This window comes from Luteimonas sp. 9C (genome assembly GCF_902506295.1).
Taxonomy (GTDB): domain Bacteria; phylum Pseudomonadota; class Gammaproteobacteria; order Xanthomonadales; family Xanthomonadaceae; genus Luteimonas.
This window is the reverse complement of record NZ_LR733312.1, coordinates 1,025,572-1,137,625: the sequence shown is the minus strand read 5'-3', so window position 1 is coordinate 1,137,625 and position 112,054 is coordinate 1,025,572. Positions and strand designations below refer to the sequence as shown.

Sequence of the window (112,054 nt, the reverse complement as noted above, 5' to 3'; positions counted from 1 at the left end):
CTTCGACGCGCGGGAAGCGATAGTCGTATTCGCCGACCCGACGCGAGTCGTAGCCGGCGATCCGACCGGTGAACGTCACTTCGCGATTGATCTCGAACACCGCGGGATCGTAGAAGCCGGCGCGGCAGGCGATGAAGCGGCCGTTGGTGTCGTCGCTCGCCCAGTACGGACGACCGGTCGCGGTCAGGCGCGTGGCGATCATCTCGAAACAGGTCGCGTCGGTGCGCGGTTCCACCTGCACGATGCGGCCGCCCCAGCGCACCATCGCGCCGGTGTGTTCGCCCTGCACGGCGGCGTGTGGCGTCAGCGCTTCGACGTAGCCGCCCTGCAGCGGTTTCGGTTGGGACGCGCACGCGCCGAGCAGCAGCGCGCAGGTGACGACGGGCAGCAGGCGAAGGGCGGTCATCGAGGGGTCTCCCGGGCTGGACGGTGCGCGCGCAGTGCCCGCACCAGCGTCGCGTCGGACGCCGATGAAGCGTAGCGGGCTGCGACGAAACGACGGGTGAGGGCGACGAGCGCAGCGTCGTGCGGACGCGCGGCCCTGACGCGCTGCGCCCAGGCGATCGCAGGCTCGTGCCGTTCGCGGGCCAGTTCGAGCCGTGCATAGCGGCGGCCCAGTCGATGCCAGGCGCGCAGCAGCGGATCGCGTTCGCGCTCGGTGCGTGCGACCAGCCACAGCATCCAGCCCAGCGCGAGCGCCGCGCACAGCGAGAACAGGGCGGCGAGGCCCCCTGTGTCGATGTTCTCGAAGCCGACCCGCTGGAGCATGCGCTGCTGGCGCGCGGCATCGAACCCGAGCACGAAGTCGTTCCACGCGCGGCGCGCCCAGTCGCCCAGGTCGGCCATCGGCAACAGGGCCTCGCCACCGTCCGCGCCAAGCCGGTCCTCGAGCGTGTCGTAGATGCGTTCGGGTGCGACGGCGGCGGTCGGATCGATGCGCACCCAGCCACGTCCCTCGAGCCACACCTCGTTCCAGGCGTGCGCGTCCATGCGGCGGACGATCCAGTAGTTGCCGTAGCGGTTGCGCGTGCCGCCGGTGTAGCCGGTGACGACGCGCGTCGGAATGCCGGCCTCGCGCATCAGCACCGCGAATGCGGAGCTGAAGTGCTCGCAGAAGCCGGCGCGGGAGTCGAACAGGAACTCGTCGACCGCGTGCCGGCCCGGCAGCGGCGTGGTCAGGGTGTAGGCGAAATCGCTGCGGATCCAGGCGAGCGCGCGTTCGACGAGGGCGCCGTCGTCTGCTGTTTCGGCGCGCCACTGTCGGGCCAGTGCGCGCGTCCGCGGGTTGAAGCCCGCCGGCAGCTGCAGCGCGAGCCGGCGCAGTGGATCCGGCAGGTCGGCTTCGAAGCGCGTCGGAGGCGCAGAACGCAGCTGCCAGCGCGTCACCCGGTCGAGCCGCCGTGCGCTGGTCAGTGTGTACTCGTGCGCCGCGCGCATGCCGTCGGGAAATTCGAGCGGCATCTCCAGTGCGACGAGCAGGTTGCGCTCGGTCGGCTCCAGCGCGATCTCGTATGCCCAGGTCGGCGTGCCGTGCTCGACCGTCGCCGGCGGCAGGCTGCGCAGCCAGGGCGACGCCGTCCAGGTGCGGCCGTCGTATTGCGTGAGCGTCGGCCCGCGCCAGTACATCTCACGCGTCGAGGGCTCGGCGCCGCGGAAGGTCACGCGCATGGCCGGCGTGTCGTCGGCGATGAGGTCGATCCAGTCGCCCGGCGACATTTCGTCCGACAGGCCGGGGCGCGCGGTCGACAGGTCCGGAATGCCCCACAGCGGACTCGCCAGGCGCGGGAACAGCCAGAACGCGGCCAGCGCGAGCGGCAGGCCGATCGCGATCAGCCGCCCGACGATGCCGATGCGCGTGGCGTGGCGCACGTCTGCCGCGGGCAACCCCGATTCCTGTTCCGACAGTCGGGCGAGCGCCGCGAGCACGAGCACCGCGCCGGCCAGGCCGAGCGCGAGCGACAGCGGCCCCTGGTCGAGCAGGAAGGTCGCGAACGGCGCGAACAGGGCGAAGCCCAGCAGACTGCGTGCATCGCGCAGGGTGCGCAGCTCGGACGGCTTGATCGCGAGCATCCCGGCGAGCAGCGCGCATCCGGTGTCCCTGCCGAACTGCATGCCGCCCTGCGCGAGCACGAGCCCGAACACGGCGAGCGCGAGGATCGCGCGCAGCCAGCCCGGCGCCGTTCGGCGCGACGCCATGCCGGCCGCGAGCACACCGGCGGCCGCGATGACCACCGGTTGCGGCATCGGCAGCTGCAACAACAGCGGCAGCAGGCAGACGGCGGCCGCGATCAGCGACCAGCGACGGCCGGCGGTGTCGAGCGCGGGCGACGTGCGTGCCATCAGCCGGCGTCGGGCAGCAGCGCAAGTGCGCGCAGGCAAGCGTGTCGATGCGCGGCGCCGCGATCCGGACCGATCACCGGGGCCCCCGGAAGCAGCAGGCGATAGCGCACGGACTCGCGCTCGGCCTCGTCGACCCAGCGCGCAAGCCGGCGGATCTTCGACTCGGCATCGAGCGCGCCGAGGCGCTGCCAGTCCAGCGTCAGGTCATCGCCCTGCGGGCGTTCGAACTCGCGCACGATCAGCGCGTCGCGACGCGCCGACGCCTTCCAGGCGATCGTCCGCGGCGCATCGCCCGAGCGCCAGTCGCGCAGATGGTGCAGCTCCTCGCCGGCGGGATGGAGCCGCGCCTGCGCTTGGTCGCCGCCACCATCGGGCAGCGGTGGTCCGGACGCTTCGGGCGCCGGATACACGAGGCAGCGCGTCGTCGGCCAGACCCAGACCCACGCACGCGCCAGCCCGAGCGGGCGGGTGGTGTCGATGCGCAGGCGCGGCAGCGTCAGCCATCCCCGCCGCGACGTCGGCAGCATCACCGTCGACTCGCCACCCGCGTCGTCGAGCGACAGCAGCGCCGCGCTGTCACCGATGGCCACGCGCAGTCCCCGGCGCTCGCGTCCCGGGGCCGCTTCGACGTGCACGTGCAGCGGCATCGGCAGGCCGGCGGCGACCGGTTCACCGTGCACCGCGCGGATTTCCAGTCCGCCGAGCTGCAGTTGCGTCCACAGCAGGCTCGCCAATGCCGCGCCGACCAGCAGCAGGCACAGCAGCAACGCCGGATTGTTGTTGTAGTTGAGCGCGCCGATCGCCATCGTCGCCAGCAGCGCGGTGACGAACGCGCCGAACCCGGTGGGCAGGATGTAGATGCGCCGACTGTCCAGGCACGTGGGCAGCGCCTCCGGACGCCGCGGGCGCGCCCAGCTTTCGACGCGACGGCGCAGGCCGGCGAACGCGGGCATCAGTCGACCGGCACGGCCTGCAGGATCGACGCGGCGAGTCCGTCGGTCGCGGTATCGGCCTCGGCGACCAGGCGGTGGCTGGCGATCAGCGGAAACAGGGTCTGCACATCGTCGGGCAGGGCATGGTCACGCCCCTGCAGCAGGGCGAACGCGCGTGCGGCGCGCAGCAGGGCGAGTCCGGCACGCGGCGACAAGCCGACGCGCACGCCGGGGTGCTGACGGCTGCGCGCCATCAAGGCCTGCACGTAATCGATCAATGCGGGACTGGCATGGATCGCCGCGACGGCCTCGCGCAGCGCAAGCAGATCATCCGCGCCGAGTCGCGGCACGGTCTCGGCGATCAGCGTGCGCCGGTCGCTGCCCGACAGCAGCGCGCGCTCGGCAGCGCGGTCGGGATATCCGAGCGTGAGCCGCAGCAGGAAACGGTCGAGTTGCGAATCGGGCAGGGGGTACGTACCTGACAGGTCCACGGGGTTCTGCGTGGCGATGACGAAGAAAGGATCTGGAAGCCGGTGCGTGGTGCCGTCGACGGTGACCTGCTGCTCTGCCATCGCTTCGAGCAGCGCGCTCTGCGTGCGCGGCGGCGCGCGGTTGATCTCGTCGGCCAGCAGCACATTGGTGAACACCGGGCCGCCGTGGAATTCGAAGCGCCGCGCGCTGCCCTCGTAGACCGAGACGCCCACCACGTCCGACGGCAGCAGGTCCGAAGTGAACTGCACGCGCTGGAAGTCCAGGCCCACCGTCGCTGCGATCGCGTGCGCCAGCGTGGTCTTGCCCAGACCGGGCAGATCCTCGATCAGGATGTGGCCGTCGGCGAGCAGGGCGACGAAGCTCATCGTCACTGCAGTCTCCTTGCCGAGCACCAGCCGGTTCACCTGGGCCAGCGATGACGACAGGGCTTCACGCTGGGTGTCGGTTAGCATGGCGGGCGTCGTCGGGTCGGGCATGTAGATGTTCCTTCGGCGGTCCCCCCGAGTGTAGCGAGGTCGAGTTCAATGCGGCGGATGGAAATTCGCACGGTGTTCGTCGTGCTGTGGACGACGATCGTGCTGCTGAAACTGGCCATTGCCGCGCGGCTGCCGCTGTTCGTCGACGAGGCGTTCTACTGGCTGGAAGGCCAGCATCCCGCGTTCGCCTATTCGGACCTGCCGGGACTCACCGCGTGGCTGATCCGGCTGGGGACGGAGGTCTTCGGCGACGGCTTGCTCGCCGTGCGGCTGCCCTTCATCGCGATCTCGGCACTGGTGCCGTGGCTGGTGGTGCGGCTGACCGCGCGCGAGTTCGATCCGCAGGCCGCGTGGCTCTCGGGGTGCGCGGCGCTGTTGCTGCCGCTGCTCGGCTCGCTCGGCGTGATGGCCCTGCCCGACGCGATGCTGGCGCTGGCGACTGTCCTGTGTCTGGATGCGGGCGTGCGTCTGCTGCGCGGGGTGACCCACGGCGGCGCGCTGCTACTCGCACTTGGCCTGTCGCTCGGCGCGCTCAGCCACTACCGCTTCATCGCGGTGATCGGCGTCGGCATCGTGGCGTTGCTGGCGATCGCGAAGGGGCGTGACGCCTTGCGCGACCCGCGCGTGTGGATCGCCATCGCCACCGGCGCCGCCGCCTGGATTCCGCTGCTGGTCTGGAACATCGACAACGCCGAGGCGGGTCTGCGCTTCCAGATGGTCGACCGGCACCCGTGGGCACTGCATGCCGACGGCTGGCAGTTCATCGTGATCCAGGCGGTGATGGTGACGCCGCTGCTGTTCGCCGCACTGTTGATCGCGGCATGGCGTCTGCGCCGGGCATCCGACGATGCGGCGCGCTTCCTCGCGATTTCCGGTGGCCTGATGGTGCTCGGCTTCTTCGCGCTCGGTTTCGTCGCCGACACCGAGCGTGCGAGCTTCCACTGGCCACTGCCGGGCTATCTCGCCCTGTTGCCGCTCATCGGATTCGTACTGATGACCTGGCCGCGCTGGCTGCGCATCGCGACCTGGGCGACGATGGCGCTCGGCTTCGTGGGCGTGGTGGGCTACTACGCCGCGGTCTCGGTCCCCGAGGTACGCGAGCGCAGTGCCGGCCTCAAGTGGTACCCGTCGAACTTCGCCGGCTGGGACACCCTGGCCGATGCGGTGCGCGAGGAGCTGGCCGTCATGCCCGCCGATACCGTGCTCGTTGCCGACAATTTCAAGATCGGTGCCGAGCTCGGATTCGCGCTCGGCGATCCACGCATCCGCGTGCTCGACCATCCGCTCAACCGCCATCACGGCCGCGCGCCGCAGCTGCAGCTGTGGAATCTGCAGCTCGACGCGCGCGCCGAACTGGCCGGACGTCCGGTGCTGCTGGTGACCGGCGCCAACGACGTGAAGTTCAGTGCGCTGCTGCAGCGTTACCAGACCATCTGCGCGCGCATGGGCGGATTGCCCGTCTCGCGCGTGGTCAACGCCGATCGCGGCGCGCAGCGGTTCATCCTGTCGCGGTTCGATGCGGATGCGACCCCAGACAAGGGCGATTGCGTCACGCCCGCGCTCGCCTATGTCGATGCGCCGGTGGCGGGGGCGCGGGTCGACGCACCCTTCGAGGTGCGCGGCTGGGTGGTCAAGAACGGCAGTGGGGTCGCCTCGGTTGCGATCACGCTCGATGGCAGGCCGGTGGCCGAGGCGCAGTACGGTGCACCGAATGCGTGGATCGTCGAGCGCTTCCTGCGTGGCGATTCGCGCGATCCCGCGGGAGAGAACATTGGGTTCAGCGCCACTGTCGATCCCGCGACGCTCACGCCCGGTCGGCACTGGCTCGGGCTGGAGATCACAGGACGCGACGGCTCGGTCGAACGCTGGGCCGAACACCCGATCGACGTCGTGCCGGCGCGCTGAGTCGCGCCGTCAGGGCAGGGCGTAGCCCGCTGCGCGCAGCAGGCGCGCGGTCGCGATCAGAGGCAGGCCGATCAGCGCCGTCGGATCGTCGCTGCGGATCGCATCGAACAGCACGATGCCGAGACCCTCGCATTTGAAGCTGCCGGCGCAGTCGAACGGTTGCTCGGCATCCACATACCGCGCGATCTCGTCCGCCTGCAGCGTGCGGAACACGACCTCGGTGCGATCGCAGGCTTGGAGCGTGGGCTGTCCCGCGCGTGCGAGCGCCAGCGCGGTGTGGAACGTCACGCTGCGGCCCGACATCGCCGTCAACTGCGCGATCGCCGCCGCGCGGCCGCCGGGCTTGCCCAGGGGGCGGCCGTGGAGTGCGGCGACCTGGTCGGAGCCGATGACCCAGGCGTCCAGAGTTCCCGCGGCGACGGTCTCGGCCTTGGCCTGTGCCAGGCGGATCGCGAGCGCGGCCGGGTCTTCCCCATCCGCGGGGGTCTCGTCGACCTCCGGACGGGCGCAGGTGAACGGTAGACCTAGGCGTTCCAGCAGCTGGCGACGATAGGTGGACGTGGAACCGAGGACCAGCGGCGGGTTCATGCACCGCCTCCCGCGCGGACGAGGGCCAACTGGGCGAGCTGCCGGTCGATGCGGGCCTGCGCCTGCTCGATCGATGCGCACATCGCATCCAGCGCGGCGACATCCGCCGACAGGCCATGCTGCTGGAGCCACAGTCGCTGCCGCAGCATTTCCTGCAGCGCATCCCGCACCGGATCGCCGCCCGTCTGGCCGATCTGGGTCCGCGCGACCCGCAGCCGCGCCTCGAAGGTGTCCGCCGCATCGAGGACGCGCGCGTAGGCGCGGTGTCGCCGTCTCACGCGGCGTCGCCACGCCAGTACAATGATCGCTGCAAGCAGGGTGGCCAGCAGCAGGCTCGGAATCGGCTGCACGCAGAAGGTCCGGAGGCGCGGCGGGCCAGTCTGCCCGGCGGTCCGCGGTGTCTGCAAATCCGTCGGCGCCGCGGTCCTAGCGCCGCAACAGGCGGTTTGACAGGTCGGGGCCGCCTCTTTAACATTCGGCGGCTATGTTCGCGCAAATGCCCGAGTTGGTGGATGCTTGGCGCATGGTCGCAGGCAATATGCGCCTCGACGCGCGCCTGCCGTTGGCGTCGTTGACGCGCCTGCGGGATCTTCTGGCGGATGCCGAGGGCGATGACGTGGTCTGCTCGATCGAGTTCGGTCGCGACGCGCTGCAGCAGCCGTTCGCGCTGCTGCGCATCGAGGCCGGGTTGCCGCTGGTGTGCCAGCGGACGCTCAAGCGTTTCGTGTGGCCGCTCGAACTGGAGCAGCGGTTGGGTCTGATCCGCGACGAAGCGGAGGAGGTCGGGCTGCTGCCCGATTACGAGGCGCTGCTGCTCGAAGGCGACGGGTCGCTGTCGCCGCTTGCGCTGGTCGAGGACGAACTGATTCTGGCAATACCCGCGATTCCGGTCGCACCCGGCTCCGAAGCGATCGAACGCGACTGGCCGGTGTCGAGCGAAGAAGAGACACGCGTCAACCCGTTTTCGGCGTTGGCGGGTTTGAAGAAAGATCGAAACAACTAGAACCTGTTGGAGCAATTCCCATGGCTGTCCAGAAATCCCGCGTCACCCCGTCCCGTCGTGGCATGCGTCGCGCGCACGACAAGCTCAGCGCAAAGCTGCTGTCGACCGACCAGACGACGGGTGAGACCCATATCCGTCATCACATCACCGCCGACGGCTACTACCGTGGCAAGCAGGTGATCCAGCCGAAGACGCGCGTCGTCGAGGAAGATTGATCGCCTCGCTGCCTGCCCATCCGTGGGCAGGCGCACGATGCACCGGGCGCAGCCACCGTCCCTGACGGGCGGCTGCGTCTGCCGTCGGCAGGGATGCCGCTCCACGATCACGCGCCTGGCGCGAGGGCCGTTCCGCAGATGACCAGCACACGCATCTATTCCCGCATCGCCGGCACCGGCAGTTATCTGCCCGAGAAGGTGTTGACGAACGACGACCTCGCGAAGTTCGTCGATACCAGCGACGAGTGGATCGCGACCCGCACGGGCATCCGCGAACGCCACGTGGCCGCCGAGGGCGAGACCACCAGCGATCTGGCCTTCCACGCTGCCACGCGTGCGATGGAAGCGGCCGGCGTGTCGGCGTCCGAGCTCGACCTGATCATCCTCGGCACCACGACGCCGGACATCATCTTTCCGTCCACCGCCTGCCTGCTGCAGGCCCGGTTGGGCGCCAACGGCTGCGGTGCGTTCGACGTCAACGCCGCATGCTCGGGCTTTCTCTACGCGCTGTCGATCGCCGACAAGTTCATCAAGTCGGGCGATGCGAAGACGGCGCTGGTGGTCGGCGCCGAGACGCTGACCCGCATGGTCGACTGGCGTGAACGCACCACCGCCGTGCTGTTCGGCGACGGCGCCGGCGCGGTCGTGCTCAAGGCCGATACCGACACCGGCATCCTCAGCACCCACCTGCATGCCGATGGCGCGAAGAAGGAGCTGCTGTGGAATCCGGTCGGCGTGTCCGCCGGGTTCCGCGACGACCAGCCCAATGCCGGCGTGCGCATCCAGATGGCCGGCAGCGACGTGTTCAAGTACGCGGTCAAGGCGCTGGATTCGGTGGTCGAGGAAACACTCGTGGCCAACGGACTTGATCGTCACGACATCGACTGGCTGATTCCGCACCAGGCCAACCTGCGCATCATCGAAGCCACGGCCAAGCGCCTGGACATGCCGATGGATCGCGTCGTGGTGACGGTCGACAAACACGGCAACACCTCGTCCGGTTCGGTGCCGCTGGCGCTCGACGAGGCCGTGCGTTCGGGTCGCGTGCAACGCGGCCAGTTGCTGCTGCTCGAAGCCTTCGGTGGCGGCTTCACCTGGGGTTCGGCGCTGCTGCGCTACTGAATCCCGTTCCGGGGCCAATGGGCCCTGGCGGTGATTCCATTTTCGCGGACCTCGCGTCCGCACGACACGGAGGCTCCCGCATGGGCGTCGAATCCATCGTCGTCGCCGGGCGCGATGCCTGGCTCAAGGCCTACTCCGAGGGCGATCGCCGCAAGCTCGGTCTCGGCATCCTCGACGCGATCGCGCGCGGGCTGGAGATCGATGCGCTGCGTCCGCCGCCGCATCCCGGTGGCGGTGTGGCCAGGCAGATCGAAGCACGCCGTCTTGCCGAACTCGACGCGCAGGGCGTGCGCGTGCCGCACGTGCTCGGCGAGGGTGCCGCCACGCTGCTGTTGAGCAATCTCGGCGACACCTTCGCCGCGCGGTTGCGCGCGGCCGAAGGCGACCCCGCGCGTATCGATGCGATGACGGGTCCGGTGATCGATGCGATTGCCGATGCGCATGCGCGGGGCGCCTATTTCGGCCAGCCCCTGCCGCGCAACATCACACTCGACGACGCCGGTCGCGTGGGCTTCATCGATTTCGAGGAAGACCCGCTCGAAGTGATGTCGCTGCCGCAGGCGCAGGCACGCGACTGGCTGATGTTCGCGTTCGGCATGGCGAAGTACTACGACGGCCGCACCGATGCGCTCGCCGACATGCTCGCGCGGGTCATGCAGCGCGCGCCGGAGGTGGCCGCGCACGCGGGCCGCGTCGGGCGCCTGCAGGGTCTCGCGCAGCGCATCGGCTGGCTCGGACGCTCCGCGCGCCACGTCGCGCATTCCATCCTCGTCGTGCGCGCCGCGACGCTGCTGCCGATGCTGCTCGGTATCGCCGTGCTGTGGGACTGGCTTGAGGACGGCGAGATCGAACTGCTGCGGATGATGTTCTGAGCCGCCTGCACGCGCCGCGCGCATACGCACCGGTACAGACAATGTCGCGGCTTCGCACTTATCATCGTCCCCGGTTTTGAGGCTGGAAATACGCGTGACCGCATCGCAACTCGCATTCGTCTTCCCCGGGCAGGGTTCGCAGTCGCTGGGCATGCTCGGCGATCTCGCCGCGCGCCAGCCGGTGATCGTCGAGGCATTCGCCGAAGCGTCCGCGGGTGCGGGTGTCGATCTGTGGACGCTGTCGCAGCAGGGACCCGAGGCGCAGCTCAACGAGACCGAGTTCACGCAGCCCGCATTGCTGGCCGCCGGTGTCGCCGTGTGGCGCGCCTGGCAGCAGCGGGGCGGCGTTGCACCGGTCGCGCTGGCCGGTCACAGTCTCGGCGAATACACCGCGCTGGTCGCAGCCGGCGTGCTCTCGCTGGGTGATGCGGCGAAGCTTGTGCGTCTGCGTGGCCAACTCATGCAGAGCGCGGCGCCGGCGGGTACCGGCGCGATGGCCGCGGTCATCGGCGCCGAAGACGCATTGGTGGCCGAGATCTGCCGCGATGCATCCGAAGACGACAGCGTCGTCGTGCCGGCCAACTACAACTCGCCCGGTCAGATCGTCGTTGGTGGACATGCCGCGGCGGTCGATCGCGCGATTGCGCTGCTGGGCGAGCGGGGCGTGCGCAAGGTGGTCAAGCTGGCAGTGAGCGTGCCGTCGCATACGCCGTTGATGCGTCAGGCCGCCGATCGCCTGGCCGAATCCATGGATACGGTCGCATGGCACGCGCCCTCGCTGCCGGTGGTGCAGAACGTGGATGCCACGGTGCACGAGAGCGTCGATGCGATCCGTGACGTGCTGGTGCGCCAGCTCTACCTGCCGGTGCAGTGGACGCGTTGCGTCGAGGCGCTGTCCGCGCGCGGCGTGACGCGCATCGCCGAATGCGGGCCGGGCAAGGTGCTCGCCGGTCTGGTCAAGCGCATCGACAAGTCGATCGAGGGCCGTGCGCTCGCCGCCCCGGACGATTTCGACGCCGCGCTGGCAGACTGGACGGTCTGAGCCCGGCGGATCGACGCGGATCGGCGCACACTGCGCGTGGGTGCGGCGGATGCCCGCGTCATTCGGCCCCCGCTGTCACACACGCCCTACTGGAGTTTTCATGAGCGCACCTCTTTCCGGCGAGATCGTTCTCGTCACCGGCGCAAGCCGCGGCATCGGTGCCGCGATCGCCGACACGCTGGCCGCGCAGGGCGCGACCGTGATCGGCACCGCGACCAGCGAGGCTGGCGCGTCGAAAATCGGCGAGCGCCTGTCCGCGCACGGTGGCCACGGCCGTGTGCTGGACGTGTCGCAGCCCGGCGCGATCGAAGCGCTGGTCGACGCGATCGCCGCCGAGTTCGGCGCGATCTCGATCCTCGTCAACAATGCCGGCATCACCCGCGACAACCTGCTGATGCGCATGAAGGACGAGGACTGGCAGGCCATCCTCGACACCAACCTGACCAGCGTCTACCGCAGCTCGAAGGCGGTGATGCGCGGCATGATGAAGGCGCGCAAGGGCCGCATCATCAACATCGCGTCGGTCATCGGCGTGACCGGCAATGCGGGCCAGGCGAACTACGCCGCGGCCAAGGCCGGCATCATTGCCTTCAGCAAGTCGCTGGCGAAGGAAATCGGGTCGCGGGGTGTCACGGTCAACGTGGTCGCGCCTGGCTTCATCGCCACCGACATGACCCGCGATCTGCCGGATGAGTCCAAGGCCGCGTTGACCGAACGCATCGCGCTCGGACGCCTCGGTGAGCCGGACGACATCGCGCAGGCGGTGGCCTTCCTCGCAGGCCCGGCGGCGTCCTACATCACCGGTGAAACCCTGCACGTCAACGGCGGCATGTACATGCCCTGAAACGGGCTGCGGCGACACTTGAATTCCGAGGGCAAGCCGTTGAATGGCAAGGGCTTTGATGGTGGTACGCCCATCGCCCGGCTTTCCCTTACACTATCCACCGAAAATCGCCTCCCCGGAGCAAACTACCCATGAGCAACATCGAAGAGCGCGTCAAGAAGATTGTCATCGAGCAGCTGGGCGTCAAGGAAGAAGAAGTCAGCAACAGCGCTTCCTTTGTCGACGACCTCGGTGCCGACTCCCTCGACACCGTCGAGCTGGTGATGGCGCTGGAAGAAGAGTTCGAGTGCGAGATCCCGGACGAAGAAGCCGAGAAGATCACCTCGGTGCAGCAGGCGATCGACTACGTCAAGGCGCACGCCAAGGGCTGATGCCCGCGTCCGCGCCCACGGTTCGAACCGATGGGCGTGTGACCGCTCCGGTCGCGATGCGGCCGGACAGACAGGTTCCAGCACGAGGCCGCGTTGCGGCCTTGTGCGTATTGGCGGCGACCCACCGTGCCGCCACCGACTTCTCAGGAGTTGAACAATGGCCAAGCGCCGCGTCGTCATCACGGGCATCGGCATCCTCTCGCCGCTGGGCAACGACCTGGCCTCGAGCTGGGACGGCATCGTCAACGGCCGGTCGGGCATCGGCCCGATCACCCACTTCGACGCCACCAATTTCGCCACGCGCATCGCGGGCGAGGTGAAGGGCTTCGACGCGACCCAGTGGATCGCGCCGAAAGACGTCAAGAAGATGGATCCCTTCGTGCACTACGGTGTCGCCGGCGGCCTGATGGCGATCGCCGATGCGGGCATCGACGTGCGCGAATCCGACGCCGAACGCATCGGCGTGGCGATCGGCGCGGGCATCGGTGGCCTCAAGGGCATCGAGGACACCGCGATCAAGTACGCCGAGGGTGGCCCGCGCAAGATCTCGCCGTTCTACGTGCCCAGCACGATCATCAACATGATCTCCGGCCAGGTGTCGATCATGACCGGCGCCAAGGGTCCGAACATCGCGGCGGTCACCGCCTGCACCACCGGTACGCACAACATCGGTCTGGCGATGCGCATGATCCAGTACGGCGATGCGGACGTGATGATCGCCGGTGGCGCCGAGTTCGCGACCACGCCGACCTCGGTCGGTGGCTTCTGCTCGATGAAGGCGATGTCGACCCGCAACGACGATCCGACCGGTGCCTCGCGTCCGTGGGACGTCGAGCGCGACGGGTTCGTCATGGGCGACGGCGCGGGTGTGCTGGTGCTGGAAGAGTACGAGCGCGCGAAGGCGCGTGGCGCACGCATCTATGCCGAGCTCGCCGGTTTCGGCATGAGTGGCGACGCGTTCCACATGACTTCGCCCAGCGAGAACGGCGAGGGCGGCGGCCGCTGCATGCGCGCCGCGATCGACGACGCGGGTATCGATCCCTCGCAGATCGGCTACATCAACGCGCACGGCACCTCGACGCCGGCCGGCGACGTCGCCGAGACGATGGGCATCAAGGGCGTGCTCGGCGCGCATGCGTCGAAGGTGATGGTCAGCTCGACCAAGTCGATGACCGGACATCTGCTCGGCGCGGCCGGTGGCATCGAGGCGGTGTTCTCGGCGATGGCGCTGCACACCGGCATCATCCCGCCGACGATCAACCTGCACACGCCGGGTGAGGGTTGCGATCTCGATTACGTGCCGCTGACCGCGCGCGAGCACCAGGTCGAATACGTGATGTCGAACTCGTTCGGCTTCGGTGGCACCAACGGCACCCTGGTGTTCCGCAAGGTCTGACGGCGACGCTGGATTGGCGAGAAAAAAAGGCCCGCGCAAGCGGGCCTTTTTCTTGTCTGCCGAGGAGGCGATCGGGTGGAGCGTTTGGGTCCTTGTCGTCATCCCAGCGGCCTTCAACAGACGGATGTCCGGTCAAGCTGGAACCCATTTTGATGTTGGCTTCTGCTGCGCGCGCATCGCACTGAAGCGATCGGTCAGATCAGCGATCAGTTCTTCGCGAAGATCAAAATGGGCCCCAGCGTGCGCTGGGGCGACAGGGTGAGCCAGGTTCCGCTCGCTCAGCCCCGCTTCCACCGCACGCCCTGCGGCGTGTCTTCCAGCACGATCTGCTCGGCAGCCAGCTGGTCGCGGATCGCATCCGCGCGGGCGAAGTCGCGGGCCTGCTTGGCTGCGATGCGTTCATCGATCAGTGCCTGGATGCGCGCATCGTCGTCGTCACTGGCACCGCGGGCGAACCAGTCGGCGGGCGCCTGCTGCAGCAGACCCAGCGCGAGGCCGGCGCCGAGGAGGTCCGCCTTGAGCGTCGTGCGCGTGGCGTCGTCGGTGGTCTTCCGTGCATCACCTGCGATGCGCGCGACCTCGGCGAGCGCGGCCGGGGTGTTGAGATCCTCGTCCAGTACGGCTTCGATGTTGGCGGGAATCCGCGCCTCGGCCTCGACGTCGCCCAGCTCGCGCAGCGTGCCGTACAGCCGGTCCAGCGTCCTCACCGACTGTTCGATGAGCGCATCCGACCAGTCCAGCGGCTGGCGGTAGTGCGCGGAGAGCAGGGCATAGCGCAGCGCTTCGGGTGCGTGCGTGCGGACCAGGTCGTGCACGCGCTCGATATTGCCGATCGACTTGGACATCTTGCTGCCGGCGAAGGTCAGCATCCCGTTGTGCAGCCAGATGTTCGCGAACGGCGCGCCGCCGTGGGCGCACTCGCTCTGCGCGATCTCGTTTTCGTGGTGCGGGAACTGCAGGTCCACGCCGCCGGCATGGATGTCGATCGTCTCGCCCAGATGCGCGGCGGCCATCGCCGAGCATTCGATGTGCCATCCCGGCCGGCCGACGCCCCAGGGCGATGCCCAGCCCGGGAGATCATCGGTCGACGGCTTCCACAGTACGAAATCGCCGGCATCGCGTTTGTACGGCGCGACCTCGATGCGCGCGCCGGCGATCATGTCGTCGGTATCGCGGCGCGAGAGCTTGCCGTAGCCGTCGAAGCTGCCGACCGCGAACAGCACGTGGCCTTCGGCCGCATAGGCGTGGCCGCTGCCGATCAGGCGCTCGATCATCGCGATGATCTCGCCGATGTGCGCCGTCGCCGCCGGCTCGATGTCCGGCGGGGCGATGCCCAGCGCAGCCATGTCCTCGCGGTACGCCGCCGCGAAGCGATCGGTGATCGTCGAGATCGGCACGCCCTGGTCGCGCGCGGCCGCGTTGATCTTGTCGTCGACGTCGGTGATGTTGCGCGCGTACTTCAGCGCGCCGAAGCGGCGGCGCAGCAGGTCGGCCAGTACGCCGAACACCACCGGGCCACGGGCATTGCCGATGTGGACGTAGTTGTAGACCGTGGGGCCGCAGACATACATCGTCGGGCACGCGGAATCGAGGGGCGCGAACGGTTCGAGGCGGCGGGTCAGGCTGTTGTAGAGATGCAGGGACATGGCGTACTCGCCGGGATAACCGCACGATTCTAACGGTGCCTGCCCGCGCGCGCGCGCCTGCCTGCTGTCAGGGCTGCCACCCGCGCCGCAGCGGTCGCGGCCCGTGTTCACGACAGCGTCGATTCAGCCCCCACCGCCGGCCGCGGCCTACACTGCACCGGTGTCCACCGCGCTCCGAAGCCACCCTCGTGCGAACGTCGCCTTGCCTGTCCTGGCGGTGTTGTTCGCGTGCGCGTGTCCGGTGTTGGCGCAGAACCCGCCGCCGGCCGCCGACAACGCACGCCTCGAATATGCGCAGGTGCTGCGGGCCGAGCCGGTCTACCAGACCCTGCGCGCGACGAGCATGGTGGAGCGTTGCGAAGCCACGACGCCGGTCGCCTCCGAGGAGCGACGTGGCTTCGCGCGCATGGTCGGCGCGGTCAAGGATGTGTTGCGCTCCGACGACACCCGCGTGGTGGAGACCGATCGCTCCGCCGGCGGCGACTGCCGCATGGTGCCGATCGAGCGCGAGTTCCGCCGTCCGATCGCCTACGACGTGGATTACGTCCACAAGGGCGTCAAGTACCGGTCGCGGCTGCCCTACGATCCCGGCAACCGGCTGCGCGTGCGCGTGTCGGTGACGCCGGTCGTGCCACCGCCGGGCGAGCGATGAGCTGGCGGCCGGCAGTGTTGCAGCGCAACGCGCCGCGTGCGAGGATGCGCGCCTCATGAATGCCCTGCGCGCCGACGCCGACATCCTCACCTCCGCCCGCATGGCGTCGGGGATGACCTCGCGTGCCCGCCGACCGGAAGCCCACATTTTCCCGGGCTAGTCGGAACGCCGTTCGCGCTTGCGTGCTGTTCTGCAGAAAACCCGGCCGATGCCGGGTTTTTTCGTTTCCGGTACACGCACTTACCGGTTCCGGCCCATTCTTCCTCCATCGCCTCCACGAGACCTCTACCGATGACCGCGATCCGACACTTCCTCAACACGCAGGACTGGTCCCGTCCCGACCTCGACGCCCTGCTGGTCGATGCCGCGCGCTTCAAGCGTGAAAAGCTCGGCGATGCGCTCAAGGGCAGGTCGATCGCGCTGGTGTTCTTCAATCCATCGATGCGCACGCGCACCAGCTTCGAACTCGGCGCGTTCCAGCTCGGCGGCCACGCCATCGTGCTGCAGCCGGGCAAGGATGCATGGCCGATCGAATTCGATCTGGGCACGGTGATGGACGGCGACACCGAGGAACACGTGGCCGAGGTCGCGCGCGTGCTCGGCCGCTACGTCGACATGATCGGCGTGCGCGCGTTCCCGAAGTTCGTCGACTGGTCGGTCGACCGCGAAGACCGGGTGCTCAAGGCGTTCGCCCAGTACTCGCCGGTGCCGGTCATCAACATGGAGACCATCACCCATCCCTGCCAGGAGCTGGCCCACGCGCTGGCGCTGCAGGAGCACTTCGGTACCCCGGATCTGCGCGGCAAGAAGTACGTGCTGACCTGGACCTATCATCCGAAGCCGCTGAACACCGCGGTGGCCAATTCCGCGCTGACCATCGCCACGCGCCTGGGGATGGACGTGACCCTGCTGTGCCCGACGCCGGACTATGTGCTCGACCAGCGCTACATGGACTGGGCGGCGCAGAACGTCGCCGAGAGCGGCGGTTCGCTCGCCGTCAGCCACGACATCGACAGCGCCTACGCCGGCGCCGACGTGGTCTACGCCAAGAGCTGGGGCGCACTGCCGTTCTTCGGCAACTGGGCGCCGGAGAAGCCCATCCGCGACCAGTACCAGCACTTCATCGTCGACGAGCGGAAGATGGCGCTGACCAGCAACGGCGTGTTCTCGCACTGCCTGCCGCTGCGCCGCAACGTCAAGGCGACCGACGCGGTGATGGATTCGCCCAACTGCATCGCCATCGACGAAGCCGAGAACCGCCTGCACGTGCAGAAGGCGGTCATGGCGACCCTGATGCGCTGACGCGCACCGCACCTATCCGAATTCTTTTCCGCATCCCCACGGACATCTCCATGACCAGCGCCCACACTTCCCGCGACATCGTCCTCGCCTTCTCCGGCGGCCTCGACACCAGCTTCTGCGTGCCCTATCTCAAGGAGCAGGGCTGGACCGTGCACACCGTGTTCGCCGACACCGGCGGCGTCGATGCCGAAGAGCGCGCCTTCATCGAGCAGCGTGCGGCTGAACTCGGCGTCGCCAGCCACGTCACCGTCGATGGTGGACCCGCGATCTGGGACGGTTTCGTCAAGCCCTTCGTCTGGGCCGGTGAGGCCTACCAGGGCCAGTACCCGCTGCTGGTGTCGGACCGCTATCTGATCGTCGACGCCGCGCTGGCGCGCGCCGCCGAACTGGGCACCAACGCGATCGCGCACGGCTGCACCGGCATGGGCAACGACCAGGTGCGGTTCGATCTCGCGGTGAAGGCGCAGGGCGAGTTCCGCATCGTGGCGCCGATCCGCGAGATCCAGAAGGAACACACGCAGACGCGTGCCTACGAGCAGGCGTATCTCGAAGCGCGCGGCTTCGGCGTGCGCGCCAAGCAGCAGGCCTACACGATCAACGAGAACCTGCTGGGCCTGACGATGTCCGGCGGCGAGATCGACCGCTGGGAAGCGCCGGGCGAGGGTGCCCGCGGCTGGTGCGCGCCGCGCGCCGAATGGCCGGAAGCGCCGCTGCAGGTCAAGGTCCGGTTCGAGCAGGGCACGGCGGTCGCGCTCGATGGCGAAACCCTGCCGGGCGCGCAGATCCTGGCTAAGCTCAACGCCCTGTTCGCACCCTACGGTGTGGGTCGCGGCGTCTACACCGGCGACACCGTGATCGGCCTCAAGGGTCGCATCGTGTACGAGGCGCCGGGCCTGATCTCGCTGCTCGCCGCGCACCGCGCGCTCGAAGACACCGTGCTGACCAAGCAGCAGAACCGCTTCAAGCCGGAAGTCGCACGCAAGTGGACCGAGCTGGTCTACGAAGGCTTCTTCCACGACCCGCTCAAGGCCGACATCGAAGCCTTCCTCGCATCCTCGCAGGCCAAGGTGACCGGTGAAGTGGTGCTGGAAACCCGCGGTGGCCGCGTCGACGCGGTGGCGGTGACTTCGCCGCACATCCTCAACGCGAAGGGTGCGACCTACGCGCAGTCGGCGGACTGGGGCGTCGAGGAGGCCGAGGGCTTCATCAAGCTGTTCGGCATGAGCTCGACGCTGTACGCGCAGGTCAATCGCTGAGCCCGTTCGCGGCGCCGGCCGAGGCCTGCGCCGCGGCGCGCGTCCCTGGTTTTCTTCTCCTGACGTGAATCCGATGACCGATCTGCTCGCCCGAACCCTCGACCACCTCGAACAGCTGGTGGCCTTCGACACCCGCAATCCGCCGCGTGCGATCCAGGCCGAGGGCGGGATCTTCGACTACATCCGCGGCCAGCTGCCGGGCTTCGATGTCGAGGTGATCGACCACGGTGCCGGCGCGGTGAGCCTCTTCGCGGTGCGTGGCGCGCCGACGGTGCTGTTCAACGTGCACCTGGACACGGTGCCGGATTCGCCCGACTGGAGCGCCGATCCGCATGTGATGCGGCGGCTCGACGATCGCGTGGTCGGCCTTGGCGTCTGCGACATCAAGGGCGCGGCGGCGGCGCTGATCGCGGCCGCCAATGCCGGCGACGGCGATGCGGCATTCCTGTTGTCCTCGGACGAGGAAGCCAACGATCCGCGCTGCATCGCGGCGTTCCTCGCGCGCGGTCTGTCGTTCGAGGCCGTGCTGGTCGCCGAGCCGACCCGGTGCGAAGCGGTGCTCGCGCATCGCGGCATCAGTTCGGTGCTGATGCGCTTCGCCGGCACCGCCGGGCATGCGTCCGGCAAGCAGGATCCGGCGGCCAGTGCGCTGCACCAGGCGATGCGCTGGGGCGGACGCGCGCTCGATCATGTCGAGTCGCTGTCGCATGCGCGCTTCGGCGGTCTGACCGGTCTGCGCTTCAACATCGGCCGGGTCGAGGGCGGCATCAAGGCCAATATGATCGCGCCGGCCGCCGAACTGCGTTTCGGTTTCCGGCCATTGCCCTCGATGGATATCGACGACCTGCTGCAGACCTTCTCCGAATTTGCGCAGCCCGAAGCGACGCATTTCGAGGAAACCTTCCGCGGTCCGAGCCTGCCATCGGGTGATATCGAACGTGCGGAGGACTGCCGGCTCGCCGCGCGCGACATCGCCGACGCCTTCGATCTGCCGATCGGCAATGCCGTCGATTTCTGGACCGAGGCCTCGCTGTTCTCCGCCGGCGGTTACACCGCGCTGGTCTACGGCCCGGGCGACATCGCCCAGGCGCACACCGGCGACGAGTTCGTGATGCTCGAACAACTGCAGCGCTACGCCGATTCGGTGCACCGGATCATCAACGGCGATCGCTGAGCATCACCCGCACCTTCCGCTTTCCACGCGTCATCCCACGCCCAACCGATTGCAGCCCGTGAACATTCCCGCGACCCACGTCCAGACCCGTCAGACCATCGTGCGCCTGCTCTCGAGCATGGCCAGCGCGAAGGAAATCAGCCAGTACCTCAAGCGCTTCTCGCAGCTCGATGCCAAGCGTTTCGCCGTGGTCAAGGTCGGCGGCGCGGTGCTGCGCGACGAACTCGACGATCTGACGTCCTCGCTGTCGTTCCTGCAGGAAGTCGGCCTGACGCCGATCGTGCTGCACGGCGCCGGCCCGCAGCTGGACGCCGAACTCGCCGCGGCGGGTATCGAGAAGCAGACCGTCGGCGGCCTGCGCGTCACCACGCCCGAGGCGCTGGCCATCGTGCGCCGCGTGTTCCAGGCCGCGAACCTGCGCCTGGTCGAAGCCCTGCAACGTAACGGCGCGCGTGCGACCTCGATCACCGGCGGTGTGTTCGAAGCGACGTATCTCGACCAGGCCACCTATGGCCTGGTCGGTGAAGTGAGCGCCGTGAATCTCGCGCCGATCGAAGCCAGCCTTCAGGCCGGCTCGATCCCGGTGATCACGAGCCTGGGCGAAACCGCGTCGGGCCAGATTCTCAATATCAATGCCGATTTCGCCGCCAACGAACTGGTGCGCGAACTGCAGCCCTACAAGATCATCTTCCTCACCGGCACCGGCGGTCTGCTCGATGCCGACGGCAAGGTCATCGATTCGATCAACCTGTCGACCGAGTACGACCACCTGATCGAGCAGCCGTGGATCCACGGCGGCATGAAGGTCAAGATCGAACAGATCAAGGCGCTGCTCGAAGGTCTGCCGATGGCCTCGTCGGTATCGATCACGCGTCCGGCCGACCTCGCCAAGGAGCTGTTCACCCACAAGGGCTCGGGCACGCTGGTGCGTCGCGGTGAGCAGGTGCTGCGTGTGACCGACTGGTCGGAACTGGATCTCGAACGGCTGAAATCGCTGATCGAATCGAGCTTCGGCCGCGAACTTGCGCCGGACTACTTCGAACGCACGCCGCTGCTGCGCGCCTACGTCAGCGAGAACTATCGCGCCGCGGTGATCCTGACCGAAGGCGAGGGCACGGTGTATCTGGACAAGTTCGCCGTGCTCGACGATGCGCAGGGCGAAGGCCTCGGCCGCGCGGTATGGAACGTGATGCGTGACGAGACGCCGCAGCTGTTCTGGCGCTCGCGCCACCACAACCAGGTCAACATCTTCTATTACGCCGAGTCCGACGGCTGCATCAAGCAGGAGAAGTGGAAGGTGTTCTGGTACGGGCTCGACGGCTTCGAGCAGATCCAGCGCTGCGTCGCGCATTGCGCCACGCGCGCACCCACCCTGATCGGCTGAGACGTTCGCCATGACCCAACGCAAGACCATCGGCATCGTCGGCGCGCGCGGCCATACCGGCCAGGAACTGATCCGCCTCGTCGCCGCGCATCCGGGCCTCGCACTCGCGTTCGTGTCCTCGCGCGAGCTCGACGGCCAGCGCGTCGCCGACCACACCGACGGCTTCGCCGGCGAACTGCGCTTCGAAAGCCTCGATGCCGGCGCGGTCGCCGCGAAGGGCGCCGATGCGGTGATCCTCGCGCTGCCCAACGGCAAGGCCGCGCCGTTCGTCGCCGCGATCGATGGCGCGACGCCGGACACCGTGATCGTCGACCTGTCGGCCGATTACCGCTTCGACGCCGGCTGGTACTACGGCCTGCCGGAACTCACCCGTACGCGGTACGCAGGCCAGCGCCGGATCAGCAATCCCGGTTGCTATGCGACCGCGATGCAGCTGGCGATCGCACCGCTGGTCGAACACCTCGCCGGGCCGCCGCAGTGCTTCGGCGTGTCGGGCTACTCGGGCGCGGGCACCACGCCGTCGGACAAGAACGACACCGCGCTGCTGGCCGACAACCTCATGCCGTATGCGCTGACCAACCACGTCCATGAGCGCGAGGTGTCGAAGCAGCTGTCGCTGCCGGTCGAGTTCATGCCGCACGTCGCGCCGCACTTCCGCGGCATCACGATGACGGTGAACCTGTGGCTCTCGGTGCCGATGTCGCGTGACGCGGTCAAGGCGCTGTTCGAGGCGCGCTATGCCGACGCGCCGCTGGTCGAGGTCGTCGACGATGCGCCGTGGGTCAGCCGCATCGCCGGCCGTCACGGCGCGCAGGTCGGTGCGTTCACGATGGCGCCGGGCAATGGCCGCGTCGTCGTCGTGGCGACGCTCGACAACCTGCTCAAGGGCGCGGCGACGCAGGCGATGCAGAACCTCAATCGTGCGCTGAGCTTCGACGAGTTGACGTCGATTCCCCATTGATCTTCAACGTGGCGCGCGCGAATGCGCTCCACTGGGACAGCTCCATCGCGCGCGAGCGCGCTCCGACCGATATCGCAAGGACACCGACATGAGCAACCTTCTCTGGCAGAAGCCCGGCGTCGCCGTCGACACGCAGATCCAGGCGTTCCTCGCCGGTGACGACGTGATCCTCGACCGCGAATTCTTCCTGCACGACATCGCGGCGAGCGCCGCGCATGCCGAGGGCCTGCAGCGTGTCGGCATCCTCTCCGGCGACGAGCTCGACGGGCTGAAGCGCGAGCTCGCCACGCTGGCCGACGATTTCCGCAGCGGCGCCTTCGTGCTCGACGAACGCTTCGAGGACGGCCACTCGGCGATCGAGGACCGGTTGACCGAACGGCTCGGCGATGCCGGGAGGCGCATCCACACCGGCCGCAGCCGCAACGACCAGGTGCTGGTCGCCACGCGCCTGTGGCTGAAGGAGAAGCTCGCGCGTCTGGCCGCCCTGTCGCGCGAGATCGCGCAGGTCGCGCTCGATCGCGCCGAAGCCGAGCGCGATCTGCCGATTCCCGGCTACACGCACATCCAGCGCGCCGTGCTGTCCTCGGGCGGCATGTGGTGGTCGGGCTGGGCCGAGGCCTTCATCGACGACGCGGTGCGCGCGCAGGACACGCTCGCGCTGATCGACTGCAATCCGCTCGGCACCGCGGCCGGTTATGGCGTGAACCTCGCGCTCGACCGCGACCACACGACCGCCGCGCTCGGCTTCGCGCGGCTGCAGGTCTCGCCGGTCTATGCGCAGCTCTCGCGCGGCAAGTTCGAACTGGCCGCGCTCGAGGCGCTGGGCAGCGCGACGCTGGATCTGCGTCGTCTGGCCTGGGACCTGTCGCAGTTCACCAGCGCCGAGTACGGCTTCGTCGCATTGCCGGCCCAGTACACGACCGGCAGCTCGATCATGCCGAACAAGCGCAATCCCGACGTCGTCGAGCTGATGCGCGCCACGCACGCCAGCGTGGCCGCGGCGCGCACCGAGATCGAGCAGCTGCTGTCGTTGCCGTCGGGTTACCACCGCGACCTGCAGAGTTCCAAGGGCGCGATCTTCCACGGCTTCGGTCGCGGACTCGCCGCGCTGGAACTGCTGCCGGCGCTGCTGGCGAATCTCGAATGGCGCGAAGACCGCCTGCGCGCCGCGGTCGATTCGGGCATGTACGCGACCGACGTCGCGGTCGAAGCGGCGATCGCCGGCGTGCCGTTCCGCGAGGCCTACCAGGCCGCCGCGGCCAGCGCCGACACGGCCGGGCAGGGCCGCACGCCGGAAGGCAGCCTCGCCGCGCGCACCTCGCCGGGCGGCGCCGCCGACCTGCGTCTGGACACGCTGCGCGCCCGCTGTGACGCGCTGGCCTGAGGTCCGGTCTTCCACACGGAGCCGCCGACATGAAACGCTTTCTCGTCATCGCCATGCGCCGCCCGGACTTCGATGCCTCCGTCGTCGCACCGCATCAGGCCTTCCTCGACGATCTGCGCGCGCGCGGCCTGCTGGACATGACCGGCGGTTTCGCCGACGGCACCGGTGGCGCGTACCTGTTGAGCGGCATCGAGACACTGGACGAAGCGCGGGCGATCGTCGCGGCCGACCCGCTGTCGTTGCAGAATGCGAGCACGCTCGTCGTCAACGAGTGGCATACCCGCTGAGCACCGCCTGACGATGCACGTGCCCGACGCCGACGCGTTTCCCGAGCAGCCGCTGCCGCCTTGGCGGCGCGCGGTGCTCAAGGTCGGCAGCAGCCTGCTAGCGGCCGACGGCGGTGGCCTGTCGGACCGGTACGCGGCGGCGCTCGCCGGTTTCGTGCGTGCGAGCCACGCCGCGGGGCGCGAGGTCGTCGTGGTGTCGTCGGGCGCGGTCGCCGCGGGACGCGCGATCCTGCACGCGAACCTCGCACCCGGCGCGCCGATGGCCGAGCGCCAGGCACTCGCCGCATTGGGCCAGGCGCGCCTGACCGGCTTCTGGCAGGGCTTCTTCGAACGTCCGGTCGCACAGGTGCTGCTGACCCACGACGACCTGCGCAACCGCCGCCGCTATCTCAATGCACGGGCCACGCTGACCGCGCTGCTGCGCCATGGCGCGCTGCCGGTGGTCAACGAGAACGACACGGTCTCGGTCGACGAACTCAAGCTCGGCGACAACGACAACCTCGCGGCGATCGTCGCGGCGCTGGTCGATGCGGACGCGCTGTTCATCGCCACCGACATCGATGGACTCTTCGATGCCGACCCGCGGATCGAGCCGCACGCGCGGCCGATGCCGGTCGTCGCGAAGATGAGCGCGTCATTGCTGGCCGTCGCCGGTGGCGCCGGCAGCAGCGTCGGCACCGGCGGCATGCGCACCAAGCTCGAAGCCGCGCAGCGCGCCGCATCGGCCGGCGTCGCGACGGTGCTGTTCAACGGCCGGCGCGCCGACGTGCTCGACGGCCTCGCGCACGATCGCCTGCGCGGCACCCGTATCCATCCGCTGCGCACCCGCATGGCGGCGCGCAAGCACTGGTTGCAGAACGCGCCGGCAGAAGCCGGCGCGATTCTCGTCGACGGCGGCGCGGCGAACGCGATGGTGGAGAAGGGCGCATCGCTGCTGCCCGGTGGCGTGCTCGCTGCCGAAGGCCAGTTCCGGCGGGGCGATCTGGTCACCGTGGTGCTGCGCGAGAACGACGCGCGCACACCGATCGCACGCGGCGTGACCCAGTACTCGGCCGATGACATCCGCCGGCTGGCGCGGCGGCATTCGCGCGACATCGAGGCGACGCTCGGCTACAGCTACGGCGAGACGATCGTGCATCGGGACGATCTGGTGCTGGTGTAAGGAGACGTTTCCCGCGGGGAATCGGCGCCCTTCCGGGGACGGCCGGAACCCGGCGATCCGCTGCGAGCGGCGTGAGCCGAGCGCGTAGCTGCAGGCAGTTGCCACCGCAAGCATCGCGCCCGTCTCCGCATCACGCTAAGTTGGTGTGCCCCCAAACCGCAGCCATGCCCATGAGCGAGATCCGTACCGCCGCACTGGCCTGTCGCGATGCCGCCGCGCAACTGGCGATGCGCGACACCGATGCGCGCAGTGCGCTGCTGCGCACGATGGCCGACGCGCTCGACGCGCAGGCCGGCGCGATCCTCGCCGCGAACGCGCGCGACATCGAAGCCGCCGAGACGCGCGGCACGACCGGTGCGCTCCTCGACCGGCTGCGGCTCGACGCGGCCCGGCTCGCGGGGGTGTCGGCCGCCGTGCGCGCAGTCGCCGAGCTGCCCGATCCGGTCGGCCAGATCACCCGCGACGACGTGCGTCCGAACGGCATCCGCGTGCGCAAGGTGCGCGTTCCGCTGGGCGTGATCGCGATGATCTACGAGGCGCGGCCGAACGTGACCGCCGATGCCGCGGCGCTGTGCATGAAGGCGGGCAACGGGGTCATCCTGCGCGGCGGCAGCGAGGCGATCGAGTCCAACACCGCGATCGCCGATGCCTTGCGCGGCGCGCTCGAAGCGCACGGCATCGGCGCCGACGCATTGACCCTGGTCACCGATCTGCGCCGGGAGACGATGCTCGAACTGCTGCAGCTCACCGACATCGTCGATCTCGCGATTCCGCGCGGCGGCGAGGGCCTGATCCGCTTCGTCGCCGAGCACGCACGCGTGCCGGTGATCAAGCACTACAAGGGCGTCTGCCATCTGTTCGTCGATGCCAGCGCCGATCCCGATCTCGCGCTGCGCCTGCTGCTCGACGGCAAGACCGGCCGGCCCAGCGCGTGCAATGCGCTGGAGACCCTGCTGGTGCACGCGGACATCGCCGATGCCTTCGTGCCCCGCGCGGTCGCCGCGCTGCAGGCGCGCGGTGTCGAGGTGCGCGGAGACGCCCGTATCGCCGCGCAGGCGGACGGCGTGGTACCGATCGGCGACGACGACGACGCGGCCGAGTTCCTCGATCTGGTCATCGCCGCGCGCGTCGTCGATTCACTCGATGCCGCACTCGCGCACATCAGGCGTTTCGGCTCCGACCATACCGAAGTCATCGCCACGCGCGACGACTCCCATGCGCGTCGCTTCGTCGCGTCGCTCCGGTCCGCCGTGGTCATGGTCAACGCCTCGTCGCGCTTCAGCGACGGCGGCGAGCTGGGGCTGGGCGCGGAAATCGGCATCTCGACCACGCGGCTGCACGCCTACGGTCCGATGGGACTGGAGGCGCTGACCGTCGAGCGCTTCGTCGTCGAGGGGGCGGGACAGGTACGGCACGCGGAGAACGCGGCCGCGTCCTGAATCAGCTGCCGGTCTGCGCTGCGACCGGGCGGGCGTCGTCGTCCATCGACAGCTGCACGATGCGTCCGTCGCGCAACTTCGCCGCCAGCGTCGCGCTCGCGCCGAGCGCGACGCGCACCGCGTCCTCGTCGATCGCCACGCGACGCTTGCGCCGGTCCGCCTTCGCGAACCGCACGCGGTTGTATTCCGCCCAGCCGATCAGCAGCACGCCGCAGATCGCCGCGATCACCGGCAGCGACAGCAGCACGAACGCGTCGATCTCGTTGTCGTTGAGGTACAGCCGCAGGTAGGCGGTGCGCACGCCGACGAACCAGGCGACGGCGGTGATCAGCGGGACCCAGAGCCAGGCGTAGACCGTCCAGGCCGCAGCGGTGAGTGCGCCCGACGCGAAGCGCTTGCGCGGTCCGCGCGCGGGCATGTGGTCGATGATGGGCGGTGTCATGCGCGGGCTCCCCGGTCGGGACTGGTCCACACGGCGCGGCGCCGCCGGCGCAGCAGCGTGCGTGGAAAGGCGACGACGGCGGTGAACATGCCGAGCATCCAGAAAGCGATCGGATACCAGATCACCCAGTAGAAATGCCGGGCCATCCCGGTTTCGTAGCGGCGTTCGATCATCAGGCTGGTGCCGAACTGCAGCATGCAGACGAACGCCAGCACCACGCCGTGCCAGCGCGGCAGCAGCGTGTCGACCTGCCAGGCGGGCGGCAGCGGCGCGAACAGGCCGACCAGCCACAGCACGATGATCGTCAGCATCACGTAGGCCCAGGCCAGGCTCAGCAGGTATTCGAGCAGGACGCCCCACATGCGGCGCTTCTTCCACGCCAGCACGTCGCGACCGTGACTGAGCAGCACCTCGACGCCGCCGCAGGCCCAGCGCAGGCGCTGCGACCACAGGCCACGCAGGGTTTCGGGCATCAGGATCCAGCACAGCGCATTGGGTTCGTAGCGGATGTCCCAGCCGGCCATCTGCAGCCGCCAGGAGATGTCGATGTCCTCGGTGACCATCCGGTCCGACCAGTAGCTGACATCGTGCAGGGCCGTGCGGCGGAACGCGCAGATCACGCCCGAGATCGTGAACAGACGGCCGTAGGTGCGCTGCGCGCGCTTGATCAGGCCGATGATCGCGGAGAACTCGCCGATCTGCATGCGCCCCATCAGGGTGGTGCGATTGCGGATGCGCGGATTGCCGGTCACGGCGCCGACGCGCGGCCCGTCGATCAGGTGGCCGACCATCCAGCGCACCGCGTGCGGATCGAGCGTTGCATCGGAGTCCACGCAGACCAGGTAGTCCGATGCGGCCGCCAGCGTGCCCATGCGCAGGGCGTTCGCCTTGCCCTGGTTCTGCGCCAGGTGCACCACGCGCAGCCGCGGATGGTCGGCGACCAGCGCATCGAGCAGTTCACGCGTGCGGTCGCTGCTGCCGTCGTCGATGGCGATGATCTCGAAGTCGGGATACGCCTGCGCCGACAGCGCGGTGATCGTGGAGACGATGTGGTCCTCCTCGTTGAAGCAGGGCACCAGCACCGAGACGAACGGCGTCTGCGCCATCGGTGGCGGCGCGTCGGGCCGGGGCGCCTTGCGCTCGCGGCGCAGGTAGTAATAGACGCCGCCCGTCATCCAGAAGAACGCCATGACGATGGGATAGAAGAACGCGAAGTTGAACAACCAGCGCGTCCACGCGATCGAAGACCAGTCCATCGCTCAGCGCTCCAGATAGGGAAAGGCGCGCGCGGACATCGCGTTGCGCGCGTCCTCGAGCGTCGGCTGGTTGCCGATGAAGTCGTCCGGGTAGTAGCCCAGGTGACGGATGCCGGCCGCCTGCAGCATGCGCGACTGCGCACGCAGCGCATCGCCCGGCAACGGTGCGGGCACGCGCCAGTCGACGGTCTGCAGTTCGAACAGCGTGCGCTCGACGCCCTGGGGCGTCGCACGTACGGTCTCGGCGAGCGTACGCAGCCAGGCCTGCGGATCGTCCGCGTTCTCAAGCTGCGGCATCGCCATCAGCGCAGTGATGTCGTAGGCGGCGAGGAAGGGCTCGAGGCGCTGGGCGAACCAGGCTTCCGAGGCGGGCTCGAGCACCGGTCGCGCGAACAGGTTGCGCGCGGTCGTGAGCTTGGGCCGCCAGCGCTGGGCCGCCGTCTTGAGCGCCATCGTGAAGTCGATCAGTCCCTGCGTGCGCGCGGCCGCCACGCCGCCGCCGTAGTCGGGAAGCTCGTCGTCGCGCAGATAGGCGTCGTCGTGGAACAGCAGGCCGTCGAAGTGACTGTTCGCGGCGAGTTCGGCATAGATGTCCGAAACGATGGCGAGCGTGCGCGGATCGCCGGGGTCCAGGCGTGGGATCTCGTTTGCGCCGGTCGCGACGATCTGCAGCTCGCGTTGCAGCGCCGGGTCGGCCAGCTTGAAACCGAGCACCGGCATCCACGCATAGACCCGCACCTGCGCACGCGTGCGCAGCTGCCAGGCGACGCGGTTGAACAGATCGGCGCGTACCGGCATGTGCCGGCTCGGGAAATACACCGCCTCGGCGGCGCCGTCGCCGTCGGGATCGGCGAACGCCTGCAGCCAGACGTGGCTCGGGCCGATGTCCTGGATGCGCTGCACCAGCATGTCGACATTGCGCGCCAGCTGTGCCGGGTCCGCTTCGTAGACGTAGTCGAGATCCACCTGGATCGCGCGCATGCCGTCGAGTGACAGATCGCGGCGCAGTTCGCCGGCGAGATCGCGCACGTCGGGATTGCGATGCATCAGCAGCCGCGCAAGGCTCGCCAGCGAAGCCTGGTCGGGGCGGTTCTCGCCCTGCAGGCCGAGATCGGTTGCCTGCGCGCGGCCTTCGAGGTCGAACGACAGATCCATGCCGAGCGCGGTGGCGATGCCGTTGGCGACATCGTTGTAGGCGGCGTAGGGCCACACGATCACGCGTGGCGCCTGGCCGATGTTACGTTCGATCAGCGCGCGGCTGGCCTGCAGGTCGGCTTCGATCCGCGCGCGCCACGCAGCTTCACTCTCGTAGCCGCTGCCCTCGCTCCAGATGCGGGTGACCGCGGCCGGCGTCTGGTTGCCGAACGGGTTGCCGGGCAGACCGCGATGCAGGTCGTGGCTGTGCGAGCCGATCTCGATCAGGCCGCTGTCGTGCATCTCGCGCAGCTGCGCCCAGGTCAGGAAATCAGCGGCGGTGAAATCGCGCGGGCCATACGGCACCACCTGATCCGCCGGCAGTTCGACCCAACTCGTCACCGGCGCCACCAGTGCGGGCCAGTCGTAGGCACGCAGCAGCGGGAATACGTGGGTATAGACGCTGCGCAGGCCGTCGTCGAAGGTCAGCAGCACCGCCTTGTCCGGCAGCGTGCCGCGGCCGGCGCGCGCGTCGATGACCTGCTGCACGCTGACGGCCTGGTAGCCGTGCGCACGCAGCCAGTCGAGGTGCTGGGCGAAGTTGGTCGTCGACACCGCGTAGGGATCGGGGTCGCCCTTCGGCGCCACGTCGTCGCGCACATCGTGATAGCTGAGCACCAGCAGCGAGGCGTGTGCGGGCGACAGCACGGACAGCAGCGCGAGCAGCGCGGCGGCGATCCAGGTGCGTGTGGACGCAATCATCGGGCACCTCCCCAGCGCAGTTCGACATCGAAGGCCACGCGTTGCTCGCGCAGACCGTCGTAGACCGGACGCGACCAGGCCACGCCGTATTCCAGTTCGTGGCCGTCGCGTCGCCACAGATGGCGATAGCCCAGCGACGGCACCCAGTGCGTGCCCGCGTCGCGCTGCCAGTACGGGCCGGCCAGCACTTCGACGCGCTGCTGGAAGGCGGTGTCGTAGTGCCGCCAGGTGATGTGGTCCAGGCGCAGGCCGACGTTCGCCGACGCATCGCGCTCGGGATTGAAATAGCCGACCGTATCGCCGCGCGAGCCGCGGCTCGCATAGGCCGACAGCAGGCCGTCGACCATCAGGTGCGGCCGCGTGAGCACGCGCTGCGCGGCGTCGACGCCGAGCTGATCGCGCGTGTTGCCGTCGTCGTAGCGCAGCCGCGACAGACGGCCCTGCAGCGCGAAGGTGTCGCTGGGCACGTAGGACGCGGTGAGCGTCGCGCTGTCGGCATCGATGCCGAGGCGGCGCGCCTGCAGCGAGGTGTCCTGCGCGTTGCGGGCGAGTTCCACGCCCGTGCGCCAGGCATCGTTGAAGCGCCAGTCGGCGCCGAGCGTCCAGGTCGCACCGCTCGATGCACCGCCGGCCGCGCCGAGCGTCGCCCATGCGCCCAGCCTGTCGTGGCGATACCAGGTGCCGACGCCCGCCGCGCGATGGCGCACGCGGCCGTCGATGAAATCGGCATGGTCCTCGTGTGCGAACGCGCCCACGCGCCAGCGGTCATCGATCAGCGGCGAACGGACTTCGAGCGCCCAGCCGCCATCCCGGCTGCCGAACGGCGAGATCGACGTGCCGGCGCCATCGCGCTGCCGGCTGCGGCCGCGGTTGGCCGACAGCGTGGCCTGCACGCCGCGGTGGCGGTCGAGGTCCCGTTCGACGCGGTCCAGCCGCGGATCTTCCGGGTGCGCCTGCTGCAAGGCGGTCAGTGCGTCGCGCGCTTCGTCGACGCGGTCGAGCGCGGTCAGCGCACCGACGCGGCCGGCGAGGGCGTCGCGGTCCTGCGGCGCCATGGTGAGCGCCATCTCGTAGCGTTCCAGAGCGGCCGACGGGCGTGACCTGCGCGACTGCACCGAGCCAAAGGCGGCCTGCAGGCCCGGATTGTTCGGGCCGATGCCGGCCTGCGACTGCAGCATCCGTTCCGCACGTGCGTGGTCGTTGGCGTAGGAGTGCGCCATCGCGTGATCGAGGTCGGCGCTGTAGCGGTCCCAGTTCTCGTAGCCACTGCGCGCGCCGGCATGGCGTGGCCAGGCGTCCTGCGATGCGGCCAATGTTTCGAACAGCGGCAGGGCGCGGTCGAAGCGCTCGGTTTCGATGAAGGCGTAGCCCAGCAGGATGCGGGCGTTGATGTCGTGCGGCGCGTGGGCGATCGCGGTTTCCAGCACCGGAATGGCATCGGCCGGGCGGCGCAATGCGAGCAGCGAATCGCCGATCGTGCCGAGGATGTAGGCGGGCACTTCGATGCCCGCATCGCGCAACGCCTGATAGCCGTCCACCACGGCCTCGTGCCGCTGCAGATGGTTGAGTGCCGAGAGCGCGTCGACGCGCAGACGCGTGGCCTCCCAGTTGGTCCGGCGTGGCGCATCGCGCTGCAGCGCTTCGAGTTCGGCGAGCGCGGCACGCGATTCGACGAGCCGGGCGTCCGGCGTCTCCGGCTCGACCCGGCCCCAGCCGATCGCGCGCGCCACCGCATCGCCTTCGATGCGTTCGCGCTCGTGGTCGGCGAACAGGTGCGGACGCTGGCGCATCGATGTGGCGGCCAGGCGTGCGCTGCCCAGGTCGGCGAGGATCAGCGCCCGCAACCGGAAGGCGTCATCGTCGTCGGGCGCGACGGCGAGGCGACGCTCCACGACCAGCAGGGCGTCCGTCGGCCGGTCCTGTGCGCGCAGCTGCGCGGCCAATGCGCGCACCGCGGGGTCATCAGCCGCCCACGCGGGCACGCCCACGGCGCCGGCGAGGCAGGCGAGCGTCAGGAGTCGGGGCAGGCGGGTGGGGGCGCAGCGGCGTCGAACGGTAGGGCGAGGACAGGCAGGCACGGCATCTCACAAGTGGCATCGGGCTGCGCAGGGCGCAGCGGGAGCCGGGATGCTGGACATCCGGAAGTCGCGATCGCGTGTGTCCCGGTGTTTTCGAGGCCAATTTTTCGACGCAGATACGCGCGGAAAATACAATTCAGGCTGAATTTGCCGGAAGTTTTCCGTTGTCGATCAGGCCGTTGGGGCAATTCCTAACGGGGCCTGTACGGCCTCGAAGCGTGACCGGGTGCCCAGTTCGGTCGCCCGCATTCAGTTCTGAGGCAGGCGCATTTCGAGGTGTGGCGGGGCAATCCGGCGGCGTGCGCGCGCCGCGCAGCTGGTCACCAGGTGTCTTCGAGCCAGCGCGGTTTGCAGGCCAGCCAGCCTCCGACCACCAGCACGGCGACGGCGAGCAGCAACAGGGCGAACGGCCAGTGCCAGCCGCCCGTCGCCGCATGCAGCACCCCGAACAGCAGCGGACCGGCGCAGCTGAGCGCGTAACCCGTGCCCTGCATGAAGCCCGACAGGGCTGCGGAACCCGTGGGCGTTCGTGTGCGCAGATTGATCAGGGTCAGGGCGAGCGGGAAGGTGCTCGGGCCGAGGCCCAGCAGGATCACCCACAGCACCGGCGCGGCCATGGGCGCGAACAGCAGGCCTGCATACGCGGTCAGATGGCAGGCCGCGCACAGCAGCACGATGACGAAGGGGTTGCGCATGCGCACGGCGATCGAGGGCATGCCGAGCGCGCCGACCAGACCGAGCGTGGAGAACAGCGCGACCATCGTGCCGCCAAACGCGGGCGAGGCGCCGGCCTCGGTGAGCAACAGCGGCAGCCAGGTGAACATCGAATAGGTGATCAGCGAGGTCATGCCGAACATCAGGGTCATGCCCCAGGCGATCGGCGATCGCCACACGCGACCGGCGGGCGCGGCCCGGGCGTGTGCCTCGATGCCGGGCGCAGGCGGCGCGAGCGCTTCGCGGTGGCGCAGCAGCAGCCACAACCAGGGCGCGGCGGCCGCGAATGCGGTCAGCGACCAGATACCGAGCGCGATGCGCCAGTTCGTGGCATCGGCGACCGGCACCGCGAGCAGCGCCGGCAGCATCGTGCCGAGCTGCAGCACCGTGATGTAGAGCGTGCTGATCGCGCCGACGCGGCCGGGAAACCAGCGCTTGACCAGCGGCGGCAGCACCACGTTGCCGATGCCCATGCCGGCCAGTGCGATGCCCGCGCCCAGCCCCAGTGCGCCGACGCCCTCCGCCAGCGAGCGCAGCACCAGACCGCCGCCGGCCAGCGACATCGCCAGCAGCGCGGTGCGCTCCAGGCCGATGCGTCGGGTCAGCGCCGGCGTGGCGACGCCGAACACCGCGAAGGCCGCGGTCGGCAGCATGCCGAGTAGGCCGGCGGTCGTGGAGCCGAATCCGAAGACGTCGCCGAGCACGTCCAGCAGCGGCGTGAGCGAGGTCACCGCGGTGCGCAGGTTGAACGCAGACAGGGCGATGCCGGCCAGCACGAGCGCGGGCAACAGGCGGGATGCGGAATGCGCGGTGGCACGCGAAGTCATGGCGGCGGGGGGACCATCCATCGCCGCGAAACGGGCACGGCCGGAAACGAAAAAACCGGCGCGAGGGCCGGTTTTCGAGTTCACCTACCGCATCTCTGCGGATGGTCGGGGAGACAGGATTCGAACCTGCGACCTCTACGTCCCGAACGTAGCGCTCTACCAGACTGAGCTACACCCCGAAGGTGAGCCGCGCATTCTACTGATGCACCCGCGGGGAGGGCAAGCACTTCGTGAAGAGAATTTGTGTCCGCGCGGGTTCGGCGATGACAGCGGCGTTCCGGACGCGGCGGACTGCGATACTGGCGTCTCGCGATGCCGGTGTGCGGTGTCCGCGGTCCGGAGCCTGCATGTCCCTTCCCGCATGACCATATCCGCATGACGACGCCCCTGCCAGATTCCCCGCTGGAGGCGCGACGCCGGCGGGGCGCGTGGCTCGATGCGCAGCTGGCGCCGTGGCGCGACCGTCACCGCCGCGCCTGCGCCTGTCAGGTGCTGGCCGGCTGGCTGTGGATTCCACAGGCCGCTGCGATCGCCTGGGCGCTGGACGCCTTGCTGTTCGCGCGCGCCGGGCTCGACGCGCTGCACGCGCCGCTGATGCTGCTGGCCGCCACGCTGCTCGCGCGCACCGCGCTGGTCTGGGCGGGACAGCGGCTGCAGGCGGATGTCGTCGAATCGGTGCTGGCGCGGATGCGCGCAGGGCTGGCGGGCGCCGTGGCCGCGCGCGGACCGGTGTGGTTGCGCGGTCGCCGCAGCGGCGCGCTGGTCGCGCTGTCGACCGGCCATGTCGACGCCACCGCCGGGTACTACAGCGGCTATCTCGTCGCGCGGACCGACATCATGTGGGTGCCGGGCGCGATCCTCGTCGCGGTGTTCGCCGCCGACTGGATCGTCGGACTGGTGCTGTTGCTGACCGCGCCGCTGGCGCCGGTGTTCATGATGCTGATCGGCAAGGGCGCCGAAACCGCCGGTCGCCGCCAGCTGGCCGCACTCGCGCGCGCGGGTGCGCATTTCACCGACCGCCTGCGCGGGCTGGACCTGATCCGCGTCTACGGCCGCGGTGACGCCGAACGCGCGCAGGTCGGCGAGGCGACGGAGACCATCCGCGTGCGCAGCATGCGGGTGCTGCGGATCGCGTTCCTGTCATCGGCGGTCCTGGAGTTCTTCGCCTCGGTCAGCGTGGCGCTGGTCGCGGTGTATTTCGGCTTCACCTACCTGGGCATGCTCGATCTGCGCGGTGTGCCCCTGCCGCTGTCGACGGGCCTGTTCTGCCTGCTGCTCGCGCCGGAGTTCTACGCGCCGATGCGCCGCTTGGCCGCGCACTACCACGACCGCGCGAATGCGCTGGCGGCGGCGGCGGAGATCGAGGCGGCGTGCGATGGACTGCCTGATCTCGCGACCGACGCACGGTGTCCTGCGCGAGCAGGCGGCACACGCCGTCGCCCCGGCAGTGTGCAAGCCCCGGTGGCGGTGCACATCTCCAACGCCACGCTTCGCCACCCGGGCGCCGGCACGCCCGCGCTGTGCGGCATCTCGCTGCAGGTTCCGGCCGGCGCGCGCCTTGCCCTCGTCGGCCCCAGCGGGTCGGGCAAGAGCACGCTGCTCGATGCGATCGCCGGCTGGTTGACGCCGGAAGCCGGCCGCATCGACATCGCGCCCGGCACGCGCATCGCACTCGCCGGACAGCGACCGTGGCTGTTCCACGGCAGCATCGCCGACAACCTGCGCATCGGCGCGCCCGACGCCAGCGATGCCGAAGTCGCCGAGGCCGCGCGCGTGGCGCAGGTGACGCGCTTCGTGTCGCAGTTGCCCGACGGCATGGACACGGTGATCGGGGAGCGCGGCTTCGGCCTGTCCGGCGGCGAAGCGCGCCGCGTGGCCCTGGCGCGCGCGCTGCTGCTGCGGCCGCAGGTGCTGCTGCTCGACGAGCCCACCGCGTTCCTCGATCCCGATACGGAGGCCGACCTGCTCGCCGCGCTGGCGGCCGTGTCCGGCGTATGCACCGTCATCATCGCGACCCACAGCACTGCGGTGATGGCCTGGGCCGGTGCGCAGTGGCAGGTGCCGACACCGGCGGAGGTCGCGCCGTGAGTGGCGGGGACCTCACCCGCATCCCGTCCACGCGCGCGCTGCTGCGCGGGCATCGCCGCGGCGTGCTGCTCGCGGTGGCACTGATGCTGCTGACGCTGCTCGCGGGCGTCGGACTGCTCGGCGTGTCCGGCGCATTCCTGACCGGTGCGGCGCTGACGTACGGCGTGCTCGGCAGCTTCAATTTCTTCACCCCGTCGGCCGGCATCCGCGGGCTGACGCTGGCGCGCATCGTCTCGCGCTATCTCGAAAAGCTGTCCGGCCACGATGCGATGCTGCGCATCGCGCGCGATCTGCGCAGCTGGTTCTTCGCCCGTGCGCTGCGCCTGAGCCCGGCGCAGCTCGGCCGCCTGCGCACCGGCGATCTGCTCGCGCGCCTGCTCGACGACATCGATGCCGTCGATGGCCTGCTGCTGCGTGCGACCGGGCCGCTGCTGGCGTTGCTCGGCGTCGGTGGGTTCGGTCTGGGCATCGTCGCCTGGCTGCATCCGCCGAGCGCGGCATGGCTGGCGCTGGTCGCCGCCATGCTCGCGATCGTCGTACCCGGCTGCGTGGCCTGGCGACGGAGCGCCGAGGAGACGCAGCGGGCACAACGCCGCGCGGCGTTGCGCGCACGCCTGCACGAACTCTACGAAGGCCGCGCCGATCTGGCCGCGCTCGACGCGACCACGGGGTGGCTGTCGCGCGTGAAGGCCGAGGCGGACGACGTCGCCGCACTCGAGCGCGTACGCCGTCGCCGGCTGGCCGATGCGCAGGCGCTGCACGGCGGGCTTGCCGCGATCGGCCTGCTCGGGCTCCTGTGGAGCATCGCGAACGGATTCACTGCCGGCGTGCTGCCGGCGGCGCAGGCCGCGGCGATCTTCTTCATCGCGATCGGCCTGTTCGAGGCCTGGGCCGGTGCCGGCCTCGCGTGGCAGGCGCTGCTGGCCGCGCGCGCGTCGATCGCGCGTCTCGACGCGGTGGCCGGTGCACGGCCGGCGGTGGGCGACCCCGCGCAGCCGCTCGCGGTACCGGCGCATGGCGCGCTGCGCTTCGAGGACGTGACCTTTGCATGGGCCGACGACGGGCGTCCGGTATTGCGGGGTCTCGATCTGACGATCGCACCCGGCGAGCGCATCGCGATCAGTGGTGACAGCGGCGCCGGCAAGTCCACGTTGACCGCGCTGCTGCTGCGGAGCGCCGAGGCGCAGGCCGGGCAGGTGACCTGGGCGGGCATCGACCTGCGCGCGCTGGCGCAGGCGGACTGGTATGCGCGTCTGGCCTGGCTGCCGCAGAACGCGCCGGTGTTCGCCGGGCGCGTGCGCGACAACCTGGTGTTCGGCGCGCCCGATGCCGACGACGTCACGCTGTGGGCGATGCTCGCGCAGGTGCGGCTCAAGGGCTGGGCCGAGCGGATCGGCGGGCTGGATGCCTGGGTCGGCGAGTCGGGTGTGACGATGTCGGCCGGCCAGGCACGGCGTCTCGCACTGGCGCGCGCGCTGCTGCGACAGGCGCCGCTGGTGGTGCTCGACGAGCCCACCGAAGGCCTCGACCACGACACCGCCGACGCCCTGCTGCGCGAACTGCCCGCACTGCTGGCCGGGCGCAGCCTGCTGCTGATCACCCACGGCGCACTGCCGCCCGGCCTAGTCGACCGGCATCTGTGGTTGCGCGCGGGCCGCCTGCACGACGATCGCGGCACGCACGCATCCGTGTAGGCCGCGCTTGCGCGCGCTGGCGCGCTCCCGGAACGGCCGGATCGCGCGTCCGCAGGGCGGAATGCTGTCGCGGAGGGGACGCATTAGAATGTCCGTCTCCATCCGCATCACCGAAGAGCCTGCCCGCATGATCAAGCCCCGGACCCCGCCCGGCGTCATGGAACTGTTGCCGCGCGACCAGATCGCCTTCCAGCGCATGCTGGACACGATCCGCCGCACGTTCGAGGGCTTCGGGTTCCTGCCGATCGAGACGCCGGTGTTCGAGCTGTCGGAGACGCTGCTGACCAAGTCGGGTGGCGAGACCGAGCGCCAGGTGTATTTCGTGCAGTCCACCGGCGCACTCGAGAAGCAGTCCGAGGGCCTGCCGGAACTCGCGCTGCGCTTCGACCTGACCGTGCCGCTGGCGCGCTACGTCGCCGAGCACGAGCACGACCTCGCGTTCCCGTTCCGCCGCTACCAGATGCAACGCGTCTACCGCGGCGAGCGCGCGCAGCGCGGCCGCTTCCGCGAGTTCTACCAGTGCGACATCGACGTGATCGGCAAGGATTCGCTGTCGCCGCGTTACGACGCCGAAGTGCCGGCGGTGATCAGCGCGGTGTTCGCCGCGCTCGACATCGGCGAGTTCACGATCCAGCTCAACCACCGCAAGCTGCTGCGCGGCTATTTTGAAGGGCAGGGCATCGACGACGCGCGGCAGATGACCGTGCTGCGCGAGATCGACAAGCTCGACAAGCGCGGTGAGGACGCGGTGCGCGCGACGCTGACCGGCGAGGAATTCGGTCTGTCCGACGAGGTCGCCGAGCGTCTGCTCGCGTTCTCGCGCGTGCGCTCGACCGGCCACGACGATGCGCTGGCGAAGCTCGATGCGCTCGGCGCCGGCACCGATCTGTTCGAGGAAGGCCGCAACGAACTGCGCGACCTGCTGGGCCAGCTGCGCGCGCTCGGCGTGCCGGAATCGCGCTACGCGCTGAACCTGTCGATCGCGCGCGGTCTCGACTACTACACCGGCATGGTCTACGAGACGATCCTCGATGCGCACCCGCAGATCGGTTCGATCTGCTCGGGTGGCCGCTACGACAACCTCGCCAGCCACTACACCAAGTCGAAGCTGCCGGGCGTCGGCATCTCGATCGGCCTGACGCGGCTGTTCTGGCAGCTGCGCGAAGCGGGGCTCATCACGACCGCCGACAGTTCGGTCGACGTGCTGGTCACCTTGCTCGACGACGCCTCGCTGCCCGACGCGCTCGCGCTGTCGCAGCGCCTGCGCAGCAGCGGCCTCAATGTCGAAACCCAGCTGGAGCCGCGCAAGCTCGCCAAGCAGATGCAGTACGCCGATCGCGCCGGCATCCGTTTCGTCGTGATCCGCGGCGAGGACGAAGCCGCCAAGGGCGTGGTCGCGGTCAAGGATCTGCGCCGCGGCGAACAGTTCGAGGTCGCCGACGACGATCTGCCGCGTACGCTGCTGGTCGAGCGCGAGCAGGCGCGGTCGATGCCGTAAAGGTCCACCGCGGCGCGCCGCGCCGCGTTCGTGCTCCGGGAGGGAGACGCCCCATGAAATCCATTCGCCTCGACGGCCGCTCGCTGACACGCGCGCAGCTGGTCATGGTTGCGCACGGCGCGCCGGTCGCGCTCGACGACGGTGCGCTGGAAGGCGTCGCCCGCGCTGCAGACTTCCTCGCCGAGCAGGTGCGCCGCGAGGAGCCGATCTACGGTGTGTCGACCGGTTTCGGCAGCAACGCCGACCGCCTGCTCGGTGCGCGTCCGCTGCGCGACGACCTGCCGGGCGCGACGCCGTCGAACCGTTCGCTGCACGAGGAACTGCAGGTCAATCTGATCGTGACGCACGCGGTCTGCGTCGGCGAGCCGCTGTCCGCGGACGTGGTCCGCGCGATGCTGTGCATCCGCATCAACACGCTGCTCAAGGGTCATTCGGGTATTCGTGTGCAGACACTGCAGGCACTGGCCGCGCTGCTCAATTCGGGCATCGTGCCGGTGGTGCCGGCGCTGGGTTCGGTCGGTGCATCCGGCGATCTCGCGCCGTTGTCGCATCTGGCGATCGTGCTGCTGGGCGGCGGCGAAGCTTATCTCGACGGCGAGCGGATGCCGGGCGCCGAGGCGCTGAAGCGCGCGGGTCTTGCGCCGGTCACGCTGTCGTACAAGGAAGGCCTGGCGCTCAACAACGGCACCGCGCAGATGCTCGCCACCGGCGTGCTCGCGCTGCAGAAGCTCGACGCCTTGCTCGACACCGCCGATCTCGCCGCGGCGATGACCATCGACGCCTTCGCCGGTCGTCTCGGCGCGTTCGACCCGGACGTGCATGCTCTGCGCCCGCATCCGGGCCAGGTCGAGGTGGCCGCGCATCTGCGCGAGCTGCTCACGGGTTCGACACTCGCCGACATTCCCTATCACCTCGTGCCGCGCTTCCGTCCGTGGCTGCCGTCCAGCTGGGACACTCCCGAGGCGCAGGCACTGCGCTTCGACATCGGCTGGGACTGGGTGCCGAGCGACCAGCGCCACGGCCGCGAGAAGTTCTACACGCGCTTCCGCCCGTTCCGCGGCGGCAAGAAGCACCAGCCGCAGGACAGCTATTCGCTTCGCTGCATTCCGCAGGTGCACGGCGCCGTGCGTGACGCGGTGGAGCAGGCCAAGCGCGTGTTCGAGATCGAACTCAACGCGGTCACGGACAATCCGCTGGTGTTCCCGGACCGCGAGGCCGAGCACGTCGAGGAGAAGGTGATTTCCGCCGGTCACTTCCACGGCATGCCGCTCGCGCTGGCGATGAGTTACGTCAAGGCGGCGATTCCCGTGCTGGCGTCGATTTCCGAGCGCCGTCTCAACAAGCTGGTTGATCCGTCGACGAACGACGGTCTGCCGGGCTTCCTGATCGGCAACGAGGACGCGACCGAGTCGGGTTACATGATCGTGCAGTACACCGCGGCGGCGATCGTCAACGATCTCGCCACGCGCGCGCATCCGGCCAGCGTGTATTCGATCCCGACGAGCGCGAACGCCGAAGACCACGTGTCGATGGGCACCAACGAAGCACGCCACGTGCTGTCGATGGCCGACGATCTGGGCAAGGTGCTGGCGCTCGAGCTCTACACCGCCGCGCAGGCGCTGGACCTGCGCGTGGACATGATCAACGCCGCGCGCGATCTGGCGCGGCGCGGCGATGCCGAAGCGCTGGCGGCAAAGGTGCAGGGCGGTCCGGCGTCCGATCGCCCGACCCGCGGCGCTTTCGTCGACGAAGTGGAAGCGCTGCGCGCCGAGCTCGCGGCCTGCGAGCCGTTCCATCCCGGTGAGATCGTCGCTGCCGCGCACGCGATCGTGCGCCAGGCGATCCCCTTCCTCGATCGCGATCGCGCCCTCGACGGCGAAGTCGCCGCCGCGGTGAAGCTCGTCTCCAACGGTGCGCTGCTCGGTGTGCTGCCGCGCTGGCGCGTGCAGGCTCCGGGCAAGACGGCTTGAACCTGCCGCTGCACTTCGGCTGGCTGGGCGTGCTGGAGGCGGCGCTGATCGCGCTGCTCGTCGGCGCGATGTGTTACCTCGTGTTCCATTGGATCGGCGCACGCAGCCGCTGGGCGCACGGGCATGCGATCGGCTGGGGCAGTCTCGTCGCTTTGGCAATCGCGACCGGCATCGACGCCTGGCATCTGTTCTACATGGGCGTGGTCAAACTCGAATCGCCGGTCTATGCGCGGATCGCGCTGCAGAAGATCCACGACCCGAACTTCCTCGCCGCGCGGGTGTTCATGTCGTCGGTGGGTGCGCTGTGCGGCGTCGCCCTGGCCTGGATGGTGATGCAGGCGCGCAGACGCGCCGACTAGCGACCGTCCGGCACTGCCGCAGGCGCGCGCCCACGCGCGAAGGTGCGTTTCGGGCAAGTCCCACCGCGCGCAAGCGCGTGCCTTCAGAACGTCCCGACGCGATCCCGGGGTGGGCAGCTCAGGACGCACCCGTTGCGGCTGTCCGGTGGTGTGGCCTGCTCCGCCTAGGCGCCCGCCTGCCGGCCGCGCTCGATCCGTCGCAGGAAGACCGTCATCTCCTTCGCCGACTGCACGTCGCCGCGCCGCGCCGCCGCCTCGAGTCCCGCGCGCCAAGCGGCGTCCGCTTCGTCTACGCGCCCGCACGCCAGCAACGCCTTGCCCAGCAGCTTCCACGCCGCCGAGTAGTCCGGGTCGTGCCGCGTCGCCGCCTGCAGATGCGTCGCCGCCGCGTCCGGCTCGTCCGCCTGCAGGCAGGCGTTGCCGAGCCCGAAGCGCAACAGCGCATCGTCGCGTCCCGCATCGAGCAGCGCCTGCAAGCGTTCGCGCATGGGTCACCTGGGTGCGGAGGTTCGGCAGTGGATGGTCGCGGATCCGCGGGCGCTCCAGGTAGAACGCTGCGATGCGGCGCAGCGCGCAGGCGGCGCGATCCGCCGGGGCCGCCTGCGCCGGGACCACGGTATCGCAACGCAAGGTGTACGAGGCCCGCAGATCGGTTGACTTCGCGACGAATCGGCGTAATGTACTAGCACGCTATTACATTGATACGTTTACCGACGCACGTGAAGCAACGCCCCGAACCCCTGCCGGACCATGAAGCCAGCGCCTCGCTGACGGCGCTGGCGCGTGCGTTCGCGCAGCTGAAGTCGGCCGACGAGGTCGCGCGTTTTCTCGACGACCTGTGCACGCCGGCCGAGCTGGAAGCGCTGGTCGATCGCTGGCGCGTGGTCCCGCTGCTGCAGCAGGGCATGCCGTATCGCGAGATCCACGACCGCACCGGCGTCAGCGTCACGACCGTCGGCCGCGTGGCCCGCACGCTCGATCGCGGCGCCGGCGGCTACGCCATTGCGGCGCGCCGCGTGTCTCGCACCAACGAATCCCACTGAGGTCACCCCCATGAGTCCTGTGAACGGCGGCGCCACGCGCGATCGCCTGCGTATCGCCATCCAGAAGTCCGGTCGCCTGAGCGAGCCGGCGCGTGGCCTGCTGGCGTCCTGCGGTCTGTCCTGGCGCGAAAGCCGCGACAAGCTGTTCTGCTACGGCGAGACCCTGCCGGTCGACCTGCTGCTGGTGCGCGACGACGACATTCCCGGCCTGCTCGCCGATGGCGTCTGCGACTACGGCATCGTCGGCCGCAACGTGCTCGACGAGGTCGGCGCCGATCGCGCACTGCGTGGCCAGCCGCAGGTGTCGAAGGCGGTGCGCAGCCTCGGCTTCGGCGGGTGCCGGCTCGACATCGCGATTCCCGAATCCACCGAATGGACCGGACCGGCGCAGCTGCAGGGCAGCCGCATCGCCACCAGCTATCCCAGCCTGCTGCAGCAATGGCTGGATGCGAACGGCGTGGACGCGACCATCGTCAACCTGTCGGGTTCGGTCGAGATCGCGCCGCGCCTCGGACAGGCCGATGTGATCTGCGATCTGGTGTCGAGCGGCGCCACGCTGACCGCGAACCAGCTCAAGCCCGCGGTCACGCTGATGACCAGCGAGGCGGTGCTGGCCGGCCCGGTGACGCCATTCGCGGATGTCCGCGGTGAACTCGCGTCGCTGCTGCTGCGCCGTCTCGACGGCGTGCTGCGGCTGCGCGACAGCCGGCTGGTGATGTTCCAGTCGCGCCGCGACGGCGTGGATGCACTGCTCAAGCTGTTGCCCGACGCCGAGGCGCCGACGCTGCTGCAGGTCGACGGCAGCGATCGCGTCGCGCTGCAGGTGCTCTGCCACGGTGAGATGACCTGGCCGCGTCTCGAGGCGCTCAAGCAGGCCGGCGCGGCCGGTGTGATGGTGCTGCCGGTGGAGCGGATGCTGGCATGAACCCGCAGATCGAGACGACGCCCCTCGACGACGCGCTGCCCGCGATCGTCGACTGGTGCGATGCCGACGCCGATGCGCGCACCGAGCTGCTGCGCCGGCCCACGCAGACCGTGGCGACGCGGACGCGCAGCGCGGTTGCCGACATCCTCGACGACGTGCGCGCACGGGGCGACGAGGCCGTGCGCGAACTGACCGAACGCTTCGACCGCGTGGACCTGGACGACTTCGAGGTCGGCGCCGAGGAATTCGCCGCCGCCGAGGCCGCGGTACCCGCCGAGCTGCGTCGGGCCATGGTCAATGCCGCCGCGCGCATCGAGCGGTTCCACGCGGCCGGCATGACCGCCGGCTACAACGTCGATACCGCCGAGGGCGTCAATTGCGCGCGCATCGTGCGTCCGATCCCGCGCGTCGGCCTGTATGTGCCGGCCGGGACCGCGCCGCTGCCGTCGACCGCGCTGATGCTCGGCGTGCCGTCGCGGCTGGCCCGGTGTCGCGAGGTGGTGCTGTGCACGCCGCCGCGTCCTGACGGCAGCGCCGATCCGGCGGTGCTGGTGGCCGCCAGGCTCACCGGCGTGCACCGCGTGTTCAAGCTGGGCGGTGCGCAGGCGATCGCGGCGATGGCATTCGGTACCGCGTGCGTGCCCGCCTGCGACAAGTTGTTCGGCCCCGGCAACAGCTTCGTCACCGAGGCCAAGCAGCAGGTCGCGCAGGGCGGCACCGTCGCGATCGACATGCCGGCCGGTCCGTCGGAAGTGCTGGTGATCGCCGACGGCGGTGCGGACGCCGCGTTCGTCGCCGCCGATCTGCTGTCGCAGGCCGAACACGGTCCGGATTCGCAGGTGCTGCTGCTGTCCGACGACGATGCGTTGCTGGAAAAAGTCCGCGCGGAACTCTCCACGCAACTGGCGGCGCTGCCGCGCGCGGCGATCGCGCGCCAGGCGATGGCGCGCTCGCGGCTGCTGCGGGTGGATACGCTCGACACCGCGTTCGACATCAGCAACCGCTACGCGCCCGAACACCTGATCCTCGCGCTGCGCGCGCCGCGCGACTGGCTCGATCGCGTCGAGGTCGCCGGATCGGTGTTCCTCGGCGACTGGACGCCCGAAGCGCTCGGCGATTACTGCAGCGGCACCAACCACGTCCTGCCGACCGGCGGCGCGGCGCGGGCCTGGAGTGGGGTCAGCGTGTCGAGCTTCCAGAACACGGTCAGCGTGCAGTCGGCGAATGCCGCCGGCATCCGCGCGATCGGTCCCGATGCGGTGACGATGGCGCGCGCCGAAGGCCTCGACGCCCACGCGAACGCGGTCGCGCTCCGGATCGCGAAGGCGGCGGCATGAGCAGCGTGCGCGATCTGGTCCGCGAGGACCTGCGTGATTTCGCCGGCTATGCGTCGGCGCGCACGCAGCGGCTCGAAGGGGACGTCTGGCTCAACGCCAACGAGGCGCCACTGGCGAATCCCGGCGATGCCGGCGGGCGTTGCCGGCGCTATCCCTCGCCGCAGCCGCCCGAGCTGCAGGCGCGGCTGGCCGAGGTGTATGGCGTCGAGGTCGAGCAGCTGCTGATCGGCCGCGGCAGCGACGAGGCGATCGATCTGCTGGTGCGCGCGTTGTGCGTCCCCGGCCGGGACGCCGTGCTGGCGACGCCGCCGGTGTTCGGCATGTACGCGGTCAGCGCGCGGTTGCAGGGCGCCGATTTTGTCGAAGTGCCGCTGGTCGATGGCATCGATGGATTCACGGTCGATGTCGAAGCGGTTCGCACCGCGGCGCTCGCGCGTTCGGCCCGGCTCGTGTTCCTCTGCTCGCCGTCGAATCCGACCGGCGGTCTGGTGCCGCTGTCCGACGTGACCAGTCTTGCCGATGCGCTGGCGGGCCGTGCGGTCGTCGTCGTCGACGAGGCCTACATCGAATTCGCCGGCGCGGCCTCGGCCACGACCTTGCTTGCGACCCACGACAATCTCGTCGTCTTGCGCACGTTGTCGAAGGCGCATGCGCTCGCGGCTGCGCGTATCGGCGTGGCGATCGGCCACTCCGATCTGATCGCGGTGCTGCGCCGTTGCCAGGCGCCGTATCCGGTGCCGACGCCCTGCGCCGATCTCGCGTTGGCCGGTCTGTCGCCGGAGGCGCTCCCGCTCACGCAGGCACGTGTCATTGAGACCATCGCCGAGCGCGAGGCGCTCGGCGCCGCGCTCGCGACCACGCCGGGCGTGCGCCAGGTCTATCCGTCGGCCGGCAATTACCTGCTGGTCCGCTTCACCGATGCGGATCGTGCGTTCGCTGCGCTGCTGTCGGCCGGCATCGTCGTGCGCGACCAGCGCGCCGCGCCGCAGCTGGGCGACGCGCTGCGCATTAGTCTGGGCACGCCTGCGCAGAACGCGCGCGTGCTGTCCGCCCTGCAAGCTTTGGAGATCGCGGCATGAGTGCGCGCGGCAAGAAGATCCTGTTCGTCGACCGCGACGGCACCCTGATCGAGGAGCCGGCGGATTTCCAGATCGATGCCTTCGAGAAGCTGCGCTTCGTGCCCGGCGTGATCCCGGCGATGCTGCGGCTGCGCGATGCCGGCTTCGAGTTCGTCATCGTCACCAACCAGGATGGCCTCGGCACCGAGGGCTATCCGCAGGCGACGTTCGACGGCCCCAACGACCTGATGCTGGGCATCTTCGAAAGCCAGGGCATCGTGTTCCGCGAAGTGCTGGTCGACCGCAGCTGGCCGGCCGACAACGCACCGACACGCAAGCCGGCGCTCGGTCTGGTGATGCACTACCTGCGTGATCGCGGCATCGATCTCGACAATTCCGCGATGGTCGGCGACCGCGATACCGACATCCAGTTCGCCGACAATCTCGGCATCCGCGGCTTCAAGCTGCGCACCGCGCAGTTCGGCGGCGAATGGGACTGGGCCGGCATCGCGCACGCACTCTGCGATGCGCCGCGTCGCGCGACCGTGGTCCGCAATACGAAGGAGACCCGCATCCGCGTCGAACTCGATCTCGACGCCGCGACCGATGCACGCGTGTCGACCGGCCTGCCGTTCTTCGATCACATGCTCGACCAGATCGGCAAGCACGCCGGCATTTCGCTGGTGGTGCAGGCGCAAGGCGACCTGCAGATCGACGAGCACCACACGATCGAGGACACCGGCATCGCGCTGGGCCAGGCGCTGCGCGACGCGCTCGGCGACAAGCGCGGCATCGCGCGCTACGGCTTCACCTTGCCGATGGACGAGACCCTGGCGAGTGCGGCACTCGATTTCGGCGGCCGGCCGTATCTCGTCTTCAATGGCAGTTTCGTGCGCGAACGCGTCGGCGACATGCCGACCGAGCTGGTCGAGCATTTCTTCCGGTCGATCTGCGACTCGGCGGCGTTGAACCTCAACCTCAGGGTCGAGGGCGACAACGATCACCACAAGGTCGAAGCCTGCTTCAAGGTCTTTGCGCGCGCGCTGGGCCAGGCGGTGCGGCGCAGCGGGGATGCGTTGCCGAGTACGAAGGGGACGTTGTGATGCGCGTCGTCATCGTCGACGCCGGTGGCGCCAACACCGGCTCGGTGCGCTACGCCTTCGAGCGTCTCGACATCGAAGCGCCGCTGGTCACCGACGCGGCCAGCATCCGCGCTGCCGATCGGGTGATCCTGCCCGGCGTCGGCACGGCGGCGCAGGTGATGGCGCGGCTGCAGCAGCTCGATCTGGTCGAGGTCCTGCGGACGCTGGAGCGGCCGCTGCTCGGCATCTGCGTCGGCATGCAGCTGCTGTTCGAATCCTCGGAGGAGGGCGACGTCGCCGGTCTCGGCCTGCTGCCGGGTCGCGTGTCTCGCCTGCGCGGCGGCGCCGGTCTGCGCGTGCCGCACATGGGCTGGAGCACCCTGCGGGCCACGCGTCCCGACCCGCTGGTCGAAGGCGTCGACGGCGCCCAGGCCTATTTCGTCCACAGCTTCGCCGCGCCGGTCACCGGTGACTGCGTGCTGGCCGGCGATCACGGCGAGGCGTTCGCCGCTGCGGTGCGTCGCGGCCGCATTGCCGGTACCCAGTTCCATCCCGAGCGCTCGGCCGCCGTCGGCGCGCGCGTGCTGCGCAATTTTATTTCCCCCGCGTTCGAGGCCTGAGTCATGGCATTCACCGTCTATCCCGCGATCGACATCCGCCATGGCCGCGTCGTGCGCCTGGCGCAGGGCGATTACGCGCAGGAAACCCGCTACGGCGACGATCCGCTGGCGCAGATCGAAGCCTATGCCGAGGCCGGCGCCGAGTGGCTGCATCTGGTCGATCTCGACGCTGCGCGCGAAGGCGGCTACACGCTCGCGCCGCTGCTGGCGCGCATCCGCGCCGATACCGGGCTGCGCGTGCAGACCGGCGGCGGCGTGCGCACCGAGGACGACGTGCGCCGCATTCTCGACGCGGGCGCCGAGCGCGTCGTGGTCGGGTCGCTGGCCGTGCGCGAGCCCGCACGCGTGCTGCAGTGGATCGAGACCTTCGGCGCGGAGCACGTCACCGTCGCGCTCGACACCCGCCAGGGCCGTGATGGCGTCTGGCATCTCCCGGTACACGGCTGGACCGAAACCGCCGACGCCACGCTCGACGTGCTCGCAGTGCGTTATGCGCAGGGCGGCCTGCGCCATCTGCTGAGCACCGATATCGCCCGCGACGGCATGCTGTCCGGCCCGAATCTCGATCTCTATGCGCACCTCAAGGCGCTAGTGCCGACGCTGGAGGTGCAGGCATCGGGCGGCGTGCGCGAACTCGCCGACGTGCGTGCGGCCAAGGCGCAGGGCTGCGGCGGCATCGTGCTCGGCCGCGCCCTGCTCGAAGGCCGCCTGGGCGTCGCCGAGGCACTGGCATGCTGAGCCGCCGCATCATTCCCTGCCTCGACGTGCGCGAGGGCCGTGTGGTCAAGGGCGTGCGGTTCCGCGATCACGTCGACATGGGCGACATCGTCGATCTCGCACTGCGCTATCGCGATGCGGGCGCCGACGAGCTGGTGTTCTACGACATCTCGGCCAGCCCGCAGGGTCGGTCGGTCGACCGCGGCTGGGTGGAACGCGTGTCGCGGCTGATCGACATTCCGTTCTGCGTCGCCGGCGGCATCCGCGATGTCGAGACCGCGCGCGCGGTGCTGCACGCCGGCGCCGACAAGATCTCGGTCAACACGCCGGCGCTGGAACGCCCCTCACTGATTTCCGAGCTTGCGGAGGCCTTCGGCGTGCAGTGCGTCGTCGTCGGCATTGATTCGATCCGCGAGGTGGACGGCGAATGGCGGGTGCGCAGCTACACCGGCGATCCCGACCGCACCCGCGAACTGCCGATCCGCACGCTCGACTGGATCGCCGAGGCCGTGCGTCTGGGCGCCGGCGAGATCGTCCTCAATTGCATGGACAACGATGGTGTGCGGACGGGCTACGACATCGCCCAGTTGCAGGCCGCGCGCGCGGTGTGTCCGGTACCGCTGATCGCTTCTGGCGGGGCCGGTGCGCCGGTACACTTCGCCGCCGCCTTCATCGAGGCCGATGTCGACGGCGCGCTCGCGGCCAGCGTGTTCCACAGCGGCCGCATCGCCATCCCTGCGCTCAAGCGCGAACTGGCCGACCAGGCCATCGACATGCGACTCCAATGACCCAGCCGCAGGACGACACCCCCGCCATCGCCATCGCGCCCGAGGCCGAGGCGCTCGACTGGTCCAAGGGCGATGGCCTGCTGCCTGCCATCGTGCAGGACGCCGCCACGCTGCGCGTGCTGATGCTCGGCTACATGGACCGCGACGCGTTCGCCGAAACCCTGCGCCGCGGCGAGGTGACGTTCTTCAGCCGCAGCAAGCAGCGCCTGTGGACCAAGGGCGAGCAGTCCGGCCACGTTCTGGAACTGGTGTCGATGGAGATGGATTGCGACGCGGACACGCTGCTGGTGCTGGCGACGCCGCGCGGTCCCACCTGCCACCTGCAGCGACCGAGCTGTTTCCCGACCGCACCAGCCGGCGTGCTCGCCGAACTCGACGCGCTGATCGAGACCCGCGAGCGCGAGCGCCCCGAGGGCAGCTACACGACCCGGCTGTTCGACGGGGGCATCCGCCGCATCGCGCAGAAGGTCGGCGAGGAAGGCGTCGAAACCGCGCTCGCCGCGCTGGTGCAGACCGACGAGGACCTGCTGGGCGAAGGCGCCGACCTGCTGTACCACCTGATCGTCCTGCTGCGCGCGCGCGGGCTGTCGCTGGCCGACGTCGAGCGTGTGCTGACGGCGCGGGGCAGCTGAGGCGCGGAGCCGGGTGCGGCATCGAGCGAATCCAGACCCTCGATGACCTGTTCCGTCGCCCACAGGCCGAACGACGACGTCGTTCCGAAGCCCCATGACCGGAACGTCTCGCGTTGCGGGCGGGCAGGGGCATGGTCTGCACTGGACGCCACCGCGGCATGAGCGCCGGCGCCGCACTGGCCGCCGCGCCGCAGGGCTGGCCTGACGATTTCGAGACCGCCCACGCGCGCGCCACGCTGCTGGCCGACCGGGACGTCGAGCTGTTCGCGGCTCTGTACGGCGATCCGGAGACGATGCGACATGTCGCGCCGGTGCTCGATCGCGAGGCCGCGAACCGCGCGTTCGCGGCTGCGCAGTGGCAGATGCGGGCGAATCCGCCCGTGGCGCGTTACTGGCGGCTCGACACGGCATCAGGCGCGCAGGGGCTGCTGTCGCTGGTCCCCGATGTCGATGGGCGCACCGCCGAGACCGGCCTGCTGTTGCCTCCGGCTGCGCAGGCACGGGGCGTCGCGACCGCGGCGCTCGGGCATCTGCGTGATGCCGTCCTCGGCGCGGACGCGTTCGAGGCGTTGTGGACCCGGCATCGCGTGGGCCATGCGGCGGCCGTGGGTCTGATGCAGCGTCTGGGTTTCGTACCGGGGGCGCCCGCCGTCGGCTGGCAGCGCTGGCGTCTGGATCGCCGGACGTGGCGCGCGCTTGTGAACGCCCCGCCTGGCGACTAGATTCCGCGCTCGCACAGGGGAAAATCGGAATGGAGCGCAAGGGGAGGCTGGCCTGCGTGGGCGTCGGCATGATGCTCGGCGCGCATCTGGGGCCACGCGCACGGCGGCACATCGAAACGGCGGACGTGGTCTTCGTCGCGGTCTCCGATCCGCTGGTGGAGCAGTGGGTGATGCGCATGAACGCCGATGCGCGCAGCCTGCAGCCGTTCTACCGCGAGGGCCGCTCACGCCACCGCACCTACGCCGACATGGTCGAGGCGATGCTGACCGAAGTGCGCGCCGGCCGCGAGGTCTGCGGTGCGTTCTACGGCCATCCGGGCGTGTTCGCCTGCGTGCCGCACCGGGCGATCGCCGCGGCCCGCGCCGAGGGCTTCCAGGCCGTGATGGAGCCGGGCATCTCGGCCGAGGACTGCCTGTACGCGGACCTGGGCGTCGACCCGGGCGACGTCGGCTGCCAGCACTACGAGGCCAGCCAGTTCATGTTCTACCGCCGGATCATCGACCCGTCCGCCTGGCTGGTGCTGTGGCAGGTAGGGGTGGCCGGAATCCGCGACACAGGCCGTTTCAGCAATACGGCCGCCGAGCGGGCGCTGCTGGTCGACCGTCTGTCGGAGGACTACCCCCTGGACCATGTCGTGACGCTCTATGAAGCTGCTACGCTCGCGGTCGCGCGGCCCCGGGTGGAGCGGGTGCCGCTCAGGGGGCTTGTCGACGCCAAACTGCGCCAGCACACCACGCTCGTGGTGCCGCCGGGGCGGGCGATGGTGCGGGATGAGGTGATGTGGAGACGTCTTTTTCCTGACGGCTGAACTCACCCGGATCTGCCTCAAGAAGAATCGCAAGTCAGCGAACAGGAAGGGGAAGTCATGTTGGACGTTGTTGCTCAGCTGGAAGCTGCGGGTGAAGACACGTTTTTCGCATTCGATGGAGATCAGGGTGTGCTCCTGGCTTTGAGCCGGGAAGCCGCACGGAACCAAGTTATGGCCTGCGTCATCATGACGCCCGATGGTGGCGAGTCCGAGCCGCAGCAGGATCGTCCCGATCAGAACGATGACCACGGGCAAGATCAGGATGATCACGAAGCCAGCGACGCATAAGCCGAACTCGACTCGCGCGCAGGCGACGGTTCGACGTTGGGCGTGCGTGGCCTGGCTCGCATGTGCTTTCGCGTCGACCAGCGTTCTGCACGCGAGTCCGTCGCTGGACTCAATGATCGAAGAAGCTGACTCGCTGCGGACATCGGATCCGCAGCGGGTCGACTTGCTGCTCGACGAGCTGGATGGATTGCTCGCACAGGCCACGCCGGACCAGGCTAGCCGGATTCGAATGCTCAGGGTTCATCGTGCGATGACCTCCGGGAAGTCGGAAGCGGCCGTTTCAGAACTCAGGCAGATTCTGGCGAGTTCGTCAGATCCGGGAACACGTTTCGTCGCCGCCTCCATGCTGGCGAACACCCACGCGGTACTTCGGCAGTTCGAAGATGCGTTGCGGGCGTTGGATGTCATGCTCCCGCTTGCGGAGAGCATCCAGGAAAAAGATCTCCGGCACCGTGGACTGATGGTCGCCGCTATCGTCTACAACCAGGTGGGTGAGTATGGATTGGCGCTCCGCCACACCGCTGTCGTCTCCAACGATCAGCCCTCGGCGCGAACACGGTGCGCAATCGCGAGCGTAACGCTAGAGGCCCGGAATGGCCTCAAGGAAAGGTTTGCCGATGACATGGCGCGGAACGGTGCGGAGGCGTGTGATGGAGAGCCGATCATCGCGGCCTTCGTGCGCTGGCATCACGCGCGCCAGATGGAGGCGCAGGATCGGGTAGGCGAAGCGATCGCGCTGTTGACGCAGTATCTGCCGGAAGTGGAAGCGACCGGCTACCCCTTCATTATCGCCCAGTACCACGCCGCGTTGGCGGAGTTGTCGATGAAGGCCGGCGGGCCGGCGGCCGCGCGGATGCACGCCGATAGGGCGCTGTCGATCAGCACGGAGGCGATGTCGGCTGAGGCGATCGTCAAGGCACACCATGTGCAGTACCTGCTTGCACTGCAGGGCAATGACCTGGCATCCGCGCTGTCCGCCTACAGGCTGTATGCCGAAGCCGAGCGCGCGCACTTCAACGACGTAAAGTCGCGCGAAATGGCCTATCAGGTCGTGCGCCACCAGTCGTTGCAGCAGGCGCAGCAGATCGAGTTGCTGCGGCAGAAAAACGAGGTGCTGGAGCTGCAGAAGCGCGTCACCGAGCAGCGCGCGCAGAACTGGCTGTTGTTGGCGCTGGTGCTCATCGCCGGGCTGGCATCGGTGGGTTACTGGGCCTACAAGACCAAGCGGCTGCAGGTGCGGCTCAAGCGCATGACCGAGACCGACGCGCTGACCGGCATCTGCAACCGGCAGCATTTTTCCGAACGCGCTGCCCGCGCGCTCGTGCAATGCGCGCGGGATGCGGAGCCTGCGGTGCTGGTGATGTTCGATCTCGACCACTTCAAGCAGGTCAACGACCGCTACGGGCACGCCGCGGGTGACTGGGCGCTGCAGCGCGTGGCCGAGGCCGTGCGTCCGCTGTGCCGTGACGTCGATGCGTTCGGAAGGTTGGGCGGTGAAGAGTTCGCGCTGTTCCTGCCGGGACTGGACGCGACGGCGGCGATCCGTCTGGCCGGCGATGCGCAGGCGCGCTTCGGCGCGATCGATACTGAAGCGGAAGGCTATGCGTTCCGCATTGCAGCCAGCTTTGGCGTGGCGTCGGTGGAAACCGCGGACTACAGCCTTGCCACGTTGATGCGCCAGGCCGACCAGGCCATGTACGCCGCAAAGCGGGGCGGGCGCCGGCAGACCCGCGTGTTCGAGGCAGGGATGGACACGGATACGTCCTCGACGCCGCCGGCCCCGATCGATCTGCTGCGCAGTGCATTGCGCGGGGGCGCGATCGATGCCATCGATGTCGCAGCCGGACGGAGCCGCGACGCCGACGCCGATCGCGCCATCGCCTGAGGGGGCAGCAACCCGCCTCAGGCCGGATCGCGGATCACCAGCAGGCGTTCTTCGGTCATGTCGCGGATCGCGTACTTCACGCCTTCGCGGCCGCAGCCCGAATCCTTGATCCCGCCGTAGGGCATGTTGTCGACGCGGAAGCTCGGTACGTCGCCGACCACGACGCCGCCGGCTTCGATCCGGTCCCAGGCGCGCATCGCATGGGTGAGGTTGCCGGTGAAGACGCCGGCCTGCAGGCCGAAGTCGCTGTCGTTCACCCGTGCGATCGCCTCGTCGAAACTGTCGACCGGCTCCAGCAGTGCCACCGGGCCGAACACTTCCTTGCGTTGCAGGTCGGCATCGCGCGGCACCTTCTCGAGCAGCGTCGCGGGAATGATGTTGCCCTCGCGCTTGCTGCCGGCGATGACCTTGGCGCCGCCCTTGCGCGCGGCGTCGATCCAGGACTCGATCCGGTCGGCCGCGTCGCTGTCGATGACCGGGCCGACGAAAGTATCTTCGTCGCGCGGGTCGCCACTGCGCAGCGCGCCGATCGCCTTCTTCAGCTTGCGACGCAGGGCTTCATGCACACTGCGATGCGCGTAGATGCGCTGCACGCCGATGCAGCTCTGGCCGGACTGGTAATACGCGCCGAACACGAGGCGTTCGACCACCTTGTCCAGCGGCAGGCCAGGATCCTCGTCGACGATGCAGGCCGCGTTGCCGCCGAGTTCCAGCACGACCTTCTTCTTGCCGGCGCGCGCCTTGAGGTCCCAGCCGACCAGGCCGCCGGTGAAACTCAGCAGCGCGATGCGCTCGTCCTCGGTCAGTGCCGCGGCGTCCTCATTGCTGCAGGGAATCACCGAAAACGCGCCCTTGGGCAGGTCGGTTTCGGCCAGGATCTCGCCGATGATCAGCGCGCCGACCGGGGTCTTCGCCGCCGGCTTGAGCACGAACGGGCAGCCCGCCGCGATCGCCGGCGCCACCTTGTGCGCCACCAGGTTGAGCGGAAAGTTGAACGGCGTGATGAGACTGCAGACGCCGATCGGGACACGCTTGACCATGCCGCGGTAGCCGCGCGTGCGTTCCGAGATCTGCAATTCGATCGTCTCGCCTTCGCTGCGCGTGGCTTCGCCGGCCGCGATGCGGAAGGTGTCGATCAGGCGGGTGACTTCACCGCGGGCATCCTTGATCGGCTTGCCGGCCTCGATGCACAGCGCGAGCGCGAGTTCGTCGAAGCGTTCTTCGAAGCGGCGCACGCAGTGTTCGAGCACGTCGCGGCGCTTGTCGGGCGGGAAATCGGCCATCGGCCCGCGCGCCTTGTGCGCGGCGACGATCGCCTTGCGGATCGCCGCGGCGTCGCCCATCGCCACGCGCGTGGCGACCTGCCCACTGTACTTGTCGCGTACCTCGAGATCGGTGTTCGCGGCCACTGCGGCATTGGCAAGGTAATAGGGATAGCTGCGGGCAAGGCCGGTGGGCTTGCGGGCGGTCTTCTGCTTGGCCATGGGGGCACTCCGGAAAGGAAATACAGGGGCGCGCGCGGATCAGTCGATCGCGGCGCTGCGGGCGGGAATGTCGGTATTGAGCAGGACGTCGTCATCGCTGTAGTCGATGGCGAGATCGATCAGGTCGACGCCCGGGGTCTCCAGCGCGGTCCGCAGGATGCCGGCGAACGCGGCGGCGCTGTCCGGACGATGGCCCCGCGCGCCGTAGCTCTGCGCGTAACGCACGAAATCGGGATTGCCGTAGTCCATGCCGTAGACCGGGTAATCCTCGTGCTGCTGCTTCCACTTGATCATGCCGTACGCATCGTCGCGCAACACGATGACCACGAGATCGAGTCCGAGCCGCACCGCGGTCTCGAGCTCCTGCGAATTCATCATGAAGCCGCCGTCGCCGCAGACCGCGACGATCCTGCGATCGCCGTGCACCAGCTTGGCGGCGATGGCCGACGGCAGGCCCGCGCCCATCGTCGCCAGCGCGTTGTCGAGCAGCAGCGTATTGGGCTCACGGCAGCGGTCGTTGCGCGCGAACCACAGTTTGTAGAGACCGTTGTCGAGACAGACGATGTCGTGCGGGTCGAGCGCGTCGCGCAGGGTCTTGACCAGGTGCGGGCCGTGCACGGGGAAACGGTCGTCGCCCGCCAGCGCCGCAATGTTCTCGCACAGCGCCGTCCGCACGCGGTCGAAGAACGCGAAGTCCCAGTGCGGCTGCGGCGCATCCAGCGCTTCGGCCAGCTGCCAGACGGTGTTGGCGATGTCGCCGACGACCTCGATCTGCGGGAAATAGACCTGGTCGACCACGGCACTTTCGTAGTTCACGTGGATCACCGTGCGCCGGCCGCCGCGCATGAAGAACGGCGGCTTCTCGATGACGTCGTGGCCGATGTTGACGATGCAGTCGGCCGCGTCGATCGCGCGGTGCACGAAATCCTTGTCCGAGAGCGCGGCGGTGCCCAGCCACAGCGGATGCGTCTCGTCGAGCACGCCCTTGCCCATCTGGGTGCTGAAGAACGGAATGCCGAGGCGGTCGACGAAGGCGCGCAGCATCCGCGCCGTGGTCTTGCGGTTGGCGCCGGCGCCGAGCATCAACAGCGGATGCTTGGCGCTACGGATCGCATCTGCCGCGTGCGCGATCGCCTTGTGCTCGGCCAGCGGCCGACGGGTGTAGGGCGCCGGCAGCAGGCCCGCATCGGTATCGTCGCCGGCGATGTCCTGCGGCAGTTCGAGATGGGTCGCGCCCGGGCGTTCCTCTTCCGCGCGCTGGAACGCATCGCGCACGCGCGCGGGGATGGCGTCGGCGGACACCAGCTGGTGGGTCGACTTGGTCAGCGGCCGCATCATGTCGACAACGTCGACGATCTGGAAATGCCCCTGCTTGCTGGTGCGGATCGGCTTCTGCCCGGTGATCATCAGCATCGGCATCGCCCCGAGCTGCGCGTAGGCGGCGGGCGTGACCAGATTGGTCGCGCCGGGGCCGAGCGTCGACAGGCAGACGCCGGCGTTGCCGGTCAGGCGGCCGTAGGTCGCGGCCATGAAGCCGGCGGCCTGTTCGTGACGGGTGAGGACGAGCGCGATGTCGGATGCGCGCAGGGATTCGAGCAGGTCGAGATTTTCCTCGCCGGGAATGCCGAAGACGTGGGTCACGCCCTCGGCTTCGAGCGCCTGGACGAACAGGTCGGACGCCTTGGTCATCGTGCGGGAACTCCGTCGTGACGTGGGCGCCCAGCATGACAGCGGCGGCGTGAGCGGCGGGCGAGATGCGTCGGAACACTGCGTTTGCTGCAGCCGGAACGCCAGCCGGGCAGGGTGGCGGTGCCGGCGCAGGGGGCGAATCAGGACTCCGACGGCTCCACACGCACGCGCAGGCTGCCATCCACGAGTCGCGCCTGCAGGGGTTCGCCCGGCGAAGTGTCGAAGACGCTGCGGACAATGCCGCCATCCGCGCGCTGCAGGATGCTGTAGCCACGGGCGATCGTGGCCAGCGGGCTCACCGCTTCCAGCGAGCGGGACAGTCCACGCAGGCGCAGTCGATCGCGTTCTAGGTGGCGGGCGAGTGCCGCGCCGGGACGCGGGCCGAGCGCGGACAGGCGTTCGCGCAACTGCTGCAACCGGCGCTGCGGCGTAGCCGCCCGCAGCACAGCCTCGGCATGACGCAAGCGTGCGCCGCGCTGCTGCAGCTGCTGGCGCATGGCCATCGACAGGCGCCGCAGCGCTTCGTCCTGGCGCAGGCGCAGCGCATCCAGACGTGCCTGCGGGCGTTGCGCTTGCAGACGCAGCGCCGCGCGGTCGAGACGCTGGAACCGCTGCTGCATCGCGCGCAGGTGCGTGTCGTCGACATGACGCTGCAATCGACGGACCCGGGTCGCGAGTTCGTTGCGGTCGGGGACCAGCAGTTCCGCGGCCACCGACGGCGTGGGCGCGCGCAGGTCGGCAGCGAAGTCGGTCAGGCTGAAGTCGGTCTCATGGCCGATTGCCGAGACCACGGGCACCGGCGATGCGGCCACAGCGCGCGCGAGCGCCTCGTCGTTGAACGCCCACAGGTCCTCCAGCGAACCACCACCGCGCGCGAGCAGGATCACGTCGTAGCGGCCGCTGGCACCGGCGCGTTCGAGCATCGCGCGGATCTTCGGCGGGGCGTCCGCACCCTGGACCGGCACCGGCAACACGTCGACCTCGACCAGCGGCAGGCGCCGCGCGAGCACGCTCAGCACGTCCCGCACCGCGGCGCCCGAGGGCGAGGTGATGACGCCGATCCTCCGCGGAAACGCGGGCAGATCGCGCTTGCGCTCGGCGTCGAACAGGCCCTCGGCCTGCAGCCGGGCTTTCAGCGCGTCGAAGGCGCGACGCAATGCGCCTTCGCCGGCTTCTTCCAGCGAGTCGAGGATCAGCTGGTAGTCGCCGCGCGCCTCGTACAGCGTGACCCGGCCACGCGCGCGGACCAGCAGCCCTTCGCGCGGTACGAAGCGCAGGCCCTGGCCGCGCGAACGGAACAGCGCGCAGCGCACCTGCGCGCGTGCGTCCTTGAGCGTGAAGTACAGATGCCCCGACGCCGGCCGCGACAGGTTGCCCAGTTCGCCCTCGACGACGACGTTTGGAAACGTGTCCTCCAGCAGGCCGCGCGCCAGTGTGTTGAGCTGGGTGGGGGTGAGGACGTCGGATGAGGAACTGTCTGGCATGCGGACAGGATACCGGCTGGCCGTAAACAGGCAGTTCGCCCGTGGGTTGCGGCGGCGGGCGCCCCGGTGCGCGTGCGTCCTTGCATGCTGCCGGGATGGCTGCAATGGAGAGCGGGCACGCCGGTGGCGTCGGGCGCCCCGCTGCGACACCCGGTCGCATTGGCAGCGCCGCCTGGACGCAGCCAGCATGGCGACGCTTGCGTCGCGCGACGGCCGGATATCGCACGCTGCGATAATGCCCGCCTACGGGCGCGATGCCGGCGCCCATCCGTCGACTCCAGGAGCACCGCGATGTCCGCACGCCGCCCGTTTTCCCTCGCCATCGGCCCCGTCGCCGCCGGTCTGATCATCGCGCTCGCCGGATGCCAGCCGGCAACGCCCGATGCGTCGTCATCGACATCGCAGACGCCTGCCGCGAATACCGCGGATGCCAGTGCCGGCGTGGTCGTCAGCGACGCATGGATCCGGGAGACGCCGCCGAACGCCGCCGTCGCCGGTGGCTACCTCACGCTGCGCAGCGGCGCTGCCGACCGCCTGCTGTCGGTCGAAACGCCGGCAGCGGCCAGCGTCGAGATCCACGAGATGTCGCACGAGGGCGGCATGATGCGGATGCGCGAGCTGCCCGACGGCGTGGAGCTGCCGGCCGGCAGCGACGTGATGCTGAAGCCCGGCGGCAACCATCTGATGTTCATCGATCCGGTCGAGCCGGTGCGCGCGGGCCAGTCGATCGAGGCCACGCTGCGCTTCGCGAACGCACCGGAACAGACCGTGACCTTCGAAGTGCGCCCGCTCGCGGGCGATGCGCCGGCCGCCGACCACAGCGGCCACTGACCGCAGCGTACGCGCCCCGCGCAGGGGCGTTCAGCCGTCCGTCGGCGGGCGGCGTTCCGGCCCCGGGCGCTTCGCGAGTTTGCGCTGCAGCGAGCGGCGGTGCATGCCCAGCAGCCGCGCGGTCGCGGAGATGTTGCCGCCGGTTTCCGTCAGCGCCTGCTGGATGTGTTCCCACTCCAGCCGGTGCAGCGGAATCATCGTCGGGCTTTCGAGGGTGTCGTCCTCGTCGCGCTCGGGCGCTGGCGCACCCGGCGCGGTCCCGGTGTCGAGCAGGATGCGCTGCAGCGTGTCGGCCGAGACCGGCTTGGGCAGGTAGTCGTCGGCGCCGCGCTTGATCGCCTCCACCGCCGTCGCGATGCTGGCGTAGCCGGTGACCAGCAGGATGCGCATGTCGGCGCGGATCGCGCGCAGCGGCTCGATCAGTGACAGGCCCGACGCCTCGCCGAGCTTGAGATCGACCAGGGCGAAATCGGGCGCGATGCGCGTGGCGACTTCGAGTGCGGCGACCGGGTCGGCCGCGATCTCGCAGTCGATCCCGCGTCGCGTCAATGCGCGCCGCAGCGCTTCCAGGTACAGGGTGTCGTCGTCGACCAGCAGGCCCTTCATCGCATCGTCTCCGGTTCGCGGTGGCCGTCGCCGGCGCCGACCGGCACGCGGAAGTGCACGCGTGCGCCGCCGCCGTCGGCTTCCTCCATGTCCAGTTCGCCGCCCAGCTGTTCGATGGCCGCGTGCGACAGCGCCAGACCCACGCCGAGGCCGTCGGGCTTGCCGCTGCGGAACAGCACCGGCAGGAACGGCGCCTGCGCGTCGAAGCCGGTGCCGTAGTCGCGGATCGCGCCGTCGAGCATGCCGTCCTCGATCTGCAGCCGCAGGTCGACGCGGGCGCTGCCGTTGCCTTCGCTGGCATCGGCGGCGTTGTTGAGCAGGGCCAGCAGCAGGTGGCCGATGGTGCGGTCCACCCGCGCGTGCATGTCCACGTTGCCGCTGCGTTCGAGCACGATCGCCGGACGTACCAGCTGCCAGTGCTCGAGCACGCGACCGATGTCCACCCGTGTGGTGGCGGTGGGGTCCGCGGGATCGGCCAGCGAGCGCACGCGATCGCGGCAGGTGTCGACGAGCCGCCGCAGCGTGGCCACGTCGTCAGCGCCGTCGGTGCCCATGCGGCTGGTGTCGAGATCGTCGAGCAGCAGGGTCATCGTGCCCAGCGGCGTATTGAGTTCGTGCGCGACCGAGGCCGCGTGCGTGGCCAGCGCGAGGATGCCCTCGTTGCGCACGAAGCGCTCGCGCAGCGCCGCCAGCTCACGCTCGCGACGGTCGCGCGAGGCGGCCAGACGCAACAGGAAGTAGGAGAACAGCGCCACGGACAGGAAGAAGTTCACCGCCATGCCGGCCAGGTGCAGGCTGAAATGGTCGTGCAGATGCGGCAGGGGCTGGCCGAACTGCACCGCCAGGATGTAACCCGACACGCAGGCCAGCGCCGCCGCGATCGCCCAGGGCCGCGGCAGCGCCATGGCGGTGAGTGCGATCGGCAGCAGGAACAGCGACGCGAAGGGATTGGCGATGCCGCCGGTCCAGGCCAGCAGCCAGGCCAGCCCCGCGGTGTCGACCAGCACATGGGCGAAGGCTTCGGCCGGCACGGCGTCGCGGTTGTGCGCCAGACGCAGGTGCACGACGACGTTGAAGGCGGCCAGCAGCAGCACCGGGCCCCACAGCGGCCACCGCGGCAGGTCCATGTCGAAGCCGTGCGTCGCCCACAGGATCGTCAGCGACTGCCCACCGACCGCGAACCAGCGCAGGCTGTAGAGGGTGCGGAGCAGGGCGGTGGCGGGCGGCTGGGGCTGCATCGCCGTCATCGTAGTGCAGGGCGTCGCAGGCCGCGCTGCGGCGTTCGGTCGCACCCCGCGGCGGTTTCAGCCGGCGTCACCGAAAAGGCGCGCGCGAGCCGCTAAAATGCGCGCATGTCCGTCCAGCCCGTTCCAGCGCCTGCCGCCTGCCTCTCCGAGCCCGTTGCCTTGCCCGCGTTCGGGGCCGCCGCGCGCCGCGGCACGCGCCAGGTCCATGTCGGCGGCATCGCCGTCGGTGGCGACGCGCCGGTCGTCGTGCAGTCGATGACCAATACCGATACCGCCGATGTCGCCTCGACCGCCAAACAGATCGGCGAGTTGTGGCGCGCCGGTTCGGAACTCGTGCGCATCACGGTCAACACTCCCGAATCCGCCGCCGCGGTACCGCGGATCGTCGAGCGGCTGGCGATGCAGGGCATCGAAGTGCCGATCATCGGCGACTTCCACTACAACGGGCACCAGCTGCTGGCCGGCGAACCGGCCTGCGCGGAAGCGCTGGCGAAGTATCGGATCAACCCCGGCAACGTCGGCTTCGGCAAGAAGAAGGATCTGCAGTTCGGCCAGCTCATCGAATTCGCGATGCGTTACGGCAAGCCGGTGCGCATCGGCGCCAACTGGGGTTCGCTCGACCAGTCGCTCGCCGCGGCCTTGATGGACGAGAACGCCCAGCGCGCCGTGCCCTGGGATGCAGGGCGCGTGCTGCGCGAAGCGCTGATCCGCTCGGCCGTGGATTCCGCCGAGCGCGCCGTCGAATTCGGCCTCGGCCGCGACCGCATCGTGCTCAGCGCCAAGGTCAGCGGCGTGCAGGAACTGGTCGCCGTCTACCGCGATCTGGCCGCGCGCAGTGATTTCGCGCTGCATCTGGGCCTCACCGAGGCCGGCATCGGCTCCAAGGGCATGGTCGCCTCCAGCGCCGCCCTGGCGATCCTGATGCAGGAAGGCATCGGCGACACGATCCGCATTTCGCTGACCCCCGAACCCGGCGCGTCGCGCACCAAGGAAGTCGTCGTGGCCCAGGAGCTGCTGCAGACCATGGGCCTGCGCGCGTTCACGCCGATGGTCACCGCGTGTCCGGGCTGCGGGCGCACGACGTCGGAGTTCTTCCAGGAGCTGGCCGGCGTGGTCCAGGACCACGTGCGCGAGAAGATGCCCGAGTGGAAGATCACCCATCCGGGCGCGGAGAACATGACGCTCGCGGTGATGGGCTGCGTGGTCAACGGACCGGGCGAATCGCGTCACGCCAACATCGGCATTTCGCTGCCCGGCACCGGCGAGGCGCCTTCGGCGCCGGTCTTCATCGACGGCGAGAAGGCGATGACGCTGCGTGGCGAGAATATCGCCCACGAGTTCGTGGCGCTGGTCGACGAGTACGTGCACCGCAACTACGGGCGCGGCGCCGATGCCGGCTGACGGCGGCGACGTCGTCGCCGAAGGTTCGCACGAGACCGGTGGGCTGCTGCGCCGGCACGGCTGGAAATTCCTGCTGCTGTTCGCCGGCGTGCTGTTGCCGATGTGGGGCTTCATGGAACTCGCCGACGAGATCCACGAGGCCGAGGCGATCCCGTTCGACGAACCGGTCCTGCTGTTCGCCCAGGATGTCGCGCGCGAAGGCTTCACCCGCGTGTTCCTGTTCTTCTCCGAGATCGGCTACGCCAAGGGCGTGGTGCCGGTCGACATCGGTCTGCTGCTGGTGCTGCTCGCCCTCAGGCGCTGGCGCGACGCGCTGTTCGTCGCGGTGGCGACCGGGGGCTCGGCGCTGCTGAACCTGGCGACCAAGCGGCTGTTCGCGCGCGACCGGCCCAGTCTGTGGGACTCGATCGCTCCCGAGGCGACCTACAGTTTTCCCAGCGGCCATGCGATGGGATCGATGACCCTGGCCGCGGTGCTGGTCCTGCTGGCCTGGCCGACCCGCGCGCGCTGGTGGGTGATCGGCGCGATGGCGGTGTTCGTGCCGATGGTCGGCCTGTCGCGCATCTATCTGGGCGTGCATTACCCGTCCGACATCCTGGCCGGCTGGGCAGCCGCGTCCGTGTGGGTCGTGGGGGTGTATCTGGTGATGTATCACCGGCCGCGGTTCGGGCGGGGGGCGTTGGACGTCCGCTCGTAGGATGCGGGGCCTTGCCGCTCCGATGTATGGCGCTCTCCGTAGGGTGGGTAGAGCTTAGCGAAACCCATCGTTGCGGGATACGCGGCGCTGCAAAGACGCAGACGCTCAAGCGCTACTTCGTCGGACTCCGCGCTGCCCTCACCCCACCCATTGCTTCGCAATCGGTCCCCCCCGGCTGCCGCTCCCCGCCATGCGCAGCACGCATGGCGCTTCGCTGTGCGCGAGCCAGTGGCTCGCATGCAGCACATCGTCGCCCCGCGCGGGAGAGGGACGCGGGCGTCTCCTGCCGCAGGCAGGAGGGGGGATGTTCAAAGGGGTAACCGGATGTCCGACAGCTTCCAGGTCAGTCCCGTGCGCGTCAGCACGAATTCGATCGGGCGGCCGCGGTCGTCGCGCACGGTCGCGGTGAAGCGCGACGTCGAGTTGTAGCGATAGTGCGCGTCCTCGAGCGGCGCCTCGCGCGCGGGATCGGCGCGGACCTGCGTCGGCGATGCGCCACCGGCGAGGCTCCACAGCCGCTGGCCACGCATCAGGGCGCTCAGACCGACGGGCGTCACCATCATGTCGACACCGGTGCCGGTTGCGCTGCCGGCGAGGCGCAGGCCGATCGCGCCGAGCAGGTTCGACTGCAGGTCGGGACCCGCCTCGCGCACGATCGCGTCCGCCAGCTGCAGTCGCAGGCTCTCGCGGAGCGCCGGGAAATCCACCTGCTTCGACAGCGCCCGCGAATCCTCGTTGCGTACGGCGTCGCGGATCGCGTTGACGGTCAGGAACGGGCCGGCGGCCACGTAGCCGAGCAGCAGCACCAGAACCGCGAGGGACAGCCAGCCGAGTCGCTTCATCGGGATCGCATCGAAAGAGAGACCGCGATTGTCGGAGACGGTGGCGCAGTGCGTGCTGAACGACGCCCGGAAACCCGCGTGCCTGCCGGCGTGGTCAGAACTCCAGATCCAGCGACGCGCACAGGTAGTCGACGAACGGAGACAGCGTGACCAGATCGGCGGCGATCGTCTGCCGCAGTTTCGGGCCGGTCATCGTGGCGTCGTCGAGCGTGCGCCAGAACACCCAGTTGCGGTGCTTGAGATCGTCGATGAACTCGAACTGCGGGTCGAAGCCGCGTGGTGGGCGGACCAGCCTCTCGCTGGTCTCGAATTCGAATTTCTTCCGCAACTTCGACGCGTGTGCGGCCGCCTTCCAGCTCTCCGGATTGTCGACGATGAACTGCCGGACTTTCCGCTGGGTGTCGGATTCGGGATGCCACAGCCCGGCGCCGACGAAGCTGCCGCCGGGCTGCAGGTGCACGTAGAACGACGGCGCGGCGGTTTCGCGACGACGCTCGTGGAACAGGCGCGCGCCCTGCCAGGTCTTGTACGGCGACTTGTCGTTGGAGAAACGCGCATCGCGGTGGATGCGGAACAGCGAGCCACCGACGGTGCGCGTGTCGGCCCGGAAATGCGGACTGACCGCGGCGACGTCGGGCTGCAGATCGCCGATCAGGCGCAGGAACGGCTGGCGCACATGCGCCTCGTAGTCCTTGCGATGCGCTTCGAACCACGGCTTCTCGTTGTGGCGCGCCAGCGCGCGCAGGAACCTGAAACTCTTGTCGCTGAAGTACGTGGTCATGCGGACTGGATGGGCAGCGTGGGGGATGGATGCAGGCGGGTCTGCAGGCGCCGACCCCAGTCGGTGAGGGCGTCGAGCAGTGGCAGACGCCGTGCGTCGTCGGGATTTTCGGCGCGCAGGGCGTCGATCTGCGTGAAGTAGGTGGCGAAATCCTGCTCTGCCTGCGTCGTGCCGGGCGCCAGGCGCGCACGCCGGTAGTCGTCCCAGCGCAGCTGTTCGTCGGGGGCGAGCGTGTCCGGCCAGTTGCGCGCGCGGTAGCGCAGCAGCAGGTCGTCGAGCCGCGGATCCTCAAAGCCGAAATCGCGCGTGCCCAGCAGCGTCGGCGGCGTCGCGCGGACCTGGGCCATGCGGCGCTTGTCGCCGTCGCCGGCAAAGCCGTCGTACAGCGCGCCGTCGGGATCGGCCGGCGCGAATTCGCGCTCGACCGCGAACACCTGGCGGATCTTCTCGGCCAGTGCCGGGCCCGCGCTGCGCAGGCGCGCCGCGCGCGTCTCGATGTCGACCGGATCGATCGACAGGCGCTCGAAATCCGCCTCGCGCAGATGGCTCCAGGCGACCAGCGCGGGGCAGCGGTTGCTGTGCACTTCCTTGAGCGGGATGCGTGCGACCCCCTCGGGCAGATCCTCGCGACGCACGAACACGCGCGCGGCGATGGTCTCGGCATCGAGGTCGAGCAGCCAGTCCGGATCGCCATCGAGGTCGAACACGACCACGCGGCTGTCGATGCGTGGATGCCGCGCGATGGGCAGCACCGGCGCCGCGCACAGGCGCGCAGCCGGGTAGCGCTGTGACACGTGCAGCACCGGCGTCATCGCGATGGTATCGAGCATCGAGGCCGCATGACGCTTGTCGCGCAGCCTGGCCGCATAGTCCCAGAGGCGCGGCTGCGCGGCCTTGAACAGGCGCGCCAGGCCGATCAACGCGCGCACGTCCGACAGCGCCTCGTGCGCGTCGCCGGTGCGCACTTTGTTGGCGCTGGCCAGATGTTCGAGCTTGAACGAGGTCGCGCCCTCCTCGCGCGTCGGCCAGACCAGGCCTTCCGGACGCAGCGCGTGCCACAGGCGCATCACGTCGAGCAGATCCCAGCGCGAATTGCCGCTGCGCCATTCGCGCTCGTAGGGGTCGTAAAAGTTGCGGTACAGGCCGAAACGCACGAACTCGTCGTCGAAGCGCAGTGAGTTGTAGCCCAGGGTGCAGGTCTTTGGCCGCGCCATTTCATCAAAGATGCGCGCGAACGCGTCGGCCTCCGGCATACCGCTCGCCAGGGCGTGTTGCGGGGTGATGCCGGTGATCAGCGTCGCGATGGGAGAGGGCAACAGATCGTCGGCGGGCCGGATGAAGAAGTCGATCGGGTCGTCGATCTCGTTGAGTTCGGCATCGGTGCGGATCGCGGCGAACTGCGCGATGCGCGTGCGGCGCGGGTCTGCGCCGAAGGTTTCCAAATCGTAGAAGAGAAAACTGTCGTTCATAAGCGGTGGTGTTGGCGCGTCGTTGCGGCAAGCCGTTGCGATGGCATCACTCGGACCGCGGACGGCAGGCTTGTCGAGGCGCGATCGTAGAAAAGAAAACTGTCGCTCACGCCGGCACATCCGCCAGCGGCGTCAGCAGGTCGAGCACGTCGGCATCGATCGCCGCCCAGTCGAGTGTCGCCAACGAGGCGTGCCCGGCCGTCGCGCGTTCGAGAATCCCGCGTTGCAGGTCCGTGCGCGACATCGCCAGCGAATAGGGGATCCGCATGAAGGTGACCATCGCGTAGTGCGGCACGAACCGGCCGGGATGACGATCCTGCAGGGCGAGTTCCAGTGCGCGCTGCAGCAGGTAATCGGCATCGTCGACGCGGTCGCGCATCTCCAGGTAGTTGTCGAGCGCCATGCGCTGGATCGCGGCGGCATCGGGTTTGCGCTCGGCCTCGAACGCGGCGAAGGCGGTGGCGAGGTCCTCGTGCGCGTCGAGGTGCCGGGCCAGTGCCACGCAGTCCTCGAACGCGCAGTTCATGCCCTGGCCGTGGAACGGCACCATCGCGTGCGCGGCGTCGCCCAGCAGGACCGCTCGGCCGTCGAGATGCCAGCGATCGAGATAGAGCGTACCCAGCTGGCCGACCGGGTTCTCGCGCCAGTCGCGGTCGAATGCCGGAATCAATGCGAGTGCGGACGGGAAATCGCGTTCGAAGAACGCACGCGCGTCCTCGACTTCGGTCAGCTGGTCGAAGGCCGGCCCACCGTCGGCCGGCGCATGGTGCGGCAGGAACAGGGTGACGGTGAATGTCTTCTCGTCGTTGGGCAGCGCGATGCACATGTAGTGGCCGCGCGGCCAGATGTGCAGTGCGTTCGGCTCGATGCGGAAGCCGCCGTCGGCACGCGGCGGAATCTCGAGTTCCTTGTAACCGTGGTCGAGGAAATCGCTGCGCTGCCCGAGGTCGCACACGCGATGCATCGCCGCGCGCAGCGCAGAACCCGCGCCGTCGGCTCCCACCAGCGCCTCGAAGACCACTTCACGGGTGCTGTCGTCGCGCGGATCGCGGAAGACGGCGCGGTGCGCCTCGAAGTCCACCGCGTCCAGTCCGGCATCGAAGTGCAGGCGCGCGCCGGCGGCTTCGGCCAGATCCAGCAGCACGATGTTGAGGTCGCCGCGATGCACCGACCAGATCACCTCGTCGTCGTCGCGACCGTAGCGCTGCAGCACCGGTTCGGTATCGCCCACGTGGACCATGCGGCCGCGCATCATGATGGCGTGGTGCATCACCGCGTCGTCGGCATCGGCGGCGCGCAACGCATGCCGACCGCGCTCGGCCAGCGCCAGATTGATCGAACGCCCGCCGCCATAGCCCTGCACGCGCGGATCGCCGCGCTTCTCGTACAGATCCACGTCCCAGCCGCGGCGCCGCAGCAGGATGCCGAGCAGGGCGCCGGCGAGGCCGGCGCCGATGATCGTCAGATGGCGGGGGGCTGCCGTCACGCGTCGCGCCACCGGACGACGGCGCGCACGAAGCGCAGCACGTCGGCATGCGAGTTGTAGAGCGGGGCGGGCGAGATCCGGATCACGTCGGGCTCGCGCCAGTCGCCGAGGACGCCGTTGGCGGCCAGATAGTCGAACAGCGCGCGGCCCTGCTCGCGCCCACCGCGCACGCGCAGGGACAGCTGCGCGCCGCGACGTGCGCGATCGGCCGGAGTGACGATGTCGAGCACGTCGTCGAGCTGGCTGCGGATCAGCGTTTCGAGGTAGCCGGTCAGGATTTCGGACTTCGCGCGCAGCGCCGGCATGCCGGCCTCGGCGAACAGGTCCAGCGACGCGCGCAGCGGGGCGAGACCCAGGATCGGCGGATTGCTGAGCTGCCAGCCGTCGGCGCCGGGCGTGGGCTGGAAGTCGGGACCCATCTGGAAACGCGTGGCCTGGTCGTGCCCCCACCAGCCCGCGAAACGCGGACGATCGGTGGTGGCGTGCCGCGCGTGCACGAACGCGCCGGCGACGGCGCCCGGCCCGCTGTTGAGGTACTTGTAGTGGCACCACACGGCGAAGTCGGCATTGCTGTCGTGCAGCTGCATGGGCAGGTTGCCGGCCGCGTGTGCGAGATCGAAACCGACCACGGCACCCGCCGCATGACCGAGCCGGGTGATCTCCGCGAGGTCGAAGGCCTCGCCGGTGCGGTACTGCACGCCGGGCCACAGCACCAGCGCGAGACGATGGCCGTGCTCTTCGATGGCCGCGGCGATCGCGTCCATGCCGAACAGGCCGTCGGCGCCGGGCTGCACTTCGATCAGGTCGGTGGCCGGGTCGAAACCGTGGAAGCGCACCTGCGATTCGAGCGCGTAGCGGTCCGACGGGAACGCGCCGGCTTCCATCAGGATCGCGGGGCGCGCCGCGGTGGGGCGGTAGAAGCCGACCATCAGGAAGTGGAGGTTCGCGGTCAGCGAGTTCATCGCGATCACTTCATCCGGCTGCGCGCCGACCACCGCCGCGAGCTGCGCACTGAGCAGCCCGTGGTAGGTCATCCACTGCGAGTTGCCGCGGAAATGGCCTTCGACCGCCTCCATCGCCCACTTGTCGAGCACGTCCTCGACCTGCGCGCGCGCGCCGCGCGGCTGCAGCCCCAGCGAATTGCCGACGAAATAGGCCTGCTCGACATCGCCGAAGCGCGGCATGTGGAACTGCGCGCGAAAGCGCCGCAGCGGATCGGCGGCATCGGCGGAGGCGGCGTAGTCGTCGGAGAACAGGGTGTGCGGATCGGTCATGGACTGGATTCGGTCGAAGGTCGCGCCGGCGCGCGACGCACGTGGAGGGGAGGGGGTGCGGCGATCACGCAAACCGGCCGGGCGACAGACCCAGCCATTCGAGCGCGGTGCCGTGATACAGGCGCGCCCGTGCGGCATCGTCGAGCGGAATCTCCTCGATGCCGGCGCCGGGGACCTGTTCGCCGAGTGGGAACGGATAGTCGGTGCCGAGCATCACGCGGTCCGCGCCGCAGGTGTCGATCAGATACTGCAGCGCACGCGGGTCGGCCACCCAGGAATCGAAGTACAGCTGCTTGAGATAGCCACGCGGGTTGTGCGGGTTGTCGGTCGCGACGAGGTCAGGCCGCATGTTGAAGCCGTGTTCGATGCGGCCGATCGTGTACGGAAAGCTGCCGCCGCCGTGCGCCATGCAGATATTGAGCTTCGGCAGCCGCTGCAGCACGCCGCCGAAGATCAGGCAGCACGCCGCGCGTGACTGCTCGGCGGGCATGCCCACCAGCCACGGCAGCCAGTATTTGGGCATCGATTCGCTGCCCATCATGTCCCAGGGATGCACGAGGATCGCCGCGCCCAGATCGGCCGCGGCCTCGAAGAACGGGAACAGTTCCGGCGCGTCGAGATTCCAGTCGCCGATGTGGCTGCCGATCTGCACGCCCTGCAGGCCGAGCTGGTCGACGCAACGCTCGAGCTCCTGGATCGCCAGCCGCGGCGACTGCATCGGCACCGTGCCGATGCCGGCGTAGTGGCGCGGATGCGCGGCGACGGTCGCGGCCATGTGGTCGTTGAGCGCCTGATGCAGCTCCAGCGCATGCGCCGGTTTCGCCCAGTAACTGAACATCACCGGCACCGTGCTGATGACCTGTACCTGCACGCCGAAGCGCGCGTAATCGTCGATGCGCTCGCGCGCGTCCCAGGTCTTGGACCAGATTTCGCGGAAGAAACGCCCGTCCTTGTAGATGCGGTGACGGCCGTCGGCGGTGTGGTGGATCACCGGGAATCGCGCGTCGCCGTATTTGCCCGCCAGGTCCGGCCAGTCGCGCGGCAGATAGTGGGCGTGGATGTCGATCTTCAGCATGGCGGTCATCCTAGACGACCCGTCCGTGGCGATCACGCCGCAGGTGCGCGTCAGGTTCAGGGCGTGACGGATCCGGTCATGTGCTGCGCGCGCCGGAGCTGCTCGATCGTCGGTGGGGCGGGATGCACCGGCTGGCCCATCGCGGCGGCCGTCTCGCCGATCCTGGCCCGGATCTCGGCCAGCGGCGGGACGCCCATGCGTGCGCGCTCCGGGTCGCCCACCGCACCATCGGCGACCGGGTAGAGGAACAGCCCGGCCTCATCGCTGCGGAACTGGGTGCCATACCACTGCGGCTGCAGTTGCGTGGTCATGATGCGATCCCACGATGCCGCCACCAGCCAGCGATAGCCGGCTTCGTCCGGGGCTAGCGTGGCGGCGAGCGACGACAGCGCGTGCGCGGTGCGGATGTCCTCGAGCGTGCTGCCGTGCTGGAACACCATCGCCGCGTGATAGTGGTCCCTGGCGGTGCGCATCGCACCGCCGCGCATCAGCGCAATCACGCGCGCGCGCCGTTCGGCGTCCTCGCGGGCGACCACCGACCAGTCGATGTTCGCGGCATCCGCGCGTGCCAGCTGATCATCGCGGGGGATCGATGCGAGTTCGGGATTGTCCGTGACCTGCGCGTGCGCGGGCGCGACCGCCGCCATCAGGCAGAACAGCAGCAGGGTCAGCAGGGCGTGGCGCATGTGCTGCGGCCTCCACAACGTCGGATCGACAGCTGTCAGGTGATGTCCGCCTGCGAGTCGGCCTGCAGTTCGTAGCGGCCGGGACGCGGATTCAGATGGCCGCAGGCCTTGCAGGTGCGCAGCGCGTCATCGCGATAGAACCGTTCGAACACACGGAAGAAATCCTGCTCGATGTCGTCGAGGTGGAAGTACTCCTCGTACACCTTGTCGTTGCAGCGCTCGCAGAACCACAGCAGGCCGTCCTGCTCGTGCGGCAGACGCTTGCGCTCGATGACCAGGCCGATCGAATCGGGGCCGCGCTGTGGCGAATGCGGCACCTTCGGCGGCAGCAGGAAGGTCTCGCCGGCGCGGATCGGAATGTCGCGGACGCGTCCGTCTTCCTGGATGCGGAGCACCATCTCGCCTTCGAGCTGGTGGAACCACTCCGGACCTTCCTCGTAGTGGTAGTCGGTGCGCGTGTTCGGCCCGCCGACCACCATGACGATGAAATCGCCGTCGTAGATGCACTTGTTGCCGACCGGCGGCTTGAGCAGGTGACGGTGCGCGTCGATCCACGCCTGGAAGTTCAGCGGTCCGGGGATCATCGGGTCACTCCTTCGGGGCGGCGATGCATTTCAGCTCGATCGCAATCGGCGTCGGCAACGCGTCGATGCCCAGTGTCGTGCGGCAGGGCGCGGTGGCGATGTCCGGAAAATACTCGGCCCAGACCGCATTGTAGCCGGCGAAATCACCGGCCATGTCGGTCAGGTACACGGTCACGTCGACCAGATCGTCCCAGCGCGCGCCGCTGGACTCGAGCACCGCGCGCACATTGGCGAACACCGCATGCGTCTGCGCGGTGATGTCGTGGCCGGTCACGCGGCCGTCGGCATCCAGCACGTTGCCGGGCACGGAATCCGTCGCCGGGTCACGCGGACCGATGCCCGACAGGAACAGCAGCCCGCCGGCGCGTCGCGCGTGGGGATAGCGGCCGACCGGCCGCGGCGCCGCATCGGCCCGGATGGCCTCAGCCATCGCGTCGGCCCAGGGCCGCGACGCGCGCGATGTCGGCAACGGCAGCCTCGTAAGCCGGTCCGATGTCCTCGTGGGAGGCCACGTCCATGCCCAGCTCGCGTACGCGGCCGTCGCCCAGCGCGTAGACCCAGCCGTGCACGGCGAGCTTCTGGCCGCGGGCCCACGCGTCGCGGACCACGGTGGTCTGGCAGATGTTGAGTGCCTGTTCCACCGCATTGAGTTCGCACAGCCGCGCATGGCGCAGGCCGGTGTCCGCCACCCCGGCGAGCAGGCCGGCGTGCTTGTGGTTGACGTCCGCCACGTGGCGCAACCAGTTGTCGACCAGACCGACGCGCGCGCCGGTCATCGCGGCATGCACGCCGCCGCAGCCGTAATGGCCGACCAGCAGGACATGTTCGACCTTCAGCACGTCGACGGCGAACTGGATCACCGACAGGGCATTGAGGTCGCCGTGCGAGAGCACGTTGGCCACGTTGCGGTGCACGAACACCTCGCCTGGATCGAGGCCGAGGATCTGGTTGGCCGGCACCCGCGAGTCCGAGCACCCGATCCACAGGTACTTCGGCGTCTGCTGGTTCTCCAGGCGGTGGAAGAAATCCGGGTCGTCGCGCACCGCGCGTTCGGCCCAGTCGCGGTTGTTCTTCAGGAGTGTGTCGAGTTCGCCCATGCGGTGATTATTCCAGAGACAGGCCGACGGTCTTCGGCTCGGTGAAAAAACGCATCGCCTCCATGCCGCCCTCGCGGCCGAGACCGGACGCGCCGGTGCCGCCGAAGGGGGTGCGGAGATCGCGAAGCAGCCAGGTGTTGATCCAGACCATGCCCACGTGGAGGCCGGCCGCGAGCCGGTGCGCGCGGGTCAGGTCACGTGTCCAGACGGACGCGGAGAGTCCGTAGTCGCCCGCGTTCGCCAGCGCCAGCGCGTGCGCGTCGTCGTCGAAGGCCTGCAGGGTGACGACGGGGCCGAAGATTTCCTCGCGATTCGTCGCGCACTCGGGGCCGAGGCCGTCGATGACGGTCGGGGCGACGAACCAGCCCGGCCGGTCCAGTCCATGGCCGCCGCACAGCACCCGGCCCCCTTCTTCGCGGGCGCGCGTGATCGCGGCCAGCACCTTGTCGCGGTGCGCCTGCGACACCAGCGGGCCCATGCGCGCGTCGGGGTCCATCGGGTCGCCGACCTGCAGCGCGAGCACCTCGGCGACGAAGCGCTCGCGAAACGCCGTGTAGATGCGCCGTTCGACGAGGATCCGCGAACCGCACAGGCAGATCTGCCCGGCGTTCTGGAAGGCCGAGCGAACCAGCGTGCCGAGCTGCGCTTCCCAGTCGCTGTCGGCGAAGACCAGCGTCGCGTTCTTGCCGCCGAGTTCCAGCGAGGCCTTCTTCAGCTGCGCGCCGGCGCGCGCACCGATGCGCCGGCCGACCGCGGTGCTGCCGGTGAACGACACGGCGCGCACCCGCGAATCGTCGATCAGCGCATCGCCCACGTCCGCGCCGGCGCCGTGCACCACATTGAGCACGCCCGGCGGCAGGCCGATCTCGCCCGACAGCGTCGCGAGCATCGCGGCCGTGGCCGGGGTGATCTCGGAGGGCTTGGCGACGACCGTGTTGCCGGCCGCCAGCGCCGGCGCGATCTTCCAGGTGAACAGGTACAGCGGCAGGTTCCACGGCGAGATCGCCGCGACCACGCCCAGCGGCGCCCGCAGCGTGTAGTGCAGGCCGGCTTCGCCATGGTGCGATTCGCTGGCGAACTGCGTCGCCGCGTGGGCGAAGAAACGCAGGTTGGCGACCGCACGCGGCATCTCGGCGTCGCGGGCGAGGGCGAACGGCTTGCCGCCGTCGCGGGCTTCGGCATGGGCGAAGTCGTCGATCCGCGCCTCGAGCGCCGCGGCGAGCCGTTCGAGCCAGCTTGCACGCACGCTGTTGGGCAGTGCCGCCCAGGCGGGCGCCGCGCGGGCGGCGGCGGTGACCGCGGCCTCGATGTCGGCAGCGTCGCCGGCCGCGACTTCGGCATAGACGGCCCCGGTCGCCGGCGCATGCACCGGCAGCCAGCGGTCCTGGCCGGGCGTGCGCGCGGCGCCATCGATCCAGTGCGTCAGCCGTTGCATGGCGCCAGCTTAACCGAGCCGGTCGACGTCGCTCAGGTCTGGCAGCCCTTGCACCAGTACAGCCGTCGGCCGGCCAGCCGTGACTCGACGATGCGGCCGTCGCCGCGCGGGCAGGGATCGCCCTTGCGCTCGAAGACCTTGAAACCGAACTGCGCACGGGTGCTGGCGAGATAATCCTTGCCGGGCGGCAGTGCATCGTCGTGCTTGGCGCGATAGGCGCGTCGCGGCACGTCGAGCAGCGCGTTCGCCAGCCGGCGACGCTCCCCGGTTGTGAGGTCCTGCAGCAGGCGGTGCGGCGCGAGCCGCGCCTGGAACAGCACCTCCGAGCGCAGGTAGTTGCCCATGCCGGCAGCGAAGCCCTGGTCGAGCAGCAGCATCGCCAGCGTGCGGCGCGCGAAGCGCGGCGTGCGCATGTGCACGAGCAGACCCTTGGCATCCACCGCGGGATCGAGCACGTCCGGCCCGAGCTTGGCGAGATACGGCTGCGCGCCGAGGTCGTCGGTGCGCCACAGCGAGATCGACGGCGCCGCGTACAGCGCCGCGACGCCGCGTAACGTAGCCAGCACCAGCCGTGGGGGCGCGCCGTCGGGCAGGGCATCGAGGTCTTCGACGAACCGCCAGAAGCCGAACAGATGGCTGTGCGTGTACAGCGTCCAGCCGCCCTCGACAGCGGTCAGCAGCGCCTTGCCGCGCGCCTCGACCGCGCCCACGCGCCGGCCTTCGAGCAGGGCGCGCCGGCGCTGCAGTGCAGGATCGATGAAGCGCACACGGGTCAGCGTCTCGTCGACGAGCAGGGTCGACAGGCGATCGGCAAGTGCGTGGGTTTCGGGACCTTCAGGCATCGGCGCATCGAAGCAATGGCGACGTCGCGGCGTCGTGACCGCGCGGCCGGCCGTTGGGGTGCCTTCGGGGTTGCGCTAGATGGACGCCATCCGCCCACCATCGACCGGCAGGCTCACGCCGGTGACGTAGGCCGCCGCCGGCGCGCACAGGAACGCGATCACGCCTGCAGTCTCGGACGGCTCCGCGAAGCGGCCCGCGGGCACGCTGGCGCGCATCGACGCCAGCACCGCGTCCTCGTCCTGACCGGTGCGACGGACGCGGTCCGCGACCACCTGGTCGATGCGGCCGGTGCGGGTGTAGCCCGGCAGCACGTTGTTGACGGTGATGCCGTCGGGCGCAAGCTCGCGCGACAGCGTCTTGGCCCAGCTGGCGACCGCGCCGCGCACGGTATTCGACACGCCCAGGCCGGCGATCGGCTCGCGCACCGACGTCGAGACCACGTTGACGATGCGGCCCCAACGGGCCGCGCGCATCGCGGGCAGGACCGCCTGCACCAGTACCTGGCCGCCGAGCAGGTGACGGCGGAACGCGGCCTCGAATGCATCGAGTGGCGCTTCGTGCGCGCTGCCCCCGGCGGGGCCGCCGGTGTTGTTGACCAGGATCTGCACCGGATGCGCGGCGACGTGCGCGGCGATCGTCGTCTGAAGCAGTCCGGAATCGTCCATGTCGACCGCCAGCGCGTGATGCGTCTGGCCCTGCGCCGTGGGCAGATCGTCGAGCACTGCCTGCAGTGCATCCGCGCGACGCGCGAGCACGGTCACGCTGGCGCCGAGCTGGGCGAGTTCGTGCGCGGTGGCGCGACCGATGCCTTCGGAGGCGCCGCAGACGAGGGCGTGACGGCCTCTGAGATCGAGGTCCATGCGGGGATCAGGCGCGCTTGCCGAGCGATTGCACCATGCGCTCGCGCAGCTGCGCATCGTCGTCGGCCTGCGGCGGCGCGATCTCGTCCATCGCAAAACCGCGCTCGAGTGCGTCCTCGGCATCGAGGCCGTCCCATTCGACGAACTCGGCATCGAGCAGCATGCCGCGTGCGGTGTCCTCGCTGTCGTAGACGAGCGTGTTGCCGTCGCTGTCGAGGACTTCGGCGACGCCGGCATCGCGCACGCGCAGGCGGGCCCAGATCACCGTGCGGCCGATGGATGCGAGCCACCACTGGTCGTGGGTCATGGAACGGAACTCCAAATCAGGGGGCGATCGACCACAGCCACAGCACGGCCGAGGCCGTGAGTGCGCCGAGGATCACCATCAGGGAAATGCGTGCGGGTGTGGCCAGGCCGGTGAACTGCCGGTCTGGCACTTCGTAATAGGTGCCAGCGAGCAGCCAGCGCAGCGCGGCCGGCTGCACGATCGCGTTCTCGCCGAAGCGTCCACGCACCGCGGGGTGCCGGTCGCGCAGATGCACCAGCGACAGCGGCCAGAAGATCACGAACGCGGTGAACCCGCCGATCGCGACGCCGAAAAAGCACAGGGCGAGGAAGAGAGTCACGGTGTGACCGCACTGCGTGGGAACCGGACGTGCGTCCGTCGAAAAGGATGATCGGTGATTCGAAAACGCAAGATTCTTCTCCGGCCGGTGCCCGTGAAGCGATGGTGACCCGCTCTACCGGATCACCGGTCACGAATGACAGATACCGGCGCCTCAGTACTCCGCCTGCCCCGGTGCGCGCGGATACGGGATCGCATCGCGGATGTTCGACAGACCGCAGATGTAGACGATCAGGCGTTCGAAGCCGAGACCGAAGCCCGCGTGCGGCACCGTGCCGTATTTGCGGAAATCGCGATACCAGCTGTAGTGCTCGCGATCGAGGCCGAACTGGTCCATGCGCGCGTCGAGCACGTCGAGTCGTTCCTCGCGCTGCGCGCCGCCGATGATCTCGCCGATGCCGGGCGCCAGCACGTCCATCGCCGCGACGGTCTTGCCGTCGTCGTTGAGGCGCATGTAGAACGCCTTGATGTGCTCGGGATAGTTGGTCACCACGACCGGGCGACCGACGTGCTGCTCGGTCAGCCAGCGCTCGTGCTCGGTCTGCAGGTCCAGGCCCCATTCGACCGGGAACTCGAACTTGTGCCCGGACTTGCGCAGCAGCTCCACCGCGTCGGTGTATTCGATGCGCTCGAAGGGTGCATTGACGAATGCTTCCAGACGCGTGATCGCGTCCTTCTGCACGCGCTCGGCGATGAACGCCATGTCGTCGGCGCGCTCGTCGAGCACCGCGCGGAACAGGTACTTGAGGAACTCCTCGGAGATGCGCGCGTTCTCGGCGAGATCGGCGAACGCGATCTCCGGCTCGATCATCCAGAACTCGGCCAGGTGACGCGTGGTGTGGCTGTTCTCGGCGCGGAACGTCGGGCCGAAGGTGTAGACCTTGCTCATCGCCAGGCAATAGGCCTCGACGTTGAGCTGGCCGGACACGGTGAGGAACGCTTCCTTGCCGAAGAAATCGCGGCTGAAATCGACCTTGCCCTCGCGCATCGGCAGGTTCGCCAGATCCAGCGTCGAGATGCGGAACATCTGGCCCGCGCCTTCGGCGTCGGACGTGGTCACGATCGGCGTGTTGATCCAGTAGTAGCCGTTCTCGTGGAAGTAGCGGTGCGCCGCCTGCGCGAGGCAGTGGCGGATGCGCGTGACCGCGCCGAACAGATTGGTACGCGGGCGCAGATGCGCGACCTCGCGCAGGAATTCCAGCGAATGCGCCTTGGGCTGGATCGGATAGGTCTCCGGATCCTCGACCCAGCCGACGACGTCCAGCGCAGCGGCCTGGATCTCGAAGCTCTGGCCCTGGCCCTGCGACTTGACCAGCGTGCCGGTGGCGATGACCGAGCAGCCCGCGGTCAGACGCTTCACTTCGGATTCGTAGTTGTCGAGCGCGTCCGTCGCGACGACCTGGATCGGCGCGAAGCACGAGCCGTCGCTGACGTTGACGAAGCTCAGCCCCGCCTTGGAATCACGGCGGGTACGGACCCAGCCACGGACGGTGACTTCGCCGCCTTCTGGAATGTGCCCGGCAAGGGCCTGTTGGACGCTGATCGTGGTCATGCCTTGAATCCTGGAAATCCGGTCCGATAACACGCGGCAGCACAGTCTACCGGAGCCGGACTGCGCGCCGGTGGGGCCGTCCGCCAGCGGGCGTTCGGGTCCACGGGAGTACACTCGCGTCATGGCCATTGCACTTGCCCCCGCAGCGCTCGCACGCGCCCGCCGTTTCCTCGCGGCCAGTCCCGATGCACTCGGTCTGCGTTTCGGCGTCACCAAGACCGGCTGCTCCGGCTGGGGCTACGTCGTCGACATCGCCCGTGAGGAACAGCCGGGCGACGCGGTCAGCGAGCAGGACGGCGTGCGCATCTACGTCGATGCGCAGAGCCAGCCGATCGTGGACGGCACCGAGATCGATTTCGCGCAGAAAGGCCTGAACCAGGAATTCGTGTTCCGCAACCCGAACGCCGCCGCGGCCTGCGGCTGCGGCGAGAGCTTCACGACCGATCCGACGAAGTAAGCGCGCTGCGCGCGTTGATCCGCGCCTTCCCGCGCGCGCGAAGGCGGGGATGGGGGCGAACGTTCCGTTCTCGGAAACGCCAGTGCGTCATCCATCGCGTGGATCGACGCTCAGACGACCTGACGGTTTGCCCTATCCAACCCACGCCCGCAGGCGGAGGGCTTCAATCTTCAGCGCTTGCGCCGGAATTCGCTGCGCAGCACGAACCCCGTCGCCAGCAGGCCCAGCAGCGCCATGCCGAACCACGTCAGCGCATAGCTGAGGTGGTTGTTGCGGAACTGCACCATCGTCAGGCCCGGTACCGGCCAGTGGCCGGTGTCGATGCGGTCCTGGGCGTCGATGAAGAAGGGCGCGACCGGACCGTCGACCATGCGCGCGGCCGAGAACTCGGCGGGTGAGCGGGTGTACCAGCGGTCTTCATCCGGCACGTTGGCCCGGAGGAACAGCCCGTGCTGTTCGGGCAGGCGGAGCAGACCGGTGACGCTGACCGTGTCCGACTCGTCGTGCCGCGCACGGCTGTCGCGCGCGCGATGCGCGTTGTCCACGTAGCCGCGGTTGATCCAGACCGCGCCGTCGGGCGTGACCAGCGGGGTCATGATCCAGTAGCCGGGACCGCGTTCGGTCGTCGCATACACCGCGACTTCCTGCGTGTGCAGCAAGCGACCGGTCGCGGTGACGCGGCGGTATTCGTCTTCGGCGGGATTCGGCGCCGAGCGGAACGACGACGCCGGCAAGCGGTCCGGCGACGCGTGCACGCGCGCATCGACGCGTGCGATCAGATCGCGCTTCCACTGCAGGCGTTCCACCTGCCACACACCGAGGGCGATGAAGCCCAGGGTGGCGGCGATCAGGAACACCAGCAGCGCCCAGCGGATGACCGGGCGTGCGGTGACGCGGGATGCTCCGCTCATGGATCGTCCGTCGTCAGGGCGCCTGTCGCATCTGCTCGGGCGACATCGGCATCATGTTGGCCTCGAGATGGTGCATGACCCACAGCGACCCGACCAGCGCGATGACGATGATGATGCCGGTGAAGAGCAGCGACATCAGGATCCAGCCGCCTTCGGATTTCCGGTTCATGTGCAGGAAGTAGACCATGTGCACGACGATCTGCACGGCGCCGAAGAACATGATCAGCGCGACCGTCCAGACGCGGCTTTCCAGCACGTCGCCCATGACCAGCCAGAACGGGATCACGGTGAGGATGACCGACAGGACGAAGCCGATCACGTAGTCGCGCATGCTGCCGTGGCCGTGCGCATCGTGCGCCGACTCGTGGGCGGGGTGGTGCTGCGCCGGGGTGTTTGTGTTGGTGCTCATCCCACGACTCCCATCAAGTACACATACGAGAACACGCCGATCCAGATCACGTCGAGGAAGTGCCAGAACATCGACAGGCACATCAGGCGGCGGTTGTTGGCGGCGGTCAGGCCGTGCTTCTTCAGCTGCACGACCAGCGTCACCAGCCAGATCAGGCCGAAGGTCACGTGCAGGCCGTGCGTGCCGACCAGGGTGAAGAACGACGATAGGAACGCGCTGCGCTGCGGCGTCGCCCCCAGGTGGGCGAGGTGATGGAACTCGTAGAGTTCGATGCACAGGAACGCCAGGCCGAACAGGCCGGTGACGAGCAGCCACAGGATCGTGCCGCGCACGTTGTTCCGGTAGGAGTTCAGCATCGCGAACCCGTAGGTGATCGACGAGAACAGCAGCATGAACGTCGCGACCAGGATCAGCTTCAGGTCGAACAGGTCGGCCGGCGACGGGCCGGCCGCATAGTTGCGGCCGAGCACGGCGTGGACGGCGAACAGGATGGCGAAGATGAGGCAGTCGCTCATCAGGTACATCCAGAAACCGAGGTTGGTGCCGGTTTCGGGATGGTGCTCGTGCCCGTCGTCGTGGGCGTGCAGATCCTCGATCACGTGGTAGACGCGCTCGGTGGTCCCGCTCTGGGTTTGAATCGTGTGTGCCATGTTCAGAGTGCCTGCTGTGCGAGCGCGCGGGTGCGCGCATCCTCGGTGTCCGTCACTTCCTGGGCCGGGATGTAGAACTCGCGGTCGTAATTGAAGGTGTGCCAGATCGCCGCGACGATCAGACCCACGAACGACACGCCGGCCAGCCACCAGATGTGCCACACCAGGCCGAAGGCCAGGACCACGCTGATCGCCGACAGCACCACGCCGGCGCCCGTGTTCTTGGGCATGTGGATCGGCACGAAGCCGGTCGTCGGGCGCTGGTAGCCGTGCTTCTTCATGTCGTTCCACGCGTCGATCTCATGGACGACCGGGGTGAACGCGAAGTTGTAGCTCGGCGGCGGCGAGGACGTCGCCCATTCCAGGGTGCGGCCGTTCCACGGATCACCGGTGGTGTCGACCAGCTTCTTGCGGTTCTTGACCGCCACCGCGATCGACATCAGGAAAGCCAGGATGCCCGCGCCCACCAGCGCGGCACCGACCGCCGCGACGATGAAGAACACCGACAGCGAGGTGTCCTCGAACTGGCTCAGGCGACGGGTGATGCCCATCAGACCCATGATGTAGAGCGGGGTGAACGCGAGCCAGAACCCGACCAGCCAGCACCAGAACGAGACCTTGCCCCAGAACTCGTCGAGCTTGAAGCCGAAGGCCTTCGGGAACCAGTACACCATGCCGGCGAACAGGCCGAAGACCACGCCGCCGATGATGACGTTGTGGAAGTGCGCCACCAGGAACAGGCTGTTGTGCAGCACGAAGTCCGCCGGCGGCACCGCCAGCAGCACGCCGGTCATGCCACCGATGACGAAGGTGAACATGAAACCGACCGTCCACAGCATCGGCACGTCGAAGCGGATGCGGCCCTTGTACATCGTGAAGAGCCAATTGAAGATCTTCGCGCCCGTCGGGATCGAGATGATCATCGTCGTGATGCCGAAGAACGCGTTGACGCTCGCGCCCGAGCCCATGGTGAAGAAGTGGTGCAGCCACACCAGGTACGACAGGATGGTGATCACCGCGGTCGCGTAGACCATCGACGTATAGCCGAACAGACGCTTGCCGCAGTACGTCGCGACGACCTCGGAGAAGATGCCGAAGGCCGGCAGGATCAGGATATAGACTTCCGGGTGACCCCAGATCCAGATCAGGTTCACGTACATCATCGGATTGCCGCCGAGATCGTTCGTGAAGAAGTTCGTGCCGACGTAGCGGTCCATCGTCAGCAGCGCCAGCGTCGCCGTCAGGATCGGGAACGAGGCGACGATCAGGATGTTGGTGCAGAGCGAGGTCCAGGTGAAGATCGGCATGCGCATGAGCTTCATGCCCGGCGCACGCATCTTGACGATGGTCACGATCAGGTTGATGCCCGACAGCGTGGTACCCACGCCCGCCACCTGTAGACCCCACAGGTAGTAGTCCATGCCGGTGCCCGGACTGTAATCGGCGCCCGACAGCGGCGGATACGCCAGCCAGCCGGTGCGCGCGAATTCGCCCACGAACAGCGAGATCATGATCAGCACCGCGCCCGCGGTGGTCATCCAGAAGCTGAAGTTGTTGAGGAACGGGAACGAGACGTCACGTGCGCCGATCTGCAGCGGCACCACGTAGTTCATCAGGCCCGTCACCAGCGGCATGGCCACGAAGAAGATCATGATCACGCCGTGCGCGGTGAAGATCTGGTCGTAGTGGTGCGGGGGCAGGAAGCCCTCGCTGCCGCTCGCCGCCATCGCCTGGTGCGCGCGCATCAGCACCGCGTCGGAGAAGCCGCGCAGCAGCATCACGATTGCGAGGATGCAATACATGATGCCGATCTTCTTGTGGTCGATGCTGGTGAACCATTCCTTCCACAGGTACCCCCAGAGGCGGTACTTGGTCAGCAGGAAGAGCAGGGCGATTCCGCCCAGCACGACGCCGACGAAGGTGACGCCCACCACGGGGTCATGGAGAAACGGCAGTGCATCGAGCGAGAGTCGCCCGATCCACGGTGAGTTGAGCTGGTCCTGGGGTGCGGACATGGGGTTCCTGCCTGGTACTGGTTATTGCGTTTGAGCGATGCGGACGGTCAGCGCGCCGGGGGCGCGCCGTCGTCGTCAGGCTTGCCGGGCGCGCCTTCCTGCTGCGGGGCCTGGCCCGGCGGGATCGGCTTGACGCCCTCGTCGTCGTCCTCGTTGGTCGGCGTCGGCTGCGGGGTGTCCTCTTCCGGCGACACGGCGCGCGGCTGGTGGCCCTGGGGCTCGTCGCCACGTGCTTCGCGACCGGCTTCGGGGAACGTCGCTGCCGGCGCCGCGACCGGATCGTCGGCATGGCGGTTGTCGTAACGCAGACGGGCGTAGTTCTCGAGGCTGTCCACGCCACCGCCGCCGCTGCGGTCGATGTGCGCCATCTCATGCACGCACATCGAGCCCGGCGCGACGCACATGTTGAGGATGGCCTCGTACAACGACGGGTCGACATCGTTGAAGTAGCGCACCGGCTCGCGCTCCGACGGACGCTCGAGCACAAGGTATTCGTCGCGGCCCAGGGTCACGCCTTCGGCGCGCGCCTTCTCCACCCATGCGTCGAACCCGTCCTGGGTCAGGCCGTGGAAGTTGAAGTGCATGTGCGAGAAGCCGTCGCCGCTGAAATTGCCGGAGAAGCCCTTGTAGACGCCTTCCTTGTTGATGACGGCGTTGAGGTTGGTCTCCATGCCCGGCATCGCGTAGATCTGCCCCGCGAGCGCCGGCACGAAGAACGAGTTCATGATCGACGACGAGGTGAGGCGGAACCGGATCGGCGTGTTTACCGGCGCGGCGAGCTCGTTGACCGTCGCGATGCCCTGCTCGGGATAGAAGAACAGCCATTTCCAGTCCACCGCGACCACTTCGACGACCAGCGGTTCGACGCCGTCGGCGATCGGCGTGTTGGCGTCGATCCGGTCGAGCGGGCGGTACGGATCGAGCTTGTGGGTCGCGATCCAGGTGACCGTGCCCAGCACCAGGATGATCGCCAGCGGCGCCGACCAGATCACCAGCTCCAGGCGGGTGGAGTGGTGCCACTCGGGCGCGTACTCGGCGTCCTTGTTCGACTCGCGGTATTTCCAGGCGAAGAAGAACGTCAGGAAGATCACCGGCACGATGATCAGCAGCATCAGGACCGTGGACAGCACGATCAGGTCGCGCTGCTGGACGGCGATGTCGCCGGCCGGGGACATCACGACCCAGTCGCAGCTCGACAGCAGCGTGGCTGCCAGCAGCAGCGCGGAGATTCGGAATATGGATTTCATGGGGGGATCAACGACAACGGGAGAGGAAAACGACTTGACGGAGGCGCCACGGCGCGGCCGCTAGCGTGGGGGTGTGGCGGGGTGCCGGCCGTTGCTGTGATGCATCTTGCTTGGCGGGCCCGTTTCGGGGTCACAATGCGGTGCATTATCCCCCATAACGATCCCCATAACGACCGGAGAGAGCGCGCAGATGAGCGAACCCGTACAGCAGGCCACCACCGGTCTCGACGATGCACCGGAGTCCGATGACCTGGACATCTCGCCCGGCAAGATCGCATTCCCGGTGGTGATGGGGCGGACCTCGGAATTCTTCGACTTCTTCGTCTATGGCATCGCCGCGGTGCTGGTGTTTCCGTACCTGTTCTTTCCCGACAGCGATCCGGTGCAGGCGACGCTCAAGTCGTTCGCCGTGTTCTCGCTGGCCTTCATCGCCCGGCCGATCGGCTCGATCATCTTCATGGCGATCGACCGCAACTTCAGTCGCGCGGCCAAGCTGATCGGCGCGCTGTTCCTGCTGTGCGGATCGACGATGGCCATCGCCTTCCTTCCCAGCTACGCGCAGGCCGGCATGCTCGCGCCCGTGCTGCTCGCGGTGTTCCGCTTCGGCCAGGGCCTGGGCTGGGGCGGCGCCTGGGACGGCCTGCCGTCGCTGCTGTCTTTGAGCGCCCCGGCCAACCGCCGCGGCTGGTACGCGATGGTCCCGCAGCTCGGCGCCGCGCTCGGCTTCATGCTCGCCTGCGGCATGTTCTACGTGTTCACGCGCGTGCTCAGCCAGGAGGACTTCATGGCCTGGGGCTGGCGCTTCCCGTTCTTCGTCGCGCTGGCGCTCAACGTCGTCGCGCTGTTCGCGCGCCTGCGTCTGGTGGTCACGCCGGAGTTCAAGCGCCTGTTCGACGAGAAGGAGCTGCAGCCGCGGCGCGTGATCGAAACCATCCGCACCCATCCCCGCCAGGTGTTCGTGGGCGCGCTGATCCCGCTGGCGACCTACGCCATGTTCCACCTGGTGACGATCTTCCCGCTGAGCTGGACCACGCTCTACACCGACCACAACGCCGCCGACTTCCTCGGCAGCCTGTTCCTGGGGTCGGTCGTGGGCGGTCTGGGCATCATGCTGTCGGGCATCCTCGCCGATCGTGTGGGCCGACGGGGGCAACTGGCGATCGCCGCAGTGCTGATCGCGATCTTCAGCTTCTTCGCCGCGCCGCTGCTGGGCAGTGACACCACGGGCGGTCGCACCACCTATGTGATCGTCGGCTTCGCGCTGCTGGGACTGTCGCTGGGCCAGGCGAGCAACGCGATCGCCTCGCGCTTCGAGAGCATCTACCGCTACACCGGCGCGGCGGTGACGTCCGATATCGCGTGGCTCGTCGGTGCGGGTTTCGCGCCGCTGGTCGCACTGGGCCTGTGCAGCAAGTTCGGCCTGGCCTACGTTGGCTACTACCTGCTGTCGGGCGCGGTGGTGACGCTGGCCGCGCTGGCCTTCAGCCGCACGCTCGAAACGGTGCGCTGAGCCAGCGCGCCGGATGCCGCGCACGCACGCGCCCCCTCGGGGGGCGTGCGGGTTGCGGGACGGGCGAACTTGCACGGCTGCGGTCCTCGGCTCCGCAATGGCGGAGATCGTCTTCGACTGGGGTGGATCCGGCCGGTCGGCGCGTCTGAAGGCTTGCGCCCCGGCACGTGTATTTCACCACGTCGCGCAGGTCAGTGAGACTGCGACCGAATGTCGCAGCGCAGCGCGCATGGTCTTGAGCGCGCCCGCCCGCTTGCCCGCGCGGGCCGCTTCTGTGAGAATGCCCGGCTCCCTGCGACGCCTGTCGTCGGGAGCCCTTGCCCCACCGTGCGGCCGCGCCGCGGACGGGGGGCTATCCAGGCCGGCGCGAAAGCGGGGTCGATATCCGAAAGGAAACCAACATGCGTCATTACGAAGTCGTGTTCCTGGTCCATCCGGACCAGAGCGAGCAGGTGCCCGCGATGATCGAGCGCTACAAGTCGCTGATCGAAGGTGCCGAAGGCAAGATCCACCGTCTGGAAGACTGGGGCCGCCGCCAGCTGGCGTACCCGATCAACAATCTGGTCAAGGCCCACTATGTGATGTTCAACATCGAAGTCGGCCAGGCCGGCCTCGACGAGCTCGTCGAAGCGTTCCGCTTCAACGACGCCGTGTTGCGTCACCTGGTGGTGCGCCGCGACGAGGCGGACACCGAGCAGTCCCTGATCATGAAGAACAAGGACGAGAAGGGTGACAAGCCTGAGCGTGGCGAGCGTCGTCGCCGTGACGACGAAGGCGACTCTGCCGGCAACGATGCCGACGCAGACAAGTCCGACAACTCCGCCGAAGCCGCCTGAGGATCACGCACATGTCCAAGTTCTTCCGCCGCCGCAAGTTCTGCAAGTTCACCGCCGAGGGTGTCAAGGAGATCGATTACAAGGATCTCAACACCCTGCGCCAGAACCTCACCGAGAACGGCAAGATCGTCCCGAGCCGCATCACCGGTACGAAGTCGCGTTACCAGCGCCAGCTGGCCACGGCCGTCAAGCGCGCGCGTTTCCTCGCGCTGATCCCGTACACCGACAACCACAACGTCTGAGCCCGCCGGGTTTCGCGCGTTCTCGTCCGATTCGGACAGCACTCGTTGCGGCGCCCATGCGCCGCTAACGGATACGGAGCAACACCATGCAACTGATTCTTCTGCAGAAGGTCACCAACCTCGGCAACCTCGGTGACAAGGTCAACGTGAAGCCGGGCTACGGCCGCAACTTCCTGGTGCCGCAGGGCAAGGCCGTGCCGGCCACCACCAAGAGCATCGCCGAGTTCGAAGCGCGCCGCGCCGAGTACGAGGCCAAGGCCCAGTCGCAGCTCGACGAGGCGCAGCAGCGTCTTGCCAAGCTCGAAGGCGCCAGCGTCACGATCTACGCGAACGCGTCGACCGAAGGCAAGCTCTACGGTTCAGTCGGTCCGCGCGAGATCGCCGACGCGCTGACCAAGGCGGTAACGCCGGTCAACAAGTCGGAAGTCGTGCTGGGTGAAGGCGCGTTCCGCAACACCGGCGAGTTCGAGGTCGTGGTGCACCTGCACGCCGACGCCGAGACCACCGTCAAGGTCGTCATCGAAGGTGAGGTCGCCTGATCCTTCGGATCGGGTAGTCCTGAACGGGCGCCGCGAGGCGCCCGTTTTCGTTTGGGGATCCGGCGCGCCTGCCGGCTGCGGCGGTCGCCCGGCATCTTATCCACAGGTTGTGGGGTCGCGTGTCCACAGGCGCACGGCCTAGCATCCGATCGCAGCATTCCGTTCTTCGACACCGAGACCCATGGCCGCACGCAACGATTACCGCAACAACGACCGCGATCGACACGAGCGCAGCGATCCGCGCGTCGAACAGCTGCGCGTGCCGCCGCAGTCGGTGGAGGCCGAGCAGGCGGTCCTCGGTGGCCTGATGCTGGTACCCGACGCATTCGACCGCATCGCCGACCTGCTGGTGCCGGACGACTTCTACCGCCGCGACCACCAGAAGATCTATGCCGCGATCCAGGAACTGGCGGAGAAGAGCAAGCCCTTCGACGCGGTCACGCTCGGCGAATGGTTCGAGTCCAACGGGCTGTCGGAACTCGTCGCCGGGGGCGCCTACCTGGGCGAACTGGCCAGCACCACGCCGTCGGCGGCCAACATTCGCGCGTATGCGGAAATCGTCCGCGACAAGGCCATCCTGCGGCAGCTGATCGAAGTGGGCACCGAGATCGTCAACGACGGTTTCCAGCCCGACGGACGCGACAGCAGCGAGATCCTGGCCAAGGCCGAGCAGCAGGTGTTCAAGATCGCCGAGGCCGGCGCGCAGGGACGCACCGACTTCACCGCGATCAACAAGGCGATGGCCGACGCCTTCGACGTGCTGCAGACGCGCTACACCAACGGCGGCGGCGTGACCGGCCTGCCGACCGGCTACACCGAGTTCGACGAGATGACCGCCGGCCTGCAGCCGACGGATCTGATCATCCTCGCCGCGCGTCCGGCGATGGGCAAGACGACGTTCGCGCTGAACATCGCCGAGTACGCGGCGATCAAGACCAAGAAGGCGGTCGGCGTGTTCTCGATGGAAATGTCGGCCAGCCAGCTCGCGCTGCGCCTGATTTCCTCCAACGGCCGCATCAATGCCACGCGCCTGCGCACCGGCGCGCTCGAGGACGAGGACTGGAGCCGCGTCAGCAGCGCGATCCGGATGCTCAAGGAGACCAAGATCTTTATCGACGACACGCCGGGTCTGGGTCCCGACGTGTTGCGGGCGAAGTGCCGACGCCTGAAGCGCGAGCACGATCTGGGCCTGATCGTCATCGACTACCTGCAGCTGATGTCGGTGCCGGGCAACAGCGAGAACCGCGCGACCGAGATCTCGGAGATCTCGCGTTCGCTCAAGGGGTTGGCCAAGGAGCTCAACGTGCCGGTGATGGCACTCTCGCAGCTCAACCGCTCGCTGGAAACGCGCGCCGACAAGCGCCCGGTGATGGCCGACCTGCGCGAATCGGGCGCCATCGAGCAGGACGCCGACATCATCGTCTTCATCTACCGCGACGATTACTACAACAAGGAAACGTCGCCGGACAAAGGTCTGGCCGAGATCATCATCGGCAAGCAGCGTAGCGGCCCGACGGGCTCGGTGAAGCTGAAGTTCTTCGGCGAGTACACGCGCTTCGACAATCTCTCGCACGATTCGATCGGCAGCTTCGAGTAAGGCCGCGGTTCACCCGAGCGCGCAGCGTACACGGCGCGGCGAAGGCACAATAGAAGGCCCCGTTCGCTGCCGCTACGCATGGCCCGCCCGATCACCGCCACCATCCACACCGACGCGCTGCGCCACAACCTCGGCGCGATGCGCGCCCGGGCGCCGGGGCGAAAGCTGATGGCGATGGTCAAGGCCGACGGTTACGGCCATGGGCTGGAGACCGCGGCACGTGCCTTGCGCGAGGCCGATGCGTTCGGGGTCGCCGCGATCGAGGATGCCGCGCGCATCCGCGCGGCCGGACTCGAGCAGCCGATCCTCGTGCTGTCGGGGTTCGACAATCCCGACGATCTGGACCAGCTGCGTGCGCTGCGCGCCGAGGCGATCGTCCATCACGCGGCGCAGCTCGAGCTGCTCGAGCAGACCGACGGCGCGCCGATCCGGGTCTGGCTCAAGATCGACACCGGCATGCACCGGCTGGGCTTCGCACCCGAGCAGGTGCGCGCGGCGCATGGACGCCTGCGCGCGGCGCGCGGCGTCGCCGGCGACATCGTGCTGATGACCCATTTCGCCAGTTCCGACGAATTCGACCCGACGACGCCGAACGGGTTGCAGACGCCGGCGCAGATGCGCGCACTCGCCGCAGCGACCGAGGGACTCGATGGTCCGCGTTCGCTGGCCAATTCCGCGGCCGTGCTCGGCTGGCCCGATGCCTGCGGCGACTGGATCCGACCGGGCGGCGCGCTCTACGGCATGTCCGTGGTCGCCGGCCGCAGCGGCGCCTCGTTCGGTCTGCGGCCGGCGATGACCTTCGAGACCCGGCTGCTCGCGGTCAACCGCGTGGCAAAGGGGGAGCGCATCGGCTATTCGGCGACCTGGGAAGCCCCCGAGGACATGCCGGTCGGCGTTGCCGCCGTCGGTTACGGCGACGGGTATCCACGGCTTGCACCCGCGGGCACGCCGGTGCTGGTCAACGGACGCATGGCCAGCGTGGCGGGACGCGTGTCGATGGACCTGATGACGATCGACCTGCGTGGCCAGCCCGGTGCACGCGCGGGCGATCCTGTCGTGCTGTGGGGCGAAGCGCTGCCGGTGGAGACCGTGGCCGAAGCCGCGGGCACGATCTCCTATGCACTGACCTGCGGCATCACCCGCCGCGTGCGCTTCGTCAACGACTGAGGTACTGCCTTACGGCTGCACGTGGGTGAGACGGATGCGGCCCACATGCACGTCCGTCGTATCGGCGGCGATGTTGACCGGCACGCGCGTGTCGGTGATGAAGCGCAGGCTGCCGTCCGGCATCGAAACCGAGGCGTGCAGGCCGTACTGGCCGTTGTCGCGCAACCTGGCGCGCGGCACGTCGATCGCGAATTCGTAAGGCCCGGCGCCCACGGTGGTCACCTGCTCGGCGAGCACCGCCTGCGGCGTGTCGGCGAGCTGGTTGTCGAGCACCTGCAGACGCAGCTGCGTGCCCTCGGGCAGCAGGATCTTCTCGAAATACATCGCCTCGCCCTGGATGCGCACGCTCTCGGTGGATTCGGTCATCGGCGCGGCTCCGGAAGCGGTCGGCGGGGGCGTGGTCTGGCAGGCGGCGAGCAGGGCGGATGCGCACAGCGGCAGCGCGGCAAGGCGGAGCAGGGCACGTGACATGGTCGGGCTTCCTCGTAGGAGACGTCGCGGCGCAGCATGCGCCGACGCAGTGGAACGGCGGGTCAAGGCGTCGTCGGGCGCAGCACGACGAAGGTGCCGAAATGGTCCGACGGCCAGGTGCCGTTCGCGCCCGGCGTCTCGAGCACGATGCGCGCGTCGCGGATCTCGAACCGGCCGGTCCGTGCGAAGACGTGATCGATGCGCCTGCGGAACTCACCGAAGAAATGCGGGTTCAGCGTGGTCACGCGTGCGGCATCGGCGCCCGGGTGCAGCGCGCCGTAGGTGTCGACATACCCGTCGAGCACCGACAGTTCCGGCGCGTTCGCCAGCGCGTTGAAGTCGCCGAGCACGATGGAGGGCGCCGTATCGCCCTGACGCTGGATGAAGGCGCGCGCGTCCTCGAGCTGGCGACGCCGGAGCGCCGCGCCTTCGGGTGTGTGGTGCAGATGGGTGAAATAGACATCCAGCGGCCTGCCGTCGAAGCGCAGACGCGCGTGTCCCATGCTGCGCGAATCCTCGCGCGGCTCCAGCGGGGTCGCGCCCTGTTCGAGCACGGGCAGCCGGGTCAGCAGGGCATTGCCGTAGCGGTGCGGCTGGCCTTGGGGATCGTTGGACACGAACTGCACCGAGTAGCCGAGCGCGTCGCCGAGCGTCTGCGCCTGGTTCGGCAGGTCCGCGGTCTGCAGCACTTCCTGCAGCGCGATCACGTCGGCATCGAGGGCGCGCAGCTGTTCGACGATCAGCGGCAACCGCTTCGGCCACTCCGCCTTGTCGTGATAGATGTTGAGCGTGACGACGCGCAGCTCCGGCGCTGCGTCGGCGCGGGGCGTGGTGGCCGCGCAGGCGGACAGCGCGATCGCGAGCAGGGCGGTCAGCAGGTGCTTCATGGCGTGGTGTCTCCGGTGGTCGGCGCCGCGTCGGTGCGCATGACGGGGTAGAGGTTGTAGCGATCGTCCCAGGCGCTGTGGCGCCGGTAGAAGAAGTCGAGGCGTGCCGCGGGATCGCCGGCAAATGCCGGGTCGCTGCGGAGCTTGGCGTCGAATTCGACGCGCAGCGCCGGATCCGCTGCCAGCATCTGGCGCGCGACCTGTTCGGCGACGTAATCCTCCATGTATTCCTTGCGCTCGAAATGGGTGTTGAAGCGCCCCCAGGCCGCCAGCGAGTCGGGCGCCTGCGGTTCCAGCAACGCGGCGACCAGGCGGGCCTTGGGCTGGGCGATCGGCACGTACAGCGCGCCGGCACCGACGGCGTGCGGTTCGACGGTCCACGCGCCCTGCAGCTCGAGGCGTTGATGGCCTTCGACGGATGTCGCGGCGGGCGAGGCAGTCGTCGCGCGGAAGACCTCGACCGCGGCTGCGGGCTGCGCCGTGGGGATCGCCTGGAACCGGATGCCGTGCTGGCGCAGTTTCTCGCCCACCCACGCCGCATGCGCGGCCGGGACCAGATAGCCGCCGCGCGGCAGCGTGACGTCCAGGGATGGGCGCAGCGTGTCGCGCATGGGCACGCGCCACAGTTGCGGCGTGGTTTCGTCGTAGCGGGTCATCAGCGCGCCGGACACCTCGGAGGGCGTGCGCGTATAGGCGTAGCCACGGAAGTCGACGGTATGGCTGGCATCGGTCGCTTTCCAGGCGAGCGGCTGACGCGTGCCGCCCAGCGCCGCGGCACGGGCATCCGCGTCGCGCGCGATGCGCATCCAGTCGCGGCCGTGGCGCGCGACCTGTTCGACCACCGACACCACGGTGTTGCGGGTGATGCGCACGCGGACCGGATACTCCTTCCACGAGTGCGTTTCGACCAGCATCGCCAGGCGGTTGCGCAGCAGGAAATAGCCGGTCGAGAACCGCGGCGGCGAGACGCCGTCCTCGAAACCGGATGCCGGGTTGTCGTGTTCGACGAACGAGGGGTAGTAGGGCAGCGGCAGCGAGCCCTGCCGCGCCAGGTCGGCCATCACCGCGTCGCGGAACGTGCGGCCGACGTCGCGCAACGCGGCATCGCCCGCGTGCACCGGTTCGACCTGGATCGAGATGTCGTGTTCGAACTGCGCGCCGTTGGTCGCGTGCAGATCGATGGTGGCGATCGGATCCCAAGCCTCCACCAGCGCCAGCATCGCCTGCATTTCCGGCGCATCGGCCTTGGCGTAGTCGCGGTTGAGGTTGAGGTTCTGCGCGGTCGTGCGCCAGCCCATCTCGCGCGGGCCGCGCTGGTTGGGCCGGTTCCACGCGCCGAAGCGTTCGTGGCCGTCGACGCTGAACACCGGCACGAACACCAGTACCGCGTCATTCAGCGCGCCCGGCGCTGCGCGTCCGTCGAGCATCTCCCGCAGCGCGAGGAAGCCTGCGTCCTTGCCGTCGATCTCGCCGGCATGGATGCCGCCCTGGACCAGGACGACGGGGATGCCTGCCTTGTGCGCGGCGTCCGGGTCGAGCGCGCCGCTGCGGCTGGCGACCAGCGCCTGCATCGGTCGGCCCTCGGGGGACGTTCCGAATTGGATGCAGCGCACCGCATCGGGATGCAGCCGGGCGAAGGTCCCGCACAGCGCGATCACCTCGTCGTAGCGGCCCGTCTCGACGAAGCCGCTGCGCTCGGCGACGGTGATGCGCGGGTCGTCCGCGGCGGCGACAGGCAGCACGGACAGCAGCAGGGCGAGCGCGAGTGGCAAGCGGGTCAAGGGCATGGCGGAGTCCGGTCGGGCGAGCCGCCATGATGCCGCGGGCGACGCGCGCGCCCAAGCCGCGTGGAGATGCGCGCCGGACGTGTCGTGGTCCTGCCCGGTTTCGGCGCATGGCGCAAGAGGCGGTCAGGCGCCCGGGATCGGGTAGGCTTTGCGGCTTCTCAATGCCCGAAGTCGCCGATGTCGACCCTCCATACCACCAACGGGCCGATGCCCCGCCAGATCGGCTACATCATCGGCAACGAAGCCTGCGAGCGCTTCAGCTTCTATGGCATGCGCAACATCCTGGTGCCGTTCCTGATCAGTTCGGTGCTGCTCGGCTATCTGCCGCAGGGCGCGGACCGGGACGCGGCGGCGAAGGACATCTTCCATACCTTCGTGATCGGCGTGTACTTCTTCCCGCTGCTCGGCGGCTGGCTGGCCGACCGCTTCTTCGGCAAGTACCACACCATCCTGTGGTTCTCGCTGATCTACTGCGCCGGCCATGCGTGCCTGGCCGCATTCGAGAGCAACGCGACCGGCTTCTCCACGGGCCTGTTCCTGATCGCGCTCGGTTCCGGCGGCATCAAGCCGCTGGTGGTCTCGTTCTGCGGCGACCAGTTCGACCAGACCAACAAGAGCAAGGCGAAGGTGGTGTTCGACGCCTTCTACTGGATCATCAATTTCGGTTCGTTCTTCGCCTCGTTGCTGGCGCCGCTGTTCCTGCGCCACTACGGACCGGCCGTGGCGTTCGGCATCCCCGGCATCCTGATGTTCATCGCCACGTTCGTGTTCTGGCTGGGCCGCAAGCAGTACGTCAACGTGCCGCCGGCGCGCCGCGATCCGCACGCCTTCTTCGAAGTGGTCAAGACCGCGCTGCGCGCGCGGCATGCCGGCGAGGGTCGGCCGGGTCTGGCGGTGGCGATGGTGGGCGTCGTGTCGGCCATCGTCATGCTGGCGCTGTGGCTGCTGTCGGCCACGGTGTCGATGCCGTGGTGGCCGACCGACTTCGGTTTCGTCATCACCGCGTGCCTGGCGCTGGGCGTGATCATCGCGCTGGGCGGCTGGGGCGCATCGCTGCAGCTCGAGCGGGCGCGTGGCCTGCATCCGGACGTGGCGGTCGACGGCGTGCGTGCGGTGCTGCGCATCCTGATCGTGTTCGCGCTGGTCACGCCGTTCTGGTCGCTCTTCGACCAGAAGGCCTCGACCTGGATCATCCAGGGCCGCGAGATGGTGATTCCGCACGCGGCGGCGTGGTGGCCTAGCTGGCTGATCCAGGACGCGGCGCAGATGCAGGCGCTCAATCCGTTGCTGGTGATGCTGCTGATCCCGTTCAACAACCTGGTGCTGTATCCGGCACTGCGTCGCATGGGATTCGAACCGACCGCGCTGCGCCGCATGGGCTGGGGCATCGCGATCTCGGGTACCTCGTGGATCGTCGCCGGCGGCCTGCAGCTGTGGCTCGACGGTGGTCAGGAGGTCTCGCTCGCCTGGCAGTCGGTGCCGTACCTGCTGCTGACGTTCGGCGAAGTGCTGGTGTCGGCAACCGCGCTGGAGTTCGCCTACAGCCAGGCGCCGCAGGCGATGAAGGGTGTGATCATGGCGCTGTGGTACCTCACCAGCACCTTCGGCAGCCTGTGGGTACTGCTGACCAACGCGGGCGTGCGCAACGACGCGGTCACGGCCTATATCGCATCGACCGGCATGAGCGAGAACGCCTTCCTGATGTTCTTCTTCGCCGCCTTCGCCTTCGTCGCGGCCATCGCGTTCGGCCTCTACGCACGACGCTATCCCATGCAGGACAACTACCGCGTCGCCTGACGCGGAGGACTTTCGATGAATTTTGGACCCGTGACCCTTTTCCTGATCACCGTGACCGTGCTGGTCTCGTGGCAGGCCTTCGAGAAACCGAAGCTGCTCGGTCGCCTGATCCTGTGGCCGCCGGCGATCGACCGGCACAAGCAGTACGACCGCCTGGTCACGCACGGGTTCATCCACGCCGACTGGCAGCACCTGATCTTCAACATGATCACGCTGTTCTTCTTCGGTGCCGGCATCGAACGCGCATTCGCGCCGTACATCGGCCCCGTGGGTTTCCTGCTGTTCTATGTCTCGGCAATCCTGGTCGCGATCCTGCCGACGTATCTGCGCCACCGGCACGATCCGAACTACCGCAGTCTCGGTGCATCGGGCGCGGTGTCGGCAGTGCTGTTCGCCTCGATCCTGATCAACCCCTGGCAGTTGCTGCTGGTGCTCTTCATTCCGATGCCGGCGATCGTGTTCGGCGTCTGCTATGTGGGCTACAGCATCTGGATGGACAAGCGCGGCGGCGACAACATCAACCACAGCGCGCATCTGTGGGGCGCGGGCTACGGCATGTTGTTCACCGTGATCATGGAGCCGCGCATCATCGGCGTGTTCCTCGATCGATTGATGTCGCCGTCGTTCTGACGGCGCTGCGCGGAAGCCCGCTCACCGTGCCTGCATGTAACGCGTGATAATCCTGGTCGCACGTCCAACCACGGAGTGCGTCCTATGGCAGTCACGCGAGCGAAAGCCACCGCCCTGCTCAACAAGACCGAGATGGGGTTGTACGACGACAGTCGTGCCAACGCCCTGCGCGATCACAGCGAATCGCGTCTGACGCAACTTGTCTCACGGGCGCGCACCGCGCGTGACCGCGCGCGTGATCTCGAAAAGCGCCAGCGTCTGGCATCGCGCAAGACCAGCGGCAGCAAGTCGGGGCGCACGGGTGTCGCCAATGCGCGTACCGGCGAGAAGGCGGAGCTGCTGGCCGACATTCTGGTCCGGCTCGAGACCCGTCACCGCGACGTCGCCAAGGCGGCGAAGGCAGCCGCGAAGGCCAAGCCTGCGAAGACTGCTGCCAAACAGCGCACGCCCGCCAAGGTGGCGAAAAAAGCCGCTGCCAAGACGACGGTCACGAAGCCGGCGGCGACCGCGAAGTCCACGAAGTCCACGAAGAAGACAGCGTTGCCGAAGAAGCGCGTGACGTCGGCGTCCGCGTCGAAGTCCACGCAGAAAAAGATTCCAGCTACGCCCGCCCGGAAGGCTTCGAGCAGGACCGCTGCAGCGGCGACCACTCCGACGGCCGCAAAGAAGACTGTCGCAAAAAAGGCCACCGCCAAATCGCCTGCTGCTGCCAAGTCGGCGACCTCTGCAGCGACCAAGCCGGCCGTGCGCAAGACATCGAAGGCGGCCAGGCCCAAGTCGGCCTCGGAGAAATCCGGCAAACCCGGTCGGCGCGGCACGCGCGGGATCACGCCCGAACAGGCACTGGAGAACACCCGCAAGCTGCTCGAGCAGCGCGACGCGGACGCGAAGTCCGGCAAATCGTGGGAGACGCTGGGCAACGAAGCGGCGGCGTCGGCTGCACCCGGTTTCCAGTCTCCGCAGGCGCGTGCGAAAGCGCAGGCGCTGCATGAGGCCGAGACCCGCCAGGCGTCGATCAACGGCAGTGTCAGTACGCGCGACCGCCGCAATCAGGGCAAGCGCGACCACCGCAACGACTGACCGGGCTGGGCGCGCGCCGACCCCGGCGCGCGTGCCACCCGTGGCTCAGGCCACGGCGCGCAGTGCGACGTCGGCGCCGTCGCCGTAGGTGTCGAGCAGGCGTTGCTGGATGAAGTGGTCCAGCTGTTCGAATTCGCTGGAGTCCGTCTGCTCCAGGCGCGTCAATTCGAACAGGCGTTCGATGGCTTCCCGCAAGTCGTTGCGTCGACTGTCCATGGTGTGTAGGTCCCCTGTGTCCAGGGACTCCAGCACGTCCCGTGCCAACCGGTGCCGAGCGTGGCGCGCCGGTTCTGACCCCAGGCGTCACTCCTATCGTGTCCGCGGCGCCCGCCGATGACGCCCCACGTCATGACCTGGGGCTGCGCTGCACGGATCGGGCGGACCTGGACGTGGCAGCATGGCGTCAGAAACTTCCGAAGCTCACGTAGGACGCCGCCCATGTCGCCGCCCCGGATCCATCACGACACCGCGCGTCATCTGTTCGAGATCCGCATCGACGGACAGGTCGCGCACCTCGAATATCGCGAACACGCAGGCGCGTTGACGATCCTGCACACCATCGTGCCGGGCGCCCTCGGCGGGCGCGGCTACGGTGCGGCGCTGGTCGATGCCGCGGTCCGGCATGCGGCCCAGTCGGGGCTCGAAGTCCGCTCGGAATGCTGGTACGCAACCCGTCATCTGGCGGCCCGCGACCCCACCGGAACGGGTGTCGAAGCGGGTCACTAAGCGCCGCTCCCGCATTCACCTTTTCTTTTTCAATTGCGGTATCGTTCGCGAACTGTTCAAGGCGGGATCACGGTACATCGTGACTCCGATGCGGTAGATCCATGTTGAACGCCCGGTTCGCCGGTCGGGACGATCCGCTCCATCGCTTCGCGTTACCCCTTGCTCGACAGTCGCGGCATCCGGACCTCAGTGTCGGCGGGTGTCGTGTTCCCAATAAAAACTGCTTCAAGGAGTAACACAATGAGCGATCGTCAGACCGGAACCGTCAAGTGGTTCAACGATGCCAAGGGCTTCGGCTTCATCACCCCGGAAAGCGGCCAGGACCTGTTCGTCCACTTCCGTTCGATCCAGGGCACCGGCTTCAAGTCGCTGCAGGAAGGCCAGCAGGTGACCTTCAAGGTCGTCCAGGGCCAGAAGGGCCTGCAGGCCGACGAAGTGCAGGCCGTCTAAGACGCCCCGCCTTCCGCAAGACCCGGCCCCGGACGGCGACGTCCGGGGCTTTTTGTATGTGCGGTCTCCCCCTGCATGCCGTCACGACGGCCGCACGGTGAGACCGTTAGATTTTCGTTTCGCCACGTCATCTGGAGCGACGATGTCCGCACCAACCCGGTCCCTGTACTGCCTGCCGCTGCTGGTCCTGGCCCTGTCCGCGTGTCAACGCGACGTGCCGGCGCCCGCGCAGTCCGGGGCCGTGGACAATCCGCCACCTGCAGAGACCGTGCAACCGCTGGAAGAGACCCCGGCGGAACTGAAGGACGTGGTCGAGATGGACGCGAAGTTCATCGTCGGCATCAGCTATTCGCCGGAGTCCAACAAGTACCCCGGGTTGGCGGCGGCGCTGCACCGCTACGCACAGGCTGCGCGCGACGAACTGATGGAAGCGGTCGGCGGTGCGGAGTTGCCTGCGGGCACGATGTACGACCTGTCGCTCAACTTCAGCACGCTGGTCGACACCTCCGACATCCTCGCCATCGCCGCCGACGGCAGCAGCTATACCGGTGGCGCGCACGACTCGCCGTTGATCGAGCGCTTCGTGTGGCTGGTGCGCGAGCAGAAGCTGCTGACGGCCGAGACACTGGTGGCGGGCGAGGGCGACTGGCAGGCGATTTCCGGCTATGTGCGCGAGCAGCTGCATGCTGCGCTGTCGCAGCGGATCGATGCCGACGAACTGGAACCCGACGAGCGCAGCCGTCTGATGCGCTCGGCCGGCAAGATGATCGACGAGGGCTCCGGTCCGGACGTCGCCAATTACCAGCAGTTCGAGCCGATCCCCGGCCCCGGCGGCAAGCTCTCGGGCCTGCGCTTCGTGTTTCCGCCCTACCAGGTGGGTCCGTACTCCGACGGCGTGCAGACCGTCGATGTGCCTGCCGCGGTGCTGCTGCCGCACGTGGCGCCAGCCTATCGCGACCTGTTCGTACAGGCCTGACCGGCCGACCGGTCGTCAGGCGCCGAGCGCGCCCAGGGTGGCGCCGATCTCCGCGTCGAGCCGCAGCGAGGCGAGCGCATCGGCGCGCGTCGTGCCGCCATTGAGGATCGCCAGTGGCAGGCCGGCGTCGGTCGCCATCTTCGCGAAGCGGAATCCCGAATAGACCATCAGCGACGATCCCACGACGAGCATCGCATCGCTCGCGGCGAGGGCCGCCTGCGCGTCCTGGACGCGGGCCCGCGGCACGTTCTCGCCGAAGAACACCACGTCCGGCTTCAGCAGTCCGCCGCAGCGCGCGCAGTGCGGTGGCACGAAGCGCTTTTCGGCTTCGGTGGCGATGTCGGCATCGCCGTCCGGCGCCATCGCCGCGTCGCCCGGATGCCAGCCGGGATTGTCGGACACGAGCTGCGGTTGCAGCGCATCGCGCGGCATCAGGTCGCCACAGGACAGACAGGTGACCTGGCCGAGGCGCCCGTGCAGATCGATCACGCGCTGGCTGCCGGCCGCCTGGTGCAGGCCGTCGACGTTCTGCGTCAGCAACGTGGTCACCGGGCCGACGCGTTCGAGCGACGCCAGCGCGTCGTGGGCGGCATTGGGCTGCGCGACGGAGAATTTCGGCCAGCCGACGAAGCTGCGTGCCCAATAGCGGCGATACACCGCCGCGTCGCCGGTGAACGCCTGCCAGGTCACCGGCGCGGCGCGTTTCCACTCGCCGTTGGCATCGCGGTAGTCGGGAATGCCCGATCCGGTGCTGATGCCGGCACCGGTCAGCACGAAGACGCGGCGGAAGCCTGCGAGCCAGTCGCGCAGCACTCCGGTGGCATCGGTGGTATCGGGCGCGGTCGCTGACATGGCGCCATGCTACAGGCGAGGCGTTCCGCCTGCGCACCGGCGCAGCGGTTTCCGCCACCGGACGTTGCGGAGACGACGGACGGCGTTGCGGCAGGCACGTGCGCTTCCGTCCGAATCCAGTGCGCGGTCCGCAGGGTGGTGCCCGGTACCACGCGTGCGATCACGCGTGGAGGGGCCGGACCGCTTGGTGGCCTACTGGTACGCGCCCGCCGAATAGGTCAGCTCGTAGCTGTGGCTGTAGATCTCGAGAATGTTGCCGAAGGGATCTTCCATGTAGACCATGCGGTAGGGCTTCTCGCCAGGAAAGTACTCGCGCACCGGCATGCGCTGCTTGCCGCCGGCGGCGACGATCTTCGCCGCCAGGCCTTCGACGTCGGGGTCCTGGACGCAGAAGTGGAAGACGCCCGACTTCCAGTACTCGAAGTTCTGCTCCCGTCGAACCGCATTGGCGAACTGGAAGATTTCCACGCCGACGCGATCGCCTGTCGACAGGTGGGCGATGCGGAGCGAGTCCCAGCCGGCCCCGAACACGTCGGTGCACATCTCGCCGATGGCGCTGTCGTCTTCGCGGATCGTGGTGGGCTGCATGATCAGGTACCAGCCCAAGACCTCGGTGTAGAACTTGACGGCCGCATCGAGGTCGGTGACCGACAGGCCGATGTGGGAGAAGCTGCGCGGATAGACGAATGACATGGTGGTGTCCTGCGATCTGGAGGGATGCCGGGCACTCTAGGCAGGCAGGCGCATAATTGAAACAATCATTGGATAATCACTTCGATAAATAATCATTATGTTGAACCCCCAGTGGCTCCGGACGTTCGCGGCGGTGGTCTCGCATCGCAGCTTCACGCGCGCTGCCGAAGCGCTGGAGCTGACCCAGGCCGCTGTCAGCCAGCACATCCAGCGACTGGAAGAACGTCTCGGACGTCTGCTGATCCGGCGCCCGCGCCAGATCGAACTGACGCCCGCCGGCACGGCGCTGCTGACCTACTGGCAGGACATCCAGATCGCGGACCGGCGTCTTGCGGAGCGGCTGGTCGACACGGATACGCACCACGGGGAGGTCCGCCTCATCTCGCCCGGCAGCATTGGCCTTGCGCTGCATCCTCTCCTGCTGGCCCTGCAGCTCGCGCATCGGGGCCTGGTCATCCGCCACCGGTTTGCGCCCGACGACGAGGCGCTGGACGCCGTCCTGCACAACCGCTACGAGCTGGGACTGGTCACGCGCAAGCCCGACGACCCGCGGATTGTCGCCGCGCGCTTCACGGAGGAAGCGCTGGAACTGGTGGTGCCGGCCGATGCGTCGGTGGCGCGCTGGCAGGACCTGCAACAGCTCGGTTTCATCGATCACCCCGATGGCGACGCAATGGCGACGCGTTTGCTGTCGCGTCGCTTTCCCGGCGAGCCGGGATTGCGTGGGATCCCCGTGCACGGATTCAGCAACCAGATTTCCCTGATCCTCGAGCCGGTCGCGCTGGGTCTGGGCTTCACGGTCGTGCCCCATCACGCGCGCCGCATGTTTCCGCGTCCCGAAGCGATCCGGGTCGTCGAAGGTGCCGACGCGATCGTGGACACCCTGTGGTGGATCCATCGCGCCGAATGGCCGCTCCCGGCGCGGGCGGCATTCGTGGCGGCGCATCTCGAGCAGGCACTGCAGCATGCGGACATCACGGCGACCGGATCCGCGCGCGCTTGAATCGCACGCGAGCGGCAGGTGCCAACCCGCTGCGCGCACGCCGGCGGCGCCCGCGGATGCCTGCCGGACGCGGTGGTGGCTTCCCCTTCACGGATGGACGAGGAGCGGTGTGGACGCGTGGCGTACCTGTCCTGCCCGGGTGCTTGTGTACCTGTGACGCACAAAAAAACGCCCGGCTCAAGGCCGGGCGTTTCGGTTCAGCGCGACAACCGCTGATCAGTTCGCGGCCGCCTTCGGATCCGGCGCGAGACCGCGCTTGATCAGCAGCGGCTCGATCTTCGGCTCGTGGCCGGTGAAATCGAGGAACAGCTGCTTGGCATCCTTGCTGCCGCCGCGCGAGAGCAGGGTGCTGCGGAAGCGGTCGCCGTTCTCGCGGGTCAGGCCGCCGTTCTGCTCGATCCACTGGACGGTGTTCGCGTCCAGCACTTCCGACCAGATGTAGGCGTAGTAGCCGGCCGCATAGCCGCCGTTGATGTGGCTGAAGTACGGCGTGCGGTAGCGCGGCGGCACCGGCGCGTAGTCGATGCCGGCGGCCTTGAGCGCAGCGGCCTCGGTCGCCATGACCTCGTCGCCGTCGGGCAACTGGTCGGCCGGCAACTGGTGCAGGTACTGGTCGAGCATCGCCGAACCCAGGTACTCGGTGGTCGCGAACCCCTGGTTGAACTTCGCCGCGGCCTGCACCTTGGCCAGCAACTCGGCCGGCATGGGCTCGGAGGTCTGGTAATGCTTGGCGTAGTTGGCGAGGACCGACGGCCAGTCGGCCCACATCTCGTTGACCTGCGACGGAAACTCGACGAAGTCGCGCGGCACGCTGGTGCCGCTGAAGAAGGGGTACTTCACGTCCGAGAACATGCCGTGCAGCGAGTGACCGAACTCGTGGAACATCGTGGTCACTTCGTCCCAGGTCAGCAGCGTCGGCTGGCCGGCCTGCGGCTTGGGAATGTTCTGGTGGTTGGCGGTGACCGTCAGCGTGCCGTCGAGTTCCGACTGAGAGACGTACGAGTTCATCCACGCACCGCCACGCTTCGACGCACGCGCGTACGGGTCGAAGATGAAGATCGCGAGCTGGCTGCCGTCTTCGTTGAAGACGTCGTAGGTCCAGGTGTCGGGGTGGTACTTCGGCAGGTCGGTCCGTTCCTTGAACGTGATGCCGTAGAGCTGGGTGGCGGCGAAGAACACGCCGTTCTCCAGCACGTTCTTCATCTCGAAATACGGCTTGAGCTGCGCGTCGTCGAAGCTGTACTTGTCCTGGCGGACCTTCTCCGAGTAGTACGCCCAGTCCCAGGGTTCGAGCTGGAACGTCGGTTCGCCCTTGGCGGCCTGCTCGCGGTCGATCATCGCCTGCAGTTCGGCGGCCTCGAGCTTGGCGTTGGCGACGGCGGCCGGCGCCAGCTGGCCCAGCATGTCGTTGACGGCTTCGACGGTGCCGGCGGTGGAATCCTCGAGGATGAAGGCGGCCTGGTTCGGGTAGCCCATCAGGTTCGCGCGTTCGGCGCGCAACTTGAGGATCTGCGAGATGACCTCGGTGTTGTCGTACTGGTTGCCGCGGCTGCCGCGGGCGACCGACGCCTTGTGCACGCGCTCGCGCAAGGCGCGGTTGTTGATCTGCGGCAGCGGCGGCTGGCCGGTGGTGTTGAGCAGGGTGATGACGTACTTGCCTTCCATGCCGCGCGTCTTGGCCTCCTCGGCCGCGGCGGCGATCTGCGCCTCGGTCATGCCGTCGAGTTCCTCGACGGTGTCGACGACGACGGCCGAGTCGTTGACCTCGTTGAGCACGTTCTGGCTGAAGGTCGTGCCGAGCTTCGCCGACTCGGCATTGATGCGGCGCATCTCCTGCTTCTGCGCTTCGGTGAGGTTGGCACCGGCGCGGACGAACATCGTGTGGTAGCGCTCGACGAGGCGCTTGCCTTCGGCATCGAGGCCCAGCGAGTCGACGTTCTTGAACAGCGTATCGACGCGTGCGAACAGCTTCGGGTTGAGCATCACGGCGTCGCGGTGGGCCGCGAACTTCGGCGCGTAGTCGGCGTCGATCTTCTTGCGCGCGTCGTTGGTGTCGGTGCCGTTGAGGCTGCCGAAGATGACCCGGGCGCGCGACAGCAGCTCGCCGGACTTCTCCAGCGCGATGATGGTGTTCTCGAACGTCGGGGCTTCGGGGTTGTCGACGATGGCCTCGATCTCACGCAGGTTCTCCGCCATGCCGGCGTCGAACGCGGGGCCGAAGTGTGCGTCCTGGATCTGGTCGAAGTGCGGGTAGCGCAGGTCGAGCGTGCTCTGGACGAAGAGCGGATTGTCGGCGGGACGCTGTGCGCTCGTGGCGGGCGCGGCAGAGGCGGTGCCGGTGCCGGCGGTCTGCGCGAAGACGGGCAGGGCGGACACGGCGAGGGCCGCACAGAGGGCGACGGCGAGCGGGTGCTTCAGCAAGGGGATTCTCCCGGTGACATGACCCACTAGGCTAGCCGATCGGGTGTGGAGGCGGCCCGTGCCGGAAGTCCGGTGGCCGCAATGCCCGGCGTATCAACGGGTTGCAGCCGCAAACGCAGGCGGAACCGAAAGCGTTCGCGTGCAGTGCCGGCGCGGGGCAGACTGGCGATCCGTTCCCCGTGCAGACGCCGCGATGACCAGCGCTTTCGAGTTCCAGGCCACCAGCCTCGATGGCTCCCCCCAGCCGCTGTCCGATTTCGCCGACCGGGTGCTGCTGATCGTCAATGTCGCGTCGAAGTGCGGGTTCACCCCGCAATACACCGGCCTGCAGCAGCTCTGGCGCGACTATCGCGACCAGGGCCTCGTGGTGCTGGGTTTTCCCTGTGACCAGTTCGGACATCAGGAGCCGGGCGGGGCGGCCGACATCCGCGACTTCTGCGCACTCAACTACGCCGTCGATTTCCCCATGTCCGCCAAGATCGACGTCAACGGCGATCACGCGCATCCGCTGTGGACCTGGCTGCAGGCCCAGAAGCGCGGCGTGCTGGGCACGCGCGCGATCAAGTGGAATTTCACCAAGTTCCTGGTCGGCCGGGACGGTCAGGTGATCGACCGGTTCGCGCCGTCGGCCAGGCCCGAGAGCCTGCGCAAGCCGATCGAGGCCGCGCTGGCCGGTTGATGCAGGCCAGCGCGGCTCAGCGGACGATCGTCACCGGAATCGTGGTCTGCGCGATGACCTTGCTGGAAACCGACCCCAGCAGCACACCCTTCACGGCGCCGCGGCCGTGCGAACCCATCACCAGCAGGTCGACCTTGCGTTTGGCGGCGACGGCGAGGATGGTGCCGGCGATCTCGCCGATCGCGGTCAGTTCCTCCACGGGAACCCGGGTCCGTCCCAGTGCCTTGCGCGCGGCCTTGAACGCGTGTGCGTGGTTGTCGACGTGGTAGGTCTGCACAGCCTCTTTGCCGATGCGCCGTTCCACGCCGGGGAAGACCGGCGGGTCCACGTGCAGGACGGCCACGCTCGACCCGGCGGCGGATTGCTTGGCGAGCTTGAGGGCGAACTTCACGGCGCGCGAACTGATGTCGCTGCCGTCGACGGTCACGAGGATCTTCATGGCCCACTCCAGTGGATCGAATCCGGAGTGTACGGCCGGTCGCCTCTACTTCTCGACGAAGGCGCGCTCGAAGACGTACTGGCCCGGCGTGCCGATGCGGGGCGCGGCTTCGAAGCCGCGGGCATCGAGCAGGTGGCGGAAGTCGGCCAGCATCTGTGGGCTGCCGCAGATCATCGCGCGGTCGTGTTCGGGATCGAGCGGTGGCAGGCCGAGATCGGACGCCATGCGGCCGCTGTCGAGCAGATCGGTCAGGCGGCCACGGTGGCTGCGACCGTTGAAGTCGAAGTCTTCGCGGGTCACGGCGGGGTAGTAGAGCAGCTGCCTCGCCATCTGCTCGCCGAGAAACTCGTGGTGCGGCAGCTCGTTGACGATGTAGTCGCGGTAGGCGAGATCCTGCGGCGTGCGCACGCCGTGGGTCACGATGACCTTGTCGAAACGCTCGTAGGTCTCGGGGTCCTTGATCACCGACAGCCACGGCGCGAAACCCGTGCCGGTGCCCAGCAGATACAGGTTGCGGCCCGGGTGCAGATCGTGGATCAGCAGGGTGCCGGTCGGCTTGCGGCCGATGAGCACGCGGTCACCGGGCTGGATGTGCTGCAGGCGCGAGGTCAGCGGACCGTTGTCGACCTTGATGCTGAAGAACTCGAGCTGCTCTTCCCAGTTCGCGCTGGCGATCGAATACGCGCGCAGGATCGGCTTGCCCTCGGTCTCCAGCCCGATCATCACGAACTGGCCGTTCTCGAAGCGGAATCCGTCGTCGCGGGTGGTGGTGAAGCTGAAATAGGCATCCGTCCAATGACGGACATCCAGCACCGTTTCGGTGCCAAAGGCGGCTGACATAAGCGGAAAGGCGGCGCGGGCAAGCCGGACATGATACCAGCGATGAGACCGGTTCTCATTTTGCCGGCGATGATCGCGCCGGACATGGCGTTGCACCTGCGCCGCGGGCGCAGGTGCCAGCCGCGAGGCGGGCCTAGTTCGGCCCGCGCTCCTCGTTGGGCTTGGCGCGCTTGTCGCCGAGCAGGGCGCTGAGCACGATCGCGATGCCGAGTCCGGCGCCGGTCAGGAACAGCAACAGCGCGATTGCCGGGTAGCCGAACAGCCGCGGGCCGCCGGGGTTGTCCATCATCATTGCCGAGGCCAGGATCAGCGCCGCGGTGACGATGCCGGCCGCGATGCGGTTGGCGATCTTGTGCAGACTTTCGAGCAGGTGCGACTCCTCGAGCCCGGTCAAGCGGACGCGCAGGCGGTTCTCCGACAGCAGCGACAGGACGTTCGACACCTTTCGCGGCGCATCGCGGACCAGCTCCTGCATGTCCATGAGTTCGCTGGCGAGGTTCGCCGGCGACAAGGACTTGCGCAGACGCTGGCGCATCATGTTGTTGAGGTGGTCCTCGACGACGCGCTTCATGTCCAGCTCGGGGTCGAGCGCCTGCACCACCGATTCGAGATGCAGCAGGGTCTTGCCGAGCAGGCTCATTTCCGGGGCGGTGCGCAGCCCGCAAGCCGTCGCCAGACGCACGAGATCGAGCATCAGCCGGCCTTCGGTCTGCCCCGTCGCGCCCGACTGCGCGGCGTAACGGGCGACCAGCTGCCCGACGTCGCGGAAGTAACGGCCTTCGTCGAAGTCCTCCAGCCGCGTGCCCATCGCGATGCCTTCGGCCGCGACCTGCTCGCCACGTCCGTCGACGGCCGCGAACAGGAGCTTGAGCAGGCGCTCGCGGGTGCGCGGCGGGACGTGGGCGACCATGCCCAGGTCCAGCAGCGCCAGGCGCCCGTCGCGCGTGAACAGCAGGTTGCCCGGATGCGGATCGGCATGGATCTCGCCGTGCACGAACACCTGGTCGAGATACCCGTGCAGCAGCTCGGTCGCCAGCGGCGCCATGTCGCGTTCGGTGCGCTGCAGGCCGGTGATGTCGGTCACCTTGGTGCCTTCGACGAGCTCCATCGTCAGCACGCGGGCGCGGGTGAGGTCCCAGATCGGCTTGGGCACGAACAGCGCGGGATAGGCGACGAAGTGCGCGTCGAAACGATCGAGGTTCTCGGCCTCCACGCGGTAGTCGAGTTCGGCCAGCAGGGTGCGCCGGAACTCGTGCACCCAGTCGGCGAACCGGATGCGACGACCGACTTCGGTCACGCGGTCCACGCCGCCGGCGAGGCGGGCGAGGGTGTCGAGATCGTCGCGGATCTGTTCGGTGATGCCGGGGCGCTGCACCTTCACCGCGACCTTGCGGCCGTCCCGCAGCGTCGCGCGATGCACCTGGGCCAGCGAGGCGGCGCCGATCGGGGTCTCGTCGAAAGTGTCGAAGATCTTGCTGATGCGCACGCCCAGCGCATCTTCGACGGCCTCGTGGATGACCTCGAACGGCAGCGGCGCCACGTCGTCCTGCATGCGCTCGAGCGCAGCGAGATAGGCGGGCGGCACCATGTCGGGACGCGTCGACAGCGCCTGGCCGATCTTGATGAAGGTCGGGCCGAGCGCTTCGAGATCGTCGACGAAAGCCTCCGGCTTGCCGGGTTCGCCTTCCGGCGCCGCATCGCCCGCGGCGGGCTCGAGTTCGAAGCCGGACAACACCCCCGCACTGCGATACTTCATCAGGAATCGCAGGATCTGCGCATGACGCGCGAGCGCGCGGCTGGTGTCGGACATTCGGTGCACTCCAGTGGTCGTCGGCAGCCTACGCAAGACGGCGTCAACGCCGACTCACGGCCGCTGTTTCTGTCGAAGCGCGCGTGCGGGCTTTCCCGCAACGCCCCCTTCGGGCGCCAGCGCGTGCCTGCCGATGCGGATCAGCGATAGCCTGCCGCCTGCAGTTCGAACAGCTCGGCGTAGCGTCCGCCCTGCGTCATCAGTTCGGTATGCGTGCCGCTGGCTTCGATGCGGCCCTGTTCCAGCACGAGGATGCGATCGGCCATGCGCACGCTGGAGAAGCGGTGCGAGATCAGCACCGCGGTGCGGTCTTCCGAGAGCTCCTTGAAGCGGCGGAAGACTTCGAACTCGCTGCGCGCATCCAGCGCCGCGGTCGGTTCGTCGAGGATCATCACCTGCGCCTCGCGCATGTAAGCGCGCGCGATGGCGATCTTCTGCCACTGCCCGCCGGACAGATCCACGCCGGACTTGAAGCGTCGGCCGATCAGCTGGTCGTAGCCGTCGGGCAATCCTGCGATGAGATCGTCGGCCATCGAGCGCCGCGCGGCATCCTGGATGCGCGATGCATCGCCCATGGCTTCGATCCGGCCGACGCCGATGTTCTCGCCGGCGGTCAGGTGGTAGCGCACGAAGTCCTGGAAGATCACGCCGGTATTGGCGCGCAGCGCGTCGAGGTCGTAGTCGCGCAGGTCGCGGCCGTCGAGCAGGATCCGGCCTTCGTCCGGGTCGTAGAGACGCGCCAGCAGTTTCACCAGCGTGGTCTTGCCGGCGCCGTTCTCGCCGACCAGGGCCAGCACTTCGCCGGCCTGCAGGGTGAAGTCGAGATGGCGCACCGCCCAGCGCTCCGCGCCCGGATAGCGGAAGCCCACGTTCTCGAACGTGAAGCCTCCGCGGATCGGCTGCGGGAACGGCACCGGGTCGGCCGGGGACGTGATCTCGGGTTCGATCGCGAAGAACGAGAACAGGTCGTCGAGATACAGCGCCTGGCCCGCGACCTGCGAAAACCCGACCAGCAGGCTTTCCAGCAGCTGGCGCAGGCGGCGGAAGCTGCCGGCGAGGAAGGTCAGGTCGCCGATCGTGAAATCGCCGCGCACCGTGCGCCAGGCGATGTAGGCGTAGGCGACGTAGTAGCCCAGCGTGCCCAGCGCGGCGAGCAGGGTGCCCCAGATCGCGCGTCGTCGCGCGAGCGAGCGGTTGGCGTGGAAGAACCCGTCGGCCAGCGTGCGGTAGCGGTCGATCAGGAACCGGTGCAGGCCGAAGATCTTGACCTCTTTCGCGGTCTCCAGGCTCGCGCCGGTCTGGCGGACGTATTCCAGCTGGCGACGCTCGGGCGTCCACTGGAAGTTGAGCGTGTAGCCGAGCGCGTTGAAGTGCGATTCGCCGATGAAGGCCGGGATCAGGGCGACCGCCAGCAGCAGGATCAGCCACGGCGCGTAGACCAGCAGGCCGATCGCGAAACTCACGACCGTGATCGCGTCCTGCACCTGGCCGAACAGCTGGCCCATCAGGTTCATGCGCCCCATCGTCTGCCGGCGCGCGCGGTCGAGCTTGTCCTGCAGCTCGGGGTCTTCGAAGTCCTCGAGATCGAGCGTCGCCGCGTGTTCCATTAGGCGCACGCTGGTCGCGTTGGTGAACAGTTCCGACAGCAGGTTGTCGGCGTAGCTGACCAGCCGGCCGAGCAGGTCGGAGCCGATCGCCAGGCCGAATTCCAGCGCCAGCAGCCACGCCAGATGATCGAGCGCGCCGCCGTTCCAGGCGGTCGCGAGATCGTCGAAGGCGACGCCGGCGCCGACCAGCCGGATCGCCTCGTCGATGATCAGCTTGCCGATGTAGAGCATCACCACCGGCAGGAACGCGCGGACCAGGCGCAGGCCCAGGCTGGTCAGCGTCAGGCCGGGGCTGGTCTGCCAGATCAGTTTCAGGAACGGGCGGAGGTTGCGCATCGCGTCGACGCGTTCGCGCAGGCTGGGGCGTTGCGCGCTCGCGGCGGCGCGCGTGGGGGCAGGTGTCGACATGGGCGCTATCGTATGCGGGCGCGTGGCAGACGGCCGAGACCGTCAGCGCATCGCATCGGGCGGTTCGCCATCACCGCCGGACTGCAGGGCGATCGGCAGATGCCAGCCGAAGCGCAGCGCCATCATCCGCAGACCGAAGCACAGCAGGGCGCCCGCGATCGCGCAGGGCATCGGTGGCCAGTGCAGCCAGTGTCCCGCGGCGACCACGGCGGCGCCGGCCAGCGCCGCGACCGCGTAGAGCTCGGCGCGCAACACCAGCGGGACCTGGGCCAGCAGCACATCGCGCGCGATGCCACCGCCGATGCCGGTGAGCATGCCGAGACCGGCGGCCATCGGGGGCGGCACGCCGAAATCCAGCGCCTTCTGCGTCCCGGCGACGGCGAACAGCGCCAGCCCCATCGCGTCGAACATGCGCACGGGCTGTTGCAACCGCTCGATCATCGGCGCCCAGACGAAGGTGATCACGCCGGCGGCCAGGGTGATCGCCGGATAGCGCCAGTCGCTGAGCGCGGCGACCGGGGTGGCGCCGATGAGCACGTCGCGGGTCATGCCGCCCGCCGTGGCCGCCGCGAAGGCCAGCACCAGCACGCCGAAGAGATCCAGCCGGCGGCGTACGCCGAGCATGGCGCCGCTGAGCGCGAACACGAAGGTGCCGACCAGATCCAGTACGAGTACGAAGGTCTCCATGCGCACAGTGTGCGCCGGCAGGCGACGCGCGGGCAGCGCGCGCCGGGGCCGGGCACGGATCGATGGCCTAGAATGGGCGGGTTTTCCGCCCGCCGTCGAGCCCGCCGTGACCGCCAGCCATTCCGCATCCCAGGTGTCGTCGACACCCGTGTCGATCCGCCAGGACGATTTCATCCAGTCCGTCGCCGACGCCCTGCAGTACATCAGCTACTACCACCCGGTCGACTACATCAGGAACCTCGCCGCCGCCTACGAGCGCGAGGCCTCGCCGGCCGCGAAGGACGCGATCGCGCAGATCCTGATCAATTCGCGCATGTGCGCCGAAGGCCACCGGCCGATCTGCCAGGACACCGGCATCGTGACCGTGTTCCTCGAAGTGGGCATGTCGGTGCGCTGGGACGACGCGACGATGGGCGTGGAGGACATGGTCCACGAAGGCGTGCGACGCGCGTACAACCACCCCGACAACAAGCTGCGCGCCTCGGTGCTGGCCGATCCCGCCGGCAAGCGCATCAACACGAAGGACAACACGCCGGGCGTGGTCAACGTCAAGATCGTGCCGGGCAACACGGTGGATGTGATCGTCGCGGCCAAGGGCGGCGGCTCGGAAGCGAAGTCGAAGTTCGCGATGCTCAACCCCTCGGATTCGATCGTCGACTGGGTGCTCAAGACCGTGCCGACGATGGGCGCCGGCTGGTGCCCGCCGGGCATGCTCGGCATCGGCATCGGCGGCACCGCCGAGAAGGCGATGCTGCTGGCCAAGGAAGCGCTGATGGAGCCGATCGACATCGTCGAGCTGCAGGCCCGCGGCGCGTCGAACCGCGCAGAGGAACTGCGGCTCGAGCTCTACGACAAGGTCAACGCGCTCGGGATCGGCGCGCAGGGCCTGGGCGGCCTGACCACGGTGCTCGACATCAAGGTCAAGGATTTCCCGACCCACGCGGCGAACCTGCCGGTCGCGCTGATCCCGAACTGCGCGGCCACGCGCCACGCGCATTTCACGCTTGATGGCAGCGGCCCGGTGATGCTCGATCCGCCGTCGCTGGCCGACTGGCCGGAGCTGACCTACAACCCGACCGGCGCGCGCCGCGTCGACCTCGACACGATCACGCCGGACGAGGTCACGACCTTCAAGCCGGGCGAGGTGCTGCTGCTGAGCGGCAAGCTGCTGACCGGCCGCGACGCTGCGCACAAGCGCATGGTCGAGATGCTCAATCGCGGCGAGACGCTGCCGGTGGATCTCAAGGGCCGCTTCATCTACTACGTCGGCCCGGTCGATCCGGTCCGCGATGAAGTCGTCGGCCCCGCGGGCCCGACCACCGCGACGCGCATGGACAAGTTCACCGACCAGATCCTCGAGCAGACCGGCCTGCTGGGCATGGTCGGCAAGGCCGAGCGTGGCCCGACTGCGATCGAGGCGATCAAGAAGCACCGGTCGGTGTATCTGATGGCGGTCGGCGGCTCGGCGTATCTGGTGTCGAAGGCGATCAAGGCGGCGAAGGTGCTCGCGTTCGAGGACCTCGGCATGGAAGCGATCTACGAGTTCACCGTGCAGGACATGCCGGTGACCGTGGCCGTCGATTCGGCCGGTACCTCGGTGCACGAGACCGGGCCGCGCGAGTGGAAGGCGCGCATCGGCGGCATTCCGGTGGTCGAGATCGCCTGACGGCGACGCACCCAGAACACGGCGCCTCGGGGCGCCGTTTTTTTTTTGGGCTACTCGGCGTCGAGCATGCGTGCGCCGCAGCGCAAGGCGCACATCAGGCGCGCCTCGTTGCACGGTTCCAGGTTCGGCACCGCGTCGGGACAGAGTCCGAAGTTCTGTTTTGCTTCGCAGGCAAGGACGGTCCGATCGTCGACGGCGCGGTCGACGCACGTCTGCACCTCATGGCTGTTGTCGCAGCTGCTGGCGGCGCTCTGGGCGAGTGAGGACTCGGACGCGCTGCAGCGCGAGCGCACCGCATCGCAAGCCGCGACGCACGCGATGCCCTCGGGCGAGGTCGGCATCAGCAGGCGCGGCTCGCTCGCGCATGCGGACAGGATCAGCAGGAGGAGGATCGTCAGCGGGATGCGGATCGTGTGCGTCATCGCGAGGCCTCAGTCCACGAACGCATCGAAGGTCTTCCGGCGCCGGAACGGCATCAGATGCTGTTCGACGATGCCCTTCGGCACGGTGTCCAGCTTCATGACCCCGTACTCCTCCGGCCACGCCGACCGGTCCGGGGGCAGCTTGAACGTGCCCATCAGCATGTCGATCAGTGGCAGGTGGATCGCGTAATTGACGTCGATATAGTCCTGCTGCCGGGCGTGATGCCAGTGGTGGTAGCGCGGCAGCACCAGCAGATATTCGAGCCAGCCGAAACGCACGCCGATGTTGGCATGGGCGACCACCGCCTGCAGCCCGACGAGGATGACGTAGGCGTTGACCGCCGGCGTCGAGAACCCCAGTACCAGCAGCGGCAACAGCACGAAGCTGCGGGTGAGCACGATCTCGACGACATGGATGCGCGAACCGGCCAGCCAGTCCATCTCCCGGCTCGAATGGTGGACGGCATGGAAGCGCCAGAGCCACGGCACGTTGTGGTACGCCCGGTGCAGCAGGGCCTGGGCGAGATCGGCGACGAAGACCGCGATCAGGAACTGCGCCCAGACCGGGAGCGACTGGATCGCCGCCTTGAGCGCCGGAAACGCGGCGAGTTCGGCGATGGTCGATGTCGACGCGGTCACCAGGATCAGGATGAACTGCACCAGCACGTGGCTCATGAAGAAGTAGGCGATGTCCGTGCGCCAGCCGCGACGCAGCGGCGACATGCGCCGCCTGCCGAGATAGCGCTCCAGCGGCACGAACACCAGCGCCGAGAAGAACAGCGAGATCACGAACCAGTCGAGCCCCAGCGAATACGGGGTCGCGCCGATGCTGTCGAACTGCACGTTGGTGCCGCCGAGCAGCACGGCCAGCGTCGCGCTGCCGACGCCGACCATCGCGATGCGCCGGTTGCGGTCGCGCAGGATCGCCAGTGTGCCGAGGATGAACGCCGCGACCAGGACGACCAGCAGCAGGTGCCGGGCGAAGCCCTCGTTGTAGACCGCACGGAACTCGCGGCTGGTCAGCAGTTCCGGAAAGTGGAAGCAGACCACGCCGAACACGCTGAGCAGGCCGAGCAGGGCCGATGCATAGGCGAAGAAAGAGCGGCGGGGGCGGGCGGCGGC

Annotated in this window: 109 protein-coding genes and 1 tRNA gene (1 of these 110 cut by a window edge); 56 read left to right on the top strand and 54 right to left on the bottom strand. The window is 68.7% G+C overall.

Annotated elements, in window-relative coordinates; all coding sequences use genetic code 11:
• The 4 genes in view from CURTO8I2_RS04970 to CURTO8I2_RS04955 are tightly spaced (each overlapping or abutting the next) and all read right to left on the bottom strand, a layout consistent with a single transcriptional unit that may run on beyond the window.
• Positions 1-406 carry the 5' portion of a Slp family lipoprotein gene (locus tag CURTO8I2_RS04970; protein WP_159679192.1) on the bottom strand. The gene continues 86 nt to the left of window position 1, outside the view, so the window shows 406 of its 492 coding nt (coding positions 1-406); its start codon is at positions 404-406; its stop codon lies off the left edge, out of view.
• Positions 403-2,340, bottom strand: a complete 1,938-nt coding sequence (locus tag CURTO8I2_RS04965) for a DUF3488 and transglutaminase-like domain-containing protein (RefSeq protein WP_159679191.1) — start codon at positions 2,338-2,340, stop codon at positions 403-405. The genes CURTO8I2_RS04970 and CURTO8I2_RS04965 overlap by 4 nt, the downstream gene beginning before the upstream one ends.
• Entirely contained in the window at positions 2,340-3,293 is a 954-nt protein-coding gene (locus CURTO8I2_RS04960; RefSeq protein WP_159679189.1) for a DUF58 domain-containing protein, read from the bottom strand. The genes CURTO8I2_RS04965 and CURTO8I2_RS04960 overlap by 1 nt, the downstream gene beginning before the upstream one ends.
• The gene (locus CURTO8I2_RS04955; protein ID WP_159679187.1) at positions 3,293-4,240 is read right to left on the bottom strand and encodes an AAA family ATPase; all 948 of its coding nucleotides are present in this window, start codon (positions 4,238-4,240) and stop codon (positions 3,293-3,295) included. The genes CURTO8I2_RS04960 and CURTO8I2_RS04955 overlap by 1 nt, the downstream gene beginning before the upstream one ends.
• A gap of 57 nt (positions 4,241-4,297) precedes the next feature.
• On the opposite strand from CURTO8I2_RS04955, the gene CURTO8I2_RS04950 reads away from it, so the two are divergent.
• A complete protein-coding gene (locus tag CURTO8I2_RS04950; RefSeq protein WP_236551001.1) occupies positions 4,298-6,145 on the top strand; it encodes a glycosyltransferase family 39 protein in 1,848 nt (615 codons plus the stop codon).
• Between the two features lie 9 nt (positions 6,146-6,154).
• Here CURTO8I2_RS04950 and CURTO8I2_RS04945 read toward each other — a convergent pair whose 3' ends face one another.
• Complete coding sequence (locus tag CURTO8I2_RS04945) at positions 6,155-6,733, bottom strand: Maf family nucleotide pyrophosphatase (protein ID WP_159679184.1); 579 nt, start codon at positions 6,731-6,733, stop codon at positions 6,155-6,157.
• Positions 6,730-7,083, bottom strand: a complete 354-nt coding sequence (locus CURTO8I2_RS04940; RefSeq protein ID WP_159679182.1) for a hypothetical protein — start codon at positions 7,081-7,083, stop codon at positions 6,730-6,732. Before CURTO8I2_RS04940 ends, CURTO8I2_RS04945 begins: the two co-directional genes overlap by 4 nt.
• 134 nt (positions 7,084-7,217) lie before the next feature.
• Between CURTO8I2_RS04940 and CURTO8I2_RS04935 the strand changes: the two genes are divergently transcribed.
• The 8 genes from CURTO8I2_RS04935 (at position 7,218) to fabF (ending at position 13,598) form a co-directional block, all read left to right on the top strand.
• The gene (locus tag CURTO8I2_RS04935; protein ID WP_159679181.1) at positions 7,218-7,736 is read left to right on the top strand and encodes a YceD family protein; all 519 of its coding nucleotides are present in this window, start codon (positions 7,218-7,220) and stop codon (positions 7,734-7,736) included.
• Between the two features lie 20 nt (positions 7,737-7,756).
• Positions 7,757-7,951, top strand: a complete 195-nt coding sequence (gene rpmF, locus CURTO8I2_RS04930; protein ID WP_159679179.1) for a 50S ribosomal protein L32 — start codon at positions 7,757-7,759, stop codon at positions 7,949-7,951.
• Positions 7,952-8,089: 138 nt separating this feature from the next.
• Positions 8,090-9,073, top strand: coding sequence for a beta-ketoacyl-ACP synthase III (locus CURTO8I2_RS04925; RefSeq protein WP_159679178.1), 984 nt, complete (start codon positions 8,090-8,092; stop codon positions 9,071-9,073).
• An 80-nt stretch (positions 9,074-9,153) separates the two neighbouring features.
• Positions 9,154-9,945, top strand: coding sequence for a serine/threonine protein phosphatase (locus CURTO8I2_RS04920; protein WP_159679176.1), 792 nt, complete (start codon positions 9,154-9,156; stop codon positions 9,943-9,945).
• Between the two features lie 94 nt (positions 9,946-10,039).
• Positions 10,040-10,987, top strand: coding sequence for an ACP S-malonyltransferase (gene fabD / locus CURTO8I2_RS04915; RefSeq protein WP_159679174.1), 948 nt, complete (start codon positions 10,040-10,042; stop codon positions 10,985-10,987).
• 100 nt (positions 10,988-11,087) lie between these two features.
• A complete protein-coding gene (gene fabG / locus CURTO8I2_RS04910; protein ID WP_159679172.1) occupies positions 11,088-11,831 on the top strand; it encodes a 3-oxoacyl-ACP reductase FabG in 744 nt (247 codons plus the stop codon).
• A gap of 131 nt (positions 11,832-11,962) precedes the next feature.
• Complete coding sequence (acpP, locus tag CURTO8I2_RS04905; protein WP_096297753.1) at positions 11,963-12,202, top strand: acyl carrier protein; 240 nt, start codon at positions 11,963-11,965, stop codon at positions 12,200-12,202.
• Positions 12,203-12,359: 157 nt separating this feature from the next.
• Positions 12,360-13,598: a beta-ketoacyl-ACP synthase II gene (gene fabF / locus CURTO8I2_RS04900; protein ID WP_159679170.1), complete on the top strand. Its 1,239-nt coding sequence runs from the start codon at positions 12,360-12,362 to the stop codon at positions 13,596-13,598.
• Between the two features lie 278 nt (positions 13,599-13,876).
• On the opposite strand, the gene cysS is transcribed toward fabF, so the two are convergent.
• Complete coding sequence (cysS, locus tag CURTO8I2_RS04895; RefSeq protein WP_159679168.1) at positions 13,877-15,244, bottom strand: cysteine--tRNA ligase; 1,368 nt, start codon at positions 15,242-15,244, stop codon at positions 13,877-13,879.
• A 160-nt stretch (positions 15,245-15,404) separates the two neighbouring features.
• On the opposite strand from cysS, the gene CURTO8I2_RS04890 reads away from it, so the two are divergent.
• The 10 genes from CURTO8I2_RS04890 (at position 15,405) to CURTO8I2_RS04845 (ending at position 26,245) form a co-directional block, all read left to right on the top strand.
• Positions 15,405-15,896: a hypothetical protein gene (locus CURTO8I2_RS04890; protein WP_159679166.1), complete on the top strand. Its 492-nt coding sequence runs from the start codon at positions 15,405-15,407 to the stop codon at positions 15,894-15,896.
• Positions 15,897-16,187: 291 nt separating this feature from the next.
• Complete coding sequence (locus tag CURTO8I2_RS04885) at positions 16,188-17,198, top strand: N-acetylornithine carbamoyltransferase (protein ID WP_159679164.1); 1,011 nt, start codon at positions 16,188-16,190, stop codon at positions 17,196-17,198.
• Positions 17,199-17,248: 50 nt separating this feature from the next.
• Positions 17,249-18,454: an argininosuccinate synthase gene (locus tag CURTO8I2_RS04880; protein WP_159679162.1), complete on the top strand. Its 1,206-nt coding sequence runs from the start codon at positions 17,249-17,251 to the stop codon at positions 18,452-18,454.
• Between the two features lie 73 nt (positions 18,455-18,527).
• Entirely contained in the window at positions 18,528-19,628 is a 1,101-nt protein-coding gene (locus CURTO8I2_RS04875; RefSeq protein WP_159679160.1) for an acetylornithine deacetylase, read from the top strand.
• Positions 19,629-19,686: 58 nt separating this feature from the next.
• Positions 19,687-21,012: an acetylglutamate kinase gene (locus CURTO8I2_RS04870; protein ID WP_159679158.1), complete on the top strand. Its 1,326-nt coding sequence runs from the start codon at positions 19,687-19,689 to the stop codon at positions 21,010-21,012.
• A 10-nt stretch (positions 21,013-21,022) separates the two neighbouring features.
• Positions 21,023-21,973, top strand: a complete 951-nt coding sequence (argC, locus tag CURTO8I2_RS04865) for an N-acetyl-gamma-glutamyl-phosphate reductase (RefSeq protein ID WP_159679156.1) — start codon at positions 21,023-21,025, stop codon at positions 21,971-21,973.
• Positions 21,974-22,061: 88 nt separating this feature from the next.
• Positions 22,062-23,357: an argininosuccinate lyase gene (gene argH / locus CURTO8I2_RS04860; RefSeq protein ID WP_159679154.1), complete on the top strand. Its 1,296-nt coding sequence runs from the start codon at positions 22,062-22,064 to the stop codon at positions 23,355-23,357.
• A gap of 29 nt (positions 23,358-23,386) precedes the next feature.
• Positions 23,387-23,644: a YciI family protein gene (locus tag CURTO8I2_RS04855; protein WP_159679152.1), complete on the top strand. Its 258-nt coding sequence runs from the start codon at positions 23,387-23,389 to the stop codon at positions 23,642-23,644.
• Between the two features lie 13 nt (positions 23,645-23,657).
• On the top strand, positions 23,658-24,806 hold the full coding sequence (gene proB / locus CURTO8I2_RS04850; protein WP_159679150.1) for a glutamate 5-kinase: 1,149 nt from the start codon (positions 23,658-23,660) through the stop codon (positions 24,804-24,806).
• A 164-nt stretch (positions 24,807-24,970) separates the two neighbouring features.
• Complete coding sequence (locus tag CURTO8I2_RS04845; protein WP_159679148.1) at positions 24,971-26,245, top strand: glutamate-5-semialdehyde dehydrogenase; 1,275 nt, start codon at positions 24,971-24,973, stop codon at positions 26,243-26,245.
• Between the two features lies 1 nt (position 26,246).
• Here CURTO8I2_RS04845 and pgaD read toward each other — a convergent pair whose 3' ends face one another.
• The 6 genes from pgaD to CURTO8I2_RS04815 all read right to left on the bottom strand — a co-directional run bounded on the left by pgaD (position 26,247) and on the right by CURTO8I2_RS04815 (position 33,637).
• Entirely contained in the window at positions 26,247-26,687 is a 441-nt protein-coding gene (gene pgaD / locus CURTO8I2_RS04840; RefSeq protein ID WP_159679146.1) for a poly-beta-1,6-N-acetyl-D-glucosamine biosynthesis protein PgaD, read from the bottom strand.
• Entirely contained in the window at positions 26,684-27,943 is a 1,260-nt protein-coding gene (gene pgaC / locus CURTO8I2_RS04835; protein ID WP_159679144.1) for a poly-beta-1,6-N-acetyl-D-glucosamine synthase, read from the bottom strand. Before pgaC ends, pgaD begins: the two co-directional genes overlap by 4 nt.
• 3 nt (positions 27,944-27,946) lie before the next feature.
• Positions 27,947-29,839, bottom strand: a complete 1,893-nt coding sequence (gene pgaB / locus CURTO8I2_RS04830) for a poly-beta-1,6-N-acetyl-D-glucosamine N-deacetylase PgaB (RefSeq protein WP_159679142.1) — start codon at positions 29,837-29,839, stop codon at positions 27,947-27,949.
• Positions 29,836-31,791, bottom strand: coding sequence for a poly-beta-1,6 N-acetyl-D-glucosamine export porin PgaA (pgaA, locus tag CURTO8I2_RS04825; RefSeq protein ID WP_159679140.1), 1,956 nt, complete (start codon positions 31,789-31,791; stop codon positions 29,836-29,838). The genes pgaB and pgaA overlap by 4 nt, the downstream gene beginning before the upstream one ends.
• Positions 31,792-32,237: 446 nt before the next feature.
• Positions 32,238-33,458, bottom strand: coding sequence for an MFS transporter (locus CURTO8I2_RS04820; RefSeq protein ID WP_159679138.1), 1,221 nt, complete (start codon positions 33,456-33,458; stop codon positions 32,238-32,240).
• Between the two features lie 102 nt (positions 33,459-33,560).
• Positions 33,561-33,637, bottom strand: a tRNA-Pro gene (locus CURTO8I2_RS04815).
• A 196-nt stretch (positions 33,638-33,833) separates the two neighbouring features.
• Here CURTO8I2_RS04815 and cydD point away from each other — a divergent pair.
• From cydD to CURTO8I2_RS04790, 5 genes are all read left to right on the top strand, one after another.
• The gene (gene cydD, locus CURTO8I2_RS04810) at positions 33,834-35,546 is read left to right on the top strand and encodes a thiol reductant ABC exporter subunit CydD (RefSeq protein WP_159679136.1); all 1,713 of its coding nucleotides are present in this window, start codon (positions 33,834-33,836) and stop codon (positions 35,544-35,546) included.
• 20 nt (positions 35,547-35,566) lie between these two features.
• Positions 35,567-37,240: a thiol reductant ABC exporter subunit CydC gene (gene cydC / locus CURTO8I2_RS04805; protein WP_255475800.1), complete on the top strand. Its 1,674-nt coding sequence runs from the start codon at positions 35,567-35,569 to the stop codon at positions 37,238-37,240.
• Positions 37,241-37,367: 127 nt separating this feature from the next.
• Positions 37,368-38,738: a histidine--tRNA ligase gene (hisS, locus tag CURTO8I2_RS04800; RefSeq protein WP_159679132.1), complete on the top strand. Its 1,371-nt coding sequence runs from the start codon at positions 37,368-37,370 to the stop codon at positions 38,736-38,738.
• Between the two features lie 53 nt (positions 38,739-38,791).
• On the top strand, positions 38,792-40,708 hold the full coding sequence (locus tag CURTO8I2_RS04795) for an aromatic amino acid lyase (RefSeq protein WP_159679130.1): 1,917 nt from the start codon (positions 38,792-38,794) through the stop codon (positions 40,706-40,708).
• Entirely contained in the window at positions 40,705-41,067 is a 363-nt protein-coding gene (locus CURTO8I2_RS04790; RefSeq protein ID WP_159679128.1) for a hypothetical protein, read from the top strand. Before CURTO8I2_RS04795 ends, CURTO8I2_RS04790 begins: the two co-directional genes overlap by 4 nt.
• Before the next feature lie 164 nt (positions 41,068-41,231).
• Here CURTO8I2_RS04790 and CURTO8I2_RS04785 read toward each other — a convergent pair whose 3' ends face one another.
• On the bottom strand, positions 41,232-41,555 hold the full coding sequence (locus CURTO8I2_RS04785) for a tetratricopeptide repeat protein (protein ID WP_159679126.1): 324 nt from the start codon (positions 41,553-41,555) through the stop codon (positions 41,232-41,234).
• Between the two features lie 231 nt (positions 41,556-41,786).
• Between CURTO8I2_RS04785 and CURTO8I2_RS04780 the strand changes: the two genes are divergently transcribed.
• From CURTO8I2_RS04780 to CURTO8I2_RS04720, 13 genes are all read left to right on the top strand, one after another.
• A complete protein-coding gene (locus CURTO8I2_RS04780) occupies positions 41,787-42,110 on the top strand; it encodes a YerC/YecD family TrpR-related protein (RefSeq protein ID WP_159679124.1) in 324 nt (107 codons plus the stop codon).
• Positions 42,111-42,120: 10 nt separating this feature from the next.
• On the top strand, positions 42,121-43,035 hold the full coding sequence (gene hisG / locus CURTO8I2_RS04775) for an ATP phosphoribosyltransferase (protein ID WP_159679122.1): 915 nt from the start codon (positions 42,121-42,123) through the stop codon (positions 43,033-43,035).
• A complete protein-coding gene (gene hisD, locus CURTO8I2_RS04770) occupies positions 43,032-44,372 on the top strand; it encodes a histidinol dehydrogenase (protein WP_159679120.1) in 1,341 nt (446 codons plus the stop codon). Before hisG ends, hisD begins: the two co-directional genes overlap by 4 nt.
• Entirely contained in the window at positions 44,369-45,451 is a 1,083-nt protein-coding gene (hisC, locus tag CURTO8I2_RS04765; protein ID WP_159679118.1) for a histidinol-phosphate transaminase, read from the top strand. Before hisD ends, hisC begins: the two co-directional genes overlap by 4 nt.
• A complete protein-coding gene (gene hisB, locus CURTO8I2_RS04760) occupies positions 45,448-46,533 on the top strand; it encodes a bifunctional histidinol-phosphatase/imidazoleglycerol-phosphate dehydratase HisB (RefSeq protein WP_159679116.1) in 1,086 nt (361 codons plus the stop codon). Before hisC ends, hisB begins: the two co-directional genes overlap by 4 nt.
• Entirely contained in the window at positions 46,530-47,132 is a 603-nt protein-coding gene (gene hisH, locus CURTO8I2_RS04755) for an imidazole glycerol phosphate synthase subunit HisH (protein WP_159679114.1), read from the top strand. The genes hisB and hisH overlap by 4 nt, the downstream gene beginning before the upstream one ends.
• Before the next feature lie 3 nt (positions 47,133-47,135).
• The gene (gene hisA / locus CURTO8I2_RS04750) at positions 47,136-47,870 is read left to right on the top strand and encodes a 1-(5-phosphoribosyl)-5-[(5-phosphoribosylamino)methylideneamino]imidazole-4-carboxamide isomerase (protein WP_159679113.1); all 735 of its coding nucleotides are present in this window, start codon (positions 47,136-47,138) and stop codon (positions 47,868-47,870) included.
• A complete protein-coding gene (gene hisF / locus CURTO8I2_RS04745) occupies positions 47,864-48,637 on the top strand; it encodes an imidazole glycerol phosphate synthase subunit HisF (RefSeq protein WP_159679111.1) in 774 nt (257 codons plus the stop codon). The genes hisA and hisF overlap by 7 nt, the downstream gene beginning before the upstream one ends.
• On the top strand, positions 48,634-49,269 hold the full coding sequence (gene hisIE, locus CURTO8I2_RS04740) for a bifunctional phosphoribosyl-AMP cyclohydrolase/phosphoribosyl-ATP diphosphatase HisIE (RefSeq protein ID WP_159679109.1): 636 nt from the start codon (positions 48,634-48,636) through the stop codon (positions 49,267-49,269). The genes hisF and hisIE overlap by 4 nt, the downstream gene beginning before the upstream one ends.
• A gap of 158 nt (positions 49,270-49,427) precedes the next feature.
• Positions 49,428-49,991 (top strand): GNAT family N-acetyltransferase, encoded by a 564-nt coding sequence (locus CURTO8I2_RS04735; RefSeq protein WP_159679107.1) that lies wholly within the window; start codon positions 49,428-49,430, stop codon positions 49,989-49,991.
• 29 nt (positions 49,992-50,020) lie between these two features.
• Positions 50,021-50,800, top strand: coding sequence for an SAM-dependent methyltransferase (locus tag CURTO8I2_RS04730; RefSeq protein ID WP_201295477.1), 780 nt, complete (start codon positions 50,021-50,023; stop codon positions 50,798-50,800).
• 57 nt (positions 50,801-50,857) lie between these two features.
• Positions 50,858-51,088 carry a hypothetical protein gene (locus tag CURTO8I2_RS04725; protein ID WP_159679106.1) on the top strand — a complete coding sequence of 77 codons (231 nt, stop codon included), beginning with the start codon at positions 50,858-50,860 and terminating at the stop codon, positions 51,086-51,088.
• Positions 51,042-52,973, top strand: coding sequence for a GGDEF domain-containing protein (locus CURTO8I2_RS04720; RefSeq protein ID WP_159679104.1), 1,932 nt, complete (start codon positions 51,042-51,044; stop codon positions 52,971-52,973). Before CURTO8I2_RS04725 ends, CURTO8I2_RS04720 begins: the two co-directional genes overlap by 47 nt.
• 17 nt (positions 52,974-52,990) lie before the next feature.
• On the opposite strand, the gene CURTO8I2_RS04715 is transcribed toward CURTO8I2_RS04720, so the two are convergent.
• The 3 genes from CURTO8I2_RS04715 to xseA form a co-directional block, all read right to left on the bottom strand.
• Positions 52,991-54,457 (bottom strand): aldehyde dehydrogenase family protein, encoded by a 1,467-nt coding sequence (locus CURTO8I2_RS04715; protein ID WP_159679103.1) that lies wholly within the window; start codon positions 54,455-54,457, stop codon positions 52,991-52,993.
• Positions 54,458-54,496: 39 nt separating this feature from the next.
• Positions 54,497-56,146: an acetolactate synthase large subunit gene (locus CURTO8I2_RS04710; protein ID WP_159679101.1), complete on the bottom strand. Its 1,650-nt coding sequence runs from the start codon at positions 56,144-56,146 to the stop codon at positions 54,497-54,499.
• 140 nt (positions 56,147-56,286) lie between these two features.
• On the bottom strand, positions 56,287-57,630 hold the full coding sequence (xseA, locus tag CURTO8I2_RS04705) for an exodeoxyribonuclease VII large subunit (protein ID WP_159679100.1): 1,344 nt from the start codon (positions 57,628-57,630) through the stop codon (positions 56,287-56,289).
• A 291-nt stretch (positions 57,631-57,921) separates the two neighbouring features.
• On the opposite strand from xseA, the gene CURTO8I2_RS04700 reads away from it, so the two are divergent.
• Entirely contained in the window at positions 57,922-58,461 is a 540-nt protein-coding gene (locus CURTO8I2_RS04700) for a copper chaperone PCu(A)C (RefSeq protein WP_159679098.1), read from the top strand.
• Positions 58,462-58,491: 30 nt separating this feature from the next.
• Here CURTO8I2_RS04700 and CURTO8I2_RS04695 read toward each other — a convergent pair whose 3' ends face one another.
• A complete protein-coding gene (locus CURTO8I2_RS04695; protein WP_159679097.1) occupies positions 58,492-59,067 on the bottom strand; it encodes a response regulator in 576 nt (191 codons plus the stop codon).
• On the bottom strand, positions 59,064-60,305 hold the full coding sequence (locus CURTO8I2_RS04690) for an ATP-binding protein (RefSeq protein WP_159679095.1): 1,242 nt from the start codon (positions 60,303-60,305) through the stop codon (positions 59,064-59,066). Before CURTO8I2_RS04690 ends, CURTO8I2_RS04695 begins: the two co-directional genes overlap by 4 nt.
• Before the next feature lie 114 nt (positions 60,306-60,419).
• Between CURTO8I2_RS04690 and ispG the strand changes: the two genes are divergently transcribed.
• Positions 60,420-61,715: a flavodoxin-dependent (E)-4-hydroxy-3-methylbut-2-enyl-diphosphate synthase gene (gene ispG / locus CURTO8I2_RS04685; protein ID WP_159679094.1), complete on the top strand. Its 1,296-nt coding sequence runs from the start codon at positions 60,420-60,422 to the stop codon at positions 61,713-61,715.
• Complete coding sequence (locus CURTO8I2_RS04680) at positions 61,705-62,412, top strand: phosphatase PAP2 family protein (RefSeq protein WP_159679092.1); 708 nt, start codon at positions 61,705-61,707, stop codon at positions 62,410-62,412. Before ispG ends, CURTO8I2_RS04680 begins: the two co-directional genes overlap by 11 nt.
• A 308-nt stretch (positions 62,413-62,720) precedes the next feature.
• On the opposite strand, the gene CURTO8I2_RS04675 is transcribed toward CURTO8I2_RS04680, so the two are convergent.
• From CURTO8I2_RS04675 to asnS, 16 genes are all read right to left on the bottom strand, one after another.
• Entirely contained in the window at positions 62,721-63,254 is a 534-nt protein-coding gene (locus tag CURTO8I2_RS04675; protein ID WP_159679090.1) for a DUF2939 domain-containing protein, read from the bottom strand.
• Between the two features lie 94 nt (positions 63,255-63,348).
• Positions 63,349-64,035, bottom strand: coding sequence for a DUF2461 domain-containing protein (locus tag CURTO8I2_RS04670; RefSeq protein ID WP_159679089.1), 687 nt, complete (start codon positions 64,033-64,035; stop codon positions 63,349-63,351).
• Entirely contained in the window at positions 64,032-65,504 is a 1,473-nt protein-coding gene (gene sbcB, locus CURTO8I2_RS04665) for an exodeoxyribonuclease I (RefSeq protein ID WP_159679087.1), read from the bottom strand. The genes CURTO8I2_RS04670 and sbcB overlap by 4 nt, the downstream gene beginning before the upstream one ends.
• A gap of 106 nt (positions 65,505-65,610) precedes the next feature.
• Positions 65,611-66,990, bottom strand: coding sequence for an NAD(P)/FAD-dependent oxidoreductase (locus CURTO8I2_RS04660; RefSeq protein WP_159679086.1), 1,380 nt, complete (start codon positions 66,988-66,990; stop codon positions 65,611-65,613).
• Entirely contained in the window at positions 66,987-68,264 is a 1,278-nt protein-coding gene (kynU, locus tag CURTO8I2_RS04655) for a kynureninase (protein ID WP_159679084.1), read from the bottom strand. The genes CURTO8I2_RS04660 and kynU overlap by 4 nt, the downstream gene beginning before the upstream one ends.
• A 64-nt stretch (positions 68,265-68,328) precedes the next feature.
• A complete protein-coding gene (locus tag CURTO8I2_RS04650; protein WP_159679083.1) occupies positions 68,329-69,339 on the bottom strand; it encodes an amidohydrolase family protein in 1,011 nt (336 codons plus the stop codon).
• Positions 69,340-69,395: 56 nt separating this feature from the next.
• Positions 69,396-69,986 (bottom strand): hypothetical protein, encoded by a 591-nt coding sequence (locus CURTO8I2_RS04645; protein ID WP_159679081.1) that lies wholly within the window; start codon positions 69,984-69,986, stop codon positions 69,396-69,398.
• A 74-nt stretch (positions 69,987-70,060) separates the two neighbouring features.
• Complete coding sequence (locus CURTO8I2_RS04640) at positions 70,061-70,609, bottom strand: 3-hydroxyanthranilate 3,4-dioxygenase (RefSeq protein ID WP_159679079.1); 549 nt, start codon at positions 70,607-70,609, stop codon at positions 70,061-70,063.
• 4 nt (positions 70,610-70,613) lie between these two features.
• Entirely contained in the window at positions 70,614-71,039 is a 426-nt protein-coding gene (locus tag CURTO8I2_RS04635) for a RidA family protein (protein ID WP_159679078.1), read from the bottom strand.
• The gene (can, locus tag CURTO8I2_RS04630) at positions 71,032-71,706 is read right to left on the bottom strand and encodes a carbonate dehydratase (RefSeq protein WP_159679076.1); all 675 of its coding nucleotides are present in this window, start codon (positions 71,704-71,706) and stop codon (positions 71,032-71,034) included. Before can ends, CURTO8I2_RS04635 begins: the two co-directional genes overlap by 8 nt.
• 7 nt (positions 71,707-71,713) lie before the next feature.
• Positions 71,714-73,141 (bottom strand): aldehyde dehydrogenase, encoded by a 1,428-nt coding sequence (locus CURTO8I2_RS04625; protein WP_159679074.1) that lies wholly within the window; start codon positions 73,139-73,141, stop codon positions 71,714-71,716.
• 32 nt (positions 73,142-73,173) lie between these two features.
• A complete protein-coding gene (locus tag CURTO8I2_RS04620) occupies positions 73,174-73,983 on the bottom strand; it encodes a DNA-formamidopyrimidine glycosylase family protein (protein ID WP_159679072.1) in 810 nt (269 codons plus the stop codon).
• Between the two features lie 75 nt (positions 73,984-74,058).
• Entirely contained in the window at positions 74,059-74,844 is a 786-nt protein-coding gene (locus tag CURTO8I2_RS04615; protein ID WP_159679070.1) for an SDR family NAD(P)-dependent oxidoreductase, read from the bottom strand.
• A 7-nt stretch (positions 74,845-74,851) separates the two neighbouring features.
• Entirely contained in the window at positions 74,852-75,151 is a 300-nt protein-coding gene (locus tag CURTO8I2_RS04610) for a hypothetical protein (protein ID WP_159679068.1), read from the bottom strand.
• A 16-nt stretch (positions 75,152-75,167) separates the two neighbouring features.
• A complete protein-coding gene (locus tag CURTO8I2_RS04605; protein WP_159679066.1) occupies positions 75,168-75,470 on the bottom strand; it encodes a hypothetical protein in 303 nt (100 codons plus the stop codon).
• A 153-nt stretch (positions 75,471-75,623) separates the two neighbouring features.
• Entirely contained in the window at positions 75,624-77,021 is a 1,398-nt protein-coding gene (asnS, locus tag CURTO8I2_RS04600) for an asparagine--tRNA ligase (RefSeq protein ID WP_159679064.1), read from the bottom strand.
• 121 nt (positions 77,022-77,142) lie between these two features.
• Here asnS and CURTO8I2_RS04595 point away from each other — a divergent pair, with 121 nt between their 5' ends.
• Entirely contained in the window at positions 77,143-77,478 is a 336-nt protein-coding gene (locus tag CURTO8I2_RS04595; protein ID WP_159679062.1) for an iron-sulfur cluster assembly accessory protein, read from the top strand.
• Positions 77,479-77,648: 170 nt separating this feature from the next.
• Here the strand turns inward: CURTO8I2_RS04595 and CURTO8I2_RS04590 are convergent, their stop codons facing one another.
• The 5 genes from CURTO8I2_RS04590 to cyoA are packed head-to-tail and all read right to left on the bottom strand — an operon-like array spanning position 77,649 to position 82,710.
• On the bottom strand, positions 77,649-78,389 hold the full coding sequence (locus tag CURTO8I2_RS04590; protein WP_159679061.1) for an SURF1 family protein: 741 nt from the start codon (positions 78,387-78,389) through the stop codon (positions 77,649-77,651).
• Positions 78,390-78,402: 13 nt separating this feature from the next.
• Positions 78,403-78,798, bottom strand: a complete 396-nt coding sequence (gene cyoD, locus CURTO8I2_RS04585; protein WP_159679059.1) for a cytochrome o ubiquinol oxidase subunit IV — start codon at positions 78,796-78,798, stop codon at positions 78,403-78,405.
• Positions 78,795-79,448: a cytochrome o ubiquinol oxidase subunit III gene (gene cyoC / locus CURTO8I2_RS04580; protein ID WP_159679057.1), complete on the bottom strand. Its 654-nt coding sequence runs from the start codon at positions 79,446-79,448 to the stop codon at positions 78,795-78,797. Before cyoC ends, cyoD begins: the two co-directional genes overlap by 4 nt.
• A 2-nt stretch (positions 79,449-79,450) precedes the next feature.
• Positions 79,451-81,463, bottom strand: a complete 2,013-nt coding sequence (cyoB, locus tag CURTO8I2_RS04575) for a cytochrome o ubiquinol oxidase subunit I (protein ID WP_159679055.1) — start codon at positions 81,461-81,463, stop codon at positions 79,451-79,453.
• Positions 81,464-81,510: 47 nt separating this feature from the next.
• Positions 81,511-82,710, bottom strand: a complete 1,200-nt coding sequence (gene cyoA, locus CURTO8I2_RS04570; protein WP_159679053.1) for a ubiquinol oxidase subunit II — start codon at positions 82,708-82,710, stop codon at positions 81,511-81,513.
• Between the two features lie 190 nt (positions 82,711-82,900).
• Here cyoA and CURTO8I2_RS04565 point away from each other — a divergent pair, with 190 nt between their 5' ends.
• The 6 genes from CURTO8I2_RS04565 to alr all read left to right on the top strand — a co-directional run bounded on the left by CURTO8I2_RS04565 (position 82,901) and on the right by alr (position 88,601).
• Positions 82,901-84,220 (top strand): MFS transporter, encoded by a 1,320-nt coding sequence (locus CURTO8I2_RS04565; RefSeq protein ID WP_159679051.1) that lies wholly within the window; start codon positions 82,901-82,903, stop codon positions 84,218-84,220.
• Positions 84,221-84,621: 401 nt separating this feature from the next.
• Positions 84,622-85,056 (top strand): 30S ribosomal protein S6, encoded by a 435-nt coding sequence (gene rpsF / locus CURTO8I2_RS04560; protein WP_159679049.1) that lies wholly within the window; start codon positions 84,622-84,624, stop codon positions 85,054-85,056.
• Between the two features lie 11 nt (positions 85,057-85,067).
• The gene (gene rpsR, locus CURTO8I2_RS04555; protein ID WP_096208774.1) at positions 85,068-85,298 is read left to right on the top strand and encodes a 30S ribosomal protein S18; all 231 of its coding nucleotides are present in this window, start codon (positions 85,068-85,070) and stop codon (positions 85,296-85,298) included.
• An 86-nt stretch (positions 85,299-85,384) separates the two neighbouring features.
• Complete coding sequence (gene rplI, locus CURTO8I2_RS04550) at positions 85,385-85,837, top strand: 50S ribosomal protein L9 (protein ID WP_159679047.1); 453 nt, start codon at positions 85,385-85,387, stop codon at positions 85,835-85,837.
• A gap of 181 nt (positions 85,838-86,018) precedes the next feature.
• On the top strand, positions 86,019-87,434 hold the full coding sequence (locus tag CURTO8I2_RS04545) for a replicative DNA helicase (protein WP_159679045.1): 1,416 nt from the start codon (positions 86,019-86,021) through the stop codon (positions 87,432-87,434).
• A 78-nt stretch (positions 87,435-87,512) separates the two neighbouring features.
• Positions 87,513-88,601, top strand: a complete 1,089-nt coding sequence (alr, locus tag CURTO8I2_RS04540) for an alanine racemase (protein WP_159679043.1) — start codon at positions 87,513-87,515, stop codon at positions 88,599-88,601.
• 9 nt (positions 88,602-88,610) lie between these two features.
• Here the strand turns inward: alr and CURTO8I2_RS04535 are convergent, their stop codons facing one another.
• The 3 genes from CURTO8I2_RS04535 to CURTO8I2_RS04525 all read right to left on the bottom strand — a co-directional run bounded on the left by CURTO8I2_RS04535 (position 88,611) and on the right by CURTO8I2_RS04525 (position 91,746).
• Positions 88,611-89,072: a YbaY family lipoprotein gene (locus CURTO8I2_RS04535; RefSeq protein ID WP_159679041.1), complete on the bottom strand. Its 462-nt coding sequence runs from the start codon at positions 89,070-89,072 to the stop codon at positions 88,611-88,613.
• 62 nt (positions 89,073-89,134) lie between these two features.
• Positions 89,135-89,959 carry an endonuclease/exonuclease/phosphatase family protein gene (locus CURTO8I2_RS04530; RefSeq protein ID WP_159679039.1) on the bottom strand — a complete coding sequence of 275 codons (825 nt, stop codon included), beginning with the start codon at positions 89,957-89,959 and terminating at the stop codon, positions 89,135-89,137.
• Complete coding sequence (locus CURTO8I2_RS04525) at positions 89,956-91,746, bottom strand: M14 family metallopeptidase (RefSeq protein ID WP_159679037.1); 1,791 nt, start codon at positions 91,744-91,746, stop codon at positions 89,956-89,958. Before CURTO8I2_RS04525 ends, CURTO8I2_RS04530 begins: the two co-directional genes overlap by 4 nt.
• A 177-nt stretch (positions 91,747-91,923) precedes the next feature.
• On the opposite strand from CURTO8I2_RS04525, the gene CURTO8I2_RS04520 reads away from it, so the two are divergent.
• The 3 genes from CURTO8I2_RS04520 to CURTO8I2_RS04510 all read left to right on the top strand — a co-directional run bounded on the left by CURTO8I2_RS04520 (position 91,924) and on the right by CURTO8I2_RS04510 (position 95,253).
• Positions 91,924-93,543, top strand: coding sequence for an oligopeptide:H+ symporter (locus CURTO8I2_RS04520; RefSeq protein WP_159679035.1), 1,620 nt, complete (start codon positions 91,924-91,926; stop codon positions 93,541-93,543).
• Between the two features lie 15 nt (positions 93,544-93,558).
• Positions 93,559-94,173: a rhomboid family intramembrane serine protease gene (locus CURTO8I2_RS04515; protein ID WP_159679033.1), complete on the top strand. Its 615-nt coding sequence runs from the start codon at positions 93,559-93,561 to the stop codon at positions 94,171-94,173.
• 84 nt (positions 94,174-94,257) lie between these two features.
• Positions 94,258-95,253 (top strand): hypothetical protein, encoded by a 996-nt coding sequence (locus CURTO8I2_RS04510; protein WP_159679031.1) that lies wholly within the window; start codon positions 94,258-94,260, stop codon positions 95,251-95,253.
• A 45-nt stretch (positions 95,254-95,298) separates the two neighbouring features.
• Here CURTO8I2_RS04510 and CURTO8I2_RS04505 read toward each other — a convergent pair whose 3' ends face one another.
• A complete protein-coding gene (locus CURTO8I2_RS04505) occupies positions 95,299-95,469 on the bottom strand; it encodes a hypothetical protein (protein WP_159679029.1) in 171 nt (56 codons plus the stop codon).
• A 222-nt stretch (positions 95,470-95,691) separates the two neighbouring features.
• On the opposite strand from CURTO8I2_RS04505, the gene CURTO8I2_RS04500 reads away from it, so the two are divergent.
• The 3 genes from CURTO8I2_RS04500 (at position 95,692) to CURTO8I2_RS04490 (ending at position 97,405) form a co-directional block, all read left to right on the top strand.
• Positions 95,692-95,979, top strand: coding sequence for a GNAT family N-acetyltransferase (locus tag CURTO8I2_RS04500; protein WP_159679027.1), 288 nt, complete (start codon positions 95,692-95,694; stop codon positions 95,977-95,979).
• A gap of 240 nt (positions 95,980-96,219) precedes the next feature.
• A complete protein-coding gene (locus tag CURTO8I2_RS04495) occupies positions 96,220-96,429 on the top strand; it encodes a cold-shock protein (protein WP_159679025.1) in 210 nt (69 codons plus the stop codon).
• A gap of 142 nt (positions 96,430-96,571) precedes the next feature.
• Complete coding sequence (locus CURTO8I2_RS04490) at positions 96,572-97,405, top strand: DUF3298 and DUF4163 domain-containing protein (protein WP_159679023.1); 834 nt, start codon at positions 96,572-96,574, stop codon at positions 97,403-97,405.
• Positions 97,406-97,420: 15 nt separating this feature from the next.
• Here the strand turns inward: CURTO8I2_RS04490 and CURTO8I2_RS04485 are convergent, their stop codons facing one another.
• Both CURTO8I2_RS04485 and CURTO8I2_RS04480 read right to left on the bottom strand, forming a co-directional pair.
• Entirely contained in the window at positions 97,421-98,257 is an 837-nt protein-coding gene (locus CURTO8I2_RS04485) for an NAD-dependent protein deacetylase (protein ID WP_159679021.1), read from the bottom strand.
• 192 nt (positions 98,258-98,449) lie between these two features.
• Complete coding sequence (locus tag CURTO8I2_RS04480; protein ID WP_159679019.1) at positions 98,450-98,950, bottom strand: lactoylglutathione lyase family protein; 501 nt, start codon at positions 98,948-98,950, stop codon at positions 98,450-98,452.
• Positions 98,951-99,047: 97 nt separating this feature from the next.
• Here CURTO8I2_RS04480 and CURTO8I2_RS04475 point away from each other — a divergent pair, with 97 nt between their 5' ends.
• Complete coding sequence (locus tag CURTO8I2_RS04475; RefSeq protein WP_159679018.1) at positions 99,048-99,953, top strand: LysR family transcriptional regulator; 906 nt, start codon at positions 99,048-99,050, stop codon at positions 99,951-99,953.
• Between the two features lie 216 nt (positions 99,954-100,169).
• On the opposite strand, the gene CURTO8I2_RS04470 is transcribed toward CURTO8I2_RS04475, so the two are convergent.
• Positions 100,170-102,371, bottom strand: coding sequence for a M3 family metallopeptidase (locus CURTO8I2_RS04470; RefSeq protein ID WP_159681549.1), 2,202 nt, complete (start codon positions 102,369-102,371; stop codon positions 100,170-100,172).
• Positions 102,372-102,567: 196 nt separating this feature from the next.
• Between CURTO8I2_RS04470 and CURTO8I2_RS04465 the strand changes: the two genes are divergently transcribed.
• A complete protein-coding gene (locus CURTO8I2_RS04465; RefSeq protein ID WP_159679016.1) occupies positions 102,568-103,053 on the top strand; it encodes a glutathione peroxidase in 486 nt (161 codons plus the stop codon).
• A 16-nt stretch (positions 103,054-103,069) separates the two neighbouring features.
• Here CURTO8I2_RS04465 and CURTO8I2_RS04460 read toward each other — a convergent pair whose 3' ends face one another.
• The 5 genes from CURTO8I2_RS04460 to CURTO8I2_RS04440 all read right to left on the bottom strand — a co-directional run bounded on the left by CURTO8I2_RS04460 (position 103,070) and on the right by CURTO8I2_RS04440 (position 108,844).
• Positions 103,070-103,492: a universal stress protein gene (locus CURTO8I2_RS04460; protein WP_159679015.1), complete on the bottom strand. Its 423-nt coding sequence runs from the start codon at positions 103,490-103,492 to the stop codon at positions 103,070-103,072.
• Between the two features lie 45 nt (positions 103,493-103,537).
• Positions 103,538-104,332 carry a ferredoxin--NADP reductase gene (locus tag CURTO8I2_RS04455; protein WP_159679013.1) on the bottom strand — a complete coding sequence of 265 codons (795 nt, stop codon included), beginning with the start codon at positions 104,330-104,332 and terminating at the stop codon, positions 103,538-103,540.
• A 133-nt stretch (positions 104,333-104,465) separates the two neighbouring features.
• Positions 104,466-106,142, bottom strand: a complete 1,677-nt coding sequence (locus tag CURTO8I2_RS04450) for an AarF/UbiB family protein (protein ID WP_159679011.1) — start codon at positions 106,140-106,142, stop codon at positions 104,466-104,468.
• 140 nt (positions 106,143-106,282) lie between these two features.
• Positions 106,283-108,157: an ABC transporter ATP-binding protein gene (locus tag CURTO8I2_RS04445; RefSeq protein WP_159679009.1), complete on the bottom strand. Its 1,875-nt coding sequence runs from the start codon at positions 108,155-108,157 to the stop codon at positions 106,283-106,285.
• A gap of 42 nt (positions 108,158-108,199) precedes the next feature.
• Positions 108,200-108,844: a trimeric intracellular cation channel family protein gene (locus tag CURTO8I2_RS04440; protein ID WP_159679007.1), complete on the bottom strand. Its 645-nt coding sequence runs from the start codon at positions 108,842-108,844 to the stop codon at positions 108,200-108,202.
• Positions 108,845-108,992: 148 nt separating this feature from the next.
• Here CURTO8I2_RS04440 and CURTO8I2_RS04435 point away from each other — a divergent pair, with 148 nt between their 5' ends.
• Positions 108,993-110,510: a fumarate hydratase gene (locus CURTO8I2_RS04435; RefSeq protein WP_236551115.1), complete on the top strand. Its 1,518-nt coding sequence runs from the start codon at positions 108,993-108,995 to the stop codon at positions 110,508-110,510.
• Between the two features lie 50 nt (positions 110,511-110,560).
• Here the strand turns inward: CURTO8I2_RS04435 and CURTO8I2_RS04430 are convergent, their stop codons facing one another.
• Both CURTO8I2_RS04430 and CURTO8I2_RS04425 read right to left on the bottom strand, forming a co-directional pair.
• The gene (locus CURTO8I2_RS04430; protein WP_159679004.1) at positions 110,561-110,932 is read right to left on the bottom strand and encodes a hypothetical protein; all 372 of its coding nucleotides are present in this window, start codon (positions 110,930-110,932) and stop codon (positions 110,561-110,563) included.
• Between the two features lie 9 nt (positions 110,933-110,941).
• The coding region (locus CURTO8I2_RS04425; RefSeq protein WP_236550999.1) for a sterol desaturase family protein at positions 110,942-112,054 on the bottom strand (1,113 nt) is incomplete at its 5' end.

Coding starts and splice junctions, on each gene's coding strand:
- CURTO8I2_RS04480 (WP_159679019.1), bottom strand. CDS start 98,950: ATGTCATTCGTCTATCCGCGCAGCTTCTCCCACATCGGCCTGTCGGTC.
- proB (WP_159679150.1), top strand. CDS start 23,658: ATGCACGTGCCCGACGCCGACGCGTTTCCCGAGCAGCCGCTGCCGCCT.
- CURTO8I2_RS04965 (WP_159679191.1), bottom strand. CDS start 2,340: ATGGCACGCACGTCGCCCGCGCTCGACACCGCCGGCCGTCGCTGGTCG.
- CURTO8I2_RS04520 (WP_159679035.1), top strand. CDS start 91,924: ATGTCGACCCTCCATACCACCAACGGGCCGATGCCCCGCCAGATCGGC.
- CURTO8I2_RS04615 (WP_159679070.1), bottom strand. CDS start 74,844: ATGGACCTCGATCTCAGAGGCCGTCACGCCCTCGTCTGCGGCGCCTCC.
- CURTO8I2_RS04440 (WP_159679007.1), bottom strand. CDS start 108,844: ATGGAGACCTTCGTACTCGTACTGGATCTGGTCGGCACCTTCGTGTTC.
- cysS (WP_159679168.1), bottom strand. CDS start 15,244: ATGTCCCTGCATCTCTACAACAGCCTGACCCGCCGCCTCGAACCGTTC.
- pgaB (WP_159679142.1), bottom strand. CDS start 29,839: ATGATTGCGTCCACACGCACCTGGATCGCCGCCGCGCTGCTCGCGCTG.
- CURTO8I2_RS04725 (WP_159679106.1), top strand. CDS start 50,858: ATGTTGGACGTTGTTGCTCAGCTGGAAGCTGCGGGTGAAGACACGTTT.
- argC (WP_159679156.1), top strand. CDS start 21,023: ATGACCCAACGCAAGACCATCGGCATCGTCGGCGCGCGCGGCCATACC.
- CURTO8I2_RS04595 (WP_159679062.1), top strand. CDS start 77,143: ATGGCCATTGCACTTGCCCCCGCAGCGCTCGCACGCGCCCGCCGTTTC.
- xseA (WP_159679100.1), bottom strand. CDS start 57,630: ATGCCAGACAGTTCCTCATCCGACGTCCTCACCCCCACCCAGCTCAAC.
- hisS (WP_159679132.1), top strand. CDS start 37,368: ATGATCAAGCCCCGGACCCCGCCCGGCGTCATGGAACTGTTGCCGCGC.
- CURTO8I2_RS04950 (WP_236551001.1), top strand. CDS start 4,298: ATGGAAATTCGCACGGTGTTCGTCGTGCTGTGGACGACGATCGTGCTG.
- hisC (WP_159679118.1), top strand. CDS start 44,369: ATGAGCAGCGTGCGCGATCTGGTCCGCGAGGACCTGCGTGATTTCGCC.
- CURTO8I2_RS04720 (WP_159679104.1), top strand. CDS start 51,042: ATGACCACGGGCAAGATCAGGATGATCACGAAGCCAGCGACGCATAAG.
- CURTO8I2_RS04505 (WP_159679029.1), bottom strand. CDS start 95,469: ATGGACAGTCGACGCAACGACTTGCGGGAAGCCATCGAACGCCTGTTC.
- CURTO8I2_RS04625 (WP_159679074.1), bottom strand. CDS start 73,141: ATGCAACGGCTGACGCACTGGATCGATGGCGCCGCGCGCACGCCCGGC.
- CURTO8I2_RS04730 (WP_201295477.1), top strand. CDS start 50,021: ATGGAGCGCAAGGGGAGGCTGGCCTGCGTGGGCGTCGGCATGATGCTC.
- hisB (WP_159679116.1), top strand. CDS start 45,448: ATGAGTGCGCGCGGCAAGAAGATCCTGTTCGTCGACCGCGACGGCACC.
- CURTO8I2_RS04430 (WP_159679004.1), bottom strand. CDS start 110,932: ATGACGCACACGATCCGCATCCCGCTGACGATCCTCCTCCTGCTGATC.
- fabF (WP_159679170.1), top strand. CDS start 12,360: ATGGCCAAGCGCCGCGTCGTCATCACGGGCATCGGCATCCTCTCGCCG.
- CURTO8I2_RS04445 (WP_159679009.1), bottom strand. CDS start 108,157: ATGTCGACACCTGCCCCCACGCGCGCCGCCGCGAGCGCGCAACGCCCC.
- cyoC (WP_159679057.1), bottom strand. CDS start 79,448: ATGGCACACACGATTCAAACCCAGAGCGGGACCACCGAGCGCGTCTAC.
- hisA (WP_159679113.1), top strand. CDS start 47,136: ATGGCATTCACCGTCTATCCCGCGATCGACATCCGCCATGGCCGCGTC.
- rpsR (WP_096208774.1), top strand. CDS start 85,068: ATGTCCAAGTTCTTCCGCCGCCGCAAGTTCTGCAAGTTCACCGCCGAG.
- CURTO8I2_RS04955 (WP_159679187.1), bottom strand. CDS start 4,240: ATGCCCGACCCGACGACGCCCGCCATGCTAACCGACACCCAGCGTGAA.
- pgaD (WP_159679146.1), bottom strand. CDS start 26,687: ATGACACCGCCCATCATCGACCACATGCCCGCGCGCGGACCGCGCAAG.
- hisIE (WP_159679109.1), top strand. CDS start 48,634: ATGACCCAGCCGCAGGACGACACCCCCGCCATCGCCATCGCGCCCGAG.
- CURTO8I2_RS04735 (WP_159679107.1), top strand. CDS start 49,428: ATGAGCGCCGGCGCCGCACTGGCCGCCGCGCCGCAGGGCTGGCCTGAC.
- CURTO8I2_RS04590 (WP_159679061.1), bottom strand. CDS start 78,389: ATGAGCGGAGCATCCCGCGTCACCGCACGCCCGGTCATCCGCTGGGCG.
- CURTO8I2_RS04490 (WP_159679023.1), top strand. CDS start 96,572: ATGTCCGCACCAACCCGGTCCCTGTACTGCCTGCCGCTGCTGGTCCTG.
- CURTO8I2_RS04525 (WP_159679037.1), bottom strand. CDS start 91,746: ATGCCCTTGACCCGCTTGCCACTCGCGCTCGCCCTGCTGCTGTCCGTG.
- CURTO8I2_RS04635 (WP_159679078.1), bottom strand. CDS start 71,039: ATGGCTGAGGCCATCCGGGCCGATGCGGCGCCGCGGCCGGTCGGCCGC.
- CURTO8I2_RS04875 (WP_159679160.1), top strand. CDS start 18,528: ATGACCGATCTGCTCGCCCGAACCCTCGACCACCTCGAACAGCTGGTG.
- CURTO8I2_RS04650 (WP_159679083.1), bottom strand. CDS start 69,339: ATGCTGAAGATCGACATCCACGCCCACTATCTGCCGCGCGACTGGCCG.
- acpP (WP_096297753.1), top strand. CDS start 11,963: ATGAGCAACATCGAAGAGCGCGTCAAGAAGATTGTCATCGAGCAGCTG.
- CURTO8I2_RS04450 (WP_159679011.1), bottom strand. CDS start 106,142: ATGTCCGACACCAGCCGCGCGCTCGCGCGTCATGCGCAGATCCTGCGA.
- CURTO8I2_RS04920 (WP_159679176.1), top strand. CDS start 9,154: ATGGGCGTCGAATCCATCGTCGTCGCCGGGCGCGATGCCTGGCTCAAG.
- CURTO8I2_RS04880 (WP_159679162.1), top strand. CDS start 17,249: ATGACCAGCGCCCACACTTCCCGCGACATCGTCCTCGCCTTCTCCGGC.
- CURTO8I2_RS04960 (WP_159679189.1), bottom strand. CDS start 3,293: ATGCCCGCGTTCGCCGGCCTGCGCCGTCGCGTCGAAAGCTGGGCGCGC.
- cydD (WP_159679136.1), top strand. CDS start 33,834: ATGACGACGCCCCTGCCAGATTCCCCGCTGGAGGCGCGACGCCGGCGG.
- kynU (WP_159679084.1), bottom strand. CDS start 68,264: ATGACCGATCCGCACACCCTGTTCTCCGACGACTACGCCGCCTCCGCC.
- CURTO8I2_RS04455 (WP_159679013.1), bottom strand. CDS start 104,332: ATGTCAGCCGCCTTTGGCACCGAAACGGTGCTGGATGTCCGTCATTGG.
- sbcB (WP_159679087.1), bottom strand. CDS start 65,504: ATGAACGACAGTTTTCTCTTCTACGATTTGGAAACCTTCGGCGCAGAC.
- CURTO8I2_RS04885 (WP_159679164.1), top strand. CDS start 16,188: ATGACCGCGATCCGACACTTCCTCAACACGCAGGACTGGTCCCGTCCC.
- CURTO8I2_RS04535 (WP_159679041.1), bottom strand. CDS start 89,072: ATGTCACGTGCCCTGCTCCGCCTTGCCGCGCTGCCGCTGTGCGCATCC.
- cyoA (WP_159679053.1), bottom strand. CDS start 82,710: ATGAAATCCATATTCCGAATCTCCGCGCTGCTGCTGGCAGCCACGCTG.
- CURTO8I2_RS04795 (WP_159679130.1), top strand. CDS start 38,792: ATGAAATCCATTCGCCTCGACGGCCGCTCGCTGACACGCGCGCAGCTG.
- CURTO8I2_RS04530 (WP_159679039.1), bottom strand. CDS start 89,959: ATGAAGCACCTGCTGACCGCCCTGCTCGCGATCGCGCTGTCCGCCTGC.
- CURTO8I2_RS04515 (WP_159679033.1), top strand. CDS start 93,559: ATGAATTTTGGACCCGTGACCCTTTTCCTGATCACCGTGACCGTGCTG.
- CURTO8I2_RS04925 (WP_159679178.1), top strand. CDS start 8,090: ATGACCAGCACACGCATCTATTCCCGCATCGCCGGCACCGGCAGTTAT.
- hisD (WP_159679120.1), top strand. CDS start 43,032: ATGAACCCGCAGATCGAGACGACGCCCCTCGACGACGCGCTGCCCGCG.
- CURTO8I2_RS04565 (WP_159679051.1), top strand. CDS start 82,901: ATGAGCGAACCCGTACAGCAGGCCACCACCGGTCTCGACGATGCACCG.
- CURTO8I2_RS04645 (WP_159679081.1), bottom strand. CDS start 69,986: ATGGCGGCGGTCGCGCCCGCGCACGCGCAGGTCACGGACAATCCCGAA.
- CURTO8I2_RS04695 (WP_159679097.1), bottom strand. CDS start 59,067: ATGAAGGGCCTGCTGGTCGACGACGACACCCTGTACCTGGAAGCGCTG.
- CURTO8I2_RS04785 (WP_159679126.1), bottom strand. CDS start 41,555: ATGCGCGAACGCTTGCAGGCGCTGCTCGATGCGGGACGCGACGATGCG.
- can (WP_159679076.1), bottom strand. CDS start 71,706: ATGGGCGAACTCGACACACTCCTGAAGAACAACCGCGACTGGGCCGAA.
- CURTO8I2_RS04680 (WP_159679092.1), top strand. CDS start 61,705: ATGCCGGCTGACGGCGGCGACGTCGTCGCCGAAGGTTCGCACGAGACC.
- hisG (WP_159679122.1), top strand. CDS start 42,121: ATGAGTCCTGTGAACGGCGGCGCCACGCGCGATCGCCTGCGTATCGCC.
- CURTO8I2_RS04945 (WP_159679184.1), bottom strand. CDS start 6,733: ATGAACCCGCCGCTGGTCCTCGGTTCCACGTCCACCTATCGTCGCCAG.
- CURTO8I2_RS04700 (WP_159679098.1), top strand. CDS start 57,922: ATGTCCGCACGCCGCCCGTTTTCCCTCGCCATCGGCCCCGTCGCCGCC.
- CURTO8I2_RS04710 (WP_159679101.1), bottom strand. CDS start 56,146: ATGACCAAGGCGTCCGACCTGTTCGTCCAGGCGCTCGAAGCCGAGGGC.
- CURTO8I2_RS04670 (WP_159679089.1), bottom strand. CDS start 64,035: ATGACCACGTACTTCAGCGACAAGAGTTTCAGGTTCCTGCGCGCGCTG.
- CURTO8I2_RS04620 (WP_159679072.1), bottom strand. CDS start 73,983: ATGCCTGAAGGTCCCGAAACCCACGCACTTGCCGATCGCCTGTCGACC.
- ispG (WP_159679094.1), top strand. CDS start 60,420: ATGTCCGTCCAGCCCGTTCCAGCGCCTGCCGCCTGCCTCTCCGAGCCC.
- CURTO8I2_RS04510 (WP_159679031.1), top strand. CDS start 94,258: ATGGCAGTCACGCGAGCGAAAGCCACCGCCCTGCTCAACAAGACCGAG.
- CURTO8I2_RS04485 (WP_159679021.1), bottom strand. CDS start 98,257: ATGTCAGCGACCGCGCCCGATACCACCGATGCCACCGGAGTGCTGCGC.
- CURTO8I2_RS04820 (WP_159679138.1), bottom strand. CDS start 33,458: ATGACTTCGCGTGCCACCGCGCATTCCGCATCCCGCCTGTTGCCCGCG.
- CURTO8I2_RS04500 (WP_159679027.1), top strand. CDS start 95,692: ATGTCGCCGCCCCGGATCCATCACGACACCGCGCGTCATCTGTTCGAG.
- CURTO8I2_RS04610 (WP_159679068.1), bottom strand. CDS start 75,151: ATGACCCACGACCAGTGGTGGCTCGCATCCATCGGCCGCACGGTGATC.
- CURTO8I2_RS04935 (WP_159679181.1), top strand. CDS start 7,218: ATGTTCGCGCAAATGCCCGAGTTGGTGGATGCTTGGCGCATGGTCGCA.
- CURTO8I2_RS04545 (WP_159679045.1), top strand. CDS start 86,019: ATGGCCGCACGCAACGATTACCGCAACAACGACCGCGATCGACACGAG.
- argH (WP_159679154.1), top strand. CDS start 22,062: ATGAGCAACCTTCTCTGGCAGAAGCCCGGCGTCGCCGTCGACACGCAG.
- CURTO8I2_RS04475 (WP_159679018.1), top strand. CDS start 99,048: ATGTTGAACCCCCAGTGGCTCCGGACGTTCGCGGCGGTGGTCTCGCAT.
- CURTO8I2_RS04640 (WP_159679079.1), bottom strand. CDS start 70,609: ATGATCCCCGGACCGCTGAACTTCCAGGCGTGGATCGACGCGCACCGT.
- pgaC (WP_159679144.1), bottom strand. CDS start 27,943: ATGGACTGGTCTTCGATCGCGTGGACGCGCTGGTTGTTCAACTTCGCG.
- CURTO8I2_RS04715 (WP_159679103.1), bottom strand. CDS start 54,457: ATGGCCAAGCAGAAGACCGCCCGCAAGCCCACCGGCCTTGCCCGCAGC.
- rpmF (WP_159679179.1), top strand. CDS start 7,757: ATGGCTGTCCAGAAATCCCGCGTCACCCCGTCCCGTCGTGGCATGCGT.
- CURTO8I2_RS04495 (WP_159679025.1), top strand. CDS start 96,220: ATGAGCGATCGTCAGACCGGAACCGTCAAGTGGTTCAACGATGCCAAG.
- CURTO8I2_RS04460 (WP_159679015.1), bottom strand. CDS start 103,492: ATGAAGATCCTCGTGACCGTCGACGGCAGCGACATCAGTTCGCGCGCC.
- CURTO8I2_RS04675 (WP_159679090.1), bottom strand. CDS start 63,254: ATGAAGCGACTCGGCTGGCTGTCCCTCGCGGTTCTGGTGCTGCTGCTC.
- CURTO8I2_RS04845 (WP_159679148.1), top strand. CDS start 24,971: ATGCCCATGAGCGAGATCCGTACCGCCGCACTGGCCTGTCGCGATGCC.
- CURTO8I2_RS04690 (WP_159679095.1), bottom strand. CDS start 60,305: ATGCAGCCCCAGCCGCCCGCCACCGCCCTGCTCCGCACCCTCTACAGC.
- rplI (WP_159679047.1), top strand. CDS start 85,385: ATGCAACTGATTCTTCTGCAGAAGGTCACCAACCTCGGCAACCTCGGT.
- hisF (WP_159679111.1), top strand. CDS start 47,864: ATGCTGAGCCGCCGCATCATTCCCTGCCTCGACGTGCGCGAGGGCCGT.
- cyoB (WP_159679055.1), bottom strand. CDS start 81,463: ATGTCCGCACCCCAGGACCAGCTCAACTCACCGTGGATCGGGCGACTC.
- CURTO8I2_RS04465 (WP_159679016.1), top strand. CDS start 102,568: ATGACCAGCGCTTTCGAGTTCCAGGCCACCAGCCTCGATGGCTCCCCC.
- rpsF (WP_159679049.1), top strand. CDS start 84,622: ATGCGTCATTACGAAGTCGTGTTCCTGGTCCATCCGGACCAGAGCGAG.
- CURTO8I2_RS04855 (WP_159679152.1), top strand. CDS start 23,387: ATGAAACGCTTTCTCGTCATCGCCATGCGCCGCCCGGACTTCGATGCC.
- alr (WP_159679043.1), top strand. CDS start 87,513: ATGGCCCGCCCGATCACCGCCACCATCCACACCGACGCGCTGCGCCAC.
- cyoD (WP_159679059.1), bottom strand. CDS start 78,798: ATGAGCACCAACACAAACACCCCGGCGCAGCACCACCCCGCCCACGAG.
- asnS (WP_159679064.1), bottom strand. CDS start 77,021: ATGACCACGATCAGCGTCCAACAGGCCCTTGCCGGGCACATTCCAGAA.
- fabG (WP_159679172.1), top strand. CDS start 11,088: ATGAGCGCACCTCTTTCCGGCGAGATCGTTCTCGTCACCGGCGCAAGC.